The sequence below is a fragment of the Streptomyces sp. NPDC047453 genome, from assembly GCF_040643155.1.
Taxonomy (GTDB): Bacteria; Actinomycetota; Actinomycetes; order Streptomycetales; family Streptomycetaceae; genus Streptomyces.
In genome coordinates this window covers 1-113,740 of record NZ_JBEYTS010000009.1, presented here as the reverse complement: position 1 = coordinate 113,740, position 113,740 = coordinate 1, and the positions used below count along the sequence as shown (strand labels likewise).

General features: G+C 69.7%; 97 protein-coding genes and 9 pseudogenes (1 of these 106 cut by a window edge). 38 read left to right on the top strand and 68 right to left on the bottom strand.

Translation table 11 applies throughout. The annotated features are described in order from the left end of the window. Positions 1-1,453, bottom strand: the start of a protein-coding gene (locus ABZ818_RS11480; RefSeq protein ID WP_361412982.1) for a S8 family serine peptidase. It extends 2,213 nt beyond the left edge of the window; only the first 1,453 of its 3,666 coding nucleotides appear in the window; its start codon is at positions 1,451-1,453; its stop codon lies beyond the left edge, outside the window. 870 nt (positions 1,454-2,323) lie between these two features. Here ABZ818_RS11480 and ABZ818_RS11475 point away from each other — a divergent pair. Continuing rightward, positions 2,324-3,565 carry an Ig-like domain-containing protein gene (locus ABZ818_RS11475; protein WP_361412981.1) on the top strand — a complete coding sequence of 414 codons (1,242 nt, stop codon included), beginning with the start codon at positions 2,324-2,326 and terminating at the stop codon, positions 3,563-3,565. Positions 3,566-3,624: 59 nt separating this feature from the next. Here ABZ818_RS11475 and ABZ818_RS11470 read toward each other — a convergent pair whose 3' ends face one another. Together ABZ818_RS11470 and ABZ818_RS11465 are read right to left on the bottom strand one after the other, a co-directional pair. Then, the gene (locus ABZ818_RS11470) at positions 3,625-4,386 is read right to left on the bottom strand and encodes an ABC transporter permease (RefSeq protein ID WP_361412980.1); all 762 of its coding nucleotides are present in this window, start codon (positions 4,384-4,386) and stop codon (positions 3,625-3,627) included. Continuing rightward, positions 4,383-5,357, bottom strand: a complete 975-nt coding sequence (locus ABZ818_RS11465; protein WP_361412979.1) for an ATP-binding cassette domain-containing protein — start codon at positions 5,355-5,357, stop codon at positions 4,383-4,385. The genes ABZ818_RS11470 and ABZ818_RS11465 overlap by 4 nt, the downstream gene beginning before the upstream one ends. 351 nt (positions 5,358-5,708) lie before the next feature. Here ABZ818_RS11465 and ABZ818_RS11460 point away from each other — a divergent pair, with 351 nt between their 5' ends. Further along, complete coding sequence (locus ABZ818_RS11460; protein WP_361412978.1) at positions 5,709-6,356, top strand: class I SAM-dependent methyltransferase; 648 nt, start codon at positions 5,709-5,711, stop codon at positions 6,354-6,356. A 156-nt stretch (positions 6,357-6,512) separates the two neighbouring features. On the opposite strand, the gene ABZ818_RS11455 is transcribed toward ABZ818_RS11460, so the two are convergent. The 6 genes from ABZ818_RS11455 to ABZ818_RS11430 all read right to left on the bottom strand — a co-directional run bounded on the left by ABZ818_RS11455 (position 6,513) and on the right by ABZ818_RS11430 (position 15,279). Then, a complete protein-coding gene (locus ABZ818_RS11455) occupies positions 6,513-7,715 on the bottom strand; it encodes a Gfo/Idh/MocA family oxidoreductase (protein WP_361412977.1) in 1,203 nt (400 codons plus the stop codon). 112 nt (positions 7,716-7,827) lie between these two features. Beyond that, on the bottom strand, positions 7,828-10,050 hold the full coding sequence (locus tag ABZ818_RS11450; protein WP_361412976.1) for a right-handed parallel beta-helix repeat-containing protein: 2,223 nt from the start codon (positions 10,048-10,050) through the stop codon (positions 7,828-7,830). Positions 10,051-10,162: 112 nt separating this feature from the next. Then, positions 10,163-11,620, bottom strand: coding sequence for a M1 family metallopeptidase (locus ABZ818_RS11445; protein WP_361412975.1), 1,458 nt, complete (start codon positions 11,618-11,620; stop codon positions 10,163-10,165). Then, positions 11,617-13,290 (bottom strand): extracellular solute-binding protein, encoded by a 1,674-nt coding sequence (locus ABZ818_RS11440; protein WP_361412974.1) that lies wholly within the window; start codon positions 13,288-13,290, stop codon positions 11,617-11,619. Before ABZ818_RS11440 ends, ABZ818_RS11445 begins: the two co-directional genes overlap by 4 nt. Before the next feature lie 77 nt (positions 13,291-13,367). Next, entirely contained in the window at positions 13,368-14,228 is an 861-nt protein-coding gene (locus tag ABZ818_RS11435; protein WP_361413059.1) for a carbohydrate ABC transporter permease, read from the bottom strand. A 91-nt stretch (positions 14,229-14,319) separates the two neighbouring features. Next, complete coding sequence (locus tag ABZ818_RS11430; protein ID WP_361412973.1) at positions 14,320-15,279, bottom strand: ABC transporter permease subunit; 960 nt, start codon at positions 15,277-15,279, stop codon at positions 14,320-14,322. A 342-nt stretch (positions 15,280-15,621) separates the two neighbouring features. Here ABZ818_RS11430 and ABZ818_RS11425 point away from each other — a divergent pair, with 342 nt between their 5' ends. The 5 genes from ABZ818_RS11425 (at position 15,622) to ABZ818_RS11405 (ending at position 23,248) form a co-directional block, all read left to right on the top strand. After that, entirely contained in the window at positions 15,622-16,608 is a 987-nt protein-coding gene (locus tag ABZ818_RS11425; RefSeq protein ID WP_361413058.1) for a hydroxyacid dehydrogenase, read from the top strand. A gap of 71 nt (positions 16,609-16,679) precedes the next feature. Continuing rightward, entirely contained in the window at positions 16,680-17,840 is a 1,161-nt protein-coding gene (locus tag ABZ818_RS11420) for a LacI family DNA-binding transcriptional regulator (RefSeq protein ID WP_361412972.1), read from the top strand. A 175-nt stretch (positions 17,841-18,015) separates the two neighbouring features. Continuing rightward, positions 18,016-20,457 (top strand): polysaccharide lyase 8 family protein, encoded by a 2,442-nt coding sequence (locus ABZ818_RS11415; RefSeq protein WP_361412971.1) that lies wholly within the window; start codon positions 18,016-18,018, stop codon positions 20,455-20,457. A gap of 68 nt (positions 20,458-20,525) precedes the next feature. Then, entirely contained in the window at positions 20,526-22,430 is a 1,905-nt protein-coding gene (locus ABZ818_RS11410; protein WP_361412970.1) for a DUF2264 domain-containing protein, read from the top strand. 275 nt (positions 22,431-22,705) lie between these two features. After that, positions 22,706-23,248, top strand: a complete 543-nt coding sequence (locus ABZ818_RS11405) for a GNAT family N-acetyltransferase (protein WP_361412969.1) — start codon at positions 22,706-22,708, stop codon at positions 23,246-23,248. A gap of 111 nt (positions 23,249-23,359) precedes the next feature. Here ABZ818_RS11405 and ABZ818_RS11400 read toward each other — a convergent pair whose 3' ends face one another. Further along, positions 23,360-23,902 carry a DUF4262 domain-containing protein gene (locus ABZ818_RS11400; protein ID WP_361412968.1) on the bottom strand — a complete coding sequence of 181 codons (543 nt, stop codon included), beginning with the start codon at positions 23,900-23,902 and terminating at the stop codon, positions 23,360-23,362. A 388-nt stretch (positions 23,903-24,290) separates the two neighbouring features. On the opposite strand from ABZ818_RS11400, the gene ABZ818_RS11395 reads away from it, so the two are divergent. Then, on the top strand, positions 24,291-25,592 hold the full coding sequence (locus ABZ818_RS11395) for an MFS transporter (protein ID WP_361413057.1): 1,302 nt from the start codon (positions 24,291-24,293) through the stop codon (positions 25,590-25,592). Positions 25,593-25,722: 130 nt separating this feature from the next. On the opposite strand, the gene ABZ818_RS11390 is transcribed toward ABZ818_RS11395, so the two are convergent. Continuing rightward, on the bottom strand, positions 25,723-27,582 hold the full coding sequence (locus tag ABZ818_RS11390; RefSeq protein ID WP_361412967.1) for a CocE/NonD family hydrolase: 1,860 nt from the start codon (positions 27,580-27,582) through the stop codon (positions 25,723-25,725). 446 nt (positions 27,583-28,028) lie between these two features. Further along, positions 28,029-28,865 carry a TIGR02452 family protein gene (locus ABZ818_RS11385; RefSeq protein WP_361412966.1) on the bottom strand — a complete coding sequence of 279 codons (837 nt, stop codon included), beginning with the start codon at positions 28,863-28,865 and terminating at the stop codon, positions 28,029-28,031. 412 nt (positions 28,866-29,277) lie between these two features. Here ABZ818_RS11385 and ABZ818_RS11380 point away from each other — a divergent pair, with 412 nt between their 5' ends. Beyond that, positions 29,278-30,522: a cytochrome P450 gene (locus ABZ818_RS11380; protein WP_361412965.1), complete on the top strand. Its 1,245-nt coding sequence runs from the start codon at positions 29,278-29,280 to the stop codon at positions 30,520-30,522. Positions 30,523-31,198: 676 nt separating this feature from the next. On the opposite strand, the gene ABZ818_RS11375 is transcribed toward ABZ818_RS11380, so the two are convergent. The 3 genes from ABZ818_RS11375 to ABZ818_RS11365 are packed head-to-tail and all read right to left on the bottom strand — an operon-like array spanning position 31,199 to position 34,791. Beyond that, the gene (locus ABZ818_RS11375; RefSeq protein WP_361412964.1) at positions 31,199-31,984 is read right to left on the bottom strand and encodes a 3-oxoacyl-ACP reductase; all 786 of its coding nucleotides are present in this window, start codon (positions 31,982-31,984) and stop codon (positions 31,199-31,201) included. Between the two features lie 6 nt (positions 31,985-31,990). Then, the gene (locus ABZ818_RS11370; protein WP_361412963.1) at positions 31,991-33,388 is read right to left on the bottom strand and encodes an aldehyde dehydrogenase family protein; all 1,398 of its coding nucleotides are present in this window, start codon (positions 33,386-33,388) and stop codon (positions 31,991-31,993) included. Between the two features lie 38 nt (positions 33,389-33,426). Next, entirely contained in the window at positions 33,427-34,791 is a 1,365-nt protein-coding gene (locus tag ABZ818_RS11365) for a glutamine synthetase family protein (protein ID WP_361412962.1), read from the bottom strand. A gap of 75 nt (positions 34,792-34,866) precedes the next feature. Here ABZ818_RS11365 and ABZ818_RS11360 point away from each other — a divergent pair, with 75 nt between their 5' ends. Beyond that, positions 34,867-35,610: an FCD domain-containing protein gene (locus tag ABZ818_RS11360; protein ID WP_361412961.1), complete on the top strand. Its 744-nt coding sequence runs from the start codon at positions 34,867-34,869 to the stop codon at positions 35,608-35,610. 136 nt (positions 35,611-35,746) lie between these two features. After that, positions 35,747-36,448, top strand: a complete 702-nt coding sequence (locus ABZ818_RS11355) for a gamma-glutamyl-gamma-aminobutyrate hydrolase family protein (protein ID WP_361412960.1) — start codon at positions 35,747-35,749, stop codon at positions 36,446-36,448. A gap of 19 nt (positions 36,449-36,467) precedes the next feature. Here ABZ818_RS11355 and ABZ818_RS11350 read toward each other — a convergent pair. The 12 genes and pseudogenes from ABZ818_RS11350 to ABZ818_RS11295 all read right to left on the bottom strand — a co-directional run. Continuing rightward, positions 36,468-36,573: pseudogene (locus tag ABZ818_RS11350) on the bottom strand (LysR family transcriptional regulator); the annotation flags it as partial. A gap of 138 nt (positions 36,574-36,711) precedes the next feature. Then, positions 36,712-37,404: an FCD domain-containing protein gene (locus tag ABZ818_RS11345; RefSeq protein ID WP_361412959.1), complete on the bottom strand. Its 693-nt coding sequence runs from the start codon at positions 37,402-37,404 to the stop codon at positions 36,712-36,714. Between the two features lie 97 nt (positions 37,405-37,501). Continuing rightward, entirely contained in the window at positions 37,502-38,743 is a 1,242-nt protein-coding gene (locus tag ABZ818_RS11340) for an amidohydrolase family protein (protein WP_361412958.1), read from the bottom strand. Then, the gene (locus ABZ818_RS11335) at positions 38,744-39,448 is read right to left on the bottom strand and encodes an ABC transporter ATP-binding protein (protein WP_361412957.1); all 705 of its coding nucleotides are present in this window, start codon (positions 39,446-39,448) and stop codon (positions 38,744-38,746) included. After that, complete coding sequence (locus ABZ818_RS11330) at positions 39,432-40,178, bottom strand: ABC transporter ATP-binding protein (protein ID WP_361412956.1); 747 nt, start codon at positions 40,176-40,178, stop codon at positions 39,432-39,434. The genes ABZ818_RS11335 and ABZ818_RS11330 overlap by 17 nt, the downstream gene beginning before the upstream one ends. Beyond that, positions 40,175-41,296, bottom strand: coding sequence for a branched-chain amino acid ABC transporter permease (locus ABZ818_RS11325; protein ID WP_361412955.1), 1,122 nt, complete (start codon positions 41,294-41,296; stop codon positions 40,175-40,177). The genes ABZ818_RS11330 and ABZ818_RS11325 overlap by 4 nt, the downstream gene beginning before the upstream one ends. Positions 41,297-41,305: 9 nt before the next feature. Beyond that, positions 41,306-42,190 carry a branched-chain amino acid ABC transporter permease gene (locus ABZ818_RS11320; RefSeq protein ID WP_361412954.1) on the bottom strand — a complete coding sequence of 295 codons (885 nt, stop codon included), beginning with the start codon at positions 42,188-42,190 and terminating at the stop codon, positions 41,306-41,308. Positions 42,191-42,247: 57 nt separating this feature from the next. Further along, the gene (locus tag ABZ818_RS11315) at positions 42,248-43,435 is read right to left on the bottom strand and encodes an ABC transporter substrate-binding protein (RefSeq protein WP_361412953.1); all 1,188 of its coding nucleotides are present in this window, start codon (positions 43,433-43,435) and stop codon (positions 42,248-42,250) included. Further along, complete coding sequence (locus ABZ818_RS11310; RefSeq protein ID WP_361412952.1) at positions 43,432-44,475, bottom strand: TIM barrel protein; 1,044 nt, start codon at positions 44,473-44,475, stop codon at positions 43,432-43,434. The genes ABZ818_RS11315 and ABZ818_RS11310 overlap by 4 nt, the downstream gene beginning before the upstream one ends. Continuing rightward, positions 44,475-45,566, bottom strand: coding sequence for a sugar phosphate isomerase/epimerase family protein (locus tag ABZ818_RS11305; protein ID WP_361412951.1), 1,092 nt, complete (start codon positions 45,564-45,566; stop codon positions 44,475-44,477). The genes ABZ818_RS11310 and ABZ818_RS11305 overlap by 1 nt, the downstream gene beginning before the upstream one ends. Before the next feature lie 27 nt (positions 45,567-45,593). Beyond that, positions 45,594-46,145 (bottom strand): 2-oxo-4-hydroxy-4-carboxy-5-ureidoimidazoline decarboxylase, encoded by a 552-nt coding sequence (locus ABZ818_RS11300; protein WP_361412950.1) that lies wholly within the window; start codon positions 46,143-46,145, stop codon positions 45,594-45,596. Positions 46,146-46,461: 316 nt separating this feature from the next. Beyond that, on the bottom strand, positions 46,462-46,656 hold the full coding sequence (locus tag ABZ818_RS11295; protein WP_361412949.1) for a hypothetical protein: 195 nt from the start codon (positions 46,654-46,656) through the stop codon (positions 46,462-46,464). Between the two features lie 361 nt (positions 46,657-47,017). On the opposite strand from ABZ818_RS11295, the pseudogene ABZ818_RS11290 reads away from it, so the two are divergent. Beyond that, a pseudogene (locus ABZ818_RS11290) lies at positions 47,018-47,202 on the top strand (IS1380 family transposase); the annotation flags it as partial. Positions 47,203-47,332: 130 nt separating this feature from the next. Here ABZ818_RS11290 and ABZ818_RS11285 read toward each other — a convergent pair. The 4 genes from ABZ818_RS11285 to ABZ818_RS11270 form a co-directional block, all read right to left on the bottom strand. Next, the gene (locus ABZ818_RS11285) at positions 47,333-48,127 is read right to left on the bottom strand and encodes a hypothetical protein (protein ID WP_361412948.1); all 795 of its coding nucleotides are present in this window, start codon (positions 48,125-48,127) and stop codon (positions 47,333-47,335) included. Positions 48,128-48,558: 431 nt separating this feature from the next. Continuing rightward, the gene (locus ABZ818_RS11280; RefSeq protein ID WP_361412947.1) at positions 48,559-49,014 is read right to left on the bottom strand and encodes a hypothetical protein; all 456 of its coding nucleotides are present in this window, start codon (positions 49,012-49,014) and stop codon (positions 48,559-48,561) included. Positions 49,015-49,040: 26 nt separating this feature from the next. Then, positions 49,041-49,274, bottom strand: coding sequence for a heavy metal-associated domain-containing protein (locus tag ABZ818_RS11275; protein WP_361412946.1), 234 nt, complete (start codon positions 49,272-49,274; stop codon positions 49,041-49,043). 182 nt (positions 49,275-49,456) lie between these two features. Beyond that, positions 49,457-50,209, bottom strand: a complete 753-nt coding sequence (locus tag ABZ818_RS11270; protein WP_361412945.1) for a hypothetical protein — start codon at positions 50,207-50,209, stop codon at positions 49,457-49,459. A 206-nt stretch (positions 50,210-50,415) separates the two neighbouring features. On the opposite strand from ABZ818_RS11270, the gene ABZ818_RS11265 reads away from it, so the two are divergent. After that, positions 50,416-53,331 (top strand): LuxR family transcriptional regulator, encoded by a 2,916-nt coding sequence (locus ABZ818_RS11265; RefSeq protein WP_361412944.1) that lies wholly within the window; start codon positions 50,416-50,418, stop codon positions 53,329-53,331. Between the two features lie 81 nt (positions 53,332-53,412). Here ABZ818_RS11265 and ABZ818_RS11260 read toward each other — a convergent pair whose 3' ends face one another. The 3 genes and pseudogenes from ABZ818_RS11260 to ABZ818_RS11250 form a co-directional block, all read right to left on the bottom strand. Then, positions 53,413-55,317 carry an SMI1/KNR4 family protein gene (locus ABZ818_RS11260; RefSeq protein ID WP_361412943.1) on the bottom strand — a complete coding sequence of 635 codons (1,905 nt, stop codon included), beginning with the start codon at positions 55,315-55,317 and terminating at the stop codon, positions 53,413-53,415. A gap of 391 nt (positions 55,318-55,708) precedes the next feature. After that, positions 55,709-55,900 (bottom strand): annotated as a pseudogene (locus ABZ818_RS11255) (Tn3 family transposase); the annotation flags it as partial. 84 nt (positions 55,901-55,984) lie between these two features. Beyond that, positions 55,985-56,890 carry a LysR family transcriptional regulator gene (locus ABZ818_RS11250; RefSeq protein WP_361412942.1) on the bottom strand — a complete coding sequence of 302 codons (906 nt, stop codon included), beginning with the start codon at positions 56,888-56,890 and terminating at the stop codon, positions 55,985-55,987. A 129-nt stretch (positions 56,891-57,019) separates the two neighbouring features. On the opposite strand from ABZ818_RS11250, the gene ABZ818_RS11245 reads away from it, so the two are divergent. After that, positions 57,020-57,535, top strand: a complete 516-nt coding sequence (locus ABZ818_RS11245) for a hypothetical protein (protein WP_361412941.1) — start codon at positions 57,020-57,022, stop codon at positions 57,533-57,535. Between the two features lie 147 nt (positions 57,536-57,682). On the opposite strand, the gene ABZ818_RS11240 is transcribed toward ABZ818_RS11245, so the two are convergent. Continuing rightward, the gene (locus ABZ818_RS11240; protein WP_361412940.1) at positions 57,683-58,666 is read right to left on the bottom strand and encodes a WYL domain-containing protein; all 984 of its coding nucleotides are present in this window, start codon (positions 58,664-58,666) and stop codon (positions 57,683-57,685) included. A 146-nt stretch (positions 58,667-58,812) separates the two neighbouring features. Between ABZ818_RS11240 and ABZ818_RS11235 the strand changes: the two genes are divergently transcribed. Beyond that, the gene (locus ABZ818_RS11235; RefSeq protein WP_361412939.1) at positions 58,813-59,235 is read left to right on the top strand and encodes a VOC family protein; all 423 of its coding nucleotides are present in this window, start codon (positions 58,813-58,815) and stop codon (positions 59,233-59,235) included. Between the two features lie 262 nt (positions 59,236-59,497). Here ABZ818_RS11235 and ABZ818_RS11230 read toward each other — a convergent pair whose 3' ends face one another. Continuing rightward, the gene (locus tag ABZ818_RS11230) at positions 59,498-60,700 is read right to left on the bottom strand and encodes a serpin family protein (RefSeq protein ID WP_361412938.1); all 1,203 of its coding nucleotides are present in this window, start codon (positions 60,698-60,700) and stop codon (positions 59,498-59,500) included. A 162-nt stretch (positions 60,701-60,862) separates the two neighbouring features. Further along, positions 60,863-61,441, bottom strand: a complete 579-nt coding sequence (locus tag ABZ818_RS11225) for a TetR family transcriptional regulator (RefSeq protein ID WP_361412937.1) — start codon at positions 61,439-61,441, stop codon at positions 60,863-60,865. A gap of 71 nt (positions 61,442-61,512) precedes the next feature. On the opposite strand from ABZ818_RS11225, the gene ABZ818_RS11220 reads away from it, so the two are divergent. After that, positions 61,513-62,106 (top strand): dihydrofolate reductase family protein, encoded by a 594-nt coding sequence (locus tag ABZ818_RS11220; protein ID WP_361412936.1) that lies wholly within the window; start codon positions 61,513-61,515, stop codon positions 62,104-62,106. Between the two features lie 81 nt (positions 62,107-62,187). Here the strand turns inward: ABZ818_RS11220 and ABZ818_RS11215 are convergent, their stop codons facing one another. From ABZ818_RS11215 to ABZ818_RS11190, 6 genes are all read right to left on the bottom strand, one after another. Beyond that, positions 62,188-62,355: a hypothetical protein gene (locus ABZ818_RS11215; protein WP_361412935.1), complete on the bottom strand. Its 168-nt coding sequence runs from the start codon at positions 62,353-62,355 to the stop codon at positions 62,188-62,190. 112 nt (positions 62,356-62,467) lie between these two features. Continuing rightward, positions 62,468-62,662 carry a hypothetical protein gene (locus tag ABZ818_RS11210; protein ID WP_361412934.1) on the bottom strand — a complete coding sequence of 65 codons (195 nt, stop codon included), beginning with the start codon at positions 62,660-62,662 and terminating at the stop codon, positions 62,468-62,470. Positions 62,663-62,768: 106 nt separating this feature from the next. Continuing rightward, positions 62,769-64,607, bottom strand: coding sequence for an asparagine synthase (glutamine-hydrolyzing) (asnB, locus tag ABZ818_RS11205; protein WP_361412933.1), 1,839 nt, complete (start codon positions 64,605-64,607; stop codon positions 62,769-62,771). A gap of 550 nt (positions 64,608-65,157) precedes the next feature. Then, positions 65,158-65,994, bottom strand: coding sequence for a DUF2877 domain-containing protein (locus ABZ818_RS11200; RefSeq protein ID WP_361412932.1), 837 nt, complete (start codon positions 65,992-65,994; stop codon positions 65,158-65,160). After that, positions 65,991-67,451: a DUF1116 domain-containing protein gene (locus tag ABZ818_RS11195; RefSeq protein ID WP_361412931.1), complete on the bottom strand. Its 1,461-nt coding sequence runs from the start codon at positions 67,449-67,451 to the stop codon at positions 65,991-65,993. The genes ABZ818_RS11200 and ABZ818_RS11195 overlap by 4 nt, the downstream gene beginning before the upstream one ends. 41 nt (positions 67,452-67,492) lie before the next feature. Further along, positions 67,493-68,038: a hypothetical protein gene (locus ABZ818_RS11190; RefSeq protein WP_361412930.1), complete on the bottom strand. Its 546-nt coding sequence runs from the start codon at positions 68,036-68,038 to the stop codon at positions 67,493-67,495. A 195-nt stretch (positions 68,039-68,233) separates the two neighbouring features. Here ABZ818_RS11190 and ABZ818_RS11185 point away from each other — a divergent pair, with 195 nt between their 5' ends. The 3 genes and pseudogenes from ABZ818_RS11185 to ABZ818_RS11175 form a co-directional block, all read left to right on the top strand. Next, on the top strand, positions 68,234-69,511 hold the full coding sequence (locus ABZ818_RS11185; RefSeq protein WP_361412929.1) for an amidohydrolase family protein: 1,278 nt from the start codon (positions 68,234-68,236) through the stop codon (positions 69,509-69,511). A gap of 1 nt (position 69,512) precedes the next feature. Beyond that, positions 69,513-70,079 (top strand): DUF1097 domain-containing protein, encoded by a 567-nt coding sequence (locus tag ABZ818_RS11180; protein WP_361412928.1) that lies wholly within the window; start codon positions 69,513-69,515, stop codon positions 70,077-70,079. Between the two features lie 214 nt (positions 70,080-70,293). Then, positions 70,294-70,419 (top strand): annotated as a pseudogene (locus tag ABZ818_RS11175) (IS5/IS1182 family transposase); the annotation flags it as partial. Here ABZ818_RS11175 and ABZ818_RS11170 read toward each other — a convergent pair. Together ABZ818_RS11170 and abc-f are read right to left on the bottom strand one after the other, a co-directional pair. Beyond that, positions 70,376-72,034 carry an ABC-F family ATP-binding cassette domain-containing protein gene (locus ABZ818_RS11170; protein ID WP_361412927.1) on the bottom strand — a complete coding sequence of 553 codons (1,659 nt, stop codon included), beginning with the start codon at positions 72,032-72,034 and terminating at the stop codon, positions 70,376-70,378. The pseudogene ABZ818_RS11175 and the gene ABZ818_RS11170 sit on opposite strands and share 44 nt — an antisense overlap. 81 nt (positions 72,035-72,115) lie before the next feature. Then, complete coding sequence (gene abc-f, locus ABZ818_RS11165) at positions 72,116-73,750, bottom strand: ribosomal protection-like ABC-F family protein (RefSeq protein WP_361412926.1); 1,635 nt, start codon at positions 73,748-73,750, stop codon at positions 72,116-72,118. A 308-nt stretch (positions 73,751-74,058) separates the two neighbouring features. Between abc-f and ABZ818_RS11160 the strand changes: the two are divergent. Beyond that, positions 74,059-74,163 (top strand): annotated as a pseudogene (locus ABZ818_RS11160) (oxidoreductase); the annotation flags it as partial. 165 nt (positions 74,164-74,328) lie between these two features. Here the strand turns inward: ABZ818_RS11160 and ABZ818_RS11155 are convergent. The 3 genes from ABZ818_RS11155 to ABZ818_RS11145 all read right to left on the bottom strand — a co-directional run bounded on the left by ABZ818_RS11155 (position 74,329) and on the right by ABZ818_RS11145 (position 77,251). After that, on the bottom strand, positions 74,329-75,345 hold the full coding sequence (locus tag ABZ818_RS11155) for an MASE1 domain-containing protein (protein WP_361412925.1): 1,017 nt from the start codon (positions 75,343-75,345) through the stop codon (positions 74,329-74,331). Between the two features lie 185 nt (positions 75,346-75,530). After that, entirely contained in the window at positions 75,531-76,862 is a 1,332-nt protein-coding gene (locus ABZ818_RS11150) for a GAF domain-containing SpoIIE family protein phosphatase (protein ID WP_361412924.1), read from the bottom strand. Continuing rightward, complete coding sequence (locus ABZ818_RS11145) at positions 76,862-77,251, bottom strand: ATP-binding protein (protein ID WP_361412923.1); 390 nt, start codon at positions 77,249-77,251, stop codon at positions 76,862-76,864. The genes ABZ818_RS11150 and ABZ818_RS11145 overlap by 1 nt, the downstream gene beginning before the upstream one ends. A gap of 6 nt (positions 77,252-77,257) precedes the next feature. Between ABZ818_RS11145 and ABZ818_RS11140 the strand changes: the two genes are divergently transcribed. Further along, positions 77,258-77,407, top strand: a complete 150-nt coding sequence (locus tag ABZ818_RS11140) for a hypothetical protein (protein ID WP_361412922.1) — start codon at positions 77,258-77,260, stop codon at positions 77,405-77,407. A 679-nt stretch (positions 77,408-78,086) separates the two neighbouring features. Here the strand turns inward: ABZ818_RS11140 and ABZ818_RS11135 are convergent. From ABZ818_RS11135 to ABZ818_RS11125, 3 genes are all read right to left on the bottom strand, one after another. After that, positions 78,087-78,323, bottom strand: a complete 237-nt coding sequence (locus ABZ818_RS11135) for a beta-eliminating lyase-related protein (RefSeq protein ID WP_361412921.1) — start codon at positions 78,321-78,323, stop codon at positions 78,087-78,089. Positions 78,324-78,491: 168 nt separating this feature from the next. Beyond that, positions 78,492-79,532, bottom strand: coding sequence for an amidohydrolase family protein (locus tag ABZ818_RS11130; RefSeq protein WP_361412920.1), 1,041 nt, complete (start codon positions 79,530-79,532; stop codon positions 78,492-78,494). Between the two features lie 76 nt (positions 79,533-79,608). Beyond that, entirely contained in the window at positions 79,609-81,228 is a 1,620-nt protein-coding gene (locus ABZ818_RS11125) for an FAD-dependent monooxygenase (protein WP_361412919.1), read from the bottom strand. Positions 81,229-81,522: 294 nt separating this feature from the next. On the opposite strand from ABZ818_RS11125, the gene ABZ818_RS11120 reads away from it, so the two are divergent. After that, positions 81,523-82,782, top strand: coding sequence for a cytochrome P450 (locus ABZ818_RS11120; protein ID WP_361413056.1), 1,260 nt, complete (start codon positions 81,523-81,525; stop codon positions 82,780-82,782). A gap of 445 nt (positions 82,783-83,227) precedes the next feature. Then, on the top strand, positions 83,228-86,311 hold the full coding sequence (locus tag ABZ818_RS11115; RefSeq protein ID WP_361412918.1) for an NPCBM/NEW2 domain-containing protein: 3,084 nt from the start codon (positions 83,228-83,230) through the stop codon (positions 86,309-86,311). A 117-nt stretch (positions 86,312-86,428) separates the two neighbouring features. Here ABZ818_RS11115 and ABZ818_RS11110 read toward each other — a convergent pair whose 3' ends face one another. Together ABZ818_RS11110 and ABZ818_RS11105 are read right to left on the bottom strand one after the other, a co-directional pair. Continuing rightward, positions 86,429-86,863 carry a VOC family protein gene (locus ABZ818_RS11110; protein ID WP_361412917.1) on the bottom strand — a complete coding sequence of 145 codons (435 nt, stop codon included), beginning with the start codon at positions 86,861-86,863 and terminating at the stop codon, positions 86,429-86,431. 408 nt (positions 86,864-87,271) lie between these two features. Beyond that, positions 87,272-89,257 (bottom strand): AfsR/SARP family transcriptional regulator, encoded by a 1,986-nt coding sequence (locus ABZ818_RS11105; RefSeq protein WP_361412916.1) that lies wholly within the window; start codon positions 89,255-89,257, stop codon positions 87,272-87,274. A gap of 237 nt (positions 89,258-89,494) precedes the next feature. Here ABZ818_RS11105 and ABZ818_RS11100 point away from each other — a divergent pair, with 237 nt between their 5' ends. Then, positions 89,495-90,373: an alpha/beta hydrolase gene (locus tag ABZ818_RS11100; RefSeq protein ID WP_361412915.1), complete on the top strand. Its 879-nt coding sequence runs from the start codon at positions 89,495-89,497 to the stop codon at positions 90,371-90,373. Positions 90,374-90,408: 35 nt separating this feature from the next. On the opposite strand, the gene ABZ818_RS11095 is transcribed toward ABZ818_RS11100, so the two are convergent. Then, complete coding sequence (locus ABZ818_RS11095) at positions 90,409-90,756, bottom strand: VOC family protein (RefSeq protein ID WP_361412914.1); 348 nt, start codon at positions 90,754-90,756, stop codon at positions 90,409-90,411. A 147-nt stretch (positions 90,757-90,903) separates the two neighbouring features. Between ABZ818_RS11095 and ABZ818_RS11090 the strand changes: the two are divergent. The 3 genes and pseudogenes from ABZ818_RS11090 to ABZ818_RS11080 all read left to right on the top strand — a co-directional run. Next, a pseudogene (locus tag ABZ818_RS11090) lies at positions 90,904-91,299 on the top strand (transposase); the annotation flags it as partial. A gap of 667 nt (positions 91,300-91,966) precedes the next feature. After that, positions 91,967-92,194 (top strand): annotated as a pseudogene (locus ABZ818_RS11085) (FAD-dependent monooxygenase); the annotation flags it as partial. A 134-nt stretch (positions 92,195-92,328) separates the two neighbouring features. Further along, positions 92,329-92,874 carry an AAA family ATPase gene (locus tag ABZ818_RS11080; RefSeq protein WP_361412913.1) on the top strand — a complete coding sequence of 182 codons (546 nt, stop codon included), beginning with the start codon at positions 92,329-92,331 and terminating at the stop codon, positions 92,872-92,874. Between the two features lie 40 nt (positions 92,875-92,914). On the opposite strand, the gene ABZ818_RS11075 is transcribed toward ABZ818_RS11080, so the two are convergent. Then, positions 92,915-93,535: a TetR/AcrR family transcriptional regulator gene (locus ABZ818_RS11075; RefSeq protein WP_361412912.1), complete on the bottom strand. Its 621-nt coding sequence runs from the start codon at positions 93,533-93,535 to the stop codon at positions 92,915-92,917. A 48-nt stretch (positions 93,536-93,583) separates the two neighbouring features. On the opposite strand from ABZ818_RS11075, the gene ABZ818_RS11070 reads away from it, so the two are divergent. Further along, positions 93,584-94,135 carry a GNAT family protein gene (locus ABZ818_RS11070; protein ID WP_361413055.1) on the top strand — a complete coding sequence of 184 codons (552 nt, stop codon included), beginning with the start codon at positions 93,584-93,586 and terminating at the stop codon, positions 94,133-94,135. Between the two features lie 216 nt (positions 94,136-94,351). Here the strand turns inward: ABZ818_RS11070 and ABZ818_RS11065 are convergent, their stop codons facing one another. Further along, a complete protein-coding gene (locus ABZ818_RS11065; protein ID WP_361412911.1) occupies positions 94,352-94,633 on the bottom strand; it encodes a pyrimidine/purine nucleoside phosphorylase in 282 nt (93 codons plus the stop codon). Positions 94,634-94,814: 181 nt separating this feature from the next. On the opposite strand from ABZ818_RS11065, the gene ABZ818_RS11060 reads away from it, so the two are divergent. After that, on the top strand, positions 94,815-96,320 hold the full coding sequence (locus tag ABZ818_RS11060) for a PucR family transcriptional regulator ligand-binding domain-containing protein (protein ID WP_361412910.1): 1,506 nt from the start codon (positions 94,815-94,817) through the stop codon (positions 96,318-96,320). A gap of 171 nt (positions 96,321-96,491) precedes the next feature. Next, positions 96,492-97,811 (top strand): MFS transporter, encoded by a 1,320-nt coding sequence (locus tag ABZ818_RS11055; RefSeq protein ID WP_361412909.1) that lies wholly within the window; start codon positions 96,492-96,494, stop codon positions 97,809-97,811. Here the strand turns inward: ABZ818_RS11055 and ABZ818_RS11050 are convergent. Continuing rightward, positions 97,808-98,275 carry a nuclear transport factor 2 family protein gene (locus ABZ818_RS11050; protein WP_361412908.1) on the bottom strand — a complete coding sequence of 156 codons (468 nt, stop codon included), beginning with the start codon at positions 98,273-98,275 and terminating at the stop codon, positions 97,808-97,810. The genes ABZ818_RS11055 and ABZ818_RS11050 overlap by 4 nt on opposite strands. A gap of 265 nt (positions 98,276-98,540) precedes the next feature. Next, positions 98,541-99,440: an MBL fold metallo-hydrolase gene (locus tag ABZ818_RS11045; protein ID WP_361412907.1), complete on the bottom strand. Its 900-nt coding sequence runs from the start codon at positions 99,438-99,440 to the stop codon at positions 98,541-98,543. 127 nt (positions 99,441-99,567) lie between these two features. On the opposite strand from ABZ818_RS11045, the pseudogene ABZ818_RS11040 reads away from it, so the two are divergent. Then, positions 99,568-99,719, top strand: a pseudogene (locus ABZ818_RS11040) (IS5/IS1182 family transposase); the annotation flags it as partial. 107 nt (positions 99,720-99,826) lie between these two features. After that, entirely contained in the window at positions 99,827-100,741 is a 915-nt protein-coding gene (locus ABZ818_RS11035) for an NAD(P)H-binding protein (RefSeq protein ID WP_361412906.1), read from the top strand. A gap of 24 nt (positions 100,742-100,765) precedes the next feature. Here the strand turns inward: ABZ818_RS11035 and ABZ818_RS11030 are convergent, their stop codons facing one another. Beyond that, positions 100,766-101,599 (bottom strand): alpha/beta hydrolase, encoded by an 834-nt coding sequence (locus tag ABZ818_RS11030; protein WP_361413054.1) that lies wholly within the window; start codon positions 101,597-101,599, stop codon positions 100,766-100,768. A 331-nt stretch (positions 101,600-101,930) separates the two neighbouring features. Here ABZ818_RS11030 and ABZ818_RS11025 point away from each other — a divergent pair. Beyond that, positions 101,931-102,636 (top strand): annotated as a pseudogene (locus ABZ818_RS11025) (SDR family oxidoreductase). Between the two features lie 136 nt (positions 102,637-102,772). Here the strand turns inward: ABZ818_RS11025 and ABZ818_RS11020 are convergent. Then, entirely contained in the window at positions 102,773-103,189 is a 417-nt protein-coding gene (locus tag ABZ818_RS11020) for an ester cyclase (RefSeq protein ID WP_361412905.1), read from the bottom strand. A gap of 312 nt (positions 103,190-103,501) precedes the next feature. On the opposite strand from ABZ818_RS11020, the gene ABZ818_RS11015 reads away from it, so the two are divergent. Next, positions 103,502-104,233 (top strand): NAD(P)H-binding protein, encoded by a 732-nt coding sequence (locus ABZ818_RS11015; protein WP_361412904.1) that lies wholly within the window; start codon positions 103,502-103,504, stop codon positions 104,231-104,233. Here ABZ818_RS11015 and ABZ818_RS11010 read toward each other — a convergent pair. Both ABZ818_RS11010 and ABZ818_RS11005 read right to left on the bottom strand, forming a co-directional pair. Beyond that, complete coding sequence (locus ABZ818_RS11010) at positions 104,212-104,418, bottom strand: hypothetical protein (RefSeq protein WP_361412903.1); 207 nt, start codon at positions 104,416-104,418, stop codon at positions 104,212-104,214. The genes ABZ818_RS11015 and ABZ818_RS11010 overlap by 22 nt on opposite strands. 226 nt (positions 104,419-104,644) lie before the next feature. Next, entirely contained in the window at positions 104,645-105,280 is a 636-nt protein-coding gene (locus ABZ818_RS11005; RefSeq protein WP_361412902.1) for a TetR/AcrR family transcriptional regulator, read from the bottom strand. 115 nt (positions 105,281-105,395) lie between these two features. Here ABZ818_RS11005 and ABZ818_RS11000 point away from each other — a divergent pair, with 115 nt between their 5' ends. After that, positions 105,396-106,307, top strand: a complete 912-nt coding sequence (locus ABZ818_RS11000; protein WP_361412901.1) for an alpha/beta fold hydrolase — start codon at positions 105,396-105,398, stop codon at positions 106,305-106,307. A gap of 81 nt (positions 106,308-106,388) precedes the next feature. Here the strand turns inward: ABZ818_RS11000 and ABZ818_RS10995 are convergent, their stop codons facing one another. Beyond that, positions 106,389-107,111 carry a CPBP family intramembrane glutamic endopeptidase gene (locus ABZ818_RS10995; protein ID WP_361412900.1) on the bottom strand — a complete coding sequence of 241 codons (723 nt, stop codon included), beginning with the start codon at positions 107,109-107,111 and terminating at the stop codon, positions 106,389-106,391. On the opposite strand from ABZ818_RS10995, the gene ABZ818_RS10990 reads away from it, so the two are divergent. Then, positions 107,098-107,256, top strand: coding sequence for a hypothetical protein (locus tag ABZ818_RS10990; RefSeq protein WP_361412899.1), 159 nt, complete (start codon positions 107,098-107,100; stop codon positions 107,254-107,256). The two genes, ABZ818_RS10995 and ABZ818_RS10990, sit on opposite strands and share 14 nt — an antisense overlap. A gap of 224 nt (positions 107,257-107,480) precedes the next feature. Here ABZ818_RS10990 and ABZ818_RS10985 read toward each other — a convergent pair whose 3' ends face one another. Then, a complete protein-coding gene (locus ABZ818_RS10985) occupies positions 107,481-107,822 on the bottom strand; it encodes a DUF5713 family protein (protein ID WP_361412898.1) in 342 nt (113 codons plus the stop codon). Positions 107,823-108,015: 193 nt separating this feature from the next. Here ABZ818_RS10985 and ABZ818_RS10980 point away from each other — a divergent pair, with 193 nt between their 5' ends. Then, positions 108,016-108,765 carry a class I SAM-dependent methyltransferase gene (locus ABZ818_RS10980; RefSeq protein ID WP_361412897.1) on the top strand — a complete coding sequence of 250 codons (750 nt, stop codon included), beginning with the start codon at positions 108,016-108,018 and terminating at the stop codon, positions 108,763-108,765. A gap of 185 nt (positions 108,766-108,950) precedes the next feature. On the opposite strand, the gene ABZ818_RS10975 is transcribed toward ABZ818_RS10980, so the two are convergent. From ABZ818_RS10975 to ABZ818_RS10960, 4 genes are all read right to left on the bottom strand, one after another. Beyond that, entirely contained in the window at positions 108,951-110,195 is a 1,245-nt protein-coding gene (locus ABZ818_RS10975; RefSeq protein ID WP_361412896.1) for an MFS transporter, read from the bottom strand. A gap of 228 nt (positions 110,196-110,423) precedes the next feature. Beyond that, positions 110,424-111,446: an ADP-ribosylglycohydrolase family protein gene (locus tag ABZ818_RS10970; protein WP_361412895.1), complete on the bottom strand. Its 1,023-nt coding sequence runs from the start codon at positions 111,444-111,446 to the stop codon at positions 110,424-110,426. Between the two features lie 461 nt (positions 111,447-111,907). Beyond that, positions 111,908-112,291: a VOC family protein gene (locus tag ABZ818_RS10965; protein ID WP_361412894.1), complete on the bottom strand. Its 384-nt coding sequence runs from the start codon at positions 112,289-112,291 to the stop codon at positions 111,908-111,910. A 120-nt stretch (positions 112,292-112,411) separates the two neighbouring features. After that, a complete protein-coding gene (locus ABZ818_RS10960; RefSeq protein ID WP_361412893.1) occupies positions 112,412-112,564 on the bottom strand; it encodes a hypothetical protein in 153 nt (50 codons plus the stop codon). A gap of 266 nt (positions 112,565-112,830) precedes the next feature. On the opposite strand from ABZ818_RS10960, the gene ABZ818_RS10955 reads away from it, so the two are divergent. Continuing rightward, on the top strand, positions 112,831-113,649 hold the full coding sequence (locus ABZ818_RS10955) for an SAM-dependent methyltransferase (RefSeq protein ID WP_361412892.1): 819 nt from the start codon (positions 112,831-112,833) through the stop codon (positions 113,647-113,649). Positions 113,650-113,740: the final 91 nt, after the last annotated feature.

Below are 113,740 nucleotides of genomic sequence, written 5' to 3'. Positions count from 1 at the left end.
GCACGGAGACGCGGCCCGAGCCGACCGCGTACGTCGTGTCGTCGAGCCGCTTCGAGGACGACATCAGGGCGTCCTTGAGCTGGGCTCCCGTCCAGTCCGGGTGGGCCTGGGCGAGCAGCGCGGCGACACCGGCGACGTGCGGCGTCGCCATCGACGTACCACTCATCGTCGTGTACGAGCCCGAGCCGTTCACGAGGGAGGAGCGGGCGGCGAGGATGTTGACGCCGGGAGCGGAGACGTCCGGCTTGAGGGCGTTGTCACCGAGACGCGGGCCCTGGCTGGAGAAGGAGGCGCGCCTTTCCTGGCCGTCGACCGCGCCGACGGTGAGGGCGGCGTCGGCGGCACCGGGCGAGCCGATGGTGCCGGGGCTGTAGGAGTTGCCGGCCGCGATCACGAACAGGGCGCCGGTCTCCGCGGAGAGGGAGTTGACGGCGGCGGCCATCGGGTCGGTGCCGTCGCTGCCCTCCTGCGAGCCGAGGGACATGGAGATGACCTTGGCCTTGATGTCCTTGGCGGCCCACTCCATACCGGCGATGATCTCGGACTCGGTACCGAAGCCCTCGTCGCTGAGCACCTTGCCGACGGCGAGGGTCGCGTCGGGGGCGACGCCCTTCTCCTTGCCGTCGGACGCGGCACCCGAACCGCCGACCGTGGACGTCACATGTGTGCCGTGCCCTTGCCGGTCCGCGACCTCCTGCCCGGCGATGAACGACTTCGACTCACTCACCCGCGAGGCGAGATCGGGATGCGTCGTGTCGTAACCGGTGTCCAGCACCGCGACCTTCACACCCTTGCCGGTGAGCCCCGCCTCCCACGCCTTCGGCGAACCGATCTGCGCGTTCGACTGGTCCATGTCGGCCTTGACCCGGCCGTCCAGCCACACCTTGCCGATGCCGTCGGCGAACTGACCCTTCTCCGTGGCCGCGTTCCAGAACGTACGGCCCTTGTCGGCGGCGAGTGCGGCACCACCGACACTGTTCAGCTTGCGCGTGCGCTTGGCGCCCTTCGGGGTGGCGGCCGCGGAGCGCGCGCTCCGGCCCTTGTACGTCACGATGAGCGGTGTCGCGTCGACCTTGCTGTCCGCGAGGCCCTGCTCGATCAGGGTGCTGACGTCGAAGAGCCGGGGGTCCAGGGTGCCGGAGGCGAGGTACTGCTGCGCCTCCTCGGGTATGACGGTGATCCGCCCGTCGGTCACCTGGGTGCGCACCGCGCCGGTGGCGCCCTGGGGACGCTTGACGTCGACGGTCTTGCGGCCGCCGCCGATCTCCGTGACGGTCACCTTGTCGCCGGTCACCAGCGTCACCGTGTGGGTGGCGCGGGCGGCCTTGGTGGCCTGCGCGGGCACGACGTCCTGCGCGGCCGGTGCGGCGCCCGCACCAGCCGTGGGCAGCAGCGCGAACGCGAGACCGGCCGACAGCAGGGCCGCGCCGCGTCGCGCGGTACCTCTTGTCATGGTTCCCTCTCCTCTACGGACCCCGGGCGCCGGTGGGGGGTGAGGCCGGACGCCCGGACGTTGCGAAGAGTCTGAAGGGACTTGTGGGGAACAGGCGTTGACCACCAATGGCGGGAATACGCCCCGACGGCTACCCGCCAGAGACCTGGACGGCCCGGACCGACCGGAACGTCGCGCATCCGATGTCATTCCGGGGTTCGTAGTTGATGTGGTGGGGCGGCTGGAGCCGGGGCGCTGGGGGCTTCCTGAGAAGGGAGCGGGCGCTCCGCATAGCACCTGGTCAAGAGGGAGCCATCGCGCAACTCTCCGAGTAGCGGTGCTCGTTGAAGCGAGAGATGGCGCGATGGCCTTGTCCCAGCGGAACCTGCAGGAACTCATCGAGGCCGAGGCCGCAGCCCGTATCGGCGCCGAGCCCGGGGAGCACACGAATACGGTGTGGACGTCGGCGGGAGTCTCCAGGTCCAGCCGGGCAGGCCTCAGCAACCGCCCCGCCGTGTTCGCAGCGAGGGGCCCCGTTCGGACGGGGTGATGGGCTCGACCGGCTCAGGCGTGGGATCGGGTGCCCTGGCCGTCTCGGTCATCGACCACGTCGACGCTGTCCGGCCCAGAGGCGGCCGCGCTTCCGAGGTTCAAGCACCTCGTGCTCGAGGGGCGTCCCCGTCATGGCCGGCACAGGACAGCGAGAGCAGAGCGACTACGCGCCATCCGGCCGTCGAGCAGGGCCTCGGCGACGCGCTCGACAGTGCGTGGCCTTCGCCACAAAATGCCCATTTCAGGATGGATGAATGCGTATAAGTGGTTCTACGGCAAGTTGCACTCCTGCGACGACCATCCCCAGGGATCCGAAAAGCAGTGGCATGGGAGAAGCGTTTGATCACGGTACGTAAACGACGCACCAGGCTGGTCGCCACGGCCGGCGTACTCGGCGGCGTACTCGCACTCACGGCCCTCGGCGGCACCAGCAACGCTGCCACCAGCGGCAACGCTGCCGGGGACCACCCGACATCGCAGGCGCGGGAGGGTCAGGCGGCCGCCCAGGAGCCTTCCGAAGCCCGAGTAAAGATCACGACCGCACGAGGGGTCGACAGCGTCGGGGGCAGCAACCCCGTCAAGGTCACCGTCAGCAACGGCAAGCTCACCAAGGTGACCATGACCGCCGTCGCGACCGGTGCCGATATTCCGGGCATCCTGTCCGCGGACGGCACGTCCTGGAAGCCGAATGGCCAGCTGGAGCGGGCCACGAAGTATCAGGTCACCGCAGAGGCCGAGGACGCCAAGAGCCGCCCCGTCACCGGGAACGCCACGATCACCACGGCCTCCCCGGCCAAGGGCTTCATCGGGCACCTCTCCCCCGAGGACGGCTCGACCGTCGGCGTGGGCATGCCAGTGACAGTCAACTTCGACAAGGCGATCAGCAACAAGGCCGCCATACAGTCGAAGATCCGGATCAGCTCCAGCAGCGGCCAGCAAGTCGTCGGTCACTGGTTCAACGACAACCGTCTGGACTTCCGCCCCAAGAGCTACTGGAAGCCCGGCTCCACCGTCACCGTCAAGCTCAACGTCCACGGCGTCCAGAAGACGATCACGTTCAAGATCGGCCGGAGCCAGATCAGCACCGTCGACGCCAAGACGAAGCGGATGACCGTCGTACGGGACGGCAAGACGATCAAGACCATCCCGATCTCGTCCGGCAGCCCCGAGCACCCGACGTACAACGGCCAGATGGTCATCTCCGAGAAGTTCAAGCAGATCCGCATGAACGGTGCGACTGTCGGCCTCACGAAGAAGGACGGCAAGCCCGCGTACGACATCGAGGACGTACCGCACGCCATGCGCCTGTCCGCCTCGGGCACGTTCATCCACGGCAACTACTGGGGTGCCGACTCGATCTTCGGCAAGGTCAACACCAGCCACGGCTGCGTGGGCCTGAAGGACGTCAAGGGCGGCGACGACGGCAAGCAGCCCGCCGCGTGGTTCTTCGACAACTCGATGGTCGGTGACGTCGTGATCGTCAAGAACTCCGAGGACAACACCGTACTGGCCCCGGACAACGGCCTCAGCGACTGGAACATGCCGTGGAGCCAGTGGGTCGCGGGCGGCACGACCCACTGAAGCCACGTCACCAGGGTTGACCACCACCGGGCGGGATCACCCAACGTGACGAAGCACTACTAGTGGCTCAGCCGCGCGAATCTCCGTACCGCCAGCGGGAAGAACACGGCGAGCAGTGCCAGAGGCCAGGCGACGGCCGCCCACACGTGCCCCGGCTCGCCGCCGGGGCCGCCGAACTGGTCGCGTACGGCCGTGGCCGTGTGGGACATCGGGTTCCACTGGACGACCGTGCCGAGCCAGCCGGGCATTGACTCGGGCGCGGCGAAGGCGTTGGACAGGAAGCCGACCGGCCAGACCAGGATCTGCACCGCCTGCACCAGCTCGGGTTTCCCCGCCACCAGCGCCAGGTGGATGCCGATCCACAGCATCGCGAACCGGAACAGCAGGAGCAGTCCCACGGCGCCCAGGAATCCGGCCGGCCCGCCGCCGCTGCGCCAGCCGAGCGCGGCGGCGACGGCCAGGAGCACCGCCAGGCCGATCGCCGACTGCAGCATGTCGGCGGCGGAACGGCCCACCAGGACCGCGCCGTCGACCATGGGCATCGAGCGGAAGCGGTCGACGACGCCCTTGTTCAGGTCCTGGGTGACGGCGACCATCGTGCCCTCCAGACCGAAGGCCATGGTGAGCGCGAGCATGCCGGGGACCAGGTAGTCGAGGTAGTCGCCGCTCACGCCCCGGCCGCCGCCGACCAGGTAGCCGAACATCAGCAGCAGCATCACGGGGAAGACCAGGTTCACCACCACCGCCACCGGCTGACGCCTCCAGCGGGCGAGTTCGCGACGGGTCATGGTCCAGGAGTCGGTCAGTGCGTAGGTGGTCACGCGGTCTCCTTCACTCGGTCGTCGTGCCCGGTGAGCTGCAGGAACACCTCGTCGAGCGTCGGACGCCTGAGCGCGATGTCCTCGGCCTGGATGCCCGCCTCTTCCAGAGCGCGGACGATCCCGGCCAGGGCCGCCATGCGGTCGGCGACCGGGGCGCTCAGCAGACGGCGGTCGGTGTCCACGGTGATCCGGTCCTTCGGTACGGGCAGCAGCGCGACGGCCGCGCTCAACTGCCCGGCGTCGCGCAGGACGACGTCGACGCGGTCGCCGCCGATGGCCGCCTTGAGCGCGTCGGCCGAGCCGTCGGCGATGACACGGCCGGCGTCCACGACCGAGATGCGGTCGGCGAGCTGGTCGGCCTCCTCCAGGTACTGGGTGGTGAGCAGGACGGTGGTACCGCCGTCGACCAGGGAACGGACCGAGTCCCACACCTCCGCGCGGCCGCGCGGGTCGAGACCGGTGGTCGGTTCGTCCAGGAAGAGCACCTCCGGTTCGGTGATCAGGGAGGCGGCGAGGTCCAGGCGGCGCCGCATGCCTCCGCTGTACTGCCGTACCGCCTTGCCGCCGGTTGCGGCGAGGTCGAAGCGCACCAGGAGTTCGTCGGCACGCGCGCGTGCACGTCGCGCGCCAAGGTGATGCAGGCGGCCGAACAGTTCGAGGTTCTGCCGGCCGCCGAGTTCCTCGTCGAGTGCCGCGTGCTGGCCGAGCAGGCCGATGCGCAGACGTACCGCGTACGCCTCGCGTACCACGTCGTGGCCCGCCACCTCGATCCGGCCCGCGTCGGGCCGGAGCAGGATGGCCAGGATCCGGACCAGGGTGGTCTTGCCCGCGCCGTTCGGGCCGAGCACTCCGTGCACCGTGCCGCGAGCGACCGTGAGGTCGAGCCCGTCCAGCGCGGGCCTGCCGTTCTTCGTGTCCTTCCCGCCGTACGTCTTACGTGCTTCCTCGACGGTGATCGCCGCGTCGGCCACTGAACCCCCTACTAGTCAAACTTGACTACAAGCCTTCGAAGGTAAGCGCCGTCAGGCCCATTAGTCAAACTTGCTTAACGCACAGGGATCGCCACAGCGCTCGTCCCCCGGGTGCGGCTCCCCCGTCGCGTACGGGTTCTCCCGGCCCTTGGCCAGGACGCCGACGAACGAGGTGGAGCGCGTGGTACGCCATGACCAGGCGGGCCACATCGACGAGGTTCTCGGGCCGCGCGACCTGCCCCGCTCGCGCGTCCTGCAGTTCCCCGCTCCCCCGCAAGGGGCGACCGCTGCTGTTGTGGCGCGCATGGGGCGGGTGCGACGATGCAGGCCGGCGAGCGAAGGGACACCGACGTGACGCACGAAGACCAACGGCCGCCTGCCGCCGTACTGTTCGACGCGCTGGGACCCGCGTACGAGAAGGCGTTCGCCCATGACCCCGCGCACCTGTCCGCGCTGGAGTGGCTGATCGAGCGACTGCCGCCTGCTGCGCGGACACTGGACGTGGGCAGCGGCACCGGGCGGCCCACCGCGGCCGCGCTCATCGAGGCAGGGCACTCGGTGCTGGGCGTCGACGTCTCCCCTGTCATGGTCGAACTCGCCGCCCGTCAGGTCCCCGAGGCCGAGTTCCGCTGCGGCGACATCCGTGATCTCCCGATCGAGGCGGACTCGTTCGACGGTGTGTGCGTGTTCTTCTCACTGCTGCAGATGACCCGCGCCGAGCAGTCGGCTCTGACGCGGCGGCTGGCCCTGGCCCTGAAGCCCGGCGGGCATCTGGTGCTGGCCACCGTGCCCGCGGACGTGGAGGACGTCGAGGTGGTCTTCATGGGCCGGCCGGTCCGGGCGACGAGCTTCGCGGAGGAGGACGTCACCGGCATGGTGGAGGCGGCAGGGCTGACGGTGCTGTCCCGGCACAGCACCGCCTTCACCCCGGACCACCCCGGCGCCGGGCCCGAGCCCCACCTCTTCCTGCACTGCCGCCGCGACGAGACCGTGCGCTGACACTCAGGCAGCTCTACGACAACGCGGCGCCGAGCGCAGCGAGCCGTCCGTGCAGCACCGCTCGCGGCTCATCCAGGTCCTGTGAGGTCCGCGAGAAATGAGGGGGCCCGGGGCCATCCGGGATTTCTCGAGCGTCGCCGCAGCCTTCCTGCAGGTCTATGCCGGACGGGTCTGCCCCTGCTCGAAGTACGCGATCAGTTCGGGGGCGAGTTCCGGGATCTCGCGGGGCGTGCCGCCGGCGCGCAGCGACTCGGTGGCCCGCACTCCGGCCGCGACGGCCATGCGCGCGGCGACCGGCGAGGTGTCCGTGACGCCGCCCTCGCGCACGAACCGCACGAACTCGTCGATCAGGAGCGGGTCGGCGCCGCCGTGCCCGGCGTTGTCCTCGGCGTCCGGGACGGGGTACGCGGCATCGGCCTCGGCCCGGTGGGTGGAGCGGCGGGAGTTCCACACCTTGACCACTCCCCCGGGCCCGTCTCCGAAGTTCTCCAGCCGGCCGGCGTCCCCGATGACGGTGTAGTTGCGCCAGTAGTCCGGCGTGAAGTGGCACTGCTGGTAGGCCGCGAGCACCCCGTTGTCGAGGCGCATGTTGACGAGCGACACGTCCTCGACGTCAATGACGGGGTTGAGAGCGCGCTGCGTGTGCGGCGGCCAGTGACCGTCCTTCGTGTACCAGTCCTCGTGCTTGAGCTCGCCGGGTGCGCGCCGGTGCGGATTGTCGCCGTACACCATGAGGTCTCCGAGGGCCTGGACCTGCCGGGTGTAGCCGCTCGCGAGCCAGTGCAGCACGTCGATGTCGTGGGCGGCCTTCTGCAGCAACAGGCCGGTGGTGTACTGCCGTTCGGCGTGCCAGTCCTTGAAGTACCAGTCGCCGCCGTAGCCGACGAAGTGCCGCACCCACACGGTCTTGACCTCGCCGATCTCGCCGCGCGCGATGATGTCGCGCATCAGGCGGACGACGGGCATGTGGCGCATGTTGTGGCCGACGTAGAGGCGGCTGCCGGTCTCGTAGGCGGTGCGCAGGAGGTCGTCGCAGCGCTCGATCGTGATGTCGAGCGGCTTCTCGACGAAGACCGGTTTGCCCGCCTCGAGCGCCTCTCGGGCGACGTCGGCGTGCGTGTGGTCCGGGGTGAGGACGAGGATCGCGTCGACCTCCGGGTCCCCGATCACTCTCTTGTGGTCGCTGAAGATCACCGCGCCGGGGAACGCCAGGGCCGCCTCCGCCCGCGCGGCGGCGTCGTGGTCCGCGAGGGCGGTGACCCGGGAGCCGGCTGCCGGCCGGTGCGCGGTGCGCGCGAGGGAGCCGCGCAGTCCGTAACCGATGACGCCGAGGCGCAGGTCGCGGGAGGCGTCGGTCATGGCGTAACCGCCTTTCCTTTACGTGGTGTTGGTGCGGCGCGCAAAAGCATGGAAGCACGGGGACGCCGCAGACCCGCTGACTGGTCCGCGGCGTCCCCTCCGGTGCTCCGGGCTACGGGTGCACCAGGACGTGGGCGAGGGCCACCCGCCCGGTGCCGGTGAGCCGGATGCGGACGTAGCGGGCCTCGGTGTCGGTGTCGAGGAGGGTGGGGCGCAGTGCCTTGCCGGTGACGTGCACGGTGGTGGCGTCGGAGAAGTCGGCCGAGGTGGCGAGCTGTACGTCGAAGTCGGCGGTGGTCATGGAGGTGTCGTTCCAGACCTCGACCTGTCCGACGTGCTGGGCGCCGCCGAGGTCCACCTGCCACCAGGCGCCCGCCTCGGAGAGTGTGCGGGTGTCGGTGGAGGTGTCACCGTCGGTGGCCTTGGCCGCCGTGGCCGTGCCGTCCGTGGAGGACTGGCTGACGGTGCCGGTGCGGGCCAGGTCGGGGCGGAGCTGTTCGACGCTGCCGCGGCCGTTCGCGCCGGCGGCCTCGGCGACCTTGACGGCCTCGGCCGGGAGCCGGTCCAGCTTCGTGTGGTTGTCGGCCATGATCGAGCCGGTGCCCGCGAGGGCCGGGGCGTCGGTGTCGGTCCAGTTGCCGGTGGCCTGGTTGTCGATGCCGTAGTCGGCCCAGTTGGAGACCCACTTGTAGCCGATGCGGGTGATGACGTTCTTGGTGACGGCGATGTGGCTGGACTGTTCGTCGAGGTAGATGCCGTTGCCGTCGCGTTCGGTGTTCCCGTACGCACTGCGGTTGATGTAGTTGCCGGAGATCACGGTGCCGGGCTGAGCGCCCTGGGTGTAGATGGCGGCGCCGTCGTGCTGCTCGTGCTCGACCCGCATGACGTCGGTGATCCGGTTGTTCGTGATGCGGTTGTCGCGGAGCACGGACTGCCGGGCCTCGGGCTGGTTCCAGCCCCAGCCGACGGAGATGCCGGAGTACGGCAGATCGTCGAGGGTGTTGTGGTCGATGGCGGTTCCGGCTTCGTAGCCCGCCCAGATGCCGACGGCGTCCGTGTACTCGACGCCCGTGTGGCGGATGGTGTTGTACGAGACCGTGTTGCGGGCCCCGACGAGTTCGGGGGCCGGCATGGGTTCCGTGTCGCCGATGTACGCGGCGCCGGAGGAGAGGTCGGTGAAGCGGGAGCCGGTGAGCGTGGAGTCCTGGGTGCCCTGTTCGAAGATCACTCCCGCGCCGCCGAGGTGGGTGAAGGTGCTGTGGTCGACCACCACGTGGCGGCCACCGCGGACGCTGAGGGCGGCGGCGGGCTTGGTGTAGTAGCGGCCCGCGTGGTCGACGGGGCCGGTGGCACCGGTCAGGGTCAGGCCTGCCTGCATGCCCGCGTAGCCCTCGTCCGTGTTCGGCTGCTGGTAGGCGGCATAGGCGAAGCCGATGCGGGTGACGCGGACGTCGTGGGCGCCGTCGAGCACGAGCAGCCCTTCCGTGACCGGGGTGACGGCCTTGGAGCGGCGCGGGTCCTCGCCCTTGCGGGGCAGGTATGTGACGGTGCGTGCGGCCGAGTCCCAGACGAACTCGCCGGGCTCGTCGAGGAGTTCGCGGGCATTCTCGAAGAAGGCGACCTTGGAGTAGCGGGACGAGTCGACGGTCGTCGTGTCCCAGGCGGGGCCGGTGCGGTTGGTCCCGGAGGCCGAGTTGGTCCAGCAGGGCTGGGCGAAGGTCATGACGTCGCCGGTGACGGCGGCGATCCGGCAATGGTAGTTGCGCCAGCGGACGCTGATGACGGCCTCGGCGTCGGTGGGCCGGGTCCAGTCGGCGATGCCGGTCTTCTCGGCGCCGGTCATGCCGGTCTTGGTGGCGTCGCACACGGAGGCGGCGCAGGACCCTCCCCGGGCGCGCACGGCCCGTTGCCCGTCGACGAACAGCTGGCGTGGGGTGATGCCCTCGGGCACCTTCGCGGTCCAGGTTCCGTCGCCGTTCACGGTCCAGCCGGTCAGGGCCCGGCCGCCGGAGAGCACGGGCCGCGCGCCGCGGGCCGCGGCCCAGGTGACTCCGGAGTCCTTCGCGTCGAGTTGCAACGGGGCGCTCAACTCGTACGTTCCGTCGGCGAGTTCGACGCGCACGTCGCGTCCGGTGACGGCTCGGGCGGCGTCCCGCGCGCCCTCCACCGAGCAGGGACGCCCGAGTGTGCAGTGGGAACCGGATCCGTGCGGTGCGGCGTACAGGACCTTGAGGGCCGGGGCCGCCTCGGCGGCCGGCAGCGGGCTGAGCAGCAGCGCCGCGCCGACGAGGAACGCGGCTCCGGCGGTGCGAGTTGTGCGGGTACGCGGTCTCATGCGATGACCTTCCGCTCGAACGGCCCGCCGCTCGAGGCGGGCCGGGGTTTGGGGGTGCGGCTCAGGTGCGGGACTGACGTGTGCGGGGCGGCCGTGGTCCGGCCGCCCCCGGTCAAGCAGTGGCAGTCCAGTCCGGGTGGCCCGGCATCGGCGGGTTCTTCGCGCCGAACAGCCAGTCCCGCAGGTACGGGTCCAGCGAGCGGTCGCCCGCCACGGCGACGGCGTGGGTGATGAAGTCCTCGCTGGTGACCGTGCGGTCCTTGAAGCGGCGCGGCCACAGGCCCATGATCCGGTCGAACTTCTGCTGCCCAACGTGGAGTTGGAGTGCGTGGAGCACCAGGGCGCCGCCCTCGTAGATGTTGGTGCCGCCGAGGGCCTTGGGCAGCCCGGGCGGTCCGTCGGTCGCGCGGATCGCGTCGAGCTTGGCGTACGTCGCCTTCATCTTTTCGGCCATGACGGACCAGCCGCGTTCCTCGCTGTAGAGCGCGGCGTAGTACACGGCGGGGCCCTCGTTGAGCCAGGCCTGCTGCCAGTCGTTCGGCGTGACACTGTCGCCGAACCACTGGTGGGTCAGCTCGTGCACCATGGTGTTCTCGTACGTCGGGTAGCCGTCGCTGCTGAGCTTGAACCAGTTGGTGCCCATCAGGGTGAGTGTCGTGTTCTCGAGGGCGTCGGTGTACCCGTCATAGATGTGGACGCCGTACACGGAGAACGGGTAGCGGCCGAACTTCGCTTCCAACCAGGCGAGGTGGTCGGGAGTACGCGCGACGATCGGAGCGTACTTGTCCTCCTGGCCCTGCGGGACGATGTGCCGCAGGGGCAGCCCGGTGTGCGAAGTTCCGTACAGATAGGTGCCCTTGACGACGGCGATACCGAGCAGCTCCGTCGGCATGCGCTCGCGCAGCGCGAAGTGCCAGACCGTCGAGCCGTCAGCGCGCTTGTCCTTGCCGGTCAACTCACCGTTGGCGGCGCCGACATAGCCCTCGGGCGCGGAGATGTGAAAGGTCCAGGTGGCCTTGTCGGACGGCGTGTCGTTGCACGGCAGGAACGTGTCGGCCCGTGACGACTGCACGGCGGAGGCGAAGCCGCCGTCCGAGCCGAACCTCCAGCCGGTCAGTCCGGCCCGCGGCGCCTTGCCGTTGCCGCGGTAGGCGACGGTGACGTCGAACGGGGCGCCCTTGTGGAGCGGTGCCTCCGGGGTGACTGTCAGCTCCTGGCCGGACTGGCCCAGGGACAGGGCGTGGGACGCGGCGCGGCCGTTCACCGTGATCGAGTCGATGGTATGGCCGTCGGTGTCCAGGTTGAACGCCGAAAGGTCCTGCGTGGCCCGTGCGTTCAGCTTCACCACGGCCGTGAAGTCGTACGTCACCGGAGTGAAGTCGAAGGCCAGGTCGTAGTGGACGACCTGGTAGCCGCCGTTGCCGAGGGTCGGGAACAGCGGGTCGCCGACCCCGTCGGAGCCGGGGCGCGGGTCGAACCCCGCGGCGCCGGCGGGCGAGCCCAGGATCGGTACGGTGATCGCGGCGGCGACCGCCGCCTTCGTGAGGAACGCGCGTCTGCTGGTGTTCACTTCTTCCCCTTCTGCGAGGCCTGCTCGAACTCGGCGCGACACTGGTCGCCCCCGGCGTTGCGCCACTGCTTGACGACCGAGTCGTACGCGGACAACGGCTTGCGTCCGGTGACCAGGTCCTTCAGACCATCGAGGTGGATGGTGTAGAGGCTGCCGAGCCCCTTGGAGTCCCAGGTCGGCGAGGAATAGCTGAGGGTCGGGTCCTCGATGAGCTTCGGGATCAGTACGGAGTACACCTCGTGCACGTAGCGGGCGGCCTCCGGATGCGTGGCGCTGAAGAACGCGGGTGTCGCGGAGGCGAGCTTGCCCCACGGCACGGTCACGTCCTGGGTGCCCTGCTTGGTGAGGACGGGCGTGCCGTTCTCGTCCCGCTGGTAGTCGACGTTCTCGACGCCGTAGTTGATGAGCGTGTATTCGAGCGACCCGAAGGGCGAGGCGGCGAAGTCGGCGAGCCGCAGCAGTTCCCTGACCCGCTCCTCGCCTGCCCGGCGGATGTAGCAGTTCTGCAGCGAGACGTTGTCGGTCCAGGTCACCGCGTCCTTGCCGACCGGGACCATGGGCCGTGCGTCGAACGACTTGTCGATGGCCGCCATGGCGTCGACGTAGCCGGTGGCCGTGGTCAGGTACGCCGGCATGCCGTCGAAGACGTAGGCGGCCTTGCCGTTCTTGAAGAGATCCGTGTACTGGGCCTTCTGGGCTCCGGACATCTGCACGGTGCCCGGGTAGTAGCAGCCCGCCTTGTAGAGCTTGGCGGCGGTCTCGACCGCGTACCGGTACTTGTCGTCCTCCAGCTGGTACGTCCACTTGCCGGACTTGCGGTCGAACTTCCAGAAGTGCTGGGCGCCGGCCGACATGGCGAGCAGGGTGGTGGCGCCGCCGGAGAAGAAGTACTGCCTCTTCCTGGCGTCCGTGAGGTCCTTGGCCAGCTCGACGAGCCGCTCGATGCTGTCGATCTCGTCGAGGCTGGTGACACCCGCCTGCTTGAACAGGTCGGCCCGGTAGAAGCCGGCGCCGGCGCTGCCCGAGCGGGCGATCGGGATGCCGTAGAGCTTGCCGCCCTTGATGGCGTCGCGCCAGGCGTACTGAGGGATGGCCGCGAGGTTGGGGTAGTCCTTGACCTTGTCGCCGGAGAGGTGGGGGCCCAGCTCGGCGCACTTGGCGGCAAGGAACGAGCCCATGTTGTCGACACCTCCCGTCTCCGGGTACATGAAGATGTCGGGCAACTGGTCACCGGCGACCATCGTCGAGAACTTCGCCGGGTAGTCGTCCGCGGGCACGGCCGTGAAGTCGACCTGGGTGCCGAGCAGCTTCTCGATCTCCCGCCAGGCGGCGTTCTTGCCCCGGCCGGGGGGCAGCGGCGCGAACGTCTCGGTGACCGCGGTGATCTTCTTGGCGCCCTTGAGGGGGGTGCCTTCGGTGGCACGTGCCAGTTCGCCCGGGTACTTCAGGAAGGCGTTCGGGACGCCCGCCGAGGTGCCGGGCAGGTCGGCCTTGATGCCGATGTTGCGCACGGTGGTGGTCGGCAGCAGCTTGGCGTTCTTGGCCTCGGCCTTGGCGCCGGTGCCGCCGTCGCCGCACGCGGCGAGCAGCGGCGCCGCGGCGACGGCGAGACCGGCGCCCGCACCCCAGCGGAGCAGGGTGCGGCGGTTGACGGATGTGGTGCCGGACATGGGGGGACTCCTCAATGCGAGGGGATACGGGAAGAGTTGGGGGGTGCGGGTGCGGGTGCGGCTGATCGGGGCGCGGCTCAGCCCTTGACGGCGCCGGTGAGGACGCCCTTGGTGAAGAACCGCTGGAGGAAGGGGTAGACGAGCAGGATCGGCACGACGGCGATGACGAGGACGGCCATCTGCACGGCCTGCTGCGGGGCGACCACCTCGCCGGCCGCTGCGGTGTCGAGGTTCTGGCCCTGGAGGATGAAAGTGCGCAGGACCATGGGCAGCGGCCACTTGTCGTTGTCGCCGAGATAGAGCAGGGCGTTGAAGTACGCGTTCCAGTACGCGACGGCGTAGAACAGGCCGACGACGGCGATGACCGCCTTGGACAGCGGCAGTACGACCCGGATCAGGGTCCGGAAGTCGCCCGCGCCGTCCACCTTCGCGGCGTCGTACAACTCCTCCGGCAGGTTCATGAAGAAGGCCCGCATCACGACGAGGTTGAAGGCGCTGACCATGGTGGGCAGGACGAGCGCGGCGAAGGTGTTGTAGAGGCCGAGCTCCTTCACCAGGAGAAAGTTGGGGATGACGCCCGCGTTGAAGAGCATCGTGAACAGGGAGGTCATGAGGATGAACCGGCCGCCGACGATGCCGCGCCGCGACAGCCCGTACGCCATGCCGATGGTGGCGAGGAGGCTGCAGGCGGTGCCGATGGCGGTGACACCGATGCTCACGAACAGGGCGCGGGTCACGCGCCCGCCGGTGAACGCGGTGCGATAGGCGTCGAAGTTGGGGTGGTCGGGCCACAGGACGAGCCCGTTGGACTTGATGATGTCGGTCTGCGAGGCGAAGCTCGTGCCGATCACGCCGATCAGCGGGTACGCCACCAGGCCCACGACGATCACGAGGGCGAGGCCTTTGAGCACGAGGCCGAGCCGGGTGGGCTTCTCCATCCACGGGGGCCGGGCGCCGGAGGGGCGCAGTTCTCCCGCCGCGGGTGCGGGGCGGGTGGCGCTCCCACCGCGCGTCTTCACAGCGGACGTCTCAACGGTCAGCACCGCGGTACACCCCTTCATGTCCGAGCCGGTGGGCGAACTTGTTGGCGCCGATGACGAGGACGGTGCCGATCACCGCCTTCACCAGGCCCACGGCGGCCGCCGTGCCCCATTGGTTGTCCTTGATGCCGTGGAAGTAGACGTACGTGTCGAGGACTTCACCGGCGCCGGGGCCGACGGCGTCGCGCTGGAGCAGGATCTGCTCGAAGCCGACGGTGAGGATGTTGCCGAGGTTGAGGATCAGCAGCAGGACGAGCACCGGGGACAGGCCGGGCAGGGTGACGTGCCAGAAGCGGCGCCACCTGGCCGCGCCGTCCATGGCTGCCGCCTCGTACAGGCCGCGGTCGATGGAGAGCAGTGCGGCGAGGATGATGATGGTGCCCCAGCCGGCGTCCTTCCACATGACCTGGAGCGCGAGCAGCCAGGGGAAGGCGTTCGGGTCGGTCGTCATGTCGTAGCGGGGCAGGCCGAGGGATGCGAGCAGATCGGGCACGACGCCGGCGCCGCCCAGGATCTGCTGGAAGATCGAGACGATGATGACCCAGCCGATGAAGTGGGGCAGGTAGACGACACTCTGCACGAAGCGGGGCAGCTTGTCGCTGACGACGCTGTTGAGCAACAGTGCGAGCGCGATCGGCACGGGGAAGAACAGGACGAGCTGGACGAGCGCGATCTCCAGGGTGTTACCGGTCGCCGACCAGAAGTCGGGGTCGGCGAAGGCCGTCGTGAAGTTGGTGAAGCCGGTCCAGGCACTGTGCATGTAGCCCAGGTAGGGCTGGTAGTCCTGGAAGGCCACCATGTAGCCCAGCAGCGGTACGTAGTGGAACACCACGAAGTACAGGAAGCCGGGCAGGCACAGCAGCAGCATCACCTTGTCGCGCTTGAGACGCTGCCAAAGGGTCTTGCGGGGAACGCGGTCGACGGCGTTCGGTGGTGCGGAGACAGTCATGGAGCGGTCCTGTTCGGCCGGTTGGCGCAGGAACTGCGTTTCTGCGGCGGCAAGTTAGTAAGCGGTTAACCCCATCGTCAATAGATCAGGAGATTTGACCGAGCGAGGAAGCGCTGCGAACCGGCCACTTCAGGCCGTCATTTCCTACTGAACCAGGGCAACTTGACCGCCATACTTTCTTTGTGACCTTGACGGTCAAGCGACGTGCTCCCTAGCGTTCGGTACCGCCATAGAACACGTTTACTGTCCGGAGGCAGGGTGCGTACCACTGACGAGGCGCCGGTCGAGGCCGAGGCCACCGACGCCACACCGCCCCCGCGGCGACCCCGTACGGTCCTCGCGATGGACTCCTCGGTCGTGGACGACGTCTTCCCGCCCGCCGTGCGGGCGCGCCTGGAGGAGACCGCGGACATCCGGCCTCCGCGTGTCGTACGGGAGTTCACCAGCCCGCAGGCGCAGGCGGCCCTCGCCGAGTGCGAGGTGCTGCTCACCGGCTGGGGCTGCCCACCGGTCGACCGGGCCGCACTCGACCGGGCGCCCCGGCTGCGCGCGGTGATCCACGCGGCCGGCACCGTGAAGACGTTCCTGAGCCAGGAGGCCTACGAGCGCGGTATCGCGGTCTCCTCGGCGGCCGCGGCCAACGCCGTGCCGGTCGCCGAGTTCACGCTCGCCGCGATCATCCTGGGCGCCAAGCGGGCCTTCCCGCTCGCCCATCTCTTCCGCGGCCGGCGCACCCACCGCACCGACGCCGATCTGGAGCGCCACCACTGGCTCGGCACCCGCGGCATCACGGTCGGCGTGGTCGGCGCCTCGCGCATCGGCCGTCGCGTCGCGGAACTGCTGCGCACCCTCGACGCCGAGGTGCTCCTGTACGACCCGTACGTCGGGGACGCCGAGGCGGAACTGCTCGGCGCCACCCTCACCGACCTGGACACCCTGGTGGCGACGAGCGACGTGGTGACCCTGCACGCGCCGGACACCGCGGACACCCACCATCTGCTCGACGCCCGCCGGTTCGGCCTGATGCGCCCGGGCACACTGCTGGTGAACACCGCGCGCGGTCCGCTCGTGGACACGGAAGCCCTCACGGAACACCTGGTCAGCGGCCGGATCGACGCCGTACTCGACGTCACGGACCCGGAGCCGCTGCCCGCGGGACACCCGCTGTGGGACCTGCCCAACGTCTTCATCACCCCGCACATGGCGGGCGCCCAGGGCAACGAGGTGGGCAGGCTCGGCGCGCTCGCCGTCGACGAGCTGGCCCGGTACGCGCGCGGGGTGCCGCTGGCCCACGCCGTGCTCCTGGAGGACCTGGAGCGGATCGCGTGACCAAACCACCGCCGCACGCCATAGGCTCTGGGGCGGACCGACCACATGCAGACCAGCACGACCATCAGGGGGTGGGCCGGATGTCCCAGCAGAGTGCCACGGCACCCGGGCCGGATGGGCACGGCGAGCGGCAGGGCGACCGGAACGGGCAGCGCCGCGCGACGGTCGTCGACGTCGCGAAGCGCGCCGGGGTGTCCACGGCGACCGTCTCCCGTGTGATGAACCGCAACTATCCGGTCTCCGCAGCCACGCGCGAGCGCGTCGAGGCGGCCATGCGCGACCTCGGTTATGTGGTCAACGCCCATGCCCGAGCGCTGGCCGGCGCCTCCGGCCGCACCGTCGGCATCATCGTCAGCGAGCTGATCGATCCGTTCTACGCGTACATCGCACGCGGCGTCGAACGCGAGGCCACCGACGGCGACCGGCTCTGCCTGGTGTGCTGCACCCAGGGCGACCCGCAGCGCGAGCTCGCCTTCATCGAGTTGATGCACGAGCGGCGGGCGGACGCCGTGGTGCTGGTCGGCGGCAGCGTCGAGGACCGCGCCTACAAGGCCGAACTGGCGCGCCGGGCCCGGGAGCTGGACGCGGGCGGATCGAAGCTCGTGCTGTGCGGGCGGCCCTCGCTCGGCGACGGCGTACCGACGGTCGGGGTCGAGTACGACAACGAGGGTGGCGCCTTCGCGATCACCGACCACCTGATCAGGCAGGGCCATGAGCGGATCCTCTACCTGGGCGGGCCGCCCGGCCTCTCCACGGCGCGGGACCGGCTCGCCGGACACCGGCGCGCGCTCGAACTGCGCGGCATCGCGCGGGATCCGGAGCTGGAACAGCCCGGCGCCTTCAGCCGCGCCTTCGGGTACCGGCGCATGGCCGAAGTGCTGAGCGGCGGCCCGGAGTTCACCGCCGTGTTCGCCGCGAACGACATCGTGGCAGCGGGCGCGGCGCAGGCTCTGGAAGAGGCCGGGCTGCGCATCCCGCGGGACATGTCGCTGGTCGGGTACGACGACATCCCGGTGGCCCAGGAGCTGCGGCCCCGGCTGACGACCGTGCGGATCCCGCTGGAGGAGATGGGTCGGCAGGCCGTGCGGGTCGCACTCAACGGTGGCGACGAGGACGACTGGCGCGCCCCGACGACCGGCACGCTGCGCCTCGGCACGCACATCGTCGTGCGGGAGTCGGTGGCGGCACCGATGAACACGCCCTCGGGGAGTGGCAAGTCACGCCGGAGCTGACACCGGGCACGGCTTGCTTGATTCTGCTCGCAAGGGACCCAATCCGCATAGTAACGAACAGAAACTCGGCGAACCCTCTTGCGGCCGGATAGCAAACGCTTACATGCTGGCGCGCAGCCCCACCGCTCGTCCCGCCCGTCGCTCCGACGTCGTCCGTCCCCATGGGAGTCCCTGGATGCGCCCTGCCCACAAGCCTCTCCATGTCCCCGCCGAGCCGTCCGGCCCGGGCCGTCGCACCGTGCTCTCCGCACTGGCAGGTGCTGGTGCGGCCGTCGCCCTCGTCGCCCGCCCGGGCGTCGCGAGTGCCGCCACCGGTTCCGCCGACGACCCGTACGAGCCCCTGCTCGCCCGCGCCGCACAGCAGTTGACCGGGGGCGCCTTCGACCCCGAGGACCCGGACTTCGCGGCCGCGCTCACCGCCCTGGACACACAGGCCTCCGCCTGGTGGCGGCAGATGGACACCTCCGCGGGCCGCAAGGCACTGTGGGCCGCTCTGTCCCCGGCCTCCGATCCCGGCATGTTCGGCCAGAGCTATCCGCGACTGCGCACGCTCGCGACCGCGTGGGCCACCCCCGGCACCTCCCTCACCGGGCAGGCGGCCGTGCGCGACGGGATCCTCGACGCGCTGCGCTTCCTGCACACCGTGGGCTACAACGCCTCCCGTCCCGAGACCGGCAACTGGTGGTTCTGGGAGATCGGCGCGCCGCGCGCGCTGATGGACATCTGCGTGCTGCTGCGCGCCGATCTCCCCGCGGAGGACCGCGATGCCTATGTGAAGACGGCGGCCAGGTTCGTCCCCAATGCGGATCGCCGCACCAACTCCCCGACGCTCGCCGAGACCGGCGCGAACCGCTCCGACAAGGCCGTCATCGTCGCCCTGCGCGGGCTGCTCGCGCGCGACCCCGCCGCCCTCGCCCTGGCCCGCGACGCCCTGTCCGACGTCCGCGACAACGGGAAGAACAGCCTGTTCCAGTACGTCACTTCGGGTGATGGGTTCTACCGGGACGGCTCGTTCGTACAGCACTCCAACGTCGCGTACACGGGCACGTACGGCAGCGTCCTGCTGGGCGGCGCCGGCCAACTGATCGCGCTGCTCGCCGGCTCCGACTGGGCCGTCACCGACCCCTCGGTCGAGGTGCTGTACGAGGCTGTGGAGCGGAGCTTCGAGCCCTTCCTGTTCGACGGTCTGATGATGGACGCGGTGCGCGGCCGTGCCATCTCCCGCGAGTCCGCCCGCGACCACAACGACGGTGCGACCGCGGTCTCGCACATCCTCCAACTCGCCGACGGGGCACCGCAGGCCTACGCGGACCGATGGCGCGCGGCGGCCAAGGGCTGGATCCTGCGCAACACGAGGACGCCGTACAAGGAACTCATCGGGATCCCCGCCCTGGCCCGCGCGAAGGCCCTCCTCGACGATCCGGCGGTGCGGCCCGCGGACCGCCTCACCGCGCACCTCGTCCTCGCAGACATGGACCGCGTGGTGCATCGGCGCCCGTCCTGGGCGTGCGCGCTGTCGCTGTCGTCGAAGCGCATCGCCGCCTACGAGATGGGCAACGGCGAGAATTTGCACGGCTGGTACACCGGCGACGGCATGACATACCTGTACGACGCCGACGACCCGGACGCCTTCGGTGACTCCTTCTGGCCGACCGTCGACCCGTACCGGCTGCCGGGCACGACGGTGGACACCCGCGCGCGGGCCGATCTCGGGACCGGCGGCGGGACCGGCACCTTCCGCCCGAAGAACGCGGTCGCGGGCGGCGCCGCGCTCGACGCCCGCTTCGGTGCCGCCGCGATGGAGCTGATCGCGGACGGGTCGACGCTGCGGGCCAAGAAGGCGTGGTTCTTCCTGGACAACGCGGTCCTCGCGCTCGGTGCCGGGATCACGGCGAGCGACGGCAGGACGATCGAGACGGTGGTGGAGAACCGGAACCTGCACGCCGAAGGGGCGCCGCTGCTCATCGTCGACGGGCATCGGCAGCCCACGGAGCAGGGGTGGTCGGCCGAACTGGACGACACACGCTGGGCCCACCTGGAAGGCACGGGCGGCTATGTCTTCCCCTCCGGCGGACCGCTGCGCGCCCTGCGCGAGGAGCGGACCGGCACGTGGAGCGCCCTCAACACCGGTGCGGACACCGGCGGCAGCACCACCCCGGTGAGCCGCCGCTACGCCACCCTCTGGTTCGACCACGGCCCCTCCCCCACGTCCGCCTCCTACGCCTACGTCCTGCTGCCGGGCGCGACCGCTGCCGCGACCCTGGCCTGGTCCCGCTCCCTCCCGGCGCGCGTACTCGCCAACGACGCCACCGTCCAGGCCGTCGCCTCACCCCGTCTCGGCCTGCTCGCGGCACACTTCTGGGCGGCCGGCTCGGTCGACGGGCTGAGCGCGGACGGCTCCGGAACCGTCCTGGTGTGCCGCCGCGACGAGGGCATCTCGGTGGCGGTGGCGGATCCGGGCCGTACGGCGACGACCCTGACCGTCCGGCTCCCCTTCCCCGTGAGCACGGTGGTCAGCGCCGACGACACGGTGTCGGTCACGCCGGGCCGACAGCCCGTGCTCACCGTCCGCGTGGGCGGCTCACGGGGTCATACGCACACTGCCCGGCTGCGCTGAGCCCGCCGCCACCGACCCACCCGTACCGCCCGCCGCCCGCCGCACGCCGAAGGAGCCAGCGAACCACCATGCCCGCCCCGCACTTCCCCCTGCCGCCCACCGACCGCGTCCGCTCCCCCCTGACCGGCTGGACCCGGGCGCACTGGGAGGCCCTGGCCGACCGGCACCTGTCGGCCCTGCTGCCCTACGCCACACCGGGTTTCGCGCAGTACCGGCTGCCGGGGCGGGCCAGTTGGTCCGGGGTCGTCTCGGACGGGCTCGAAGGGTTCGCTCGGACATTCCTGCTGGCCTCCTTCCGGATCGCGGGCGCGGGCGGCAGCGACGGAACGGATTCCGCGGTCGTCTCCCACCTCATCGAAAGGTACACGCAGGGTCTGACCACGGGCACGGACCGTGACAGCGGCGAGGCCTGGCCCGAACTCACCGACTGCTCCCAGCAGATGGTCGAGGCCGCCTCGATCGCGCTCGGCCTGCACGAGACCCGCCCCTGGATCTGGGACCGGCTCGACACCCGGGTCCAGGAACGGGTCGTCGACTGGCTCTCCGGGTTCGTCGGCGCGAAGACCTGGGACAACAACTGGCGCCTGTTCCAAGTGGTGTCGGAGCAGTTCCTCGCCTCGGTCGGCGCACCGTACGACCAGGGCGACATCGATGCCGGCCTCGACCGGATCGAGGACTGGTACGTCGGCGACGGCTGGTACACGGACGGCGACGGCCGCAACTTCGACTACTACATCGGCTGGGCCATGCACCTGTACCCACTGCTGTGGGCCCGCATGGCGGGGCCGGACGGGGACGGCGGGCGGGGCGCCGTCTACCGGGAGCGGCTGGCCCAGTTCCTCACCACGTACCCGCAGTTCTTCGGCGCGGACGGCGCGCCGGTGCACCAGGGCCGTTCGCTGACGTACCGCATCGCGGCGACGGCCCCGGTGTGGCTGGGCGCACTCGCCGACTGCACCCCGCTCGCGCCGGGCCTGACCCGGCGCCTCGCCTCCGGCGCGGCCCGGCACTTCACCGAGCGCGGGGTGCCGGACGAACGGGGGCTGCTGCCGCTGGGCTGGTACGGCACGTTCCTGCCCACGACACAGCCGTACTCGGGGCCCGCGTCGCCGTACTGGGCGAGCAAGGGGTTCCTCGGTCTGCTGCTTCCCGCCGACCACCCGGTGTGGACGGACCGGGAACTCCCGCTGCCCGTCGAGCAGTCCACGCAGTACACGGCGCTTCCCGCGCCCGGCTGGCTACTGCACGGCACCCCGCACGACGGTGTCGTCCGCCTGGTCAACCACGGCAGCGACCACAACCCGCCGGACGGCCCGGCGAGCGACGACCCGCACTACGCCAAGTTCGCCTACTCCACGGCCACCGCCCCGGAGTCCGCGCCGCACGCCTGGGCCCGCGCAGTCGACAACCACATCGCGCTGCTCGCCGCCGACGGCACCCCGTCGCGCCGCCGCCGCATCCATCCCCTCGGCTGCCAGGGGCGCCGCGCGTCGTCCCGTCACGACGTGCAACTCCCGGGCATGGACGACGGGTTCCCCATCGAGTCGACGAGCGTGCTGCACGGGCCGTGGGAGCTGCGCGTGCACCGGGTGCGGGCGCCTGAGGGCGTGACGGTGCGCGAGGGCGGGTACGCGGTCGCCGACGTGGTGCGCCCGCACTCGGAGCAGGGGCCCGGCTGGGCTCTGACCCGTACGGAGTCGGGGCTGACCAGTGCCGTGGCCGCGCTGTACGGATGGGACGAGGAGACGGGCGTCGCGCGCGAGGTCGAGGCGAACGCCTACGGCCCGCACTCGGCGACCCCGTACCTGCGAGCCGCGCGCCATCCGGGCGGGGAGAGTGTCCACGTCACCTTGGTGGTGCTCACCCGCGACGTCGTCCACCCCTGGGCCCTGCGTGAGTCGATCACGTGCACGCGCGGGGACGACGGGAGGGTGACGGTCACGTTCCCGGATGGCGAGACGGTGACGGTTTGACCGGCTCAGGTCGGCTCAGGCGTTGGGACGCTTGCCGTGATTGGCCTTCTTCTTCTTACGGCCGCGTCGCTTGTTCCCTCGTTTGGCCACAGTGCACATCTCCCTAATCCAGAACTTTCTATGCCTCGCTCAGTCTAGATTCGGCCCGGAGTGTCCGCATCAGCGGTGGCGCGGGCACAGCGCGCATGGACCGGCGTTCCGCTGTCCTGGCGCAATCCCTTGCCTGCACCCAGTTATCCTGCCTTGTCCTGAACAAGCCAGGGAGGTCCCCCAGCATGAGCAGCGCCACGTCGTCCTTTCCCGAGCGGATCGAGCTCACGGGAGAGGGTCTCGTCCTCCGCGACTGGACGGAGGCGGACCTGGCCGCGATGCCAGAGCTGTTCGACCACCCCGACATCGCGTACTGGACACCGATCGTGTCCCCCTTCGACGCAGCGGCCGCCCGCGCACGGCTGGACCGGGACCGGCAGCTGCGGGCGGAGGGCACGACCATCCTGCTCGCCATCACCGTCGACGGCGGCGCACCGCTCGGCGAGGTGATGCTGCGGCGTGCGCCCGAGGGCACAGAGCTCGGCTACGCGGTCGGCCCGGCGCACCGCGGCCAGGGGCTGGCGGCGCGTGCGGTGCGGGTGATGGCCGCGTACGCCTTCGAGCAGCTGAGCGCGGGACAGGTGATCCTGGAGCTGGAGGCCGAGAACGCCGCGAGTGTCGCCGTGGCCACCAGGGCGGGCTTCAGACTGCTCGACGTGCCGCTGATCAGGGGTGAGGAGAAGGGGCGGCCCTACGCCCTGCAGACGTGGGGCCTGAACCGCCCCTGACCCTCAGCCTCATGGTCGTCTGGGGCTGCTCGAACCAGCACTTCCGCTGGAAGCGGGCTGAGCGGCCGTTTGCCACCACGAGGCCACGCCGCCCAGGACCGAGCGTCGGCCTCAGTCGAGATCGGCCCACGGTCCGCTGGTTTCCTCCTTCGAGATCCACAGCAGAGGCTGGCTCGCGCGGCAGTACTCTTCGACCTGGTCGTCCCAGGGGAAGCGGCCTTCCTTGTCCGGCCAGAACAGCTGCATGACCGGAAGCGGAGGGGCCTGGTAGTAGTCGATCCCGGAACCGAAGAAGTCCCGGTACCAGCTCGGGTGGACCGGCCGGACGGTCACCGGGTAGCCGTTCAGGATGTCGTCACGCACCTGGTCGGCTTCCAGCGGGTGACCGTTGCGGATCTCTCCGCCCGCGACGTTGAGGATGGGCATCATCGTCTCGATCCGCAGGCCGAAGACGCAGACCTCAGGGCTGCGCAGGGTGTGCCACAGGCCGATCGAGTAGGCCCAGTCCGCCGGCGCATCGCCCCCTGCGCCGACGCCCATCACGTGCCAGCCGAACTCGGAAACGCTTGCGGCTATGCGGCTGTCACGTTCCTCCCAGGCCGGACCATCCGGAGGAGGGGCGCACAGGAGGCAGAAGCAAGAGGAGTCGTTCACCCGAGGAGGTTACGACGACTGCTTCTCCTCCTTGCCTCAGCGGTGGCGGCGGTGATGCCGGACTTCTCGAGTCCCCTGCCCACTTCACCTCCGAACCGTCCCTGACCTGCACAGACACTCCCCATCGAACCAGACGGGGCGTCACTTCTGCCCAGAGTCCTCGACACCAAACGCTATGTGACGCAGATCACATCTCCCCGGCTTTTTTGCGCATGCCCGCGCTTGATACAAATTGCCTCGCGTTCCTGTCCGTCGACGGTCGCCCACCCCCCTCTCTTTCTTTCTCCACCCCTCCCCCCTGTCGTTTTCGCATGCCCTGGGAACGCCCGTGTCCTCCCCCGCGCCCGCGCTCTCGCGCGGTTCCTCCTGGCCCCTCGTCGCCCTTTTCATGGCGGGCTACCTCGCGCCCTATCTGCTGCCCACCATCGTCGGCCGCCTCGGCGACCGGCTGGGCCTCGGGCCCGCGCAAGCGGGGCTCGTCGGCAGTGCGCTGCTGCTGAGTTCTGCCGCGGCGGGCTTCACGCTCGCGGCGCGCGTCGAGCGGTTCGGGCCACGGCGTCTGGCCCGCTCCGGACTGCTGCTCGCGGCGCTCGGCTACGGCTGCGCGGCCCTGTCGGACAGTGTGCCGGTGGTGGTCGTCGGAGCGATGGCGGGCGGCTTCGGCTCGGGCACGGCGACGACGGTCGCCGCGTCGGGCATCGCGGCCCAGCGCGACCCGCACCGCACCTCGACCTTCGGTCTGCTGAGCGTCTCCGCACTCGCCGGCGCCGTGTATCTGACGATCCCTCACCTCGGGCCCGGACACGGGCTGCCGTTCGCTGCGATCGCGCTCACCGCGCTGCTGGTGTGGCCCGCGACGGGCCGACTCGCCGGTGCCGTGGTGCCTGGTCACACGGCGGCGCCGCGCGGACCACTCCCCTACCTCCGCTCGGGACTCGTCCTCGCGGGCTCGATGCTGTTCTGGTCCATGGCGCAGAACTCGCTGTGGGGCGTGAGCGGCCGGATCGGCCTGCACCAGGCAGGGCTGAGCGAGGTCACCGTCGGCGCGGTCTTCGCCACAGCCCTGGGCACCGGGCTGCTCGGCGTCATCGGCGCGAGCGCGCTCGGCGCGCGGCTCGGACGGGCACTGCCGATCGGAGCGGGCACCGCACTGATCGCCTGCTGCATCGCGGTCAGCGCCTCGGCGGACGACCTGCCGTCCTTCGCGACCGGCGAGATCGCCTGGAACACCGTCTACCCGATCGTCCTCTCCTACCTCATCGGACTGGCGGCCTCACTCGACCCGCGCGGCCGCTGGGCGGTGCTGGCTGGATCCGCGTCCTCGCTGGGCACCGCATGCGGCCCGCTCGTCGGAAGCCTGCTGTCCGCGGGCGCCGGCTACCCGGCGATGGGCCTGGTACTGGGCGCCGGACTGCTCCTGCTGGCGCTGCCGCTGACGGCGGTCGCCCTGCACGCCGGCGGCCGGCCGCTCGTCCCCGGCGCGGTCCGGCGCCGGGGCGGCGCCCCGGCCGCGGTGGTCGCGGCCACGACGGGCACCGCGTCCGGCACGGTGCCCCAGGTGGGCGCCCCGGAACAGCCGGTCGTCGAGATCGAGGTGCCGGTCGCCGGACCGGCGCCGGACCGGCAGGCGTTCGACACCGCGGGCCCTCGCGGACTCGCCCCCGCGGAGGCGGCCCCGGGCACCCACTGAGGCGCGGTCGAGGGACGCCGGCGACAGCCGACGGCCCTCGGCACTCTGCTTGGTGGCGCGGCGGCGCCCGATGTACCCGGCGACCACGCTGCCCGGCACCCGCATGGGCGGGTGCCGGGCAGCCGCTGGGTCATCCGTTCTTCGAAATGCTCAGCGGGAAGGTGGGAGTGCCGACGTTGTTCAGCGTGATGGTGTTCGCCCGCACGTACGTGTCCAGGTACGGCGAGCGGTCACCCTGGGTCGGCGAGTCGAACCGCGGGTCCTGCACCTCGAGGGCGAGCCGCGCGTCGGAGACCGTGATCGTCTCCCCCGAGGGAACGCTCCGCCAGCCGTTTGAGGTGATGGTTCCGATCTGGACCCCCAGCCGGTGCCCTTGCTCGAAGGTCCAGTCCGTCGCCTTCAGGGCGAAGGAGGTTGATCCGCTGCTTTCCAGCAGTGCGACGTTCTCGTTGAACATCGTCGCCTTGCCGTCCGGAGCGACGTCCCACAGCCGTGCCCAGACATTGCCCTGGCCCCTGGTCTTCAGCGTGATCTCCGGGCTGCCCGTGATCCGCACCTGCTCAGCGGCGGGCGTGGACCAGGTCCAGTAGCTGTTGGCGGGGGCGTCGGCGCTGAGCGCGCTCGTCCGGTCAGTCGTCAGCGAGCCGACCCCCGGCGCGTCCTCGATGTCCCAGCCCTGAGACTCCGGCGCCGTCATCGACAGGCCGGCCTTCTGTGCCTTGCCGCCGTCGTCGACGTACTGCCCGGGCGCCAACCGCACCTTGTACGAGTCGTTGGTCACCGGCCAGGTCGGCTGGGCACGCCAGTGGCCGAGGCTGTCCTCGAGGGAGAACGCCGGGTCGGTCACCGACGGTTCGATGCCGCGGAGGTACTGGTCGTAGAACCGCATCACCTCGTCGAACCAGCCCGCCCGGCCCATCTTGAGCTGGCCCTTGGCATTGGTCTCGTTACCGCGCACGTGCTCCCACTGGCCGATCCAACCGCGTTGCGGACCCTGATGGTTGGCCAGGTACTTCTGCATCTGCTCGGGCTTGGTGTTGTCCTCGATGAAGCCCGACGTGACGAACAGCGGCGTCTGGGATCCGGCGGCGCGGGAGGCGAAATCACGGGCACGCCAGAACGGCGACTTCGGGTCGGGGTTCTGGGTGTTGGTGAGATTGTCGCTCTCGCACTCGGGGTGGTTCTTCTCGTACCCCGCGTTCGCCTTGTAGTGGTCGCTGTCGTCGGCCAGCGGCGCCATCGTCGCGATCGAGTAGTAACCCCGCGGAGTGCTGGTCACGTTGGACCGCGGCACCCCGTTGCTGTACAGGTAGTTGTACCTGTTCCACGTCGGTTCCTGGGAAACGATCGCCCGCAGAGGCTTGAGCTTGAGGGTATTGGCCGCCAGCCCGGTGTTGGCGTCGTACGACTTGCCGTACATGCCGACCTTGCCGGTCGACCACGGCTGGCTTGCCGCCCACTCGACGGCCGCCTTGACGTCGGCCTGCTCCCCCGGGCCGAGGAAGTCCAGACAGCCGGTGCTGCCGCCGAAGCCGCGCAGGTCGACCATCACGAAGGTGTATCCGCGTTCCATGAGGTGCGCACCATCGATGAAGTCCTGGAAGCGTGCCGATGGCCCGACATGGTTCCACCCCGCGGGGGAGCTCTCTCCCGCGTGAGAGAAATACGGGCCCACCGACAGGATCACCGGCGTCTTCGCATCCGCCGGCAGGCCTGCCGGGCGCAGCACGTCGGCGTGCAGCTCGACCCCGCTGTCGTCCGAGGAGGGGAAGTAGTGCTGCGTCCAGAGCGAGCCCTCCGGGACGCGGTCGTTCTCCTCGTGCGTGACGGGGTCGGTCGCGGTGGCCACCTCCGACCGGGCCTGCCCTGCGGTGGCGGACTCGGATGTGGTGTCGGATGCTGCGGTGGCGGGTCCGGCGAGTGTGCCGGTCAATGCGAGGGTGGTGATGGCGACTGAGGCGGCCCAGGGGGCCGTGCGTCGTCTTCTCACTTGCTCCTCCCGGAGTTGTCGGTACGGGGCGGTGCAGGTGGCGCTGTCGAGCAGCGGCCCCGGACCCGTCGTCGACGGCTCGACGACGGGCAACCGCGCGCAGACGGACGGAATCTGGATTCCGGGTCCGCGCCGGAGCCGACGGCGAGGGAGCCTATGATCATCATTGACACGCGTCAACAGGGCGGCGTGAGCAACGTGTTGCTGGTGTGGCCGCAGATGTCCCGACCGGGGCTGGTCACGGCGGCTCAGGGGAGCGCGTGAAGCGACGAAGCCCAGACGTGCCAGAGGACAGGATCCTGGCATGTGATCGGAGTCCGACCGACGTTCGGCCGTCCGGCGCACCCTCCCCCACAACACGGTCGTCGCATGCCCGGCACGGCACTCGCAGCAGCCGACACGGGGCCGGCCTGTGCCGCCGCGGCGAACCGCCCGCGGCGGCCCGGCTATCCGCCGAACCGGGCGGCGAAGGCGGCCCGGTTCGGCGACCGCGGCATGCGGTCCCACACCGCGAACACGACCTTCGCGAACACGTCCCGGTACGCGCCCGTGTCGGCCGCCAGGTGCGCGTGAAAGGCGTCGGCGACCTGTTCCGGGTCGTTGCGGAACACGCCGCAGCCCCACGCACCCAGCACCAACTCGCACACCCCGTGGTGGGCGGCGACCGCGAGTACCAGCCCGGCGCGCTCGCGCAGCACCCGGGCGATCTCCTCGCCCGCGCCCGGCTCGCGCAGCAGCGCCTGCCCTGCGTTGGGCGCCGGGCAGGTCAAGAACGACACGGGGTAGGGCTCGGCCAGCAACTCACCGCGGTCGCCGCGGTGCACGGGGACCGCGGGCGACCAGATCACGCGGTGACTGTAGAGCAGGTCCGTGGACGCCCGGTGTGCCGCGTAGTAGTCGGGAGCCTCCATCAGGCACGGATACAGCAGAGAGGTGCGGCACAGGTCCTCCTCCTGCGCGCGGGCGCCGCCGAGGTAACCGCCGCCGGGGTTGCGGGCGGAGGCGAAGTTGAGCACCGCGATGTGTCCGGACCCGGCCAGATGCAGTCGGCGTGCCGCCTGCAGGCTGCTCTCCGCCGTGACCGTGAAGGCGGTGCGGTGCGTCGGCGCGAAGCGCTCGGCGGCGAGGTCCCGCAAGGCGGCGGGGGCGTAGCTGACGGTCCCGGAGCGGGCGGCGGCGAGCGTCTCACGCACCTCGACCCTGCGGCCATCCTCCAACTGGTAGGAACCCTCTTCGGCGATGCGCGCGTTGCGCGCCGCGACCTCACGGAATCTGCTGCTCACAGCCACGGACGGTAATGGACACGCGAGGCGTCCGTCGACCGCGTTTCCAGGCGGGGCCATCCGGGACGCGAACCCACCGCCGCCGGCCGCGATCGCCCGCACCAGATGCCCAGCGTGCCCGGTGACGGTGAACCGGTCACGCACCACTGCCGCCATACAAGCCGGCGGTTCAGGGCCAGGACAGCCACCTCCACTCCGGGCCGGACCGGGCCAGCAGCAGGGCGAGGCCCATTCCGGCGGGGGCCGCCGCCCACCACACCGCACGCGGTCCACCCCATCAGGCCCTTTCAGCGCGAATCACAGAGTCGCCATACTGGGATATATGCACTCAAGATCTACTGAATCCGCTGCGTAATCCGTGGCGAACCCCAGGCGTTCTGTGAAGCACTTCGACGTACTCCGGGAGACGACGATGAGCGAGCAGCCGTTCTTGCTTCCCTATGCCGATCCGGCCTTCGTGGCAGACCCGTTCCCGTTCTACCGACAGCTGTGCGAGGAGGGCCCGGTGCGGCGCGCGGTCATCGTCGGCGGCTTTGAGGCCTGGCTGGTCACGCGTTACGAGGACGGCCTCGCCGCGCTGCGCGACCCGCGTCTGAGCAGCGATGTCCGCGACGCGTCGGACCCCCGGCTCCTCCGACAGCTGCCCGCGACGGAGCGCGAGTCCATGTTGAACACCATGCTCCGGGCGGACCCGCCCGACCACGCCCGCCTGCGTCGCCTGGTCTCGAAGGCGTTCACCGCGCGCCGGGTGGCCGAGCTGCGGCCCCGTGTCCAGGCCCTCACCGACGAGCTGCTCGACGCGATCGTGCAGGCCGGCTGCGCGGACCTCGTCGCCGACTTCGCGCTGCCGCTTCCGGTCGCCGTGATCAGCGAGCTGCTCGGGGTGCCCACTACGGACCGGTACGACTTCCAGCGGTGGACCGACGACATGATCCTCCGGGGACCCGAGCCGCCGGACCCGGCCGTGAGCGACGGTGCCTGGCAGCACATGCGCGCGTACCTGATCAGGCTTCTGGAAGCCAAACGAGCCAACGCCGGAGACGACCTGCTCAGCGCTTTGATCATCGCTCGGGACGAGGAGAAGCGGCTGGACGAGGACGAGCTGATCGCCATGGCGTTCCTGCTGCTGGTGGCCGGATACATCACCACCGTCAAACTGATCAGCGGCGGCATCGCCGCACTGCTCGCCCATCCCGACCAGCTTCGGCTGCTGCGGGACGATCCGGCGCTGCTGCCGGACGCGATCGAGGAGTTCCTGCGCTACGACGGACCGGTAAACCCCGGCATCGCCCGCTTCGCGCGGGAGAACGTCGAGATCGCGGGCGTGAGGATCCCGCGCGGCGCCACCGTGCTGGTGGCCTCCGCCATCGCCGACCGGGATCCGGCGCGGTTCCCGGACCCCGATCGCCTGGACATCACCCGTGGGGACAACGCCCACCTCGCGTTCGGGCACGGAATCCACTACTGCCTGGGCGCCCCGCTGGCCCGGTTGGAGGGTCAGATCGCCATCGGGACCGCCTTGCGTCGCCTTCCCGGTCTCACCTTGGCCGTACCGCCGGGCGAGCTGCGGTGGAGTCCAGGCGGTCTGCGCGGCCCCGAGCGCCTGCCCGTCACGTTCACGCCCGGTTTCACGCCCGACGGCACGGGTGCCAGGTAACCGGCAACCCGGAGACGGTCGCCGCCTTCGACATTGAGTACGGCGGACCCGGCTCGGAACGAGCTGTACGGCCACGGTCTGGCCGTCGCTGGGAATGCACGGAGAGCGGGTGGACACGAAGTTCGAGGTCTGGCGTGAGCTGATCGCCGACGTCACAGCCTGCGAGTGAACTCGTACGACATCGCCGAGCGCCTGCGCTCTTGGCGGGTCGGGTGACCTGAGCGTCCTCGGGCTTTCGCGGCCCTGATTGAAACCGTTCAATCACCCTCGCGCCCGCTTCACGTGCCGGCTTCGCTCGGAGTGGCGGCGGAAATGGGGCGCCCGCGATGCCTGCACACTGATTGACCTTCGCCAGCTCGCCCTTACGTTACCCACACTCACCGACACTGAATCGATTCATCCAATCCTGGGCGAGGAGTCGTAGTGATCAGTAGGAGGAGTGTTCTGGCGGGAGCGGCCGCCACAGTCGCGGCGGCGGCTTTGGACGCGGGACCAGCGGCGGCCTTAGGGCGAACACGCATGCCCGCCTCGTGATGGCGGCAGGTCGTCCGAACCCCATGAGCCGCCGGCCGGGGCCACCGCGGTGACGGCACCCTTGCTCAGGTGCCTCATGACCGACGGCCGGGCGCCTTGCGACGCCCGGCTGTCGGGGTGGTGGCCGGAAGACGAAGGGGGACTACAGCGGCGTGACGTACGCGCCCGAGATCCCGCCGTCGACGAGGAAGTCGGTGGCGTTGACGAACGACGAGTCGTCGCTCGCGAGGAACGCGACCGCGGCCGCGATCTCGTCGGCCTCCGCGAACCGCCCGACCGGGATGTGCACGAGGCGTCGCGCCGCCCGCTCCGGGTCCTTCGCGAACAGTTCCTGGAGAAGCGGGGTGTTCACGGGCCCCGGGCAGAGCGCGTTCACCCGGATACCCTCGCGGGCGAACTGCACGCCCAGCTCGCGCGACATGGCGAGCACGCCGCCCTTGGACGCGGTGTAGGAGATCTGCGAGGTGGCGGCGCCCATGATGGCCACGAACGACGCGGTGTTGATGATGGAACCGCGGCCCTGACGCTGCATATAGGGGATGGCGGCCTTGCAGCACAGGTACACCGAGGTCAGGTTGACCTCTTGGACCCGCCTCCAGGCGTCCAGGCCGGTCTCCAGGATCGAGTCGTCGTCCGGCGGCGAGATGCCCGCGTTGTTGAAGGCGACGTCGACGGATCCGTAGGTGTCGAACGCGGCCTTGAACAGCGCCTCGACCTGCTCGGCGTCGGTCACGTCCACCTTCACGAAGGTGCCCCCGACCTCCTCGGCGGCGGCCTTGCCCGCGGTGTCGTCGATGTCGCCGCAGACGACGTTCGCGCCCTCGGAGGCGAGCCGGCGCGCGGTGGCGAGGCCGATGCCGCTGCCTGCGCCGGTGATGACGGCGGTACGGCCGACGAGGCGGCGGCAGACGTTGCTGGTGTCGGTCATGAGTGCTCAGCCCTCCGTGCTGTTCGTGCTGGTGGAAACGTTGCTGATGAAGACGTTCTTGGTCTCGGTGAAAGCGGCTAGCGCGTCCGGGCCGAGTTCGCGGCCGAGCCCCGACTGTTTGTAGCCGCCGAACGGGGTCCAGTAGCGAACGCTGGAGTGGGAGTTGACGGAGAGGTTCCCGGCCGCGACGGTGCCGGACACGCGCAGCGCACGGCCCACGTCCCGTGTCCAGATCGACCCGGACAGGCCGTACTCGGTCGCGTTGGCGAGCCGTACCGCGTCGGCCTCGTCCTCGAAGGGCAGGACGACGGCGACCGGGCCGAAGACCTCTTGGGCGGCGATGGGCGCGGCCGGGTCGACGTCGGTGACGACGGTCGGCGGGAACCAGAAGCCGGGCCCTTCGGGCGCGCTGCCGCGAATCGCCTTCAGGTCGTCGGTGACATACGACCGTACGCGCTCCAGTTGGACCTTGGAGATCAGCGGGCCCATCTGGGTGCGCTCGTCGTTCGGGTCGCCGACGACGACGGAATCGATGCCGGGCGTGAGCAGGTCCAGGAAGCGGTCGTAGACGGAGCGCTGGACGAGGATGCGGGTCCGGGCGCAGCAGTCCTGCCCCGCGTTGTCGAGGAACGACATGGGCGCGGCAGCGGCGGCGGCCTCGATGTCGGCGTCGGCGAAGACGATGTTGGGGCTCTTGCCGCCGAGTTCGAGGGTCACGCGCTTCACGCGGGCGGCGCACCTGGCCATGATCGCCTTGCCCACCCGGGTGGATCCGGTGAACACGATCTTGGCGACGCCGGGGTGCTCGACGAGTGCGTTGCCCGCCACGTCGCCCACGCCGGGCAGCACCTGGAAGAGGTGTTCGGGAAGGCCTGACTCCAGGGCGAGCTCGGCGAGCCGGAGGGCGGTCAGCGGGGTCGTCTCCGCGGGTTTGAGGAGGACGGCGTTGCCGGCCGCGAGTGCGGGTGCGGTCCCCCACGCGGCGATCGGCATCGGGAAGTTCCACGGCGCGATGACACCGACGACCCCGAGGGGTTCGAGGATCGTGATGTCGAGTCCGCCGGGGACGGGGATCTGCCGGCCGGACAGGCGTTCCACTCCCCCGGCGGCGAAGTCGAGCAGGTCGCGGGCGTTGCCCGCCTCCCAGCGCGCGTTGCCGATGACGTGCCCGGCCTCGCGTACCTCCAACTGCGCAAGTTCTTCAAGGTGTTCGTCGACGGCGCTGGCGAAGCGGCGCAGCAGCCTGGCCCGGTCGGCGGGCGCGAGGGCGGCCCAGCGGGTCTGGGCCACAGCCGCGCGGGCGACGGCCTCGTCGACGTCCTCGGGAGTGGCGGCGGGGACGGTCGCGATGACTTCTTCCGTCGCCGGGTTCAGTACCTGGTGCTCGTGCACGTACGTGTCCATTTCCTCGTGGTACTCGTGCTCGTACGACAACAAGGGCCTCACATGCGTTCGAAGGAGCGGCGGAGTTCCCAGTCGGTGACCGCGGCGTCGAAGGCGTCGAGTTCGACGCGGGCCATGTTGCGGTAGTGCGCGACCACTTCGTCACCGAAGGCGGCCTTGGCGATCGGGCTGTTCTCCCAGAGTTCGGCGGCCTCGCGCAGGGTGGTGGGGACGTGTTCGTAGTGGGCGGTGTAAGCGTTGCCCGGACATTCGCCGGGCAGCTCCAGCCGCTGCTCGATTCCGTGGAGACCGGCGGCGATCAGGCCGGCGACCGCGAGATGCGGGTTGACGTCGCCGCCAGGCAGCCGGTTCTCGAAGCGCAGCGAACGGCCGTGGCCGACGACGCGCAGCGCGCAGGTGCGGTTGTCGTATCCCCAGGCGACGGCGGTCGGCGCGAAGGAGCCGGGCTGGAAGCGCTTGTAGGAGTTGATGTTGGGGGCGTAGAGGAGGGAGAAGTCCCGCAGTGCGGCCAGTTGCCCGGCGAGGAAGTGCCGCATCACCGGGGACATGCCGCCTGGTCCGTCCCCGGCCATGAGGCTGTTGCCGTCCGCGTCGGCGAGGGAGAGGTGGATGTGGCAGGAGTTTCCCTCGCGCTCGTTGTACTTCGCCATGAAGGTGAGGGCGTAGCCCTCCTGCGCTGCGATCTCCTTGGCGCCGGTCTTGTAGACGGCGTGCTGGTCGCAGGTGACCAGGGCTTCGTCGTAGCGGAACACGATCTCGTGCTGCCCGGGATTGCACTCGCCCTTCGCGGATTCGACGGTCAGGCCCGCCGCGCTCATCTCGTTGCAGATGCGGCGCAGCAGCGGCTCGATGCGACCGGTGCCGAGGACCGAGTAGTCGACGTTGTACTGATTGACCGGGGTGAGGCCCTGGTAGCCGGCGTCCCAGGCCTGCTCGTACGAATCCTTGAAGACGATGAACTCGAGCTCCGTGCCGACGTTGGCCGTGTAGCCGAGCTCGGCGAGCCGTTCGAGCTGGCGGCGCAGGATCTGGCGGGGCGCGGCCACCACCGGTGATCGGTCCTCCCAGGCGAGGTCGGCCATCAGCATCGCGGTGGCCTCGTTCCAGGGCACCCGGCGCAGAGTGGCCAGGTCGGGGAGCATGGCGAAGTCGCCGTAGCCTCGGTCCCAGGAGGACATCTCGTAGCCTTCGACGGTGTTCATCTCCGCGTCGACGGCGAGGAGGTAGTTGCAGCACTCCGTACCGTGCCGGAGGACTTCGTCGAGGAAGAAGCGTGCGGCGAACCGCTTGCCCTGGAGCCGCCCTTGCATATCGGGGAAGGCGAGGACAACAGTATCAATCTCGCCGCTCGCGACGAGGGCACGAAGCTCCTCGACGCTGAGCGGGGGTGTGCGGTCTGCCACGGGAAAGCCTCCTTCGGTCAGCCGAGGCCTATAAGGTATTGCTGAGAACCATTGCTTGGGAAGGGGTGCGGCCAGATGTCGCAGACGGACGCGGGCGAGAGTGCCTTCACGGACGACCCGCTGACTCCGGTGCTGCGGCCGGTGCGGGCGGGGAACGGTTTCGAGGAGGCTCTTGAACAGATACTCCAGGTCGTACGGCTGGGCCTGGTGCCCGGCGGCGAGCGACTGCCGTCCGAACGGGAGCTGGCGGACCGGCTCGGCATCAGCCGGGTGACGCTGCGCGAGGTGCTGAAGGTCCTCCAGGACCAGGGCCTGGTGGAGTCGCGGCGCGGCCGCTACGGCGGAACGTTCGTCCTGCCGAAGGCGGCCGCCCCCGGCGAGGACGAGCTGCGCCGCCGTATCGAGGAGGTCGACGTCGAGGACGTCCTGCGGTTCCGGGAGGTGCTGGAAGTGGGCGCGGCCGGGCTGTGCGCGGCACACGGGCTCACCGACGAGCAGGCGGAGCGGCTGCGGGACGCGCTCGCCCGCACGCACGACGCGCCGCTCACCGAGTACCGCCGGCTCGACACGCTGCTGCACCTCACACTCGCCGAGCTGTCCGGATCGCCGACGCTCACCGCGCAGTACGCGGCTGTGCGCGCGACCGTGAACGACCTGCTGGACTGCATCCCGCTGCTGGTGCGGAACCTGGAGCACTCACAGCGCCAGCACATCGCTCTGGTCGAGGCCGTGCTGGACGGGGACGTCGACGGCGCGCGGGAGATGATGCGCGAGCACTGCGCGGGCACGGCCGCGTTGCTGCGCGGCTTCCTGACGTGAGCGGGCGATTCACGGCGACGTCACCGCACGGGTCTTGATTTCTCGGCACCGCCGGCACAAAGGTATGAATCCGTTCCATGGAGCTTCTTGTGGCGCTCGCCGCGATGGAAGCCGAGTTGGAACGCGACTGAGGACCATGAAGGAGCACACAGTGGGCAAGCCGCTCATCGGCGTCAGCACCTATCTGGAATCCCGGGCGTCCTGGGGGGTCTGGGAGCTGCCCGCGGCGCTGCTGCCCGCCGTCTACCCGCGGCTGGTGCAGGCCGCGGGCGGGCTCGCGGCCATGCTGCCGCCGGACGATCCGTCCCACGCGGCGTCGGTGGTCGCCCGTCTCGACGGGCTGGTCGTCGCGGGCGGCCCGGACGTCGAGCCGGAGCGCTACGGCGCCGAGCGCGAACCGCGCACCGGGCCGCCCTCACGGGAGCGTGACACGTGGGAACTCGCCCTGATCCGGGCGGCGTTGGACTCCGGCACACCGCTGCTCGGCATCTGCCGCGGCATGCAGCTGCTGAACGTCGCGCTCGGCGGCACCCTCGTCCAGCACATCGACGGCCACACCGAGGACGTCGGCGTCTTCGGCTCCCACCCGGTGACCCCGGTGGCAGGCACGCGGTACGCGGCCGTGGTCCCGGAGGAGACATACGTCCCGACGTACCACCACCAGGCGGTGGCCCGCCTGGGCGAGGGGCTGCGCACCTCGGCCCACGCGACGGACGGCACGGTGGAAGCGGTCGAACTGCCCGGCGACCGTTTCGTGCTGGGCGTGCAGTGGCACCCGGAGATGGACGAGGACGTACGGGTGATGGCCGCGCTGGTGCGCGCGGCGTCGGGGGGCTGAGTCCGGGCCCTGGGCCCCTGCGCGTCAGAGCGAGCAGGGCGCGCGCCGGGACCCGTGGGCCGATGTCCCGTCGGCCACACGGCCCGCAGCACGTGCCGCAGGCCCTCCACCGGTACCTCCACAAGAAAGGCCGCACCGCCGGCGCGCCCTGCCCACGTAGCCGCGTGCCCTGCTCCTCGACGGGCCCGCGCACCGCGCTCCGCGGTCCGCTCGTCCAGCAGGGCACGAATTCGATCAACGATGCAGGAACAGTGGTGCCGAGGTCAGCTGTCCTGTTTCTGTCTCCCGTGCTCGCTCGCGGTCTCGACCTCCCAGATGCTGGCATCGACAAGGCCGAACGCGGTGTCAACGGCCTTGTCGACCTCTCGATCGCGGATCGCCCTGAACAGTTCCTCGTGAAGCACCTCGCCGTCCGCGGCTTCCTCCGTCTCGAGGCATGAGCCTCGACGCATGGCTTCGGCCAACGCGCCCACCAGGCTGCCGTACAGGTCCGAAAGGACCGGGTTGTGTGTCGCCACGGCCACCTTCAGATGAAAGGCGACATCAGCGGCGACGAATGCCTCGACATCGCGCGTGGCGAAGGCTGCTACGCGCGCCTCGAGGTCGGCCGTCATGCCGCGCAGATCGCGCTCGGTACGGTTGAGCGCCGCGAGCCGCGCGGCAGCGACATCGAGCGCGTACCGAACTTGCAGAACGTGCTCCTGCCTGGCCTTCTCCAACCGCCGGCGCAGCGCCACGTCGGTCACGTCTGTGGCGACGACGAAGGTCCCGTCTCCTTGGCGGGTGACCAGGAGGCCGGCATGCACCAGTGACTGCACGCCCGCACGAACGGACACACGGCTCACGCCCAGCAGGTTGACCAGCTCCGACTCCGGTGGGATCCGGTCGCCGACCTTCCAGCGACCCGACTTGATCTCCGCATGGAGTTCGTTGACCACAATGTCGACGAGTGACATGCGCGAAGCCCTCTGCATGGTCAACCTTTCCTCTGTGTGTGACGTCCGATGAATTCACGTGTGCGCCAGGCTAGCCAACTGCTGCTTGCCTGCTGGCTCAACTTCGGACCATCCTGGCGGTGGTCTCCCGGTGGGCGACTACCCGGCCCCTCTTGAGGGTGGTGCGCGTACCGGGGGCGCCTCGCATGACGTCGTCGAGGTTGTCCGCACTGAACATCACGAGATCCGCGTCATTGCCCGGAGCGATGCCGTAGTCGCCGAGGCCCATGTAGGCCGCCGCTCGGCCGGTCACCATGGCGAAGCCGTCGAGCACTTCCTGGTCGGTGCGCAGACCAGCGGCCAGGCACGTGATCCGGCTCGTCTCCACGGGGTCGAGGTTCCCGAAGCGGAACCACATGTCGTGCAGGTTGTCGGTTCCGGCGGCCACATTCACGCCGGCGGCCAGCAGCTCCTTGGGCCGCGAGCTTCCTCGACCGCGCGGCGTGACGTCTCCCCCGACGAGCTGAAGGTTGCCGATCGGGCAGATGCAGATCTGAATGCCCGCTTGCGCGACCTGGTCGATGACACGGTGAGCGAGGTCGTCCGGGTACGCCGCGAGCGCACAGCAGTGCACGGCGTTCACTCGGCCTTGCCGGCCATGGGCGAGGGTTCGCTCCGCGATCAGCTCCAGCGCGCGCCTGCTGGGGTCCTCGTCCATGTCGGCGTGCAAGTCGAGGTCGACGTCGAACTCCGCCGCCAGCTCGAACAGCTGGTCCAGATGGGCACGGTGGAGGGCCGGGTCGCCCTCGTTGTCGGGACCGCCTCCCAGGACGTCCGCCCCCATGGTGAGCGCCTCTCGCAGCAGGTCGAGGGCACCAGGATCACGGACGACTCCCTCTTGGGGAAAGGCGACGATCTGGAGATCGACCACGTCGTGGAGGTCCGCCTTGACCTTGAGGATGCCCTGGAGGCCCGCCAGCCCGATGGCGGAGTCGACGTCCACCTGTGCTCGAATCGCTCCGACCCCGTTCGTGACGGCCGCCTCTATGCCCCGTCTGGCCCGATCGGTGACGTCGTCGACCGTGAAGGCTGCCTTTATACGTGCGCCGACGGCCAGGGAGTCGACCGGGGAATCCTGCCCCATGGGCCCCACCCGAGGGAACGTCAGAGCCTTGTCCGGATGAAAGTGCGCGTCGACGAAGGACGGCGTCACCAAACCGCCCTGTGCGTCGAGTTCATCGGTGGCGCCGCCCCCTTCCCCTGCCGGCGTGATGCGGCGGATGCGGCCTGCCTCGATTTCGATGTCGTGCTGACCCGGCTCGTTGACGAAACGGGCGTTCCTCACCACTACCGCGTTCATTCAGCCTCCCAGGTAAAGCGAGATCAGGTCGGTCCGGCTCAGGATTGCGTCCCGGCTGCCCTGGTCGGCGATCCTGCCGAGCCTGAGCACGTAGGTGAAGTCGGCGAGTTCGATGGCTCGCGTCGCGTTCTGTTCCACGAGCAGCACGGTCACGCCACGGTCACGAAGCCCGTCGATGACGTCGAAGACCAGGTCCACCACTTGGGGAGCGAGACCGAGCGACGGCTCGTCGAGGAGCAGCACACGGGGGTTGGACAGCAGGGCCCGTGCGATGGCGAGTTGCTGCTGTTCGCCTCCGGAGAGCTTCCCGGCCGAGGACTTGAGGTATTTCCGGAGCACCGGGAACTGCTCGAGTACCTCCTCGGTGGCTTCCTTGGCGGTGCCACGGTCGCCCCGTCCCAATGTGCCCAGATGGAGGTTCTCCTCGACCGTGAGGCTCGCGAAGATCTCGCGACCCTCGGGAACCAGCGCGATCCCTCTGCGTACGACGGTCTCGGGCGACAGCCGCAACAGCTGTTCCCCGTCGAGTTCAACGCTGCCGCTCTCCGCCTTCACCAGACCGGAAATCGCTGCCAGCGTCGATGACTTGCCGGCGCCGTTGACTCCGACAAGGGCGATGACCTTGCCCTCGGGAACCTCGAGCGACACGCGGTCGACAGCGGTGACCGCGCCGTATCGGACCGTCAGGTCATTCACCCTGAGCATGTGGCACCTCCACGGGGCGTCCGAAGTACGCACGCTGTACCTCGGGGTTGAGCTTGATCTGTTCGGGGGTGCCCACAGCAAGGGTCTTGCCGAAGTCGAGCACGTGGATTCGCTGGCTGACGGACATGACGACATGCATGTCGTGCTCGATCAGAAGGAGCCCCACTCCGAATTCCGCGGGCATCATCTTGAGGCTCTCGACGAGGTCCGCGCTCTCGCTGTCATTGAGGCCGGCGGCCGGCTCGTCGAGGAGGACGAACCGCGGTTGTGTCGCAAGGGCCCGGGCGATGCCGAGCCGCCTCGCCGCGCCGTAGGGCAGGGCGCGGGCCTCCGTGCGCGCCCAGTTCGTCAGGTGAGCGGACTCGAGGAGAGATGTGGCCAGGCGCAGTCCCTCGGCCGTCCTCCGTCCGGTGCCGAGAGCCCCGAGCAGGATGTTGTCCAGAACGGACAGTTCAGGAAAGAGCCGCACGTTCTGGAACGTCCGGACCAGGCCTTCCTTGGCGCGGCGTGCGGGCCGGCGGCGTGTGAGGTCGGTGCTGTTGAGCCAGACCCGCCCTGTGGTGGGATTCTGGTAACCGGAGAGCACGTTGACCAACGTGGTCTTCCCGGCGCCGTTGGGCCCGATCAGGCCCAGAATTTCGCCCTGGGTGAGCTCGAGGTCGACGTCCTGGAGCGCCTTGACTCCGGCGAAGTGCACGCTGACCGCTTCCGTGCGAACCGTGGCGTTCATGCCTTTGCCTCCGCGTCGCTGTTGCTCCTGGTCTCGTCGGCATGCCGGCTCGCTGCCTCGTCGCGGCGCCGGACAAGGCCTCGGACCGGGCGCCAGAGGAAACTCGTACCCATGTGCAGGATCTCCCGTCCTTCGGTCAGGCCTCGGGGTCTCAGCAGGAGCACCAGGAGAAGAACTACGGCGGTGCCGAGTTGCTGCAGCCCCTCGAACCGCGGGATCGTCACCCCTCCGACTGCGACGCCGCGTTCGACCATGCGAAGCAACTCGCGGAGCGCGGAGACGAAGATCGCTCCGAGGACGGCGCCCGACAGGGATGTCACGCCACCGATGACGAGCATGGCCAGCATGATCAGCGTGATCGAGAGGTAGAACGCGTCCGGGTTGAACGACCCCAGGTACATGGCCATCAGCGAGCCGGAGATCCCGGTGAGGAAGGCGCTCAGGGTGAAGGCGCCCAGTCTTTCCCAGAGCACGTCGATGCCGATCGACCTGGCGGCGACCTCGTCCTCTCTGGAAGCCCTCAGCCGGAGGCACAACCGGGTCTGGGCGAATGCCCAGGCCACCAGGATGGAGAACAGAACCCAGGGCAGGACGGTGAGCGAGTTGCTTGTCTGCGGGACGCCGAAGACGCCGCTGACGCCACCGGTGACCTTGCGAGTGTTCGACGCGACGACGTACACGATCGAGAGCAGGGCGAAGGTGGACAGACCCGCCGCGAGGCCGTTGAGTCGCATCAGCACCAGGCCCACGGTGAACGCGACGACCGCTGCCGCGAGTCCGCCCAGCAGGACGGCCAGAAACGGTGTCGTCTGGGGGCCCGGCAGGTCGGGAAGCATCGCCTGCTTGGTGGCCGTCGGAACCCTGACGGCCGCCGTCACATACGCCCCGATGGCGAGGAACGCGGCGTGCCCGAACGAGGCCACGCCGGAATTCCCGATGAAGACGTGCAGACCGACAACGGCGATCAGGCTCACCAGACCGAGCGCAACTGCGCGATTGAGCGAGTCGTTGCCCACGGCGACCGAGCCGTAGACGGCAATGGTCACGATGGCGCACAGTGCCACCAACGTCGTGAGTGGGACAAGCGGTTGCCGCTTGACAGTGGTCAGATTGCTCATGTGCGCTCCTTAGACTCGCTGCTCCGTCGCGACTGCCCGCAACAGTCCGTTCGGCCGTGCGACCAGCACGAGAAGCAGGGCGCCGAACACGAATGCGTCGCGGTAGGAACGGGGGCCTACCGGCAGGAGGGCCTGGAAGGCGACCGTCAGACTGGCCAGGAGGTACGAGCCGAGCACAGCCCCGCTCAAGCGCCCGAGACCACCGATGATGTTCGCGACGAAGGCCGCGAACACGGGTGTCACACCCATGACCGGCGAAGTCAGACCGGTGCGGGTGACCATCATGACCGCGCCGAACGCAGCCAGCAGACCACTGATCGCGAACGCGGTGGCGATGACCCGGTTGGCGGGAACACCCAGGCACCGGGCCATCCGGAAGTTCTCGGCCGACGCACGCATCTGGATCCCCAGCGACGACCGCGTCAGGAACAGCGTCAAAGCCGCGAGGCTGAGGAAGGTGACCATGATCGTGGCGGCGTCGAGCTTGCCGATGGAGACCCCGAGGACGTTGAACGAGGAACCGAGAGAGGGGAGTAGCAGGGTGCCCTGGGGCAGCGCCCCGAACATGACGATGAACAGGTTCTGCAAGAAGAAGCTCACCGCGAACGACGTGATCAGCAATGTGTCGTCCTTGGCACCTCGGACGGGCCGAAACGCCAGCCGCTCCATCAAGACGGCTGCGATCAACGCGGCCACACAGGCCGCGGCCAGCCGGAGAGGCAGAGGCCAGCCGTCGAGCAGCAGCAGGGCGAAGCCGGCGATCATGATGAGTTCGCCGTGCGCAAAATTGATGAGCCTGGCGATACCGAAGACAACGGCAATACCCAACGCGTACAGGGCGTAGAGGCTGCCGAGGCTCAATGTGTCCACAACATACTGGAGTATCTGGGTCACAACTTCTCCGTCCTTCCGCGTGGGCCGGGCCGGCGCCCGGCCCACGCGAATGCGTTTCTAGTTGCCCGCGGTCTTGACTGTGGTCACGAACTTCGGACGCCCGTTCACGACCTGCAGGATGCGGTACTCCCGCGTTCGGTCCATGTGGAAGTCCTTGTCGAAGGTGAGGGGAATGCCCACGTCCTCGTGCTTGAAGGAGTTGAGCGCCTCGGCCACCTTGTCGCCGTCGGTGGAACCGGCCTTCTTCATGGCCGCCGCGATGGCCTTCACCGCGATGTAGCCCGTGACACCGAACTGGTTCTGCGGTTGGCTGCCCTGCGCCTTGGCCAGGTCCTTGACGAGCTTGTTGACGCCAGGCGCCGGGTCATCGCCCCAGACCGAGGCCCAGTCCACCGTGTAGACACCGGACAGGTTCGGCATGGAGTTCTTGAACCAGAAGTCTCCGTCCATTCCGTTGCTCGAGATCAACGGCGAGTTGATGCCCGCATCGCGGAGCTGCTTGACCATCAAGGCGCCACCAGGAGGAAACGAGCAGTTGGCGATGATGCCCGGCTGCGGCGCGGCCGACTTCATCCGGGTGATCTGGGCGCCGAGTGAGGTGTCCTTGTTGTTGAACGTGTCGCTCCCCAGGATCTTGCCACCGAGCTCTTTGAACCGTGTCTTGAAGCCGTCGCAGAGCTCCTGGCTGAAGTCCGAGATGGTGTCGACCATGAGGTAGGCGTCCTTGATCCCCTTGTCATGGGCGAACTGCGCCATCGCCGCACCGTCCGAGGTCGCCGTGGTGCCGACGTTGTAGACGAGCGGACCGAACTTCGCCCACTGGGTGCTGCCACCCCCGACCGACATCGCGACCTTGCCGGCACCTTGGATGACCTGCGCGGCTCCTCCGCCGTAGTTGAGGTCCACGGGAACAAGGGAGGCGACTGCTCCGTCGTCGAGGATGGCCTGTCCGGCACGCGCGCTCTCGTTGATGTCCGACTTGTTGTCCTCGGTGACCAGCTTGAGCTGGCGGCCGTCGACACCCCCAGCGGCATTGATCTCCTTGACGGCCAGTTTGGCGCCGTCGAGGGCCGGCTTCTCGTACGGCGCGAACACACCGCTCATGCCGCCGATGAAGCCCATGGTGATCGGCCCGGTCCCGTCGTGTTGGCTCGAGGCGGTGTCCGTGCTCATGGTGCAGGCCGACAGCGCGAGGCAGAGAGTGACCATCACCCCCGCCGCACGCTTGCGCGTTCCACGAATCATCCTTGTACTCCCTCATAGGTGCCACCGCCGCCAAGGGGGCGGCCGGTCTCTCGCCCGGCCGCTGTCATGCGGTCGGTCCTGCTGCTTTCTGCGAGCACAAGGCGGAGGTGATCCGCGCTGAGCCGAAGGTGTTCCAAGAACTCCTGCTCCCCTCGCGCTTGTGGCTCCTGGGAGAGCTGCAACCACGTCCCGTCCCTGTCCTGACGGGCACTGCGCACCGCCTCGGCCACGAGCGCGAGCACTCCGGCCGGCTCGAGATCGGGATGCGCGTCGACCCAGGTGGGGTCGAAGACTTCGATGTCGAACTGGCCCCTGTGCTGTTCGACAGTGAGGTTCGGCGGTTCCGGCAGTCCGCCGAGTACGTCGATGACCTTGGCCCAGTCGGTGATGCCACCGCCGCATGGCGCCAGGTGCCGTCTCAGACCATTCTTCGTCAGACTGAGGGTCACGTCCTCGAGCTGTGTCTGACGCACGTGGGGCGCGAGCTGTTCGAGCACATGCAGCGGGTGCTCGCCGCGTACGACTGCGTTGGCCAGGTCGAAAGACACGCCCGCCACGTCGGGGCCTACGGCCTGCACCACCCGGAGCACATCGGTGGACGTGAGGTCCTCGTGCGTCTCGAGGTTGAGGTGCGCATGTGCGTTCCTTGCTTTTGCGGCGAGCCCCGTGAGGAGCGTGACCACGCCATCCAGCTGAACCGGGAACGCGTGCCCGGGGTCGAAGCGATCGAGCTTCGTGTACGCCGTGATCTCGGTGCTGCCCAGGACCAGACAGGCATCGAGCAGTGACTCGGCCTCGCCTGCCGGGATCACACGGTCCGGTGTCGCAATGGCACCGATCCCGACCTCGAGATACAGGCCGAGATCGGCCGCCAGGTCACGTATCGCCATGAGTTCATGACGATCCAGCCGGCTGCTCACCATGAGGGGGCTCGCGAACGCGACGCCGTCCAGGCCTTCCTCTGCCGCTCGTTGCAAGGTGGCACGAGGTGAGCGGTCCTGGCTGCCCGGGAAGTACTCGCAGGAAAGTCCGACCCTCATCAGCCGTCGCCTCTCCCCGCCACCTTCGCCAGCGTTTCGCGGATGAACGCCGCACTCTCGGTGATGAAGGCGAGCTGGTCTTCCGACTCGCACGGCGCGGCGTACACCTGTTCGCGGGTGGGCGCCAACCCGTTGCGGATCCTGTTCTCGTGAGCGACCGTCATCTGAACGATCGCCGCGAGCTCGTCGGTCGTGAGGTCGGGGTGCGCCGCGCGCCAGGTCGGGTCATAAATGTGCAGCGGCATCTCGAAACGCAGCTGGGGATTCTCGATGGAGAGGTTGACGTGTGGCGCTTCGAGCCAGAGAACGCCGAACACTCCTTCCCAGTCGATGACGCCCTGGCCCACGGGAACGAGTTGATGGCCGATCCCGAAGTCGGTGAAGTACAGGCCGGCGTCCTTGACATGGCTCATCCGCACATACGGCGCGACGCGCTGGGCGGCCTGCACCGGGTCCTCTGCCCGGACCAGCACGTTTCCGATGTCGAAGGTGATGCCGACGGTGTCAGGGCCCACCTCCTCGACGATGCGCACCAGCTCGAAACTGGTGATCTCCTCGTGGGTCTCGAGGTTGAGATGCGAGCCTGTCGCGTTCAGCACCGGGGCCAGGCTCTTGAGCACCTTGACGGTCGCGGTGAGCTGGTCGGGCCACGGGGCATCGGTGCGGAACCGGTCGAACACGAAGTAGCCGGGCAACCCGAACTTGTAGTTGGCGGTTCCGGTCCAGAGCTCGTGAATGCCGATATCCGCCGCCGCCTGGATCATGCGCTCCATGCCGCGCAGGTAATCCCCGTCCCCGAGGATCCGGATCTCCGGCGTCTCGGGAGTTGCGTACGGGTTGACCTTCCCCACTCCGGCTTCCAGGTAGAGGCCGAGCTCGTCGGCGAGCGCGCGCACCTCGCGCAGCTCGCCCGGATCGAGTGTCTCGCTCATTTCGAACATCGAGCGGAAAAAGACCCCGTCGAGGCCGAGTTCGGCAGCGTGACGCAGCCGGCCGAGCCCACCGGGTTCGGCTCCCTCAGGCAGTTTTCGTCCGTCGACTCCGACCTTGGGGCTCGTGCGAAGGATGGTTGATGCGTTCACGGTTGACATCGGGTCCATTCCTCTCTTCGATCGGGTTCAGTGGGAGGTGCCCGGCTCGGCCAGCTCATGCAGCAGCTTCGGAAGACGGATCGCCATGAGCTTCTTGAGCTCGCTCTTGATCTGCTCCGTCTCGGCTGCCTCGTCGTTTTCCAGGCGTGCCCGGATGGCTTCGACGATGTCCCATCCGGACAAGCCGGTGGCGCTGATGAGAAACACGTGGCCGAAGCGCTCCTCGTATGCCTCATTGGCCGCCGCCAGGCTTGCGAGCAGTTCCGTTTCGGTTCCCACGCCTGCTGACTCCGAGCGTGACCAGCGAGCCTCGGCGTCGGTACCGGCGATCGGGGCGCCGATCCGGGTCAGGCCGGTGTGTGCGGCGACCACTTCCTCCTGGCTGAGTCCGTCGACTGCGCCCGTGGCCCGGCTGAGCAGACCCTCAACGGTGTCGTAGGGCCGCGCGGCTTCGACGTTCTCAGCCCATGCGAGTACTGGTAGGTGGCAGGAGTCGAAGAGTGTCTGAACGAGTTCCTCACTCGGCATCGAGTTCACGATGGCCAAGCCGCTGTCGGTGATGCCGGCCGCGCTATTCATGACTGGCTCCTTGCTTGACGAAAGGTGTCCGAAGGGGATGGGGGCGAGCACGCCGTCGAGAGCCTCGTCGATGCCCGTGGCATGAGGGCCGAGTTGGGCTCACAGGGGTGGAGGAACGAGCCGACGCAGTGCGGCTGCAGCCAGGCCTTGACGAACCGGTTCCTGGAGGAGGGGGTCGAGCGCGGGCGGCCCGGTCCGCACCGGTGCCGAAGTACCGACGGCGTTCGTGATGACGAAGCGCCTCTTGAGTTCAGCCCAGCCATCGACGTTCTACAGAGCGTCGACGGCGGCGTCGCGCGTGATCAGAAGGTCGGCCTCAGAGCCGGCTGCCCAGCGGCAGCCAAAGGCGGGCGGCTGAGGTGACAGCTACAGCGGTCTCGGCCTCGATCGCGGCCGGATTGGTGTAGGCGGTCGGCGTGTGATCAGAGACAAACACAGAAACGTCGATTACCGAGTCTTCGCAGAGGTTGATGTGGAACGCTCTGCCGACCCGCGTGAACTTCGGCCGCACGGGCGGCACTTCCTGTGACGAGCGCCGGCTCGCCGGCTCGGGAGCCACCGGCGATGACGGGTTTGCCTAACGGTTTGCGCTTGACGTCAGAGTCGTACACGAGCATGTAATTTGAGCCATGCAGGCCCGACACTTTGAGGGTGGAGATCGCACAGCCGATCACCTTGGCGATCACCGTGACAGCCCGGCGATTCATCATGTGACATGATTAGCAGACGTCTAACATCTGTGGGAAGACCTTTGGCGCGAGCGGGTGTATCAACTTGGCCTCGCGCTCTCATGAAGCGGACTGCCCAACGGGCGGTCGGCTAGCAAAAAGTGCCTCTGACCAGCAGCAATGAGCATTGTCCAGGTCGAGGCCATCTCCGCGGCGCTCGCCCCCTGGCGGCAGCCGCGGGCCGTCCACGACCCGGGCAAGATCCCCCTGGATCTCGCGCCGGCGGTCGCACTCGGCGGGAACTGCCTCGCCGGCATCGCACTGCTGCGGGCTGGTCGGCCGTGCCCGGACCGGTCGCCACCGACCCGATGGTTTCCAGCCTGATCGACATGACCTCGCCACCGCCGGCGAGAAGGCACTGACCGCGATCCGCGCGGCTCTGGCCGAAATCCGCAGCAAGGTTCGGAGGTTGGCTGCAGGCTCGGCCCTGTTCCCCACGAATGCCGTGGGCGGCGGGGTTCAGTCGTTTTCCCGGTAGTTCATGAACCAGTGGGTGGCGAAATAGCGGGCCATCGTGAACGGGTGGCGCAGCTCGATCAGGATGCGGCAGACGAACTCCGCGGCCTGGCAATCGAAGGAGTCCTCGTCGTCGAAGGACCGAACCACGACGGGCCAACGGTCGGGGTCGTCGCCGTCGACCCTCCAGCAGTACAGGTACTCGTCCTCAGTACCCGCCCAGATGAGCAGACCGTCCTCCCTGAGAGACGTCCACGGCTCCTGGTTCAGGTCCAGATATCCGTCGAAGGCGCCCTCGCCGAACGTCTCGACCATGCGCTTGTAGTCGCTCGGCAGCGCGGTGCCCAGGCGCGACTCCACCTCCGCCCAGTCCACGTCCGGCCGCCGGGCGGGCTGTGTCCAGCCGGTGATCCGGATGAGCCGCTCCACCCAGTCGACGTCCTCGTCCGGAGCGACCGCCAAGGGCTCGGGCACCTCCCTGTGAGCGACCACCAGCACCGGCCGCTCGATCCCCTCGCCGTCCAGCGCCGTACCCGTGCCGACCCACTGATCCCCGTACGCCCACGCCCGTATCGTGACGGCCCGGTCCTCGAAGGGGACGTGGAGAGCGGCGCCCCTGGACTCGTCGACCGTCGGATCGGTGAAGCCGCCAAGGACGAGGGTGCGCGAGGCGCCGTACCTGTCGCCGAGCAGATCGGTCAGGTCCTGCGAGTCCAGGTCGATGGGCAGGTACATGTAGCCGTCCCTCGAGCCGAGCTGGGCCAGCAGGTCGTTGACGGTCGCTTGCGTGAGTTCCATGGCGGACAGTGAAACGCACCGCACTGACACTGGACATGCTCACAGATGTATCTGTCGTCGATGGGAGGTGCGTCGGACCCAACACCTCCCCCAGAGTCGTTGCCCGGGCCGCAGGCCCGGTCAGCCGGCTTGGACGGTGAACAGCACGGTGACCACGTCACCGTCGGCGAGCCGAAACTGCACGGGTAGGACCGCAGGTCGTCAACCGGGCGGCCCGTGGCGGCGTCGCTGAATAGGTAGTGCAGGTCGCTGCGCCCGCCGACCTTGGCGTCGCCGGCCCGGGTGATCGCCGCGGTCAGCTCCCCGGCCCCACCTGCGCCGGGTCGAAGTGGACGGTGGCGACCACCGCAGTCATGTTCATGCGACGCCGCAGGCGTCGACGCAGGCGTCGACGCAGGCGTCGACGACGTCGCCGGGCCCGGGCAGGGACCTCAGCAGTGGGCGTACTCGTATGGGCGCAGCAGCATGGCCACGGCCATGGCCGGGAGCATGAGCAGGTGGCCCCACAGCATCAGGTCGCCGGTGTCGATGAGCTCGAGCGCCAACGGCACGAACAACACCAGGAAGGGCACGTACATGGCCGCGCCCATTTCGGCGATGGGCTGCCAGCGGTGGCCACGGAACCTCATCCACGCGGACATGGCCACCGTCATGTTCGTCGCCATGATCAGCGCGCCGGTGTACGGGTTGTGCATCAGCGCGACGGCGCCGAGGGCGTCGAGGACGAACATCCATGCCGGGTGCAGGACGACCATGCCGACGGCCATCGCTGCGGTCATCTCGGCGAAGTGCAGGGCGAACTTCTTGACGCTCAGGCGGTGGCCGTTGTGTGTCACGGCGTCGGTGGGCGCGGGGGCCGCGCTCGGGGTTGTGGCTTCGATGTGCACGGTGTGTCTCCAGGGATGGGCGCGGGTCACGGGACGAGGGCGTAGCCGGCCTCGTCGACTGCGGCAGCGATGTCGGCGCGGTCGACCGGCTGGGAGGCGGTGACGGTGACGTTGCCGGTGGCCAGGTCGACGGTGACGGACTCGACGCCGGCGACGCTGGAGATCTCCTCGGTGACGGAGCGGACACAATGCGCGCAGGTCATGCCGCTGACCTCGAAGGTGGTCGAGCCGATGAACATGCGGGGGGTACCGGAGAGCAAGGGGACTCCTCGAGTTGGTGGTGGTGGTGGTGGTGCGGTCAGGTAGCAGAGTCGGCCCGGGAGCGGGTGTGTCTCACCGGGGAAGTCGCCGGGATCGGCCGGGTCAGTGGCCCTGCCCGCCGGGACCGTGGCCGGGGGCGCCGGTGCCGGTTCCGAGCGTTCGCCGGTGCTGAGGCGGGCGTTCATCGGCCGGGCGACGGGGCCTGCGCATCCCGCATCCGCCAGGCGACCACGGCCAGCCAGCTCATCCACGCCACGTCCAGGACGAAGGTCAGCACGATTGCGATCGTCTCCGTTCCCGAGAAGCCCGCGGAGCCGACCACCCAGCCCTGCACCAGATAGGCGAGGCCGGAAAGCCCCATCAGGTGGCCGATTGGCCGCGGGACCCAAGCCGTCCGCATGACCGCGGCCGCGAACAGGAGCAAAGCGAGGCCCAGGGCGAAGTTCTGGTAGCTCCTCACCCCCCACTCAAGCCAGCGGATCGCCTCGGCGCCCGCGAAGCGCGCCGGCTTCTCGGCGTACGGGGCGCTCGCCCACGCGTTCACGGCCTGTTTGAGGGCGACCCCGTCCACGGCCTGGAGGACGCCGTGCAGCGCCAGTGCCGCCACCGCCGAAGCGGCACCGAATCGCCCAGCCCATCTGGCTGTCGCGGCCTGGAGGTCCAGGGCGAAGAACAGGGCGAGCAGCCCCGCGAGGAGCACCGCCGTGCCCGCGAACTGGCCGAGGTGCACAACGGTCCAGATCCCGCTGTCGGCGTACTCGGTGAACACGGCGGGGTGATCGTTCGCGTCCCCATCGGTGTGGAACTGGGTGACCACGATGTACAGGAGTTGTCCCACGAGCAGGAGCGTGGCGGACAGACGCAGCGACGAGCGGCGCGCCAGGGTTTCGGTGTGCGCGGGGGTGGCGCTGAGAGCGGGCAGTGTGCTGGGCACGGCAGTCCTCCAGGTGGCGTGCGGAATGGGCGGAGTCATGGGGCGAGGGCGTATCCCGCCTCGTCGACGGCGGCAGCGATGGCGTCGCGGTCCAGGGGGCGAGAGGCGGTGACGGTGACCAGCGTCGGCCCGAGGGTGGGTGTGTCTCACCGGGGAAATCGCCGGGTTTTCCGCCAGGGTCGGCCCGGTCGGTGACGGTGCGATCCGTGGCTGCCGACGACGTCGATGGCGACGGACATGGGCCCGACGCCGGCGCCGACGGGCAGGAAGCCGGGGCAGCCCGAAGCGGCGTCGGAGGTGCGGCCGGCACCGGCGGCCTGCAGCACGCCTGCGGCCAGTTGCCACGCTCGCCGCACGTGATCACTCGCGCCGGTGTTTTCGCCGGCGCGTTCGGTACCGTTGGGCTCGTGCTGGCCGGACGGGATCCCGAACGCGCGGCGATCGCCGCCCTGCTCGACGCCGCCCGCACCGGCAGCGGCGGCACGCTGGTGGTGCGTGGCGTCGCCGGTGTCGGCAAGTCGGCGCTGCTGGACGACGCGTTGGCAACCGCGTTGGACCTGCGGGTGCTGCGCACCTCCGGTGTGGAGTCCGAATCGCCGCTGGCCTTCGCCGCCCTGCAACGGCTGCTGTGGCCGCTGCGCACCCGCATCGATGCCCTGCCGGCGCCGCAGGCCGCGGCACTGCGCGCGGCGATGGGTGAGACCGAGGGCGAGGGCGACCGCTTCCGGACGTTCCTCGGCACACTGAGCCTCCTCGCCGACGCTGCCGAAGAGGCCCCGCTGCTGGTCGTCGTCGACGACGCGCACTGGCTCGACGACGCGTCGGCCGCGGCGCTGCTGTTCGCCGCCCGCCGACTGCAGGCGGAACGCGTGGCGCTGCTGTTCGCCGCCCGCGACGGCGATGCCCGCCGCTTCGACGCGGGCGACCTGCCCACCATCGTGCTCGGCGGCGTGACCGGTCCCGACGCCCAGGCGCTGCTGTCCGAGCACACCGGGACCGACATCGATCCGGCGGCTCGCGACCAACTGGTGGCGGGCACCGGCGGCAATCCGCTCGCGCTGGTCGAGTTGGCCGGGGTGCTCACCGCCGACCAACTGACCGGCCGGGCGCCGCTGCCCACCCCGCTGCCGCTGACCGGCGGCGTGGAGCGCGCCTTCCTCGACCGCTACCGCCGCCTCGACGAGACCGCGCAGCGGTTCCTGCTGGTCGCAGCGACCGACGACACCACCCGCCTGACTGTGGTCCGCGACGCCGCCGAACGCCTCGACGCCGCTGATACCGCCCTCGACGCGGTGGAGCTGTCCGGGTTGCTGCGCGTCGACGGCGACGCCGTCTCCCTCTACCACCCGCTGGTGCGTTCGGCGGTCTACCGGGCGGCCACCAGCGCGCAGCGCCGCGCCGCGCACCGTGCCCTCGCCGACGTGCTGACCGGCGACCCCGAGCGGCGGGCCTGGCACCTGGCCGCCGCCGCCGACCGGCCGGACGAGGACGTCGTCGCCGCCCTCGACGGGGTCGCCGAGCGCGCTGCGGCCCGCGGTGGCCACGAGGCGTCGGCCGCCGCGTGGGCCCGCGCCGCCGAGCTCACCGCCGGCGGTGAGGCCCGCGGCCGGCGGCTGTACCTGGCCGCGTCCTCGGCCTGGCTGGGCGCGCACCCTTCGCGAGCCTCGGCACTCGCCCAGGCCGCCGCGGCAGACGTGACCGATCCGTCGGCGCGTGCGCAACTGCTGACGCTGCAGGGGCAGATCGAGTGGAACACCCGCTCGCTGAACGACGGCTACGACCTCATCCTGCAGGCCGCCGAGGTCGCCGCCGACGGGGACGCGGCACTGGTGGCTCAGCTGGCGATGCTCGCCGCGTCGCTGGCGGCGTTCGGCGCCCGATGCCCGCGCGCGGTGGACGCGACCGCGCTGGTGGCCGAGCCCACGCCGGACGCGCCGCCCCGGGTGCGGGCCGCCTGGGTGCTGCTGCACGGCTTCGGCGCCGTCGCCCGCAGCGACTGGGCGGCCGCCGCGGAATCCTTCCGGTCCGCGTTCGGCCTCACCGACGCCGTCCCAGTCGAGGACCACCTGCTGCAACCCAACCTGGGCATCGCCGCAATGCTGATCGACGATGACGAACGAGGACTGCGGCTGCACGAACAGCAACTGACCGCCGCCCGCCGCGCCGGCGCGCTGAACATGGTCGAGCACGCCCTCACCCGCGGCGCCCACTTCCAGATCGCGACCGGCGCCTGGCCGAAGGCCGCCGGTGCCGCCGCCGAGGCGCTGCCGCTGGCCGTCGGCACCGGCCACCCGGGGCTGACCGCACTGCCCACCGCGCAACTCGCCCTGGTCGCGGCGCTGCGCGGAGACGACGTCACCGACCGCCACCTGGACAAGGTCACCGAGATCCGGGACAAGCACCCGGTCGGCATCACCGACGGTCTCGTCGCCGACCTGACGCACTGGACCCGGGGGCTGCGCGCGGCCACGCAGCCGGCGACCGCGCTGCACCACCTCGAGCAAATCGAAGGGCCGGCCTACCGCCGCCTGGCCGCCCTCGACCTGTTCGACGCCGCCATCCGCGGCAACCGCCCCGGACTCGCCCGCACCTGGCTGGCCGAGCTGGAGCAGTTCGCCGCGGGCACCGGGCTGCACGGCGCGACCGCGGTCGTCGAACACGGCCGTGCCCTGCTCGCAGCCGACAGCGACGCCGAGGCCCACTTCCAGCGAGCACTCGCCGCGCACGCCGGCTCGCCGCGGCTGCCCAACCGGGCCCGCACCCACCTGGCCTTCGGCGAACACCTGCGCCGTGCCCGCCGCCGGGTCGACGCCCGCGAGCACCTGCGCACAGCGCTGGCGCTGTTCGAGGGCCTCGGGGCCACCTCATGGGCCCAGCGAGCCACGCAAGAGCTGCGCGCCTCCGGCGAGAGCGTCCGCCGCCGCGACGTCGCCACCGCCACCGAGCTGACCCCGCAGGAACGCCAGGTTGCCGCCCTGGTCCGGCAGGGCCTGTCGAACCGGGACGTGGCCGCGCAGCTGTTCGTCAGTTCACGCACCGTCGACTTCCACTTGAGAAACTGCTACGCCAAGTTGGGCGTCGCCTCCCGCGCCGAGCTCACCGCTCTCCCACTCGGCCTCTGACCGGCACGGACCCGCACCTGAGCCACAGCCGGTCGTCGGCCGCGGGCCCACCTTCCACCGGGGATGCGGGCCCGCCCGAGTTCAGGGCCGGTGCCGCTCAAAACCGACGTAGGCGTAGGCGAAGCCCTCGCCCGCGCGTGGCGCCCGGGTCCAGGACCGTGTGGTGAAGGTCCGGAGCCGGCCTTCGGTCAGTGCGAAGCGGGGTAGCGAGAGCCCGAGTTCGGTGTGCAGAGCCTCCAACGCACGCCGTTCGCAGTCCTGTTCGGTGTCCTCCGGGCGGAACAGCCGTGCGGGGTCCAGGGCCTCGGGTATCGCGCCGGAGCGCTGGATCTCCGAACCCCGCACGGTGAACGCGTAGAGCTCCTCGCCCTGTTCGGCCACCGAAAGGTGGAACGCGGCCGGGTGGTCGCCCGGGGACGAGCGCCTCGGGTCGCGCCACACCACCACCGCGCGACCGGAAGAGGAGGCGGCCGGAGCGGGAGACAGGAACAGCTTGTTCAGGTGGGGGTTGGAGTGGCCGTCGAAGGCGAAGGCCCACGCATCGGCGGTCCGGCCGACGGCGACCACGGCCCGGTCCTCCCAGAGTTCCACGCCCTCCCGCTCGTGGGGCTTGGGTGCCCGCCAGGACGCCGTGCGCAGATCCGTGGGCGCGGTCAGTTCGGCGCCTTGCTCTCCGATCAGTGCGGGCAGGCGGGCGGGGTCGATCCCCTCGACCCAGACACAGCGGTATCCGTCGAGCGGCCGCCGGTTCGCCGCGGGCTCCGTCAGCCAGGCGAGGCCCGGCGGGTCGAGATCGGGCACCGGTTCTGGAGCGGGTCCCGTCTCTCCGGCCCGCGGTGTCGCGAGGATTTCCCGCCCGCGCTCCGGGGTGATCAGCGGACCCAGGACCGGATCGGCGAGCAGGCCGATCGGGGCGATCAGCGAGGGCCCGGGCGCCTCCCACAGCGGCAGCGCGTCCCGCAGCACCCGCCACGCGGCGTCGGTCGAGCCCCAGCGGGCCGACTCCCGGGCCTCGGCGACGGCTCGGCCCCATGGACCGGGAGGCGCGTAGCGATGGGTGCCGTCCCGCATCGTGCTCAGTACGGCCTCGGCGGTCTTCCGGGCGGCCCCGCGGGCGGTCATCATCCCGAGCCAGTGGTCGTCCCCGCCCAGCCGCGATTCGCCGCGTGCCGGTGTCATGGCCTCCACGGGCAGAATCTCGGGCGTATAGCGCGGGTCGGCCACCAGGTTGCCGTACCCCCGGGAGCTGTGCGGAGCCAGCAGATGCCGGAGCTGGTTCAGCAGGACGGCGCTCCGCGGCCGTCCGAAGGACAGCGCCTCCTCGAGCAGGGGAAGGGCCTCCTCGTACCGTCCGCTCAGGGCCAGCAGCCGGGCCTCCTCCACTTGGGCGTCCTGGGCGCGCGTGGTCGCGTTCACGAAGTCGGGTCTCTCCACTCGGTCGGAGTGGAAGCCGCGGTACATGGCCTCCATGTACGCGCGGAACGACGGGTAGCGGTCCGGCAGTTCACCGCTCCAGCCCTTGTAGACGTACAGCGCCCACTCGCCGTCCTGGCCGCTGTCGCCCGGGTCGAGCAGGGCGTACGACATGTCGGAGTCCGTCTCCAGCTGTAGCGCCCGTCGCCACATCCCGGCCAGCAGGACGTCCTCCTTGCGCGGGTTGTCGCCCAGGTTCTCCTCGTACATCGGGGTCATGCCGAACGGATCCTGGAACCAGTCGATGTCCGCGGCGCCGCCGAGCTGATAGACCCCGGCCATCTGCTCCACGTGCCACCCGTCACTCACGGCCAGGAACTCTCGGTACGAGGGCGGCAGCCGCCGCCCCAGCCGCTCCTCGGCCGCGGCGATCGCCGCCTCGTCCGCCCCGGGCCTGCCCAGGGGAACGACGGTCTGCCCACCGTCCTCGTCTTCGTCCCCGTCTGCGCGCGGAACCCACTCCTCCTGCCAACGTCCAAGGAAATCATGCCAGTTGAAAGACTCGCCACTCATGGCCGGATGGTGTCATCCGGCACTGACAACGGGTCCGGCGAGGCGCCGGGACCCAAGACCCCGCCGATCCGGCACAACCGACGGCTTCGTCTCCCCTCGCCTCGTGGCCACGATTACTCCGGGCGAGCTGCCGCTCCGGTACGGCAGAGACCGGGAGCCGGCCCGGGGAGCCTGGCTCATGGCGTCGCCGGGCGCGGCCGGTGGCGCCTCGCTTTGAGAGAAGCCGTGGCCAGCACTCACTCGGCCGACACACCGGAGGAGCGAAGCCGGGGACTGGGTTCTAGCGTTCGGAGAGTGCCCCGCGCTGACAGGACGCGGGGCTCGGGCGGCCCCGCACTCTGCGCCCTGGGTAGGGGCCGCCCTCGACTCTGCGCGCACGTGCGTCCTCAGCCAAGATGTCCTCCCAGTGGCGCTCGATCCGTTCCGGGTCGATCCGGCCGCGGGCGGCGTTCTGCAAGCTGCCGTAGTCGGCGGTGCGGTCGATGCGCCACGTCTTCTGGTCGAGCAGGTCGACCCGCTGCGGCGCGTACGCGTGTCCGGCGGGGGTGGCCAGGCGGAACACAATGTCGCTGTAACGCGAGGACCGGACGGCCCGCGCGGTTCGCCGACTGCTGTGCTCGCCGGGCGGGCGCACACCCGCTGGTTCAGGTGGCCCGAAGGCTGCCGGTCAGCCCCTGCGAAGGAATTCACGTGTGGTGTTGCGCAGTGCCGCGACGTGCGGATGGTTCCGCTTGGCCGGGAGCCATGCCAGGGCTGTGGTCCACGGTGGGAGGTCTTCCACCTCGACGTAGGCGACCCCAGGCCGTGGGTAGAGGATTCTCGCGGCGTCGGGAGGCAGTTGGATCCCTTCCCCCATCGCGATGGCAAGCAAGGAGCTTTCGTAGTCGACCATCGAGTGCGAGGTGTACTGGACCGGGGTGCTGTCCGGCCGGGGGTCACAGGCCCAGTAGTCGCGGTACACCTGGGGCACACGCGGTGACCAGCCAATGTGTGGTCGGTCAGCGAGATCTGCCAGGGTGATCGTCGCGCGGTCGGCAAGTGGATCGCTTGCGCTCATGGCCACGCAGCGTGGACCGGTATCGATTTCCAGGTACTGGATGCCTTCGGGGGCCGGCAGGATGACGAATGCGGCGTCTACCAGGCCTTCGAGAAGCACGGTAGCGGTGTCGAAAGCGGCTCGCCGGATCTGGACGTCCACGCCGGGGAGCCGACCTTGAAGCTCGTCGAGTATCGCCGGTACGGGGGCCACCGAGGCGAGGGCTTCGAAGGAGCCGATGACCAGTTGGCCGGCTCCGGCTTCCGCCGTGCGGCGGGCCTGATGCCGCAACTCCTCGACGGCGTCCACGACCGTCTGGATCTGGTCGAGCAAAGCGTGACCGAACGGAGTGATGCTGAGGGTGCGGGTGCGTCTCTCCACCAACTGCACCCCGAGGTTGCGCTCCAAGGACTGGATGTGACGCGAGAACGTGGGCTGCGTGATGAAGGCACGCTGCGCGGCTCGTCCAAAGTGAAGTTCCTCCGCCAGGAGCAGAAACAGCTTGAGCTGCAGGATGGTTGGCTCCCTGGAGGTCATGCCGAGAAGGCTATCAATGTGAACTGAAGGCGCATCAGGATCTCCTTCCGCGCGATGTGAGTCCTGCGCAAGACTCGTCGTGTCACTTCAGCACTACTCATGGGGGAAATTGTGCGCATACGTACAACCATGAAGAAGTCGTTGGTGGTTGGCGTGGCAACGGCCGGGCTGGCCGGCCTCGCCATCCTCAACGCCCCGACCGCCTCGGCAGCCCCACCAGACGGGTGTGCCTCCCCGAAGCAGTTCAACTACCACGTCAAGAGCAAGACTTTCGGCCTCCAGTACGGCACCACCAGTTTCGGGCTCGTCGCCTGCCCATGGCAGGACCCGACGGCATGGACGACGTCGAACCAGAAAGACGAGGTCGGCTTCTGGGGTGGCAATCTCTTCTACGGCATGAGCACCCAGATCAAGAACGGCGCCATCAAGCAGAACGAACGCTGGTTCGAGGTCATCATCGAACTGAAGGCGTGCCCGCCGCCATTCAAGTGGTTCAGCGGCGAAGGCTGCTTCACCGAGGCCCGCTTCGGACGCCTCATCCACCTCAACCGAGTGGGCGACGACGTCCGCCTGGAAGAGACCGACCTGCCGCAGGACGCCGGCTGGGGTCAGTGGGGCTATGAGCTGTCCACGTCGCACTACTGAGCGCCCTGACGGGCTTCCCTCGCATGCCCGCTCAACCCGCTGTTAACCTAGGGGCGTTACGAGGCGCACGTCGATCACCCCTTCTCCAACACCGAGACGAGCGCTCGATCCTGGGCGATCGCCGTTCTGGAAGGCGTGCTCTGAGGGTCATGTGATGCTGGTGTTCGCCTGTGCTGCGCGTGCGTAGCGCTCGGCGAGGAGGGCGAAAGCGGTGGCGAGCTGGGGTGGGCTTACGTCTTCGATTTCGGCGTCGTAGCGGCCCAGGTTGGCGGCGAGTCCGGTCCATGACCAGGAGCCGAGGATGACACGGCATCGGTTGGGGCCGAGTTCTTCGACGATGCCGTCGGGCGTGAAGGGGGCGACGGCGTGTGCGGACAGGTGGAGGATGGCCTCGCCTCGGCACGGCCAGTCGGCGGTTGTGCCGTCCGTGCCGCGGAAGCGGCCGGTGATGAAGGCGGATACGTCGTCGTTGGGGAGCGGCCTGGGAGTGAAGCGTGGTCCGTTGGGGGTGCGGACGATGATGCGGTCGGCGCGGAAGGCGCGCCAGTCCTCTCGGTCGAGGTCCCAGGCGAGGAGGTACCACTTGCCGTGCCACGTGAGGAGGTGATGCGGCTGTGCCCGGCGTGGTGCGGCGCTCGCGCCGGCTGCGCGTTGATAGTCGAAGCGCAGTTCCTCGCGGGCGCGGATGATCTCGCCCAGCGTGAGCAGGAGCTGCGGGTCGGCTGTCGCCGCAGTGTGTGTACCGGCGGGATGTACCGCGGTGACCTGCAGTGCGTCTACGCGGTGCCGTAGGCGCGTGGGCATGACCTGACGCAGAGTCGCCAGGGCGCGGGAGGTGTCCTCGCCGATGGAGGCATCGACGACCGCCGTTTGCAGAGCGAGAGCCAGGGCGACGGCCTGGCCGTCATCGAAGAGCAGTGGAGGCAGTTGCGCGCCGGCGCCCAGACGGTAGCCGCCCGCGGGGCCCTTGGCCGTGTGAATGGGATAGCCCAGCTCGCGCAGTCGGTCGATGTCGCGGCGTACGGTGCGGACGGTGACGTCGAGGCGCTCGGCGAGAGCGTCGCCCGACCAGTCGCGGTGCGTCTGCAGCAGCGAGAGCAGGGCCAGCAGTCGGGAGGACGTTTTCGGCATGGAATCATTCTGCCGCCAGTAGAGGACACTCCCTGTCCGCTACCGGTGGAATGGTGGATCTCGCATGAAAGGCCGGAGCGACAGCTTTCGGCTGGGGCGGCGGCTGCCCGGTCGCGCCGGCGTCATCGGTTGCGAGGAGAAGCGCCATGTCTGTCACGACCACCACTCACCTGAACTTCCGGGGCCAGGCGCGCGAGGCACTGGCTTTCTACCAGTCCGTGTTCGGCGGCGGGTCTGTCGCCGTGACCTACAAGGACGCGGGTGCGGTACAGAACGAGAACGAGGCGGACTGGGTGATGTGGGGTGAGGTGGCCGGCGGCAACGGATTCCACGTCATGGCCTACGACGTGCCCTCCCAGCTGCCCTGGGACCAGGGAAAGAACCCGTTCTTCGTCTCTGTGCGCGGGGACGACGCCGACGAGGTCAGCGCCCTGTGGGACAAGCTCGCCCAGGGCTCCACCATCGTGCGCCCGCTGGACAGGGCCCAGTGGGCGCCGCTGTATGGGATGCTCACCGACCGCTTCGGCGTGACCTGGGTTCTGGACATCACCGCGCCCTACAACGGCTGACCCATCCCCGCCGACACGTCCCCCGGGCCGCGCATGTACCGCTCGCGGCCCGGGGGCTCCTCCTCACGCGAAAGTGACGATCAGCATGCTCATGCGACAGGTCGGACGGACCGGCATCAAGGTCAGCGCCTGCTGCCAGGGCACGATCCCCAAGCACCTCGCGACACAGCTCGACGACCTGTCTGCCGCGGCCTAGCTGGCGGATTTCCTTGCCACCGCCAAGTCCGTCGAGGCCGTCCGTAGTGTCCGGACGCGGTCCCGTTCACCGCTCATCGTCCCAGTCGTACTGGGGCGACGGCAGCGGGTCCGTGACCCAGCCCGCCGCCAGCACGAGCCGCGTGTGGCGGTGCAGGACGAGGAAGCCGAAGGGCCGGTCGAAGTCGGCGCTGATCCTGGTGGTGACGTAGCGGCGGTCGGGCACGCCCCCGCCGGCTACGCCGAACGCCGTCACCGCGGCGGCCTCGAAACCCAACGCGCCGAACTTCGCCATCGTGCTCTGCTCGGCCGACCCGATGGCGAGCGGTGAGCCGCTGATGCCGGGGAAGTGCCCGCGCGAGGTGTCCCGTACCTCCGTGAGTCCGAACAACCGGTGCAGCTTCCGCAGATCGTGGCTCGCCCTCAGGTCATACGCCACGGTCGTCACGTCCAGCGACGGCGGCTCGGGCCGCGCGCAGCGCACCTTGTCCACGCGCAGACCGGGTCCGACGTTCCCGTAGGGCAGCCGTGGCCCCGGGACGACCACGCACCGGCTGGCGAGGACATCGATCCCCGCTCCCAGCACTCGCCCCCGCGTCATGCCCTCCTCACCGAGCAGCAGGTGCACGTCCAGCGCGTTGCTCCCCAGCACCTTCAGCTCGGTGACGTGCCCGTCGGGCGTCTCCGCCAACCCGACCCGGTCCAGCACGGCACTGGAGCGCCGCAGGCCCAGCCGCGGCTTGGTCGCCCAGGGCTCGTACGCCGTCTCCAACTCCACCTCGTGGAAGGGGCTCAGCCACTCCGTACGCATGGCCAACGCGCTTGCCAGCACCATTTCGGTGCTCTCGGACAGCGTGACCGGCATACGGTCGATCAGCCCGCCGGTCCGCTTCACGGTCCAGGCGTCCAGCGCCCGGTGGTCGGCCGCGAGGTCCCCCGTGAGCACCCCGTGGGCGTCGGCCGGCAGGCCCGCCTCCCACTCCTCCCGCAGTTCCAGCGTGCGCTTCGTCCACAGTCCCAGGGCAGTGTGCAGTCCCCGCATGGCGCCCATGGCGCCAAGCAACTCACGTGCGGCGTCCGCCGCCTGCCCGGCGGGCAGCCCGAGAGCCTCCGCCAGCTCGGCCCGCGCAGCACCCCCGGCCCCGTCGGCCAGGTGGGCCAGCAACGGCCACACTCCCGCAGCCGAGAACACGGTGGCGTCCTCCGAGACAGCCGCCCACCGCGCGGTCAGCCCGTTCACCGCACGGACCGTCGCTGTCGCGACGCCCATTCCGCTCCCCTATCGTCAGCGCACTCACGATGTGCCCAGTCGTACGCCAGTTCAGCGTCGCCGCCCGCAAGGAGCACGGTACCGGTGTCCATGAACACCGCGCTCGGAAAAAGAACTCGGCCCGGCTCGGGGCGCGTTGAGGGATCTGTGCGCGTCAGCCGCCTACTCCGCCGCCACGATGCGTTCGACCGCGGCCGTCACTAGTTGTTCACGCTCTGCTTCCGTGAAGACGTCCGGCAGGGTGAGCTGCTCGACGATCAGCCAGTTCAGAGCCAGAATGAGCAGCTTGACGGCCATGGCGTCGCCGGGGAGGCCGGAGGTCTCGTGGTAGGCGACGTTGGCGTCGACGTCGGCCCGGACCCGCTCGGTGAGGACCTTGCGCAATTCGGGGCGGCGGGTGGCCTCAAGGCGGAGTTCGAGCAGCGCGAGGTAGCCGGTGCGGAAGCGGGCGACGCGGCCGACGAGTTCACGCATCAACTCCGCGTAGGTCTCCCGGTCGCGGCCGGCCGCCTGCTGGCGGGCGATCGTGGCCTCGTCGGGCTGGAGCCGCTCGTACACGCGGGCGCCGGCCTGGGTGAGCAGGTCGTCGCGGCTGGTGAAGTAGTTGGACGCCGTGCCGGCGGGTACGGCGGCCTCGGTGTCCACCGCCCGGAACGTCAGACCTCGCGCGCCTTCCCTGGCCAGCACCTCGATCGCGGCATCAACGAGGGCGGCACGCCGCTGGTCGTTTCGCCTCACCATTGACATCACTCCATCTGTAGTACTACGTTCAAACCACTTCAATTAGAGTACTACGTATGGAGCCATCAGAGATGCGAAAGCTCGTGTACTACGTCGGTGTCACGCTCGATGGCCGCATCGCCGGCCCCGGCGGCGAGTACGACTTCTTCCCCGCCGGCGACGAACAGCAGACCGCCGCCTACTTCTCCTGGACCAACACGCTGTACCCCGATACCGTCCCGACCGCCCACCGCGCCGCCGTGGGCCTCACCGACGTGCCCAACCGGCACTTCGACACGGTCGTCATGGGCCTCGGCACCTACCGCCCCGCCTTCGACGCGGGGATCACCAGTCCATACGCGCACCTGCGCCAGTACGTCGTATCCAGCACCCTCAAGCCCGACACCGACCCGGCCGTCACCGTCGTCCCGGGTGACCCACTCGCCCTCGTCCGCGAACTCAAGCGGCAGGAGGACACCGGCTTGGACATCTGGCTCTGCGGCGGCGGCAAGCTCGCGGGCGCCCTCCTGCCCGAGATCGACGAACTGGTGGTCAAGAACTACCCGGTGGTCGCCGGCGCCGGAATCCCGGCGTTCGACGGCGCCTTCAACCCCACCGTCTTCCAGGTCGCCGAGCGCACCGCCTTCCCCAACGGCGTCACCCTCACCCACCTCACCCGCCGCTGACTGTTTTGCCCACCCAGAGAAACGAGTGTCGGCAGACGTTTGCCGGCGCTGAGCGTCGAAGGTGAGGTGCCGGGAAAGCCCTCAGCCCGGGATGAGGGCATCCCACTGATCCCGGGTCGGGCCGTCGTGTTTCGGCGTGAAGTCCGGGTGGGCGGCCAGCCAGGCGGTGACGTGTCGGTCCACTTCGTCGGTGCCGTAGGCGTCGTCGTCCGGCCGCAGGAGATGGCGCACCTGGGCTCGGGTTCGCATGACGACGGGATCGTCAAAGGCGCATGCGGCCACGGCGGCAGCCCGCCGAGCTGCGGGTGGTGAGCCCTCGGCGAGGCGTTGCCCGTCGGCGCGGTCGGCGGTCACCTGCGCGTCAAACCACGGGCGGAGGGCCTTCGTCGTCCAGCACCAGGTTCACCGCGAAGGTGTCGTTGTCGGAAGGGAAGACGCCGGCGAGCGCGAACGGCGCGGCCGAGCCGGTCTTCACCCGTCCGGGCCACGCGCCGTCGGCGCGCAGGCGGTACCAACGACACAGATAGGCGATCCCGGTGCGGTGGCTGTCGACCACGGGCGGGCGGCAGCCGGCCGCGATCAGCCAGGGCGGCGCCCGATGGCACTCCGCGGCCGGTCCCGCCGATGGGCGCCGGCGGGGCCGGCCCGCGGTGTGCCCGGCGTCAGGTGAGTGTCAGCTCCGGCTTGTACAGGTCCAGCCACAGTGCCAGGTTCACGGTGCGTTCGAGACCGCGCCGCGACGCCAGCGTCACCTGCGGGGCGTCCCGGTGGGCTGCTTGGTGCACCCGGTCCCGGTCGAGCAGGTCGAAGACCGGGTGGGACGGGCGGGCGAGGATGTCCCTGACGTGTTCCTGGATGGCGACGGCGTACTTCGGGTCCTGGGTCGACGGGTAGGGGCTCTTGGTCCTGTCGTACACGGACCGCGGAATCAGGTCGGCGGTCGCCTCCCTGAGCAGGCTCTTCTCCCTCCCGTCGAACGACTTCAGCGACCAGGGGGCGTTGTACACGTACTCGACAAGCCGGTGGTCGCAGAACGGCACCCGCACCTCCAGCCCGACCGCCATGCTCAGGCGGTCCTTGCGGTCCAGCAGGACCCGTACGAAGCGGGTGAGGTGCAGATGGCAGATCTTCCGCATCCGGTACTCGAAGTCGCTCTCCCCGTCGAGGCGGCCGATGTCCGAGACGGCGGTGCCGTAGCTGTCGGCGATGTACGTCTTCAGGTCCAGGGCTTTGGTGAGAGCGGGGCTCAGGACGCCTGAGTCGCTGCCGAAGCGCTGGGCCTGGGCCATCCATGGGAAGGTGTCGGCGCGCCGGGCCTCCTCGTCGAAGAACTGGAGGTAGCCGCCGAAGACCTCGTCGGCCGACTCGCCGGACAGCGCGACCGTGGAGTGCTCGCGGATCGCCCGGAGAAGCAGGTAGAGCGAGGAGTCCAAATCGCCGATACCCACGGGCAGGTCGCGGGCCCGGATCGTCTCCGCCCGTACGTCGAGGTCGGCGAGGGCCTGCGCGTCGAGGACGATGTCCTGGTGCTCGGTGCCGGAGGCGTGGGCGACGTCGTGCACGTACGGGCTGTCGGGTGTGGCGCGCAGCTCGTCGGCGACGAAGTCATCGGCGTGTCCCACGAAGTCCACAGCGAAGCTGCGCACCTTCTCGCCGTGCTCGGCCAGTTGGCGGGCGGCCAGGGCGGTCAGCGCCGAGGAGTCCAAGCCTCCCGACAGCAGCATGCAGCGGGGGACGTCGGCGACGAGCTGGCGGCGGACGATGTCGTCGAGCAGTGAGCGTACGGTGGCGATGGTGGTGGCGCGGTCGTCGGTGTGCGGACGGGTCTGAAGTTGCCAGTAGACGCGTCGGCGCATCCCCTGCCGGTCGACGGTGACGACGGTGCCGGGCTCCAGTTCGCGCATGCCGTCCCATACGGCGTGTCCGGGCGTCTTGACCATCGCGAACATTTCCCGCAGTCCGTCGAGGCGGACCCGGGCGGGGGCCAGCGGATTGGCGAGGATGGCCTTGGGCTCGGAGCCGAACAGCACGCCGTCGGAGGTCGGGTAGTAGTAGAACGGCTTGATCCCCATACGGTCGCGGACCATCACGAGCCGGTTGTGGCGGCCGTCCCACACGGCGAAGGCGAACATGCCGTTGAGCCGCCTGGCGAGCCCCTCCTCCCATTCGAGGTAGGCGTGCAGGACCACCTCGGTGTCCGAGTCGGTCGTGAAGCGGTGGCCCAGATCGGTCAGCTCGCGGCGCAGTTCGGTGAAGTTGTAGGTCTCGCCCGAGTAGACGAGCACGACGGTGCCCTCGGGTGTCCGGACGCTCATCGGCTGCCGCCCGCCGGGAAGGTCGATGATCGCGAGTCTGCGGTGGCCGAGGGCCACAGGACCCTCGGCCCAGGTGCCGCGGTCGTCCGGACCCCGGCAGGACATGGTCTCGGTCATCGCGTCCAAGGTCACGCTCTCGGACCGCAGATCACGGTCGAAGGACACCCAGCCGGTGATTCCGCACATGTGTTACCTCCCGCGTCCGGCCTCCGGGTCGAGCCCGCTCACCTGCGGCTTCTCGCAGCCAGTCCCGGCGAACCAGTTTGTATTCAGCTATGGGACGAGCGTGTGTCAGGTGCGGAATACGGTCGGCCCGTCCGCACCCTGGTCGGCGCCGCCCGCCCCGTCGGTTCGGGCCGGCTTTGCCTTCCGTGTACACACCTACGGGCCTCGCCCGGACCGCGACCGCCGGGTTCCGGGCCGCGGCCGTCGGCTCTCGGCCCGCTGCGAAGGATTACCCAAGATCGCGCGCCGCCTGTCCGGCCGAGCGGCTTTCGCCTCCTTTCGGGTGGAGTGACTGTCCAGCGAATGGCTCTGTCCCGAAATCGGTGGTCGCGCCGCGTGGCGGTCACCGCAGGAGGATGCGAAGGCGGAGGAGGGCCAGGGTCTTTCGTTCGGATCACGAACCGCTCGGTGCGGGCGTTGAGCGGCATCGGCCGCGGGCCCCTTCGGCGGCGCCGAGCCCTCCCGGTACGGGCGCGAGCCGTCGGACCACGGCATCAAGGGGTCCTGAACATCACGACGGTGTGGATCCCGGCCCGACGCCGTCGCGGGCGCGCGTCGCCAGGCGCGCTCCCGCGCACAGGCCGTGCAGCAGGTCGCACCCCGAACTGTGGCCGACGGCAAGCAGGGCGGCGACCGGTCCGGACGGGTCGCCGCCGGTCGCGGCGGCCCGCAGCAGCTCCGCGACCTGGGGGATGCACAGGCCTTCGGCGGCATGCCGGAGAAGGGCCGCGGAGACCGGCGGCGTCAGCGCATCCGCCTCTGCCGCGACGTCGGCGAGTGCCGCGAGCCAGTCCGGCGGGCGCGGCTGCATCTGGGCGGCGAGCAGCAGCCCGCACAGAAAGTCGTCCCCGGAGGGTGTCGCGCCAGGGCCGAGGCCGAGCAGGGCGTGGGCCGCGCGCCGCCGGGCCACGGTGCCGCCGTGCGCGAGCATGCGCACGAGGGCACGGGCGGCGGGGCGGACCTCGGCCGGCAGCGGCCGGGGCGGGCGGAGCGTCGCGAGCCGGTCGAGGACCGGGCCGGGTGGGGTGTCCTGGGCGCGGGGCGGCGCCCAGAACTCCCCCGCGGTCAGGCACAGGGACCCGATCGCGATCCGGCCGGCCCCGACGCGTCCCGTGCGGCCGGGGGTCAGCCCGTGGAAGGGCCGTTCCCCCGCGGCGCGCGGCAGGACGACGGCGGCCGGCACCCGCACGGCACCGGGCTCCACCAGGGCGAGTGGTCCCCGCTGTCCGTGCGGGAGCAGATACAGCGCCTGCCGGGCGACGGCGATGACGCGGGCGGGACGGGAGGGGCCCGCCAGGACGTCGCGGGCCAGTTGGCTGACCAGGCCCGGCAGGGTGGTCGGGCTCATGGTGTCCGGGTGTCCTCCGGCTCCTCGTCCCGCGGTACGGGGAAGGCGGCGAGCGCCCTGACGAAGCACTCCATCGGGGCGTGCACGAGTCCGGCGCCGATCTGCCCGATGCCCGGTTCGCGGTGGGCGATGCCGGTGGTGACGACGGGTTCGATGCCGGTGTCGACGACGGCACGCAGGTCGATCCCCACGGGCGAGCCGAGACCGCCGAGCGCGGGCAGCCGGTACGCCTCGTGCCGGGCGAGGGTGATGCGGGCCATGTCATGGCTGGTGCGCAGCGCCTGGTCGACGGTGCCGCCGACGAACCCGGTGATCGCGGGGGCGGCGGCAAGCGAGAAGCCGCCGAGGCCGTTGGTCTCGGTGATGGCGCTGTCGCCGATGTCGGGGTTGGCGTCCTCGGGCCCGTATCCGGCGAAGTAGAGCCCCTCGATGCGGGCGGCGGGCGCGGTGAACCAGGCGTCGCCGAGGCCGCTGACGCGGATGCCGACCTCGACGCCGTTGCGGGCGAACGTGGTGACGAGGGTGGAGTCGGGCACGCCGTGCGCGGCGGACGTGGCCAGCTTCGAGGCGGCCATGGAGAAGTTCAGGAACCAGTAGTGGTTCGCGGCGAGGAACTCCAGGACGTCCGGGCCGTGCTCCGTCCGGGACAGCGGGGCGGCGATCTCACGCAGGAGCAGCGCGGACGCGGCCGTGTTGCGACTGTGGCACTCGTCGCCCATCTGGAGGGCCCGTGCGGTGATCGCGCGCAGGTCGACCCCCTCGGGCAGGGTACCCAGGACGGTGTCCAGGGTGGGGGCGAGCACGTCGGCCATCCAGCGCAGCCGTTCCATGACGTCGTCGCCGAGGGCGCCGTAGCGCAGACAGCGTCCGGCGCCTTCGTTGAGGTTGGCGTACGCGCGGCGCCCGGTGGCCGGGTCCTCGACGACGAGCACCGGCATGGACGGGGACGTGATGCCGCCCATCGGCCCGACGGCCTCGTGGTGGTGGCACGGCTCGAAGCGCAACGCACCGGAGTCCGCGAGGAGTTCGGCCTTCTCCGGGGTGTCGGCCCAGCCTTCGAGTAAGGCGGCGCCGATCACGCCGGCGCGCATAGGCCCGCACATGTCGGCCCAGCCGATGGGGGGTCCGGCGTGCAGCAGGACACGTTCGCCGGTGGCGCGGTCGTCGAGGACGGGCAGTACCTCGCGGGCCGGGCGGACGTCGCGCCACAGCGGCCGGGCGGCCAGCAGGCGTGCCACGGCGGTGCGGTTGGCCTCCTCGACGAGCGGGTGGGCGGTGAGCTCGGCGAGGTCCCAGCCGGCGTCCGGGTCGCCGCCGGCCGGGGGACGCCAGTCGAGGGCGTCGACCTGGGCGCCCGCGGTGCGCGGGACGTCGGCGAAGTCGGCGACGCCGACGGCGGCGATCCGGGCCGGGGTGTCGCCCGCGCCGAGCAGGGCGGGCGTGGTGGGAGCGTTCACGTGGCGTCTCCTGACGTGGTCTTGCCGAAACGGGCGGTGGGTCATCCGGTCGACGTCAAGTCCCGTGTCCCTACTGGGACGTGTGCCGCCGAGCCGATCAGGGCCACGGCCCATTCGGCCGCGTCCGTACTGGTCGGCGCGAGGTGGGCGCCCGCCTGCGCGAGGCGGCTCCGCTGGGCTGCGGTGCCCTGCGGGTCGCGCTCGGTGCCGACGACGAACGCGAGCACGGGGGGCCGTTCGGACGCCGGGACCCGGTCCAGTTCGGCGGCGAGGGCTGCGGCCGGGTCGAGGCCCGCGCCGTGGCCGAGGACCACGTCGAGGACGACTGCGGCGGTGTTCGGGTCGAGCAGCGCGGCGCGCAGATGGGCGGCGCGGACCGTCGGGTCGATCATCGGGTGCGGGCGGCCGGCGGTGTAGGCGTCGTCGCCGAGGTCGAGCACCAAGTGCCGCGCCGGCAGGGCGATGTCGCCGCCCGGAGCGAAGGGCCGCACTGCGGTGACCGCGTCGGGCAGCAACTGCCGTGCCTCGTACGCGAAGGTGCCGCCCGCGTACAGGGCACGCAGGTGGCGGCCTCGGCCCGGGCTCACCGAGGGCGGCGTCCAGGCGGGCGGCGGGGTGGCGCCGAGGGCGGTCAGTGCGGCGCGGGCCGCCGCGCGGCGGCGAGCATGATCCGCAAAGCGGGCGTCCCCGCCGTCACCTGACCTGACCCGCCGCAAGCGCCGCCCCCGCACTCCCCGCACGTACGGTCCCCAACCGCCACGACCACGTGAGGAGAACCCCTCGTGAGCGCTCTGCTGCTGCGTCACGCACGCGCCGAGGACTCCCCGGACCCGGCAGACATCCGGATCCGGGTCGGACGCATCGAGACCATCGGCCAGGACCTTCAGCCGCCCGACGGCGCCGAGGTGCTCGACTGCGCGGGACGGGTGGTGATCCCGGGGCTCATCGAGGCGCATCTGCACCCCGACAAGGCGCTGCTCGACTCCGTGCGGCCCAATCCCACCGGGACGCTCGCCGACGCCATCCGCGTCACCGCCGAACTCAAGGCCGGCTTCACCCGTGACGACGTGCGGGCGCGCGCCGAGCGGGTGCTGCGGATGTGCGTCCTGAACGGGACCACGACCGTCCGTGCCCACCCCGACGTCGATCCGGTGGCCGGCCTTGTCGGCTTCGAGGTGCTGCTCGAACTGCGGGACTGCTGGGCCGACTTGGTCACCCTGCAGGTCGTCGCGTTCCCGCAGGAGGGCGTCTTCCGGGCGCCCGGCACGGAGAAGCTGCTGCGCAAGGCGCTGGACGCGGGCGCCGACGCCGTCGGCGGCTGCACCTACTCGGAGGCGTCGGTCACCGACTGCCACCGGCAGGTGGAGCTGGTGCTCGACCTCGCCGCCGAGTACGGGGTGCCCGCCGATCTCCACGCGGACTTCGCGGACGACTGCGGCGACGAGCAGTTCGCGCTGGCCGAGTTCATCGCGGCCCGCACGGTCGCACGTGGCCTGTCCGGGCGCGTCACCCTGGGCCACGCCACCTCCCTGGGCGGCCGCCCGCCCGCCGAGCGCCGCGCCGTGCTGGCCGACCTGGCCGCGGCGGGTGTGGCCGTGGTGCCACTGCCGGCGACGGATCTGTTCCTCGGCGGGCGCGGCGACGACACGGCGGTACGCCGTGGCATCGCCCCGGTGCGGGAACTGTGGGAGGCGGGCGTGCTCACGGCATGCGCCACCAACAACATCCGCAACGCGTTCACCTCGTACGGAACCGGTGACGTCCTGGAGGCGGCGCTGCTGCTGGCCCGGCTCGGGCATCTGTCGGGCCCGGCGGACCTGCGCCGGGTGCTGCGCATGGTGACGTACGATGCCGCGCGGGTGATCGGGCTCCCGGAGGCGGACTACGGAGTACATGAGGGCGCGGTCGCCGACCTCGTCGTGCTCGACACGGACGACTACGACTCGGTGCTCCTGGAGCGGCCCATCCGTACCGCGGTGGTCAAGTCGGGCCGCGTCGTGAGCCGTTCGACGTTCTCCGCGGAGCTCGACAGCTCTCTCGTGACCCGTCGGAGGGCCTGACATGGCCGAGACGACCGCAGGCCGGCAGACGACGTCGGTCGAGGCCCCGCCGCCGAGGCGGGAGCGGATACCGCACGAGATCGCGGCGTCGGTGCTTGCGGCCACGACCGCGTTCATCGGTGGCACCGTATGGCATCTGCCGCCGTGGGCGATCTTCATCCCCTGGGCAGGGATGTTCCTACGTGGCGGGCCGAACCTCCCCGACGCCAAGCGACTGTGGCTGGCCATGCCGATGGGCTCGACGTACGCCCTGGTGATCGTGTTATTGGAGACCCATCAGGGCACGGCCTTCGGCGAGGGCCAACTCGCCCGCAACGCGTTCGGGGCGCTGTGCGTCCTCGTCGTGAACTCCGCGCTGATGTACACGGGCAAGCTCAAGCTGTTCTCGCTGATCCCCGGCATGTTCTTCGGCTTCGCAAGCTACTTCGCGACGTTCTTCGGCGGGTTCGGCTACGACGTCGGCAACCCGTGGGCTGCGTGGGTGTCCGTGATCGCCATGAACGCGCTGGGACCGGTGTACGCGTGGCTGTCGATGTCGCTGACGTTCCCGGTGAAGACACGGTCCTGACGCCTTCGACACCATCGCCCGCGCCCTCCCGCCCGGTCCGCCGCGAAGTACTCGCCACCGCCGCGGCGGCCGGGGCCGCGTTCACCGTTGCCTGCCCCGCCCGGCGGCCGCAGCCTTCGGTGCCTCAACCTCGCAAGAAGCTCCGCCGACGACGAGTTCGCGGCGGGTTCACGTCAAGCGGCAGGAAGCTCCGTCCGGTTCAGTCCTACAGTTCCTGGCGGGGAGGCTGACCGCACTGCGCCGCGAGCGCGGAACACAGTGGCCCCGGCTTGCAGCGGACCGGCAGGCCCTGCTGGTCAAGGCCCACCCGCGGTGCGGACATGCCTACACCCAGCTCGCCGGCCGAGCCGGATTTCCCCTCCCTGCCAGCGCTCCCGCAGCCAACGGTCGTGGCTGGCCAGCACGATCGCGCCGGGGCCGGTGCCCAGCGCCGCCTCCAATTCGTCGCACAGGCGCGGCGACAGGTGGTTGGTGGGCTCGTCAAGCAGCAGCAACTGCGGCGGTCGCGCCACCAGCAGCGCCAGCGCGAGCCGCCTGCGCTGTCCGACCGAGAGCCGGCCGACGGGCTTGTCCAGGTCCGCTTCGTGCATCAGGCCGAGCGAGCCCAGCGGTACCGCCTCGGCCCGCTCGGCTCCCAGCGCCAGCTCATAGGTGTCCCGGACGGACCGGCCCGGCCGGTCGAAGACGGTGTCCTGGGCGAGCAGGCCCACGGTCAGTCCGCGCCGCCGCCGCATCTCGCCCTCGGGCGCGAGCCGCCCGGCGAGCACGGCCAGCAGAGTCGACTTCCCGGCCCCGTTCCCACCGGTGACCAGCAGACGGTCGGTCGCCGACACCTGCGCACTGACCAGTGCAAGCCGGCCAGGTACCCGTACGTCGTCCAGGGACACCAGCGGACCGTCGCCCTCCGCCCCCGGTGCCGCGAGCGCCGTGCTCTCGAACCGCAGCGGCTTCGGTGGCTCACCGACCTGGGAGCGCTCCAGCTCCTCCAGGCGGCGGATGGCGTTGCGCACCCGCCGGGAGATCTGGCTCTGGACCCGGCCCGCACGGTGGCCGTAGCCCATCTTCTCGTTGTCGCGCGGTCCCCGGTCCGGTGCGACGCGGTGCGCGGTGACCTGAGCGGAGGCCCGCAGCGCGGCCAGTTCCTCCTGTTCCTCGGCCCAGCGTCGCTCCCAGCGGTCCCGTTCGGCACGTTTCTCGGTCAGGTAGGCGCTGTAGTTGCCGCCGTAGCGGACCGGACCGTCCATCGCGGGGTCGAGGTCGATCAGGTCCGTGCACACGGCGTCCAGAAAGGCCCGGTCGTGGCTGGCCACCACGACGACCCCGGGCAGGGTGCGTACCTGGTCCTCGACGAAGGCGGCGGCACCGTCGTCGAGATGGTTGGTCGGCTCGTCCAGCAGCAGCGCGGAGGGCCGCCGGACCAGCAGCCCGGCCAGCGCGAGCCGGCCGCGCTGCCCGCCGGACAGCGACCCGAGCGTCCGGTCATGTCCGAAGGCGCCGAGGCCGAGGCCGTCGAGCACGAGCGCGGCACGCCGGTCGGCGTCCCAGGCCTCCCGTTCCTGGGCCTGTTCGAGCCGGACGCCGTACGCGTCGAGCAGGTCGGCGTACTCGGGCGCATCCTGCGCGGTCCGCGCGAGCTGCTCGGTGAGCCGTTCCAGCTCAGCAAGGTCGTCCCTGGCTTCGCGCAGGGCGTCGTCGAGTACGTCGGCGATCGTCGCGTCGGCGTCGTAGGGCATCTCTTGCTGAAGAAAGCCCAGGTCGGGCGGGCGTGTGACGCTGCCGGCGTCGGGCTCGTCCGTCCCGGCCAGCAGGCGCAGCAGGGTCGACTTGCCGACACCGTTCTCCCCGATCAGCCCGATGCGGTGCCCGGGCGAGGCGGTCAGGGAGACACCGTCGAGCAGGCGTCGGTCGCCGAGAGTGAGGACGAGGTCGTGGGCGAGCAGAGCGGGCTGAGGCATGTGGGGTCCGTCCAACGTGATCGGTGCTCGGCCCGCGGGGCGGCATGCCTCGGACGCGGGCCAGGTCGACACGTCGACGGCTCACACCTCAGGGGCCCCTGTCTCCTTCAGCTCGCCGTCGGCCAGCCGCAGCCACCGGTTCACGCCGATCTCGCGCAGGAACCGTTCGTCGTGGCTGACCACCACGAAGGCCCCCTGGTAGGAGTTCAGGGCGCTCTCCAACTGGCCTGCGCTGACCAGGTCGAGGTTGTTCGTCGGCTCGTCCAGGAGCAGCAGGTGCGGAGCCGGCTCCGCACACAGCACACAGGCCAGGGTGGCGCGCAGCCGCTCGCCTCCGGAGAGCACCCCGACGGGCAGATGGGCGCGGGGCCCCCGGAAGAGGAAGCGGGCGAGCAGGTTCATCCGCTCGGCCTCCGGCCGCTGCGGGGCGTAGTCGGCGAAGTTCTCGGCGACCGTACGGTCCAGGTCCAACAGGTCGAGGCGCTGCGAGAGGTAGGCGATGCGGCCGTCGGCCCGCTTGATCTCGCCGCTCTCTGGTGTCAGGTCGCCGTTGAGCAGACGCAGCAGCGTGCTCTTGCCGGCACCGTTGGGACCGGTCAGCGCGATGCGTTCCGGACCCCGGATGGTCAGGTCGACACCCTGGCCATCGAACACGTCCTTGTCGCCGAGCCTGACGCAAAGCTGCTCGCCGAGGAACAGGTTGCGTCCGGCGGGCACATTGGTGTCCGGCAGGTCCAGCGTGATGCGCTGCTCCTCGCGCAGCGCGCGCCCGGCCTCGTCCAGCCGGGCCTTCGCCTCGCTGACCCGGCCGGCGTGCATCTGGCCCGCCCGGCCCGCGGACTCCTGCGCGCCCCGCTTCATGTTGCCGGCGAAGATACGAGGCAGACCGGCGCTCTTCAGGTTACGGGCGGCGTTGCTTTGCCGACGTTCGGCGCGTTCGCGGGCCTGCTGCATCTCCCGCTTCTCCCGCTTCAGCTCCTGCTCGGCGTTGCGGACGTTCTTCTCGGCGACTTCCTGCTCGGCCCGCACGGCCTCTTCGTACTCGGTGAAGTTGCCGCCGTAGAAGCGCAGTTCGCCGCGGTCGAGTTCGGCGACGCGTTCCATGCGGTCGAGCAGGGCGCGGTCGTGGCTGACCAGGAGCAGGCAGCCGTTGAAGTCCTCCAGCACGTCGTAGAGCTTGTGCCGGGCGTCGAGGTCGAGGTTGTTGGTGGGCTCGTCGAGAAGCAGCACGTCGGGCCGCTTCAGCAACTGGGCTGCGAGACCGAGAGAGATGACCTGGCCGCCGCTGAGGGTGCTCAGGCTGCGATCCAGGGTGAGGTCGGCCAGACCGAGGCGGTCGAGTTGAGCGCGGGTGCGTTCCTCGATGTCCCAGTCGTCGCCGATGGTGGCGAAGTGTTGTTCGTCGACGTCCCCGGACTCCACGGCGTCGATAGCCCGGATGATCGCGGCGACGTCCAGCACCTCGGCGACCGTGAGGTCGCCGGTCAGGGGGAGGCTCTGCGGGAGGTAGCCGAGGGTGCCGGCCGCGGAGACCGACCCGGTGCCGGGCCGCAGTTCACCGGCGATGAGCTTGAGCAGCGTGCTCTTGCCGGCACCGTTGGGCGCGACGAGGCCGGTGCGACCAGTGCCGACGGTGAAGGACAGGTCCTGGAAGACGAGAGTGTCGTCGGGCCAGGTGAAGGACAGGTTCGAGCAGACGACGGAAGCGTCGGACATGGAGGTGACCTCGTGGGGAGGGGGCGGGGAAGACACTTCTGCCCCGGAAGCAGACAGGGGGAAAAGGGGACGACAGCGAGGCCACCTCGGCGGCGCTTCCACGCACCGGCCGGTGGCCTGTCGGGTCCGGGTATCACCCGGAGATGTCGTCGTCCACCACCATGTCTCGGCTCCTCAACAAACGATCAACGTCTCTACCAGTCTAACAACAGGTTGCGTTGGACCGGAGACACGAAGGATCACCCGGTCCGGACCTGGGCCGGCCGCCGCGCCCAGGGCTGGTGGGCGGCGGTCAGAAGTACGGCTGGACCGCCAACGCGCTCTTCGCCGTCGAGGCGGCCAAGCGGTGGGCCGGCGACGCGATCACCGCCGACGCCGTGATGCCGGGCGCGATCCGCACCAAACTCCTGCGCCGCGCAGGGGCCTCCAGCCGCGGGCCAGGTCAAGCCCCCGAGCCGCCGGATTCGCCGGCCACGGCACGTGGAGATCGTGGACACCCCGCGCGCTCATGATCGGCAATCTGCGTCCCTGACAGGCGTGGTTCGGCGGGCCCGTCCCTTATCGCAATCGCTGATTGATCACGACGCTCGGGTCTGTCCGCCGTTCTCTCCCTCGTCGCCCTGGTGGTTGGGAAGCGCCAGCGGGCCGCCGGTGTCCGGTGCGGCTCTCGCCACCATCTCGGAGAGCCGCCTGCAGGCCTCTTCGATCTTTGCCTGGGTCTGGTTTCGCTCAGTGATGGCCGCGGCGAGCAGCAGCGCGGTCAGCGCGGCGGCGCCGTTGAACGCCTGCAGTGAAATCATGTTGGTGAGCAGCGTGTGACTGGCGAACGGGCCTGCCCTGTGCGTGACGGCGAGGATGGCGAAGGTGGATACGGCCAGCGCGCAGGGCGTGGCTCCGGCGCGCTGGAAGCGGAGGGCTGCCCAGGTCAGCAGCGGGAAACCAAGGAAGAGCAGCGGTGCGGGGAAGGTTTCGAGGAGCCCGACGCCGATGGTGGCCGCGACGAGCAGCGATGCCTCCGCCCATCGGGATGGCGGTGTGTCCTTCGGCCAGTGCGCCGAGCGGAGGACGAGCAGCAGCGGCGCGACCAGCAGGACGCCCATGGCGTCGCCGGTCCACCAGATCCACCAGGTGAGCCAGAACCCGCCGGGGGGCAGCGCGTGAGCGGCGCTCAGGATGCTGCTGCCCACGGTCGCGCTGATGAGCGTGCCGGTGAGCGCGCCGAGGAAGACCAGTGCGAGCGCGTCCTGGAGGCGGTTCATCTGGGTGCGGAACCCGGTGCGGCGAAGGAGTGCGTAGGAGCAGAGGGGCGCGAGTGTGTTGCCTGTCGTGATGGCGAGCACGGCGGGGGTTGACGGTCCCAGTGGGATGTCGATCAGGAGGGCGCCGAGCGCGATCCCGGGCCAGACCCGCAGGCCGATCAGGAGCAGGCCGGCCAGGGCGATGCCGGTCGGAGGCCACAGCGGCGTGACCTGGCCGCGCATGAACTGCGGGAAGAGTCCCAGCTTGCCGGAGGCGCAGTACAGCGCGGCAACGGCGCCGATCTGCAGGGCCGTCAGGCCACCGCGCCGGAGCCTGTCGCGACTCGCAACGGTCATCGGGAAGTCTTCCCCTCGGCCTTGCTCCCTCGTCCACCGTTGGCTGACCCTCCCGGATCCACGACACCGCCGCTCATCTGTATGACCTTTCGCAATGTGCTCTGCCGGGATTGCTTCGGATGACCACTCGGAGCGATGTGTGACCCGAGGGATCTGCCTCTTGGCCGCAGTGGGTCCGTGCGGCTTCAGCGCGGGGTGCGCAAGGCGAGGATGGCCATGTCGTCGTGCGCGTCGCTGGGGTGGTGGTCGGCCAGGGCCTGCACGAAGTCCTGCAGGGGCAGGGCCGCGTGTGTGGTGGCGAGTTCGGCGAGTTCGTCCAGGCTCTCGTCGAGGGGGTGGTCGGGGTGTTCGATGAGGCCGTCGGTGAAGAAGACCACGGTGGTGTCCGGGGGCAGGGGGTGGGTGTGGTCGGGGCGGGGCTGTCCGACGTCGACGTTCAGTGGTAGTCCGGGCTCCGTGAACAGGTATTCCGCCCGGCCCCCTGGGGCAATCAGCAATGGCGGGACGTGGCCCGCAGAGCTCCAGTGCAGCCTCCAGGCAGCCCCCGCGGGTTCGATGCGCGCCAGGCTGGTGGTGGTGACGGGGTGGTCGGTGATGGCCTCCAGGGTGCGATCGAGTTGGGCGAGGACCGCGCTGGGCGGAGTCCGCAGGGTGAACAGCAGAGCGCGCATCATGTTGCGGGTGGAGGCCATGGCGGCGGCGGCATGCAGATCGTGACCGACCACGTCGCCGATGACGACCGCCACCACGCCGTCCGGAAGCAGGATGGCGTCGTACCAGTCGCCGCCCAGATGGTGAGGTTTGGCGGCGGGCCGGTAGATGGCGGCGGCGTCCAAGGGCCGCACGTCGGGCAGCTCCGGCAGCAGACGCCGCTGGAACTGCTCGGACCCGGTACGAACCTGTTCGAAGAGTCGGACGTTGTCGATCGCGATACCGGCGGCGCGGGCAAGGGCGACGACGATGGTCTCGTCATGGACATCGAAGGGCCGTCCGTCGCGTCGCTCGGAGAGGTACAGGTCGCCGTAGATGTCACCGCGGACGCTGACGGCGACGCCCAGCAGGGTGCGCATGGGCGGGTGGCCGGGCGGAAACCCGACCGAGGACGGATGGGAGGAGATCTCGTCCACCCGCAAGGGTTCGGGGTGGCGGATCAGGTGCCCGAGCACGCCCCGACCGCGAGGAAACCCCACCCCTGCCAAGGCCGACCGTTCCTCCTCGGACAGGCCGCCGACGATGAACTGCTCCAGCAACTCGCCGGACGCGTCGAGCACTCCCAGTGCCCCGTAGCGGGCACCGACCACGTCCATGGCGGTGGTCACGATGCGGTGCAGCACCGCGGGCAGCTCCACCTCCCTGGTGATGGCCACCACCGCCTCCAGCAGCCCCTGAACCCGGTCCTTGGCGGTCGCCAGAGCGTGCAGCTGCTCATCGATCCGGCCCAGCTCGGCGTCCAGACGCGCCAGCAGGTCAGGGCGGGGCTGCCGCTCCGCCCCTTCCCCCTTCTTTCCCCCCACCATCACGATCGCCTGCTGAACAGGTGCTCGCTCTCGGTGGTCTTCAACCGGTAGGAGTCAGTGCCGGTCTGGATCAGCGTGCCCTTGAAGGTGAGCCGGTCGGCGATCGCCGCGCATCGACGAGGGCCGACGTAGGTCTGGCCCCACCCGCCGCAGGGGGCGTGGGAAGCCACTGCGGTGGCCTTGCGCTCCTCCCGCTCGGTGAAGACCTGGAACAGCGGCTTGGAGCCCCCTGCTTCGGCGATAGCAGTGCCCACCTTCGGAAGGACGTCGGGGTCGATGATCGCGTCCTCCGGTTCCGTCTCCGGCAGCGGCATCCGCCGCGGCGGCACCTGATATTCAAAGCCGGCCTCGGCGTCCCTATCGGTGGGGGCGGTCTTCGCGGGGCTCATGCGCTCGTGTCCTTCTTCGAGGTGGTGCTGGTGACCGGCTTCAGCAGCCGGTCGTACGTGTTCATGTCCGGAAGCGGACGCGGATCGGGCGGCAACGGCAGGGCGTGCCGCGAGACGACGACCTTCGCCCCCTCAGCCGGACTGCCGCCCGTCTGAAGCCGAGAGCAGCCTGCATGCCGCCGATGACCGCCGCGGCCGGCGACTGCCGGTGCGACAGCAGCGCCTCGATCAGCACCCGGGTGCCCTCATGTTCACCGACCTTGGTCTTCGCCGCCGAACGGAACGCCTCATGAGTGGCAGTGAAGCCGTCCTGAGCCCAGGCCTGCGCCAGAGCGGCGGCCCGGCCCACGCACCGGGCCTGACCAGGAGAATCTCCAGGATGTCGTGGCAGGCGTAGCGGCGAGTGAGCCTGAGGTGCCGGGCGACGAGCTGCCGCCCTCCCAGGGCCGGCGCCTCGTTCGTTCGCGGCACGGTGATCCGGCCATTGCGGTGCGCCGCCGGCACCATGTCCTGCCCGCGGTCGTAAACCCGTGCCGAAACCATAGGATCCGCCGGGCCGCCACGACGGATCCGTTCGTACAGCCACTCACGCGAGCGGTACACCCCGGCCTCCCGGCACGACCGTGATCAAACAAGACCACAGGCTGACACGGCCGAAGAGCCCGACCAGCTCATTACGCCAAAAGCGGCATGCCGCACCCGGACGAAGGAGGCGGGAGGTCATTCCCCTGGACGGCGTGGGTGGGCAGTCGGCATCGACGCCGACGTCGCAGGACGCGGCATCGGCAGGCGCTTGGCGAGGGCGGCTCGCGAACGGCGGAGGCCGGTGCGAGGGTCAGCCTCGGAGCACATGCCGCACGGTCCGCTCGATCGCTGCCAGGACCACATGAAGGTCCTCGTCGCCGACCTTCCCTGCCGCAGCCAGTACCCCGGTCTGCCGCATGGCACCGCCCAGCCGCTTGCGCACGTGACGCGCCCGCTCCACCGTCTGCGCGTCGCCGACCACCTGGCTGTTCAACGCCCAGGTCGCCTCCGGGATCCCGGTCGCGCGCTGGGCGGCTCTGGCCGACAAGGCCCACGCCGGCCTGCGCATCACCGACGTCTGACCCCCTGGACGCTCATCGGGGCCCTGCGACCGGGAGCCTGCCGGAGCCCCCGGCACGTGGGCCCCGGACCGATCACGGTTCGGGGCCAGGTCGCCGGTCCCCTCCGCACTGCTCGTGTCCCCTCCTCGAAGCCGCTATCGGCGAGTGGCAAGCGCCGGAAGAAGACGATGCGCGTTGTCGCGGTTGATGCAGCGGCGCTGTTGTTCGTCGAGGGCGGGGTCGTTGTCGAGCGCGGGAGCGGTGACACCCGTGACCAGATGAGCCGGGGTGGGGGGCCAGTCACTGCCGTAGAGGATCCGGGAGGGATCCACGGTGGACAGCAGACTCGGCGTGGCCGAGGGGGACATGGGGCCGGCCGTGTCGTAGTAGAAGCGGTGCAGGTAGTCACGGATCCGGGCGCGTTCCACCTTTGGTGTCAGGAAGTCGCTGAACACCTCTACGCGGCCGGCGATGTAGGGCAGGAAACCGCCTCCGTGCGGCAGGATGAAGCTGAGGTTCGGGTAGCGGTCCAAGGTCCCGTTGATGATGAGACTGATCGCGGCACGCGTCGTGTCCATCAGGAAGTCGCACAGGAACGGCGGCACGCCCTCCAGCTCCGCACCGCCTCCGGGGACGTCCATCGGGTGCGTACTGACCACGGCCGAGCGCTCGTTCAGCTCCGCCAGGATTCCGTCCTGGTCGGGGTGGCCGAGATAGACCCCCTTGGCGCTGGTCCGCACACTGACGCCGATCGCCCCGAGGTCGTCCATTCCATGGGTCAGCGACCACATCGACAGGTCCGGGCTGTCCAGGAACAGCGGCGTGTAGAAGGCGAAGCGATCGGGATGGCTCTGGACAAGGTCACTGGCGGCTTCCAGGGCGACACGGGCGCTTTCCTTGCGCACCTTCGGATCCTGGAGGCGGCCCAGCATCGCGACGGTGAACACGCTGGTCCGGATACCCGCCTCGTCCATCATCCGAAGTGCTGTGCCGAGGTCCCACCGGGTCCACGGCGGCAGGCTCCGCCGTTGGACGATCTCCTGCTTCTCCGCCCAGTCGAGCCATTCCGGAGCGGTGTAGTGGTGGTGTACGTCCACACGCTCCCGGCGTGCGTCGCCCTCCCCCCCATCCATCGGCCCGCTGTCGCCTATACCGGCCAGGGCGGCCGTGCCCGCAGCCGTCTCTAGTGATGTCATGGACAGGCTCCCATTTCTGTGGTGACGCCGGAGAAGTCGCTCTTGTGGTGCTCGGGTTGCCGAGCCACGGTGACCGTCAACGCCCGAGGATCTGAAGCAGAACGCCGGTCAGTTCCTTTTCCATGTCCGCCGTCCCGGCCTCGGCCCGCCAGGCCACGAAGCCGTCCGGCCGTACCAGCACCGCGCCTTCCGGTGCGACGCCGTGCACCGAGGACCAGTCCGCAGCGCCGCCGGTGTCCAGGTCGTACTCCGCTCCGTCGCCAATCGAGTAGACGTCGAGCGGTACGTTGAGCCGCGCGCCCACGGTGCCGGCCGCGGTGCGCCAGCCGGGACCCCCACAGAGCAGGACGAAAGAGCGCTCGTAGAGGTCAACGGTGGAAACCTTCGCCCCGTCGCGTGTGACCCAGAGATGCGGTGCACGGCTTCCGGGCTCGCCGTTCAGGCACAGGACGTCGGGGATGACGGGGTCCTCCGCGTTCGCGCCGGCCACCGCCCGCGAGGCGTATCGGTAGCCCAGCGCCACGGTCATCAGATCCGCGGAGTCGTTCGACGCCGTCCGGGCGGAGTAGCCGGGGTGCTGTTCACGAGCGGCCTGAAGGGTCGCCCGCGCGCTGGTGGTCTGAGCCACCGGCCGACGCTCGGCCTCATAGCTGTCCAGCAGCGTCGAGCCCGCCCAGCCGCGGAGGACCGCGGCGATCTTCCAGGCGAGATTGTGCGCGTCCTGGATACCGGTGTTGGACCCGAACGCCCCGGTCGGCGGCATCTCGTGGGCGGAGTCACCGATGAGGAACACACGCCCGTCCCGATAGCTGTTCGCCACGCGGTCCGCCGCATGCCACGGTGCTCTCCCGGTGATCTCCACGTCCAGATCGCGCATCCCGGCCGCTGCCCGGATGTGCTCGATGATCCGGGCATCGGTGAAGTGCTCCAGCGTCTGCCCGCGCTCCGGGAACCAGGGCACATGGAAAACCCACTGCTCCTCGTTGTCCACGGGCAGCAGCACGCCTTCGCCGGTGGGGTCGGTGACGTAGCAGACGACGAACTTCTGCTCCCCCGCGACCTCGCGCAGCAGCTTGCTGCGGAAGGTGACGCTGACGTTGTGGAACAGATCTCCCGATCCCGAGTGCTCGATCCCGAGCCGCTGGCGGACGGGACTGCGGGGACCGTCGGCGGCGAGCAGGTAGTCCGACCTCACCGAGTACGTCTCACCGGTGTCCCTGGCCTGCAGAACGGCCTGCACCCCGTCGTCATCCTGGCTGAAGGACAGCAACTCCGTGCCGAAGCGCACGTCCCCGCCCAGGTCGCGGGCGCCTTGCAGCAGGACCGGTTCCAGATCGTTCTGGCTGCACGCGCAGCGGATCGTCGAGCACAGGTCCGCCTCAGGCGGCCTGCCCGTGATCCGCGCCGAGAGCCAGCGCCGGTTCTCGCCGCGCAGGGTGTCGACCTGGAGGATCCCATGGTTCTTCGACAGCGTGGTCGCGGCCTTCCGGATGTCCGGCTCAAGGCCGGCGGTCCGGAACAGTTCCATCGTCCGCATGTTGTTGCCGCGGCCGCGCGGATGCGCCGACGTGGCGGCATGGCGCTCGACGACACAGTGCTCGACGCCAAGGCGCCCGAGGAACACGGATGCGGACAGGCCCACGAGTGAGCCCCCCACGACCAGGACGGGCACATACTCGTTGCCGCGATCGTTCATCGCGTTTTCTCCTCTGGGGTCAGCATCTCCGCAGCGCGGTGGCCGATGGATTCCGTGACTCGCTCTCAGTTCTTTTGCCATGCGCGGCGAGCCGATAAGCAGCGATCACCCGATCAGCGGCAAATCCGCCTCGCCGCGGCCCGTGGACACGGGCTCCAACGACCGTGCGAGAGGCCGGTAGGTGCGATCGGGCGAATTGCGTTACGTACGGGGCTCTTCCGGGGACCGGTGGATCGTAAGTCGTACATCTGCTGTCCCGTGGCCGGGGCGGAAGCTGTGAGAAAGGCCGGGATGATGACTCAGCTCGACGAACGGGACACGACGGACTCGACAGCGGACGCGATCGCGGCGGCCTCGCGTGGTTCAGCGGCGTATCGCGCCAACCCCTATCCGGTGTACGCGTGCCTGCGCGAGTCGGCCCCGGTGTGCCGTCTTTCTCCCCCGCACGGGGTGGAGACCTATCTGATCACCCGGTACGACGACGCCAAGGCCGCGCTGACGGATCCGCGCATCAGCAAGGACATGTACGCGGCCATGGACGCGTACCACACCATTTTCGGTGACTCGTCCATCGCGCTCGACGACAACATGCTCTTCTCGGACCCGCCCAAGCACACGCGACTGCGGCGCATCGTCAACCGCGCGTTCAGTCCGCGCCGAATCGAGTCCTTGGGTCCTCGTATTCAGCAGATCACCGACGAACTGCTGGACCGCTGTGCCACCGACGCACCCATCGACCTGCTGTCGTCCTTCGCCTTCCCGCTCCCGCTCATCGTGATCTGCGAGCTCATCGGAATTCCCGAGGCCGAGCGCGCGGAAGCTCAGAAATGGTGCACCACCGTCGCGCGCACCGGATTCAGCAAAAAGGACAAGGAAAAACTGGCAGAGGCCGAGGGAGCGCTGCGGGACTACTTCGCCGATCTCATCCTGCGGAAGCGCAAGAACGCGTCCGACGACCTGCTCAGCGACCTGATCCGGACGCAGGACGAGCAGGGCGCCATGACTGACGGCGAGCTTCTGTCGACCCTGTGGGTGCTGCTCTTCGCCGGCCACAAGACGACCGCTTACCTCATCGGCAACGCCGTGTTCAACCTGTTGACCCACCGCGATCAGCTGCAGGAGGTCCTGGAGGATCCGGAACTTCTTCCGAACGCCATCGAGGAGGTCATCCGCTTCGAGGGATCGGTCGAGAACGCGACGTTCCGGCATGCGCTGGAGGACATCGACATCAGAGGCACGCTCATTCCCAAGGGTTCCCTCGTACAGATCGCGGTCGCCTCCGCGAACCGGGACCCGGAGAGGTTCGCCTGCCCCGACACCTTCGATGTGAAGCGGGAGGGTCTGCAGAGCGCGCACCTCGGCTTCGGCAGCGGGGCACATTACTGCCTCGGTGCGCCGTTGGCCAGAATGGAAATGCGCACGGCGTTGACCACGCTCTTCCAGAGGTTCCCGAAGATCGAACTCGATTTCCCGGCGTCCGAGGCCGAATGGCTCAAGGTCCCGTTCCCCGCCTTCCGAGGACTTGAGAGGCTCCCTGTCGCACTGGTTCCGTGACAGGTCCTCAGGTCCGCCACGACCGGGCTCGTTGAAGGGACTTCGGCGGGCGTACCACCACACAGCGACGGGCCTTCGGCGCGCACCATGCCGAAGGCCCGTCGCTTCGACATGTTTCGACACGTACGGAAAGCCGCCGGACGGCGTTCAGGCCGGTGCGCGCGCCCGGTCGCAGGTCGACGAGTGACGTCTCCGCGTCGGCGGAGGGGAGCCGATCTGCCGCAGCCGCTACCGGCGCAGAGCCGCACGCGTGCCATCCAGCCGCCGACGCCGTGCCGCCCTGCCGTCCGGCATCCACGTTCACCTCACCCTGTACGCGCTCTGGTCACAGGCGTTCCCTGTGCGCTATACCTTCTCCGCGTGATTGGTTGTGCTTGATTCAGCGGCGTATCAAGCAAGTTCAAGCAACCGCCCCACGCCGATCGACGTGTGCGAAGGGATCGACATGAGCGCTCCATCCCGCAGACGCAAGGCTTTCCGTTCCAGAGGGGCGGTTCTGGCCGCCACGGCTCTGTTCGCCGTCCTGGCGGCCGAGGTCGGACCGGCCGTGCCGGCCGGAGCGGCGGCGGCCAGCGCCGCCGGGACCCCGACCGTCATCGGGGCGGTGACCGGGTTCTCGCAGTCCGGCGCCGCCTACACCTTCACGGCGGGCACGGCGAAGGCCCGGGTCAGTTTCGTCTCGGCCGACACCTTCCGCATCGAGGTGGCCCCCGACGGCACGTTCACCGACCCCGTCGGCGGCGACATCGTGCTGCCTCAGGGCGATCCGCCGGCCACCCGCTGGACCGACCGCGGCGACCGCTACGAGCTGTCGACGAACAAGGTGACCCTGCGGGTGTACAAGTCGCCACTGCGGTTCGCCCTGTACCGCGCCGACGGCACCCGCCTGTGGGAGGAGACCCGCGGCATCAGCTGGGACGGCACCGCCACCACCCAGACGCTCACGCGCGGCGCCGACGAGCAGTTCTACGGCACGGGCGAGCAGAACGGCAGCGGCAGCACCTCGCATCGCGGCAAGACGCTCAAGGTGGGCGTCGACTACAACTGGAACGAGGGCGGGCACCCCAACTCGGTGCCGTTCTACCTCTCCTCGGCGGGCTACGGCGTCTACCGCAACACCTACGCCCCCGGCACCTACGCCTTCGCCGACCCGGTCACCGCCACCGAGCAGGAGAACCGCTTCGACGCCTACTACTTCGCGGGCGATTCCTCCAAGGACGTCATCGGCCAGTACACCAAGCTCACCGGGCGCCCCATGCTTCCTCCGATCTACGGCCTGGAGGTCGGCGACTCCGACTGCTATCTACACAACGCCAACCGCGGCGAGCGGCGCACCCTGGACGCCCTCAAGGTCGCCGACGACTACGTCAAGAACGACATGCCGCTGGGCTGGATGCTCGTCAACGACGGCTACGGCTGCGGCTACGAGAACCTCGCCGAGACCGCCAAGGGCCTCAACGACCGCAAGATGCAGATGGGCCTGTGGACCCAGGACGGTCTGGACAAGCTGGCCGACCAGGTCAAGGCGGGCCAGCGGGTGGCCAAGCTGGACGTTGCCTGGGTGGGCTCCGGTTACAAGTTCGCCCTGGACGGGTGCAAGGCCGCCTATCGCGGCATCGAGGAAAACAGCGACGCGCGCGGCTTCACCTGGGCCCCGGAGAGTTGGGCCGGCGCCCAGCGCTGCGGCGTGCAGTGGAGCGGTGACCAGTCCGGCACCTGGGACTACATCCGCTGGCAGATACCCACGTACGCCGGCGCCACCATGTCGGGTCTCGCGTACACCAGCGGCGACGTCGACGGCATCTTCGGTGGCAGCGCCAAGACCTACACCCGCGACCTGCAGTGGAAGTCGTTCCTGCCGGCCGTGATGACGATGGACGGCTGGGCCGCCAAGGACAAGCAGCCCTACCAGTACGGGGAGCCGTACACCACCATCAACCGCAAGTACCTCAAGCTGAAGGAATCCCTGCTGCCGTACATGTACACCTACGCGGCGCAGGCCAACCGCACCGGTGTCGGCGCCGTACGGCCGCTGGCACTGGAGTACCCCGACGACCCGAAGGCGGCGAGTGACGCCGCCAAGTACGAGTTCCTCACCGGTGAGGACTTCCTGGTGGCGCCCGTCTACCGCGACACCACCGTCCGAGACGGCATCTACCTGCCCAAGGGCGACTGGATCGACTACTGGTCCGGGCGCACCTACCACGGTCCGACCACGGTCGACGGCTACCAGGCTCCGCTGGACACGCTGCCGCTGTTCGTCAAGGCGGGGGCGTCGATACCGATGTGGCCCGGCATCAACTCCTACCAGGACCGCACCGCGGACTCCCCGCTCGCCTGGGACGTCTACCCGCAGGGCCGCACCTCCTTCACCCTGTACGAGGACGACGGTGTCACCCGTCAGCACCGGCAGGGCAAGTACGCCGAGCAGCGGGTGACGGTGACCGCCCCGGACAGCGGAGCGGGACCGATGCGCATCGCCGTCGGCGCCGACGCCGGTGACTTCGCCGGCAAGCAGAAGAGCCGCCCCTACCGGTTCACCGTGCACACCGGCTCCGCCCCGCACCACGTGGGCCTGGACGACGGTACGCTGCCCCGGTTCACCTCCAAGGTCGCCTTCGACGCCGCCGACCAGGGCTGGTGGTACGACACCTCCGACCGGGGCGGGGTCGTCCAGATCAAGACCCGCAGCATCAGCACCGACCGGGCCTTCCAGGTCGACGTGGACGGCGCGAGCGCGGTGGGTGGCAAGGTCCCCGGGGCGACCGGCACGGTCTCGGTCACGCCACCCGAGGAGATCGGCGCCGGTGTGTCCGAGAAGGTCACGGTCGGTTTCACCGCGGGTGGCACGGGCGCCGGGGCCACCGAGCTGTCCGTGAGCGCACCCGACGGCTGGACCGTCTCGCCGGCACGGACGGTCGGCCGTCTGGAGCCGGGGGAACGGGCGAGCGCGGAGTTCACCGTGACCGCGCCGGCCGACGCCGGTGTGAGCGAGGCCGTGCTGACCGGCACCGCCCGCTACCGGGCGGCGGGTGAGGACACGGTCGCCACGCAACGGACGGCGGTGCGCACCATGCCGGCCCCGCCCAAGGGTGACGCGTGGGCCAGTGATCTGCCGTGGCTGAACGCCACCAACGGCTGGGGGCCGCCCGAACGCGACCGCAGCAACGGGGAGTCGGCGGCCAATGACGGCCACACGCTCACCCTGAACGGCACCACCTACGCCAAGGGCATCGGCGCGCACGCCAACTCCGACATCGAGTTCTGGCTCGGCGGCCAGTGCTCCTCGTTCACCGCCACCGTCGGCATCGACGACGAGATCAACGGCTACGGCGGCGTCTCCTTCTCCGTCGTCGCCGACGGAAAGACGCTGTGGTCCTCCCCCACCGTCAGCGGCAAGTCCGACCCCGTGCCGGTGAACGTGCCGCTGAACGGCGGCCGTCACGTCCATCTCGTCATCACCGACACCGACGGCACGAAGTCCGGCGACCACGGCGACTGGGCGGACGCGAAGTTCCACTGCGCCTGACGCCGCGGCCGTGGCGCCCGACCAGTCGGCGCCCGGCCCTCCGAGACGCTGTTGGCTGATCCGGAGTCCTGCGTGACGTCGGCCGTCAAGACCGAGTTGTGGTCTTGACGGCCGACGTCACGCCGAGGTCGCGGCGACGCAGAACTCATTGCCCTCCGGGTCGGCCATCACCATATGGTGCCTCTCAAACTCCTCCAGGACGACTCCGCCCGCCTTCACCAACCGCTCGGACTCAGCTCTGATCCGCGCCCACCGCTCACCGAGGCTGCCGTGTCCCGGCACCCGGACGTCGATGTGGAGTCGGTTCTTCGCGGTCTTGGGCTCAGGGACCTCGAGGATGCAGAGCCGGGGACCGGCGCCATCGGGGTCGCAGAGCCACGCACCATCGTCCGCGGAATCGTCCTCCGGAAGATCGAACTGCGCGAGCCACTCCTCGCGGGTTCTGAAGGGCGCGGGTGGCGGCTCGTCCACATATCCCAGGGCCGCCTTCCAAAACCCGGCGAGAAGCTTCGCGTCTGCGCAATCGAGGGTCAGATCGATTCTGGCTGCCATAACAGGACCGTACTGTGCACCTCTGACAGCCGCGGCTGAGCCGAAGGAGAGCCGACAACGGATCGCGGTCGGTCACCTCGAAGCGCCCGGTGAGGTGCACCAACGGCGCGGCGCGGCGGATTTCAGCCAACTCCGTCCCGTCCTGGCAGGCTTCCTCGGCCCGAGCAACCTGAGCGAGGTCCCGTGTGTTTCCTTCGACGAGCGCCACGTCCTGGAACGGCTCGTGCCCGCGGATCGACCAACGGCGTTCGACCGCCCCGCCGCTGATCGCCAAGACCGTCCGATGCGGAACCGTGTTCGCGACGAAGACATGCGGAGAACGCGCACGGGCCATCTCGCCGCGCGCTCGATGCCACGCGACGGCGCCGGTGACAGGACTACGCATCATCGTGTGCCTGCCCGCCGGGGTCAGCGCAGTGCCTCCTCCAGCGCGGCCAGTTGCTCCGCCACCGGCCCCATGGTGATCAGGCCGCTCCCGGCGCCCGCCACCTCGGTGGACGCGGGTACCAGCTGCGTATGCGCCCGCGCCATCATGTCCCGGTCCCCCACGGCGACCGCCGCTCGGGCGATCAGACACCACAGCGCCTCGAACATCAGGTCGCGTGGTGGTGACGAGATGGCGCGCAGCGCCGCACCGGCCTCCTCGGTCCGGCCGCCCTCCGCCAGCAGCAGGGGGCGGATCCACGGCTCGTACGGACCCCAGTCGGCGTTCTCGTCCACGCCGGTCGGCGGTGCCCCGTGCCGCAAGCGCACGCACAGCCGGGCCAGCGGCAGCAGTCCGCGTTCCAGCCCGGGCATCCCCGCGCCGCGCAGCGACCCGGCGGCCTCCTCGTAGGCGTCCTCGGCGGCCTCGCGCGAGCCGGTCGTGGCAGTGCGCAGCGCGCGGTACCAGGTCGTGAACACCGATGCCAGCGGCAGCTCGTGGCGATCCGCCAGCACACCCACCGCGCTCGCGTGCCGGTCGGCCGCAGCCAGGTCCGCCAGGGCGCACCGCGCCTGGATCCGGATCAGACGGCCGAGCACCTCGTACCGCACCAGGCCGTGATGGGTGGAGAGCGCCACGATCTCGCTGCCGATCGCGTCGCGGCGGGCAGCGAGCCCGGCCCGCCAGAACGACTGCATGAACGTCCCGTTGAGGGCGAACGCCAGGAGCGCGGCGTCGTCGAGACGCCGGGCGATCTCCTCCGCCTGCCTGGCGGCCCGGAGTGGGCGGGCAGGCGCCCCGGACGCCGGTCCGTCGACGGGCAGAGTGCCGCGCGACTCCACCGCGATGGTCGCCAGCAGGCGGCAGCGCGCCGCGTCGTGCGTACCCGGGGTCAGCGAGCGCAGGGTGCGCTCCGCGGAGTCCACCAGCCATCGGGCCTGCTCCGGATCGTCGGAGCGGGTCCAGACCGCGGGGACGTCGTAGACCCCGATGACGCGCGCCGTCAGCTCCGGATCGTCGAGTTGCTCCGCGGCCGCGACCGCGGCCACCCGGTGGCGGCGGGCGGCCTCCAGACCGCCCCCTCCGGTGACCGCGAGGTCCCGCATCAGACCCACGGTGGACTCCAGCCGGGTGCGGGCCCGCGAGCCCAGTGTGCTCTCGTACGCGGCCGTCGCCTGCGCCCACACCCGGTCCGCCGAGGCGCCGGCGTCGGGGTCCAGGTGGTCGGCCTGACGCAATACGTCCTCCTCCAGCCGTCGCAGCCGTGGGCCGGGGTCCACGCCCAACTGGTCGCGGAGCATGTCGCGGGCCCGGCGCAGCACCGACAATGCGTCGGCCTGCCGGCCCGACCGGTACAGGGCCAGCGCCAGCAGCCGCCAGGCGTCCTCGCGCCACGGGTGGTCGGTCACGTGCGCGTCGAGGTCGGGCACCGCCTCGGCCGCCCGGCCCAGGGCGATGCGTGCGTCCGCCCGGCGCTCGACGGCCTGCAGGCGCAGTTCGGTCAGCCGGGAGCGCTCCGAGCGCAGCCACCGCTCGTCGCCGAAGTCGGCGAACGCGGGACCCCGCCACCAGCCGAGCGCCTCGCCCAGGCCCTCCGCCACCCGGGCGGGACCGGCTTCCGCAAGGGACACCACGGCCTGCTCGAACCGCCACGCGTCGACGTCCTCCTGCGGTACGCGCAGCACGTAGCCGGATCCCTCTGTGATCAGCAGGCGCGGCGGCGTGCGGGGCGGCCGGTCGGGTTCCAGGGCGCGCCGCAGATCACCGACGAAGGTACGCAGCGAGCCGACGGCGTTGCCGGGCGGCTCCGCCCACAGGTCCTCCGCGAGCACGGAGACCGGGACGACACGTCGTCGGGCGACGATCAGCCGGGCCAGTACCGCGCGGTGCCGCGGCCCCTTGAGGCGCAGGGACTCCCCGGCCTCGTTCCAGGCGGTCACCGCACCCAGAACGCCGAATTCCACGCGCACCTTCCGTCCCGCTCCTCTCACTCGCTCTCGCTGACCAGGTCAAACCTACAAGCGTTCATTCGTTGCTGATCCGCGGCGCACATGCTGGTGACACCGGCCGGGGCGCACGCCGCCAGGGCCGAGGGCATGCAGGACGTGTCACGCGGAAGCAGGGACCGGTCCGCCCGGGGCCGGCCTGGCGCGTCATCGAAGCGGGCCCCGCCGAGGGTGCGGGGCCCGGGAAAGAAAGGCACCACCATGACATTCGGCATCAGGGGATTCGACTACCGGCGCGTGGAGGTGGCGGGCGGCGTGGAGTTGAACGTCGCCGTCGGAGGCTCCGGAACCCCCGTCGTGCTGCTGCACGGCTTCCCGCAGACGCACCTGATGTGGCGGCACGTCGCCGAAAACCTGGCCGCCGACCACACCGTCATCTGTCCCGACCTGCGCGGATACGGCGACAGCGACAAGCCTGCCGAGGTCGGGCCGGACGTCTACTCCAAGCGAACGATGGCGAACGACATCGTCGCCCTGGCCCGGGCGCTGGGGCACGACCGGTTTGCGCTCTCCGGGCACGACAGGGGCGCCCTGGTGGCCTTCCGTGCCGGACTCGACCACCCGGGCACCATCACCCACGTGGCCTGCCTGGACGTCCTGCCGACCCTGGACATGTGGGAGGCGCTGCACGGCGTGCGGGCGGCCGTGGGCTTCCACCTCTACCTCATGGCTCAGCCGCCCGGCCTGCCGGAGCGGATGATCGAGGCGAGCGCGGACGCGTTCTTCTCCTACTTCCTGGACATCTGGGCGAACGACCCAGAAGCCGTCCCGCCGGCCATCCGACAGGTGTATCTGGACGCGTGCCGCGCGGCCGTGCCGTCCATCGTCGCGGACTACCGGGCCTCTGCGGGCATCGACATCGAGCACGACAGGGCCGACCGCGCCGAGGGCCGCAGGCTGACCATGCCCGTCTCGGTGCTCCAGCAGGACTGGGGCGCGGCCCTCGGGTACGAGGCCGCCGCCCTGTGGGGCGCCTGGGCCGCCGACCTGAACCACTCGACCGTCTCCTGCGGGCACTTCATGGCCGAAGAGGCCCCCGACGTGATCGCGAAGTCGCTGCGCGACCTGCTGGCACGCTGAGTCCTCGACCGGGTCAAGCGTGCGGTGGCCCCGCGTCAGCGGTGGCTCAGGACGTTGACCACACGGCCGTTGGGGTCGCGGACGAAGAACCGCCGCACGCCCCACTCCTCGTCCTGCAGAGGGTGAACGATCTCCGCGCCGCTGTCCCGCATGATCGCGTAAGCCGCCTCCACGTCGTCGACTTCGACGCTCAGATCGGGGGTAACCGGGGCGGTCTTGTCACCGGTCATCACGCTGACCTGGGCCGACGGACTGGACGGCGAGGCAAGCGTCATGATCCAGCCGAGATTCATGACTTCTTCGAAGCCCAGCAGGCCATAGAAATCCCGGCTCTCCTCCGCAGCCTCTGACTGGATGATGGGCATGACACGGCGAACGGCCATCGACGACTCCCGAGGAGAACAGACAGACACGGATCCTGGACTGTCCAGGAGTACTACGTCCGGTCCGTCACCGCACGCACTTCCGCGACACGACCTAGTAGGGCTCCGTTAGGTCTTCTCGGCCCTGTTTGGGGCATGTTGGACGTTGTGGATGCACATGAAGTGAACCGTGCTCGGGCGAAGTTGGCGTTATTCGTAGCGGATGTCTTCGCATCGGTGCCACGCAAGGATCAGCGGGCGAAGGGTGACTGCTACCTGCGAGGGCTGATGCTGGATGGGCGGCGCAAGTCGATCCAGCCGATGGCGGAGCGACTGCCGGACGGCAACGAGCAGAACCTGCAGCAGTTCGTGAACCAGTCGACCTGGGATCCGATGCCGGTGCTCCGGCGCATCGCGGAGCGCATGGTGCCGCTGATCGGCCCAGATGCCTGGGTGGTCGATGACGTGTCGTTCCCCAAGGACGGGAAGATGTCGGTGGCGGTCGCGCGCCAGTACTGCGGGACGTTGGGCAAGCGGGCCAACTGCCAGGTCGCGGTCAGCGTGCTGGGTTGCGTGCACGACCCGGACGCGGTCGGGACCGCGCGCGAGCTGATCGAGGACATGCGTACGGAACTCGGCCGGTCCTGGACCAAGCCCGGTCGGTTCCTCGACGTGATGGCGGTGCGGGCCAGACGGCTGCCGCCGGCACACCTGCCGTGGTTCTGGGACACCGTGGGCCACCGGTTGATCGGCTACGGGAGCCGGCCTGCGGGCGGGCCTACGCGGCAGCGCGGGCGGCCGAGGCCGAGCACGGGCTGCCCGTGGATCCCGGCTATCGACGGGCCAATGCGCTGCTGTTCGCGGCGGGCGGGGCCATGCCGGCCAAGGAGTTCGGGGCGCATCAGCGGTACCTCACCCAGACGTTGGCCGGCCGCCGCGCACACGGCCCTCGGTGCGTTCCTGAGCGCATGGGCGGGCTCGTCGGCGGACCTGCCCGCGGATCTGGTGCGCCGGATACGGGCCTCCGCCAAGGCTGCCGGGCACGGCGACGAGGAGGTCGCGCGCATGGTCGGCGCGATCCTGTCGGTCGCACGCTCACCGGCGCCAGGGCGCGCGAGCAGCCCCCGGTGCAGGACAACGCGGCCGACGCCCATGGCACCGGGGGCCACCTTCCTCCCTCGGGGCCTTCGCACCTGGCGGCGATGATCCGCCCCGGGTGGCTCATCTCCGAGGGGACGGCGGTGGCTCAGCTCGCATGCTCGACGGAGCCGAACTCGGCCAGGCGATCGCCGACCACCCCGGCGACACAGCGACGGCCCTGGCCGCGTACGAGGAGGCGCTCTTCCCGCGCAGCGAAGCGTCCGCTACCGAGTCCGCCACCAGCCTGGAGACCATGTTCGGCGATCGGGGCCTGGAGCGAATGATCGAAGTCTTCGCCTCCCACCAGGAAGCCGAGTGACTCCTCGACCAGGTTCCCGCGTGGGGTGAAGCCGTCGTCTTCACTCCCTGCGGCGCCTGGCACCGGTGTCGACCGTTGGTCGTCCAGGCATAGCGTGTGAGCCAGTTGACGGTGATCCAAGACGGGAGATGTGCGTGATCATCTGGGTGAACGGTGCCTTCGGGAGCGGGAAGACCACTCTGGTCGACGAGTTGCACCGGCGCTGGCCTGCTGCTTTGGTGTACGACCCCGAGCAGATCGGATACGTATTGCGTGGCATCGTCGACGTGCCGACCGGGAACTTCCAGGACTTGCGCCTGTGGCGGCGGCAGGTGGTCAGCATGGCCGTGGGGCTGCTTGAGGAGTACGAACGTCCGGTCCTGACCCCGATGACGCTGGCCAACCCGCCGTACGTTGCCGAGGTCTTCGGGGCGTTGGAGGAAGCGGGGGTGGCCATCCACCACTTCTTCCTCAAGGTCCCCGCCGAAGTTCTGGCGCGACGGATCGACGCCCGGAGTGTGGCCCCGCACGATCCCGAGCGTGACGAGGCTGTCCGTCAGTGGTGCAGGGCCCAGATTGAGCAGTGCGTGGCCGCAGCGGACACCTTGCCGGCGGACACGGTCTTCTTGGACGGCGAGCGTCCCTGCCGGGAACTGGCGGACGAGGTCTTGACTCGCGTCGGTGTGAGCGTGAACTCGTAGGGACGGTTACCCACTTGCTCACCCTGCTCGGTCCGTGGCATCAGCATGAGGCCGCGTCGCCGTCACCGGACGGGGGCGGGGAGGCCAGCGTCGCCAGGTAGTCGTCGAGGAGCTCGATCTGGCGGTGGGGTGGGAACACCTCGGGGTCGAAGAGGGCCTGTACCACCAGACCGAGCACGTAGGACTGGGCCCCGGCCGCGATGCGGGCCGGGTCTCCGGTGGGCAGTTCACCCAGATGTTGGGCTGCGGCGACCAGGTCGCGCAGCTTGTCGCGGCTTCGCCCGTACTTGCGGGCGTAGTCGACGGTCAGCTCGGGGTCGGCGAGCGCGGCGTCCCAGGAGGACACCCAGATCCGGTTGCCGACAGTGGCCTCGCCGGTCAGCGGCAGGATGTCCAGCAGAGCGGCCCTCACGGCGGACATCCCTTCCCCCGCGGTACGCCGAAGGCGGGATTCGCTGCGCGCTTCGAGCAGGTCGAGGGCGTATGCGACCAGGTCGCGCTTAGTGGGGAAGTAGTGGGTGAGCAGGCCGGTGGTCGCGTCGAGTTCGGCGGCGACGGCGCGCATCGTCAGTCCGCGGAAGCCGTGCGCGGCCAGCACCCGCCAGACCGCTTCGGAGACGTCGCGGCGGCGGGCCTCGTGGTCCCCCTTGGTGCGTGGCATGCTGCTACCGTACATAACCATAACGCTTGTTGTGTGAATGGGGTCACCATGTTCTCCCTCCCGCTGCGGGACAACGCCCACCTGCGTCCGCTCGAGATATGGCACGCCGAGGAGTTCGCCGCCCACATGGACCGGGCTCGCGAGCACATCCGGCCGTGGGTCGGGCCGGCGTTCGTCACCGACGATCTCGACGGTGCGCGGGCCACGTTGCGCCGGTACGCCGAACGCCAGGCCGCGGACGGCGCCCGCCTCTACGGAATCTGGCTCGACGACGTGCTGGTCGGCGGCGTGATGTTCGTGGCCTTCGACGCCGCCTGGGGTTCGTGCGAGATCGGCTGCTGGCTGGAGCCGGCCGCCGAGGGCCACGGCCTGGTGACGGAGGCGTGCCGCACCTTGCTGGAGTGGGCGTTCACCACCCGGGGGATGCACCGGGCCGAGTGGCACTGCCGAGCCGACAACGAGCGCAGCTCTGCCGTGGCCAAGCGGCTCGGCATGACACACGAGGGCGTGCGGCGCGAGTACTGGCCCTACGGCGGCACCCGTCACGACAAGGAGATCTGGGCGGTCCTCGCCCCCGAATGGCGCGCCCATCGCCAGTGACCGCGAACCCCGGCGCGCACATATCGGCGGTGGCCACTGGTCACCGCCATGGGCGCTCACTCACGCGCGGAAGCCTTGGGAACAGCGCAGGGAGCCCGGGGGAGGCCGGCGCCCGGCCCGGTCATGGCCGGACGCCGGGCGGTTCCCGCTTCGGCGGAGGTGCTCGTCATCCCGTCGGCATGCAGAGACCGCCGAGCGTGTCCGGGCGGGGGAAACTCAGGTGTAGGGGCAGAGGTAGGCAACCGTGTCGGAGATGCGGACGGTGAAGGACTCATCCCCCTCGATCTGGAAAGTGTCGCCCTCGCCGAAGGTCTTCCACTCCGACGAACCGGGGAGCCTGACGTCCCAGGAGCCGCGGATGAGGATCATCCACTCGCGGGTCGGGGCCTCGAACGTCCACTCGCCCGGCTCCATGACGCCGACCGTGAACTTGCCCTGAGTATTGGCGAATTCAAGGCTACGTACCTGGCCCTCGTAGTACTCGTTCTGCTTGATCAAATCGCTTCCCTTCCCATGCTGTGCGTCTGCCGCCGCCACCGCGGGTTCGCTGTCGCGGCGCATCCGGTTCCGACGCCTGGACGCTATGGTGGCCCGGACTGCGGCAGCCATCTCCCCGGCGTACAAGTCCGCCGGTTGAGATGGCCCCTCGGGTGATGCGGGGCCCTCGTACGATCCCGCCATGAACCACACAGCCCACGCGCTCACTGTGGCCGGTGTCGCCGGCCTTGAGGGTCTGCACCTCGCGGTCGAGCACGCCGGGTCCCGGATGGACGCCGTCGTCGCAGCACCCCACGCCGCCGAGCTTCCGCTCCCCGGGACATGGCTCCAGGGAGGCGAGATCGTCATGACGAGCGGAGCCCTGCTCGGCACGGAACCCGAGGCGTGGGCGGGCTACATAGGTGAACTCGCCCAGCTCGGGGCGGCGGGGCTGATCCTGGGCATCGGCCCCCGCGCGCCACTGCGTGAGGTCCCGGGTTTCCTGGTCGACCTGGCCCGGGAGCACGACCTCCCGCTGCTGTCCGCGCCGGCCACGACGGCCTTCCCGCACATCACCAAATCGATCATCGCCCGGCAGGTCGAAGCCGAACGCGTCACCGTTCAGGACTCCTTCGCGCTGCAAGTGCGACTGACCCGGATCGTCGCCCGCGGCGGCACCGTCGACGCGCTGCTGCAGGAGTGGCAGCGCTCGACCGGGGAGCACGCGGGAGTCTTCGACCGTGTCGGCCGGCTGCTGGGCAAGAACCCCGGACTGCCCGCCGCGGCCGCCGAGGCGATCGCCACGCGCGTGCGGGCGAATCCGCCCGCCCTGGGCCGCTGCGAAAGCGTCGCCGTCGACGGCACACCCACCACCATGGAGGTGTCCCCGTTCGCGGGAGAGACGACCGTACGCGGGTACCTCGCCCGCTGCGACGGCGGTCTGTCCATGGCCGACCTCGCCGTTCCCACCCTGCTGTCCCTGCTCGCCCTGGAGTTCGAGCGGCGCTGGTTCCTCGACGAACCAGAACGCCGCCGGCGCGCCCAACGCCTGGCGCGCCTGCTGACCCTCGACGACGACACACGGGCCCGCGCCTTCCTGCGGGGGCTGGGCATCAGCGCCTCCACCCTGTGGGGTGTGGTCGTCGAGGCGACGTCGCAGACCCATGCCGAGGTGCTCCTGGACGATCTCGCAGTCGTTCTCGGAACCCCCCTGCTCAGGGTGCACGAGGGACTCGTCGAAGGCCTCGCGACCCAGGACCCCAAACGCCTGCTCCAGGAGTACGGGGTGGACGCACCGGTGGGCGTCGGGACCGCCGTCTCCCCCGCCGGCGCCGCCCGCACCCTGCGGCAGGCCCGGGCGGCGCTGGAGACGAGCAAGCGCATCGGCTCCCTCGTGGGCTTCGTCGACGGGGCCGCCCACGAGTTCCTCCTGCGTGTCGCCGACAACGAGTACCTCACCGCCTTCGCCGACGCCGTCCTCGCACCGATCGACGCGACCGCCAACGGCGACGTGCTCCTCGAGACGCTCCACACCTGGCTGGCCGAGAACCGCTCGGTCGAAGCGTGCGCCCTCCGTCTCGGCGTGCACCGGCACACGATCAGGAACCGCGTACACCGGCTCACCCAGATCACCGGCCGCAGCCTGGACAACGTCGACGCGCAGACGGAGTTCTGGCTGGCGCTCAAGGCGCGCGGCTTCAGGGACTGACAGCCATGTACGCCATGGACAACGCCGTCATCGAGCCAGTCCGGCAGGGCGATAGGCCACCGCGCCGTCCCTGGGAATCGTAGGGCCCCATCGCATACCCAGTGGCCCTCACCGCTTCCGGATGCCCCCTCGCCGAGCCATGCCGGGCCATTCGGAGGAAGGAGACCCCCGTTGTCCGTCCCCACCCATGTCGCAGCACCGCAGGACCAGGACCGTGCGGTCCTGCGTCGCGTCATCGCTGCCAGCGGCCTTGGCACCCTCATCGAGTATTTCGACTACGCCTCCTACAGCTATCTCGCCACGACCATCGCCGCCGTCTTCTTCCCCTCCGCAGACCGATCCGTCGCCCTGCTCAGCACGTTCGCCGTATTCGGGCTCGCGTTCCTCGTCAGGCCCTTCGGCGCGCTGCTGTGGGGTGTCCTCGGAGACCGGCTCGGCCGCAAGCGCATCCTGGGGACCACCATCGTCCTGATGTCCGGGGCGACCTTCGCGATCGGCCTGGTCCCGGGCTATTCCGCCATCGGCCTCGCCGCCCCCGCGCTCCTCCTACTGCTGCGGATCGTCCAGAGCTTCTCCGCCGCCGGCGAATACGCGGGCGCCGGAACGTTCATCGCCGAGTACGCCCCGGACAGAAGGCGCGGACTGCTCACCGGTTTCGTCCCGCTCAGCTCCGGAGCGGGCTTTCTCATCGCCTCCGTCATGGCGACCGTGATGTACGCGAACCTCTCCACCAGCGCCGTGGAGTCCTGGGGCTGGCGGCTGCCGTTCCTCGTGGCCGGACCGCTGGGGATCGTCGGCCTCTACCTGCGGTTCCGGATCGAGGACACCCCCGAGTTCCGTAAGCTCGCCGAGCGGGAGAAGGCCGCATCCGTCGAGCCCCGACGCAGCCGGTCGTTCAAGACCTCCGTGCCCAAAATGGGGCGCCTGCTGCTGGTGATGGCCCTCAACGCCGGCGGCTACTACCTGCTCCTCAGCTACATTCCGACCTACCTCATCGAAGAGACCGGCATGAGCGAGGCCGACTCCAACCTGGTGGTCACCATCGCGCTCACCTGCTACATCGCCATCATCCCCTGCACTGCGGCGCTGTCGGACCGGTTCGGCCGCAGAAGGATGCTCCTTGCGGCATCCCTCCTCCTGACCGTGCTCAGCTATCCGCTGATGATGGTGATGTCCCTGGGCGGAATCGCCGTCTCGACCGTGGTGCTCGTCGTCTTCCTCGCCATCTTCTCGCTCAACGACGCCGTCTTCCCCGCCTTCTTCGCCGAGACCTTCACCACCGGCTCCCGCTACCTCGGCTTCGCCCTCCCCTTCAACGTCGGCGCCGCGCTCTTCGGCGGAGTGGCACCCTACGCCGGGACATGGCTGATCTCCTGGACCGGCAGCCCCTACTCCCCCGCCTACTTCCTCATCGCGGTCGCCGTCCTCTCCCTGGCCGGCGTCATCGCGTCCCCCACCACCGCGCAGAACCAACTCCAGCCCGAGAACTAGAAACCCAGGTCACTCAGTCCCGGGTGGTCGTCGGGACGAGGGCCGAGGGGCCAGTGGTACTTGCGTTCCTCCTCCTTGATCGGGAGGTCGTTGATACATGCCAGGCGGACCCGCATCAGGCCCTGCTCGTCGAATTCCCAGTTCTCGTTCCCGTACGAGCGGAACCAGTTGCCCGAGTCGTCGTGGCACTCGTAGGCGAAGCGTACGGCGATGCGGTTCCCCTCGAAGGCCCACAGCTCCTTGATGAGCCGGTACTCCTGCTCCCTGGTCCACTTCCTGGTGAGGAAGGCGACGATCTCCTCGCGCCCATTGACGAATTCGGCACGGTTACGCCAGCGACTGTCGACCGTGTAGGCGAGGGCCACACGCTCGGGGTCCCGGGTGTTCCATGCGTCCTCGGCGAGGCGAACCTTCTCGATCGCACTCTCCCGGGTGAACGGGGGAACAGGGGGCTTCGAGGCCATGAATTCTCCCAGAGCGTCACGGTTTGAAGATCCGGCGCCCGCCTCCGCTGTGTACCGGCCAGGCAGGCCAAGCAGTCGGAGGCAAGCAGGCGTTCGGCGATTCATTCCATACCGATCACCCGCGTGATCGCAACAGTGGCTCTGAGGCGGCCGGGCTGCGCATTCAGGTCACTCGGCGGCCGTTCTTGTGCTCTCAGCCGACAAGTTGCTCATCCGGAACCAGGGGGTGAAGGGCCAGGCGCCAGGAGAATGCGGCGTAACGCCCTCACCGCCATGCCGCCCACTCCTTCACCGCGAAACGGTCGCCGACGCGTCGCACTTCGGCTGCGCCCGGCCCGGGGAAATGCGCGGGGAACAGCAGGGCGCCCCGGTCCGCGGCCTCCCCCAGCACCCGGCGTCGGCTGATCCGTGCGCGGGGTTCGTCCTCGTCGAAGCTGGAGCAGTCGTCCGGCTCCGCGATCTGCAGTGGGCTGTGCCACAGGTCCCCGGCGAACACCGCTCGTTCCGTGCCCGACCGCAGCCATACGACGGAGGATCCGGGCGTATGGCCGGGGGCGGGCTCGATACGGAGCTGGGTGTCGATGTCGTGGTGGTCGCCCTCCCACAGCACGGTCTGTCCCGCCTGGTGCACCGGAGCGACGCTGTCCTCGAAGACGTTGGCCATCGGGCGGCCGGAGCGGGTCCGGTGTCCGTTGGCCGGGTTCCAGTAGTCGAAGTCGGCGCGCGAGATGACGCACTGGGCGTTGGGGAAGGTCGGTCGCCACGCTCCGTCGTCGGTCAGGCAGGTGTTCCAGCCGACGTGGTCGCTGTGGACATGGGTGCAGATCACCGTGTCCACGTCCTGCGGGTGGACGCCCGCTGCGGCCAGCTCTCCGAGGTAGTCGGTGTGCAGATGGTGGAAGGACGGCATGGCCGGGCGCTCCCGGTCGTTGCCGATACCGGTGTCGATCAGGATCGTCCGGCCCTCACTGCGGATGAGCCAGGTCTGGATCATCATGTGGACCTCGTCGGCGGCCGGGTCCAGGAAGGTGGGGGTGAGCCACTTCTCCTGCGCCTGCCAGTGCTCGACGGGCACGTCGGGGAAGACGTAGTCGCGGGCGCGGCCCTTGGCGGGCAGCTCCACCACACGGGTGATCTCCACGTGTCCGAGCGCGATGGTGTCCATGTCCCCAGCCTGCGTGCCGCCTGGCGCGGGCGCCATCGGTCACGTGACCGCACGTCGGAGGCCCCTGGTCACAGCCTCGGTCACTCAGTCGGGCTCACGAGTACTCACGGGATATCCGGCTATGGACGGTGATCCGTGGCGTGCCTTCCACGACGGTACGGGAAGCGGAAGACGGTGTACGAGCGGCAGCGCCGGTCGTCGGTGGACGGCACATGGGAGAGGGGCCTGCGGTACGTCCAGGCAGACGCTGACGCTCAGGGCGTGGTCGACTGGAGCATGGCGCTCAAGGGTCCGCGACGGCTGTGTGGGCGATCCACCGAACAGCCTTGAGGGGACCGTCCCGAGCGGATCGTGCGCCCCGGTCCGGAAGGCAGGAGGCGATTGCCGTGCACGTCCAACCCATTCTTGTCACTGGCGTTGGTGGCGGCGTCGGCGGAGTCGGGCGAACGGTCCTCGACCGCTTGCATGCGGAGGGCGTGCCTGTCCGGGCACTCGTGCACCACGACGACGAACGGGCCACGGCCCTGCGGGCCATGGCCGGCATGGACGTGGTGGTCGGCGACCTCACCCGTGGCGCCGACGTGGTCGAGGCACTGGCGGGCTGCCACAGGGCCTATTTCGGGATGAGCGTGTCACCCTCGTACCTGGAGGCCGCGACGACGGTCGCTGCGGCCGCTCGGGAGGACGACCGCCTGGACCTGCTGGTGAGCATCTCGCAGATGACGGTCTCGCAGATGGACCTCACCAGCGATACCGAGTCCCACCAGCAGCGGCTGCACTGGCTGAGCGAGCACGTCCTCAACTGGTCGGGGGTGCCGGTCGTCCACGTCCGGCCCACGGTGTTCATGGAGAATCCGCTCTTCGCCCAGGTCGCCGTCGCCTCGATCCTGCGGGACGGCACGATCCGCCTCCCGTTCGGCAACGCCCGGACCTCCCCGGTCGCTTCAGCCGATGTGGCGGAGGTCATCGCACACCTCCTGCTCGACCCGGCTCCGCCGTCCGGCCGGGTCTACGAGCTGACCGGGGCACGCTCCCGGGACATGGCCGCGATCGCGGCCGAGTTCTCCACTGCCCTGGGCCGTACCGTGACCTATGTCGACGTGCCGTACGAGGAGTGGCTGGAACACGACCTCAAGAAGCTGGACCTGCCACCCCACGTCTTTGAGCACGTCGCCACGATGGCTCGGCTGCACGGCGAGGGCCGGTACGACCGGGCCACCGACGACGTCGCCGAGCTCCTCGGACGCCCCCCGCTTGGGTTCGACAGCCTCATCAGGAACATCCCCGCGCTGCGGTCGTAGCCAGATTCGTCCTGGAAAGCCTGGTCAGGGCTGTGGTGCTGCGGTCCCCGCTGCACGCGTGTCCGTGTTCGAGGAGGCCGCCCGCGATGTGGGGGCGGAGTCGGCGTCCACGGCGGCTTGGAGGACGAGGTCGGTGACCGCGTCGGGATGGGAGATCATGGCCACGTGGGAGGAGTCGATCTCCACCGTGTGAGAACCGGCGCGCCTCGCCTCGAAACGTTCCAGATCCGGGTTGATGCTCTTGTCCTGCTTCGCGACGAGGGCCCAGGACGGAATGGACCGCCATGCTGCCACCTTGGCCTTCTCGGAGAACGCGGTTGCCGCGGCAGGCCGTTGGGTGGCTGCCATCAATTTCGTCATGCTTTGCGGCAGGTCGGCGGCGAAGACCTCGTGGAGCTTGTCCGGCCGGATGTACAGGTCGGTTCCGCTGACGCCGCCGGCTCGGTATGGGACCGATCTGGTGGCGGTGGCGAGGGGAGAGGGGAATCGGGCGGACAGTGCGTCGCCGCTCTCGCCCTTGTCGGGCATCAGCGCTGACACGTACACCAGGGACCTGACCCGGGGGTTGCCGGCTGCCGCCGAGCTGATGACGGCGCCGCCGTACGAGTGACCCACCAGCACGATGGGGCCCCTGATGCTGTCCAGCACCGAGGCGATGTAGGTGGAGTCGTTGGACAGACTCCGCAGCGGGTTGGCGGGCGCCACGACCGTATAGCCGCGGCGTTCGAGTCGCGCGATGACACCGTTCCAACTGGAGGCGTCCGCGAACGCCCCGTGCACCAGGACCACGGTGGGTTTGCCGCCGCTCGTGTCGCCGCCGGCGGCCATCGGGGCTGCCGCGGACGTGCACAGAACCATCGCGCACCCAGCGACCATGAAGAGTGTCCGACTTGTGCGACGTATGAGGCCGAGCACCACAGATGCCGTCATGCAGGCCTTCCTTTCCATGAGGTCCCCCGCCTCCCGAGCATTGCTCCATCCGCGGCGTGAGGCCCGGCGGCGGGGGCCGCCAGGGTGAGACGGGCGGAGCATTCAAGTGAGAGAACGGGCCACAGGTTTCCGAGCGGTCTCACACGTCCACTTCATTAACAATGCGGCCTGGTCCGGCCGGTGGCCACGACGCTTCCCTGCTCGGACAGCCTGTCGACCAGCGCATGCCGACCAGAGGAAAGCAGGCGATGATCCGGTTATGAACCCGCTGCAGAGGGTCGCGATCATCACCGGCGCCTCCCAAGGGATCGGAGCTGCTCTGGTCACGGCGTATCGCGAGCTTGGCTACGCTGTCGTCGCGACGTCCCGCTCCATTGGTGAATCCGGCGATCCCGATGTGCTGGCTGTCCCGGGCGACTTGGCCGTACCGGGCACCGGTGCCCGTATCGTCGAGGCGGCCCTCGCGCAGTTCGGCCGAATCGACACCTTGGTCAACAACGCCGGAGTCTTCGTCGCCAAGCCGTTCACCGACTATACCGACGAGGACTACGACTTCATCGCCGGCGTGAACCTGCGCGGCTTCTTCGAAGTCTCCCGCAGCGCCGTCGCGGCGATGCTCTCCCGGGACGGCGGCGGGCACGTGGTGAGCATCTCCACCAGCCTGGTGGACCATGCCAGTTCGCAGTCGCCCTCAGCACTCGCGTCGCTGTGGCGTGAATGCGGTCACCAAGGCGCTGGCGATCGAGTACGCGGCCCGCGGCATCCGGGTCAACACCGTCGCGCTCGGCGTCATCAGCACCCCGATGCACCCGCCCGAGACGCGCGAGGCCCTCGCCAAGCTGCACCCGATTGGCCGGATGGGTGAGATTGGCGATGTCGTCCAAGCGGTCGTCTACCTCGAGAACGCTGCGTTCGTCACCGGGGAGATCCTGCACGTCGACGGCGGTCAGAGCGCTGGGCACTGAGCATGGGGCCGTTGCCGGAAGTCGACGACGGGTTGAGCGCCCCCGTCATCCCTAAAGTGCGGCCCGCACCAAACCGCCGACGCCTGACAGCGGCGTCATCATCTCCGCCGGAACCTGGTAGCGGCGTCCCAGCTAGTCACATCTCGGCGAGGCCGAGTTGACGCAGCATGCCGAGTTCGTCGCTGCTGCCCCAGCGTTCGACGAGCTTTCCGTCGCTGTCGAAGCGGCTGATCTGCATGCCTCGGTAGCGCACCTTCTTGCCGGTCGCCGGTTGCCCCATCAGCGGTCCCAGGTGCGTCCCGGTGATGGTGTAGGCGAAGGCCAACTCATCGTCGGTAGCCACCAGATGCTCCACTTCGACGTGCAAGTCGGGAAAGGCCGCTCGCAACTCGCCGAACATGGCCTTGTACCCTTCGGGCCCCGGCACCTGTCCTGGGGCGGGATCATGGTCGATCGAGTCGGGTGTGACGATCTCGTCGAGGGCGTCGAGGTTGCCGGTGACGACGGCCTCTGCGAAGGCAGTCTGTGCGGCGATGTTTGTCTGCTGGGACATATGTGCTCCTCCGGCGCGGCCGGCGACCGGCTTGTCCGTCGGCTGCGAAGTCCACGCACCTAAGCGGTATTGGGACCGTATACCAGCCATACGCCCCCAGCATGTCTAGTCGGCAGCACTGCACACCTGCGGGCTTCTCACCGCCCCATCGGCCACCCGACATGGTGCGGGCGGCATGCGCGGTGCTCGGCGCCGTAGCAACCTGGAGGCATGGCCGTGATCCGCCCGCGATCACGCGCCCGTGGTTGGCGGCGTGGGTCGGGTCACTGCGCGGGGTGACGACCCGCGCTGACGCGCGACGAAAGGTGCCCCATGAAGTGCGCAGTGATCGGTGGTACCGGCCTGATCGGGTCGCAGGTCGTGAAGAAGCTCAACGCGGCGGGACATGAAGCCGTGCCTCTCTCGCTGTCCACGGGCGTGGACGTGATCACCGGCCAGGGCCTGGAGGAGGCGGTGGCCGGCGCCGACGTCGTCATCAACCTGACGAACTCCCCGACCTTCGACGAGGCTTCCCTGACGTTCTTCCAGACCTCCATGGACAACATCCTGGCCGCCAGTCACAAGGGCCGGGTCGGGCACGTCGTCATCCTCTCGATCGTCGGCACCGACCAGGTGCCCGACCTCGTCTACTACCAAGCCAAGACCCTGCAGGAGAACATCCTCAAGGCCGGGCCGATCCCCTACTCGATCGTCCGCGCCACCCAGTTCATGGAGTTCATCGACGCCATCCTGTCCTCGACCACCGAGGGCGACATCGTCCGCCTGCCCAGCACCCCGATCCAGCCGATCGCCGCCCAGGACGTCTCCGACACCGTCGCGGAGGTCGCCGCCGGCTCCCCTTTGAACAGCACCCGCAACATCGCCGGGCCCGACGTCTTCTCCCTCGACGAACTCGGCCGGATCACCCTGAACGCCCACCCCGACGGCCGTACGGTCGTCACCGATGACACCGCGGGCATGTTCGCCGCCGTCCACGGTGACGCCATCACCGCCAAGGGCGACGCCCGTATCGCCCCCACCCACTACAGCGACTGGCTCTCCTGAACCACTCCGGCCCGCACCGCGGTCTTGTGTGCCGCGCGGATCCGGGGCTCCGCGGCGATGAGCGGGATGCCCGCATTGTGGCCGCGATACGACCAACTCCTCGTCCTGAGAGCGTCTCCGTGGTTGGGTGCGTCGATCGCGTCGACTGCGAAGCCCTCGGCGGCGTAGCGGCGTGCGCGGGACACGGTGGCGGGGGCCGTCTTGTGCTGCCTGCCGCCGTGGCCCAGCAGTTATCAGGGGGCGCGTGCCGCAGGCGCCTTCCGGCGTCCACAGGCGCTCCCTAGGCCATGCGAAGGAGGGAGCCCCGATTCGTCACAGTGCTGATCGGTCTCACCTCCTCGTATGTGCGGTGGTGCACGGCGGCGCCGAAGCTGTCACGCGGCCGGTGCAGCCGGCTCGGGGGTTCGGACCTCACTCCCGCGTCCGCGTCTCCGCGTCGGTGAGGCTTCCTTGGAAGATCCGGTCCAGGTGGTGGTTCAGGACTGTGGCGGCCGACTCCGCGCTGCGCTGGCCGACGAGGATGCTGGTGCCGAGTCCTGCGGACATGGCGAGCAGGCTGACGGCTTCCAACTGCGCGTCGACACCGGGCTGAGTGAGGTCACTCGCCTCTGCCTGCCGGAGGAGTTCGGCCAGGGCGCTCTCGGCGGCATCAGGGTTCTTGATGAAGGGCTGGTCGGCGAGCGCTCGGTCCGTGACGGACAGCACGGCGTACGAGGTGTAGACGAGGTGGAATGTGCGACTCTCCTCGTCGGTCGGCAATGCTGCCATCAGCATCGCCTCGATCAGCGCGCGCGGTCCCGGATCGCGGCCGGCGGCCCGGACCCGGGTGGTGACCCGTTCCCCGAACCTCTCGGCCAGATGCTGCAGCCCGTAGAGCAGCAGCTTCTCCTTGGTCTCGAAGTAGTACTGCACCAACCGCAGTGACACGCCCGCTTCCGCTGCCACATCGCGCATGCTCACGGCATGCAGCCCGCGTCGCACCGCCACCCGAAGGAGCGCCTCCGCGATCTCGGTACGCCGCAATGCGTGGTCCACGCGCTTGGGCATCGACCGTTCCTCCGCTTGTTGTCTCCGATGGTCGGCTCTCAACCTTGATGATACAGGCGTACCAACAACGTGATACATTCGTACCATAAAGATTCCGCACCCGGAGGTGGCCGCCGTGTCCCAGACCGCGACCCGCACCCAGGCCGATGTCGGCCGCTTCGTGAGCGATGCCTGGCGAGACAGGTACTTCGCGGCCTGCGACGCGGTCTATGCACTGGGAGCGCCCGCTCACGAAGAGACGGACGTGGAGACTTCCTTCGGCACCACGCACGTCTACAGGTACGGCCCCACGGACCCGGCCGCCCAGTCACGCACCCCCGTCGTCCTGGTGCACGGAGCGGGCTCCTGCTCTGCCATGTGGTACCCGAACACCCCTGCCCTCAGCTCCGGCCGCCCGGTCTACGCGATCGACACCCCTGGCGACCCCGGGCGCAGCGTCCAGCGCGAGGCCATACATCAACCCGAGCGCGCTGCACGGTGGCTGGACGAGACACTTGCCGGACTCGGCCTTGAACGCGTGCACTTGGTCGGCTCCTCCTACGGCGGATGGCTCGCCCTGAACCAAGCGCACCGCAGGCCCGACCGCCTCGCCTCGGTCACCCTGCTCGACCCCGGCGGCCTGGAGAAAGTAGGTCTGCGCTTCTTCGTCTGGATCTTCGCCGGTCTCTTCGCGACCTTCGCACCCCGGGCGCTACGCCCACGTCTGGCAGCCTGGCTGGAACAGCCGGTCCTCATCGTGCCGGAGCTACGGGCCATGATCAGACTGGGCGTTCGCGCCTACCGTATACGCCGCCCCGCCCCACTGCCCCTGCCCGAGGTCGAACTGTCCACCGTCCAAACCCCGCTCTACCTGGTGCTCGGCAAGCGAAGCCTCCTGGTGCACCCGCAAAGGCAAGTCGAGCGCGTGCCACGGCTGGTACCGGGCGCACGAGCCGAGATCATCTCCAACACCGGCCACGGACCGCAGATCGACCACGCGGACGACGTCAACCGCCGGATGCTGAGCTTCATGGACTCCGTCGACTGACAGCCGCCGGGGCGAACCGTCAAACGGCCTGCACCGGGCAGGACATGGCGCAAGTCAAGCCGTTGGCCGTGCAGGCCCTGGTCAGCGCAGGATGAGCACGGCCAGGATCCCGATCACCGCGTTGGCGGTTACGTGCACCAGGTATGTGATCAGGATGCCGCCGCTGCGCACACGCATGATGCCCAGGACGAGGCCCCAGGTTCCCGCCATGATCATGCCGATGATGCCGGAGGGGAAGCCCGCGTAGTGCGCGGCTCCGAACAGCACGGCTTGCAGCACGACAGCGGGCCTGGTGCCCCAGACCGCGGCGAGTTCGGTCAGCAGCACTCCCCGGAAGAGCATCTCCTCCCACACCGGGTTGACCAGGGCAAAGGCTACGATGCCCAGAATCGCGAGCCCGACCGGGAGGCGCCGCAACTCCTGTAGGTACTCGCCCGGTTCGGGGCGCACGGCGAGTGCCCATGCCGTGAGTGCCGCTGCGCTGAACAGTACGGTGGCCAGCCCCAGCCAGGGAGCCTCGGGCGTCAGTGATCCGCGCGTCAGCCACGGAGTTGCCGGGCGCAGAGCAGTGCTGCGGCCGACCAGCAGCAGGCATCCCAGAGGGAGTACGCATGCCAGGACCGTGGTGACTGCGGGAGGCCAGCCGGAGAGGATCCCCGTAGCGGAGCACCCGAAGAACGGGCCGATGAACACAGCCGCGCGGAACACCGCCGGCGAGCGCAGAAAGCAGGCGGTGATGATCAGTACGCCTGCGACTGCGCCGACGATCACCGTCCGTCCGGGAGCCTCCGTGCTGATCGGCAAGACCGCGCAGATCCCCAGAGCCACCATGCACGTGCCGGCGAGCGTTTCCGTGCGGGTGGAGGCAGTTCCTGTGGTGGTGGCCTGCCTCAACGGCGGCGAGTCTTCGGCTTCTGAGGCCATCACGCGGCTCCGGTCGGCTTGCTGACGGGCGGACAGTCAGATCATCGCGCCTACGTGACACGAAACACGCCGAATTTCGGCTGCTGACGTGCCGTACTTCCAGCGATACGCCCGGTCCACGGCGCGCCGTGCCAGCGGCCTTGCGGGATCTGACGGGACTCCGAACCGCCCTTCCCCGTAGCCCTCGAGCTGCTCAGATGACGGCGGCGTCAGCCGTTGAGGGCGGGCAGCGGGTTTTCCGGTCCCCGCTCACCAATCCCGGGTGGCGATCAGCTTCTCTGCGTCTGCGTCCGCGAACCCGTAGGCCGACGCGACACACCAGAAGTCCTCAGCGATCTCCTCCCGCGCAACCGTCTCGATCTCACTTCCGGCTGCCTCGAACTCCGCCTCCAGCAGGTTGAACTCCTCTGTCGCGGCCCGGGTGAGTGCGTACAGGGCCGCCAGATCCGACGGCTGCTCAGCCTCGACCCGCTCGCACAGCCGCAACAGGATCGCCTTGCCCTTGTCAACAACGTGATCAGGGAAGTACGGGTCCGCGTACAGCTGCCTCAGAAACGCGTGTCCCGCCACTTGCTGATTGGTGATCGGCATAGCGCCCCCATCCCTGTAGAAGGACTGATCTGCCGATCATGCACCAGACCACTGACAAGACGCCGTCGCCCATGTATGCCCCGCGGCACGAGCGCAGGGCACCTGCTGGCAGTCGGGATCCGACGCGGGCTTGAACGAGGGATGCCCCATATTCGAGTGAGCCCGCGGGATGGGTGTGCGTAGGGTGGCGGGCGTGGATCCAGCTGACTTCTACTCCGGCATCGTCACGGAGCTCTACCGGCCGCTGAAGTCCGTCTCCCAGGACCCTGAGCCGTACGTCGCCTTCATTCGGCAAGTCGGCGTGCCGGCATTGGAGTTGGGATGCGGGGACGGCGACCCCCTACTGGAACCGCGCCGACGCGGCCTGGAGGTCGAGGGCGTCGACTCCTCCGCGGACATGCTGGAGCGCCTTCGGCGCCGGGCGGATGAGCAAAGCCTCCTCGCCACCGTGTTTCACCAGCGCATGGAGGCCTTGAACCTGCCCCGCCGCTATCGGGCGATCTTCCTCGCCGGGCCGACCTTCACCCTGCTCCCGGACGACGCCACCGCTCTGGCCGCCCTGCGCGGCATCCGCGCTCACCTGGCGGACGACGGCGCCGCGCTGGTACCCCTGTTCACCCCCGTACCGACCCCGGCCGAACAGATCGGCCGCGTGCGCACGGCCGCCGCACCCGACGGCGCCGAGCTTCGGGTGTCCGTCGTCGCCGAACAACGCGATGAGACAGCTCGGACGCAGACGACACTTCTGCGCTACGAACGCCACCACGGCTCCGACAACAGCGTTGTGGAGCGCCCCTGGGTCTTGCACTGGTATTCCCGCGATGAGTTCGAGGAACTGGCCAGGACCGCCGGCCTGGCCGTGACCGCGGTCACCGATCCGCACGGCAAGCCTGCCCACGCCGACGCCTCCGACCTCCATTTCCGGCTCCAGGTCGCCGCCTGAGCGACTCCACTCCGGTCGCCCATAGACCTTTGACGTCTCGTCAGCAACGGGCGGTGAGCAGGCCGAGGTCGAGCAGACTCCGCCCGCCGGCGGTGACGGCGTCCTCGGTGGAGCCGGGTATCCTGCCGTCCATCATGGCCTTGATCAGCTGCAACGAGCCCGACAGATGTCGGCCCAGCGGCCTGTCAAGTGAGGCTCGTAGCCTGTTTCCCTGTGTTCTGGGGTGCGTTCTCGCGGCGCGGGAGCAGCAGCGGAGTCGCCAGGAGGAGCACTCCGGCGGCGGCGATCGCGATGCGGGGGCTGGTGACGGCGGCAAGCAGACCCCACACGGCGGTCAGGACCGCGATGGCGGCGCTGCTGCTGACCGACCAGGCGGCCAGGGTGCGGGCGACCCGGTCCGGGTCGGTGTGGTGGAGCCGGTAGGTGGCCAGGACCGGGTTGAACACCCCGCAACAGGTCACAAGGCCGAGTTGAACGGCCATGACGAGCACCATCCCGGAGACGCCGGGTTGGACGAACGCCAATCCGACAGGCCAGCACGCACGCAGTACCCCGAAGGTCAGCATCACCCTGCGCTGCCCGGACCGCGCCACGAGTCGGCGCGCCAGGCGTGAGCCGACGAGGCCACCGACGCAAGGGACCGCGAACACCAGACCGTACTGCCAGGGTGCGAATCCGAGGCGGCCCAGGAGAAGTACGGCGAGCAGCGGTTCGGAGGCCATGATCAGGCCGTTGACCGCGATCGTGTTGAAGAACAGCGGACGCAGCGCGGGGTGGGCAAGGATATGACGCCATCCTTCGAGCAGATCGCCGGCTCGCAGCCGCGGTGCACCGGTCCGCGTGGGGCGCGGTTCCGTCCCTCCGATGGCGCGGATGCCCAGCGCGGAGAGCAGGTAGCTGACCGCATCGGCCATCACGGTCGTCACCGGGCCGAACAGCCCGATCGCGGCGCCGCCGAGCGGTGGTCCGACCATGGTCGCGGTCCACGTCGTGGACTCGAACCGGCTGTTCGCGACGAGCAGGTCCTCCGGTGGCAGGAGCGCCTTCAGATACGCACCGCTGGCCGCGGTGAAGGCGATGTTGGCCGCGCCGACGACGACGGAGACCACGAGGAGCTGGGCGAAGCTGAGCCGGCCGAGCGCGAACGCCGCAGGGACGCTCATCAGAGCCGTGAACCGGATCAGGTCCATCGTGATCATGACGGGCCGCTTACGGCGGAACTCCACCCACGGACCGAGTGGCACCGCCAGTACCGCCCCCACGGCCCGCCCCGCAGCCGACAGCGCCGCCACCTGGGTCGGACCGGAGTGCAGCACGAGGACCGCGATCAAGGGAAACGCACCGAACCCGAGCCCGGTGCCGTACGAGCTGACCGCGTACGCCGCCCACAACCACCCGAACCGCCGCCCCAGCCCCCGCCGACCTGCCATACCCGAAGCGCCTCTCGCCGATCTGAACAACCACACGCTGACCATCGGCATCAAACCGAGTGGCGGACGTCGGGATCAAACAACCGATCGGCGGGGAGACCACAACCATTCGTTGTACCAATGGCCTGGCCGGTGGGGATCTCGATGCTGTGCGTACCTTCGTGGCCGCCGTGGATCGGGCGACGGCTCGCGCGGCTGTCTTGCTGCGCGACTTCCTGACGACCCTCCCTAGGCGTCCCAGAGCTCTCCCAGGGCCAGCAGCTCGGCCCGGTACTCGATCCGGTCGGCCCACTGAGCGGGCCAGGCGTCCGCGCCCAGCCAGGCGCCCGCGAAGGCGCCGGTGAGGCAGGCGATCGAGTCCGAGTCGCCGGAGGAGCAGGCGGCTCGGCGAAGGGCGGTGACAGGCTCGTCGGGGAAGAGCAGGAAGCACAACAGGCCGGTGGCGAAGGCCTCTTCGGCGATCCAGCCCGCACCGGTGGCCAGGCACGGGTCGGTCTCCGGTGAGACGGTGCGCACGGCCTCCTGGAGCCGGTCGAGGGTCTCCAGGCACTCGTCCCAGCCGCGCGCGATGAAGTGCTCGGGGGTCGGGTCCTGGGAGCGGGTCCACAGGTCACCGAGCCAGGTGTGGTGGTAGCGGGTGCGGTTGCCGCAGGCGTACGACCGCAGTCGGCCGACGAGTCCCACGGGGTCGGCGCCCTGGGCGAGCAGGTGCACTGCGCGGGCGGTGAGGTCCGAGGCTGCCAGGGCCGTCGGGTGGCCGTGGGTGAGCGCGGACTGCAACTGGGCGGCACCGGCGCGCTGTTCGTCGCTGAGTCCAGGCGCGAGCCCTATGGGGGCCACGCGCATGTTGGCGCCACAGCCCTTGGAGCCGATCTGGCTGGCCTCCTGCCAGGCCCGTCCGTCCACCTTCAGCCGATGACAGGCGGTCATGCAGGTCCTGCCCGGGGCCCGGTTGTTCTCCGGCGACTGGTACCAGTCGACGAACTCCTCGCGAAGCGGCCGCTCCAGCCGCTTCGAGGTGAGCAGGCCGCGGTCCATGGCGGTCCTGAGTGCGTGTCCGAGGGCGAGGGTCATCTGCGTGTCGTCGGAGACGAACGCGCGCTTCGGCAGCTCCATCTCCCGCCAGGGACCGCACTTGCCGAGGATCGAGGGCACGTCGTTGAACTCGGTCGGGAAGCCGAGGGCGTCCCCGAGGGCGAGCCCGATCAGCGCTCCGGTCGCGGCGCGCTTGCTCACCGTCGTCGTGGTCATACAGAAGCCCCTTCCCCCACTTATCGTCAAGACGACAATAAGCGGGAGGAGGTGCTCCTCACAACCTCCCGACCCGACCCGCTGTCGGTGGGTCGTGCCTTGTGCGGTGACTCGCTGGATGACCTTGACGGCGACGTCGGGGCGGTCGACGTTGGATGTAGTGGCCGCTCCCGGTGGCGGTGCTGATGCTGCGGCTGGAGAGCACGAGCCACTGGTGCCGGCCTTCGGTCCACATCCCCAGGGCGGGTCCGTAGTCAGGGACCTCGGCGTACTGGGACTCGTCGCTCCGGTGCCAACAGCCCCACCTACGACCTCTACGCGTGGGCGCGCCGCCTCAACATGCGCTGCGGCCCGTCGATGAGAAAGGCGGAACTCAAGCGCAAGCTCGGGCACTGACACCGACGGGCAATCCCCCGGCCTCACTCGAACGTCCGAGCGGCTCGGCGCCAGCACGCACGTGGTCAGAGGGGCTGGAGCCTAGTGTGCAGGAGGCAGAATTCGTTGCCCTCCGGGTCGGCCAGGACGTGCCAGTTCTCGGCGCCGGTCTGGCCGACGTCGACGGGCCTGGCGCCGAGAGTGAGCAGCCGCTCCAGCTCGGCGTCCTGGTCGCGGTCGGTGGGGTTGACGTCGATGTGCAGTGGGAGCTTCCCGGTCCGCGGGTTGCTGCTGGGGCTGAGGACGAGGGTGGGCTGCGGGCCGCCGAAGCCGGCGTCGGGCGGCCCGATCTCGATGCTTCCGTCGTCTTCCCGGCCGAGTTCGACGTAGCCGAGGACCTCGCTCCAGAAGGCGGCCAGCCGGTCGGGGTCGGCGGCGTTGATGACCAACTCACTGATGCGGCATGCCATGCCCGTCAGTGTATGCAGAGGGCGACGCGCTATGCGATCGCGTTTTCAGGCCGGACGAGTTCACCTACGACGCCGACCAATGAGCGAGTCCTCCTCGCCCCATGACAGGCAACTGCGCTATCAGACGGTGGCTTTGGCCGCGCCCCTGGTGAGCAGTTTGTCGCGCAAGGATGGCCACTCGTCCGCGAGCACGCTGTAGTAGAGCGAGTCACGGCGGGTGCCGTCCTGGCCCTCGCGCACGCTGCCCCCAGCGCGCCGCGCGAACTCGCCCATCTGCACAACCTCGCGCGCGACACGTGACCGCTTCGTTTGGAGCCGCTGCTCGCTCAGACGCCCATGGGAAGGAGCTGGACCAAGCCGACCCAGTTCTCCTCATCCGCCTCGGTGTGGACGCCACGGGCCTTCCAACGGCCGGCGGGCAGCAGTGGTGCTGTCGTATGACGAGGACCGGACGTCTGCCGCACTGAGGTCGAGCCGATTGGCTGTGGACCGACCGAAAGTGATGGTCAGCGGGCGACGTCGCGGGCAGGATGGTCGCCATGACGGATGAAGGCTCCTCCATCGACTCCACCAAGCCCAGCATCGCCCGCGTCTACGACTACCTGCTCGGCGGCAAGGACAACTACGCCGTGGACCGGGAGATCGGCGACGTGTTCAAACGAGACCTTCCTGGTTCGGTGGCCATCGCCTTCGCCAACCGTGCGGCTCTGACCCGGGCGGTCGGGGAGATCGTGACGACCACCGACGTACGGCAGTTCATCGACCTGGGCAGTGGTCTTCCGACCGCCGACAACGTCCACCAGGTCGCACAACGCCACGCTCCGGAGTCCCGGGTCGTGTACGTCGACACCGACCCCCAAGTGCTGGTCCACGGTCGGGCACTGCTGGAGGAGAACGACCGGACCCGCGTCGTCCCGGTCGACGTACGGAACCCCGAGGACGTCCGTACCCACCCGCACACCCTGGAGCTGATCGACTTCGATCGCCCCGTCGCCGTCGTGTTCAGCGCCATCCTCCACCACGTCAACGACGAGGAGGACCCGGCCGGAATCGTCCGCTACTGGCGCGACCAGGTGCCCTCGGGGAGCTACTTCTTCGTCAGCCACTTCCGTTCCGGCAACAACGCGGAGACAGCGGAGGCCGAGGGAGTCCTCCAGCAGACCTTCGGCCGCGGCCGGTGGCGCACCGACGAGGAGATCGAATCCCTGCTGGACGGCCTGGAGATCCTCGACCCCGGGATCGTCCCCGCACCCCTGTGGCGTCCCGACGTGACCGAAGGCCCGTGGAAGGGCAACGGCGAACGGGAACTCACCGTCTGGGAGCGCCTCATCGCCGCCGGGCTGGCCCGGAAGGCCTAGGGTCTGTGCCGAGTTGAGATCTTCATGTGAGGCTGCGGAGCCAGATGACCGCGCCGCGTAAGTGAAGTCCGGCGAGGTAGCTGACCGGGGT

Bases quoted from the DNA above. Each gene is read 5' to 3' on its own strand.
- ABZ818_RS11455 (WP_361412977.1), bottom strand. From the start codon at position 7,715: ATGACCGACGCCTCCCGCGACCTGCGCCTCGGCGTCATCGGTTACGGA.
- ABZ818_RS11450 (WP_361412976.1), bottom strand. From the start codon at position 10,050: ATGAGACCGCGTACCCGCACAACTCGCACCGCCGGAGCCGCGTTCCTC.
- ABZ818_RS11440 (WP_361412974.1), bottom strand. From the start codon at position 13,290: ATGTCCGGCACCACATCCGTCAACCGCCGCACCCTGCTCCGCTGGGGT.
- ABZ818_RS11435 (WP_361413059.1), bottom strand. From the start codon at position 14,228: ATGGAGAAGCCCACCCGGCTCGGCCTCGTGCTCAAAGGCCTCGCCCTC.
- ABZ818_RS11430 (WP_361412973.1), bottom strand. From the start codon at position 15,279: ATGACTGTCTCCGCACCACCGAACGCCGTCGACCGCGTTCCCCGCAAG.
- ABZ818_RS11425 (WP_361413058.1), top strand. From the start codon at position 15,622: ATGGACTCCTCGGTCGTGGACGACGTCTTCCCGCCCGCCGTGCGGGCG.
- ABZ818_RS11415 (WP_361412971.1), top strand. From the start codon at position 18,016: ATGCGCCCTGCCCACAAGCCTCTCCATGTCCCCGCCGAGCCGTCCGGC.
- ABZ818_RS11410 (WP_361412970.1), top strand. From the start codon at position 20,526: ATGCCCGCCCCGCACTTCCCCCTGCCGCCCACCGACCGCGTCCGCTCC.
- ABZ818_RS11405 (WP_361412969.1), top strand. From the start codon at position 22,706: ATGAGCAGCGCCACGTCGTCCTTTCCCGAGCGGATCGAGCTCACGGGA.
- ABZ818_RS11395 (WP_361413057.1), top strand. From the start codon at position 24,291: ATGGCGGGCTACCTCGCGCCCTATCTGCTGCCCACCATCGTCGGCCGC.
- ABZ818_RS11380 (WP_361412965.1), top strand. From the start codon at position 29,278: ATGAGCGAGCAGCCGTTCTTGCTTCCCTATGCCGATCCGGCCTTCGTG.
- ABZ818_RS11375 (WP_361412964.1), bottom strand. From the start codon at position 31,984: ATGACCGACACCAGCAACGTCTGCCGCCGCCTCGTCGGCCGTACCGCC.
- ABZ818_RS11370 (WP_361412963.1), bottom strand. From the start codon at position 33,388: ATGGACACGTACGTGCACGAGCACCAGGTACTGAACCCGGCGACGGAA.
- ABZ818_RS11360 (WP_361412961.1), top strand. From the start codon at position 34,867: ATGTCGCAGACGGACGCGGGCGAGAGTGCCTTCACGGACGACCCGCTG.
- ABZ818_RS11355 (WP_361412960.1), top strand. From the start codon at position 35,747: ATGAAGGAGCACACAGTGGGCAAGCCGCTCATCGGCGTCAGCACCTAT.
- ABZ818_RS11345 (WP_361412959.1), bottom strand. From the start codon at position 37,404: ATGTCACTCGTCGACATTGTGGTCAACGAACTCCATGCGGAGATCAAG.
- ABZ818_RS11340 (WP_361412958.1), bottom strand. From the start codon at position 38,743: ATGAACGCGGTAGTGGTGAGGAACGCCCGTTTCGTCAACGAGCCGGGT.
- ABZ818_RS11335 (WP_361412957.1), bottom strand. From the start codon at position 39,448: ATGCTCAGGGTGAATGACCTGACGGTCCGATACGGCGCGGTCACCGCT.
- ABZ818_RS11330 (WP_361412956.1), bottom strand. From the start codon at position 40,178: ATGAACGCCACGGTTCGCACGGAAGCGGTCAGCGTGCACTTCGCCGGA.
- ABZ818_RS11325 (WP_361412955.1), bottom strand. From the start codon at position 41,296: ATGAGCAATCTGACCACTGTCAAGCGGCAACCGCTTGTCCCACTCACG.
- ABZ818_RS11315 (WP_361412953.1), bottom strand. From the start codon at position 43,435: ATGATTCGTGGAACGCGCAAGCGTGCGGCGGGGGTGATGGTCACTCTC.
- ABZ818_RS11310 (WP_361412952.1), bottom strand. From the start codon at position 44,475: ATGAGGGTCGGACTTTCCTGCGAGTACTTCCCGGGCAGCCAGGACCGC.
- ABZ818_RS11305 (WP_361412951.1), bottom strand. From the start codon at position 45,566: ATGTCAACCGTGAACGCATCAACCATCCTTCGCACGAGCCCCAAGGTC.
- ABZ818_RS11300 (WP_361412950.1), bottom strand. From the start codon at position 46,145: ATGAATAGCGCGGCCGGCATCACCGACAGCGGCTTGGCCATCGTGAAC.
- ABZ818_RS11285 (WP_361412948.1), bottom strand. From the start codon at position 48,127: ATGGAACTCACGCAAGCGACCGTCAACGACCTGCTGGCCCAGCTCGGC.
- ABZ818_RS11260 (WP_361412943.1), bottom strand. From the start codon at position 55,317: ATGAGTGGCGAGTCTTTCAACTGGCATGATTTCCTTGGACGTTGGCAG.
- ABZ818_RS11250 (WP_361412942.1), bottom strand. From the start codon at position 56,890: ATGACCTCCAGGGAGCCAACCATCCTGCAGCTCAAGCTGTTTCTGCTC.
- ABZ818_RS11245 (WP_361412941.1), top strand. From the start codon at position 57,020: ATGAAGAAGTCGTTGGTGGTTGGCGTGGCAACGGCCGGGCTGGCCGGC.
- ABZ818_RS11240 (WP_361412940.1), bottom strand. From the start codon at position 58,666: ATGCCGAAAACGTCCTCCCGACTGCTGGCCCTGCTCTCGCTGCTGCAG.
- ABZ818_RS11235 (WP_361412939.1), top strand. From the start codon at position 58,813: ATGTCTGTCACGACCACCACTCACCTGAACTTCCGGGGCCAGGCGCGC.
- ABZ818_RS11230 (WP_361412938.1), bottom strand. From the start codon at position 60,700: ATGGGCGTCGCGACAGCGACGGTCCGTGCGGTGAACGGGCTGACCGCG.
- ABZ818_RS11225 (WP_361412937.1), bottom strand. From the start codon at position 61,441: ATGGTGAGGCGAAACGACCAGCGGCGTGCCGCCCTCGTTGATGCCGCG.
- ABZ818_RS11220 (WP_361412936.1), top strand. From the start codon at position 61,513: ATGCGAAAGCTCGTGTACTACGTCGGTGTCACGCTCGATGGCCGCATC.
- ABZ818_RS11215 (WP_361412935.1), bottom strand. From the start codon at position 62,355: ATGCGAACCCGAGCCCAGGTGCGCCATCTCCTGCGGCCGGACGACGAC.
- asnB (WP_361412933.1), bottom strand. From the start codon at position 64,607: ATGTGCGGAATCACCGGCTGGGTGTCCTTCGACCGTGATCTGCGGTCC.
- ABZ818_RS11200 (WP_361412932.1), bottom strand. From the start codon at position 65,994: ATGAGCCCGACCACCCTGCCGGGCCTGGTCAGCCAACTGGCCCGCGAC.
- ABZ818_RS11180 (WP_361412928.1), top strand. From the start codon at position 69,513: ATGGCCGAGACGACCGCAGGCCGGCAGACGACGTCGGTCGAGGCCCCG.
- ABZ818_RS11170 (WP_361412927.1), bottom strand. From the start codon at position 72,034: ATGCCTCAGCCCGCTCTGCTCGCCCACGACCTCGTCCTCACTCTCGGC.
- abc-f (WP_361412926.1), bottom strand. From the start codon at position 73,750: ATGTCCGACGCTTCCGTCGTCTGCTCGAACCTGTCCTTCACCTGGCCC.
- ABZ818_RS11155 (WP_361412925.1), bottom strand. From the start codon at position 75,345: ATGACCGTTGCGAGTCGCGACAGGCTCCGGCGCGGTGGCCTGACGGCC.
- ABZ818_RS11150 (WP_361412924.1), bottom strand. From the start codon at position 76,862: ATGGTGGGGGGAAAGAAGGGGGAAGGGGCGGAGCGGCAGCCCCGCCCT.
- ABZ818_RS11145 (WP_361412923.1), bottom strand. From the start codon at position 77,251: ATGAGCCCCGCGAAGACCGCCCCCACCGATAGGGACGCCGAGGCCGGC.
- ABZ818_RS11130 (WP_361412920.1), bottom strand. From the start codon at position 79,532: ATGACATCACTAGAGACGGCTGCGGGCACGGCCGCCCTGGCCGGTATA.
- ABZ818_RS11125 (WP_361412919.1), bottom strand. From the start codon at position 81,228: ATGAACGATCGCGGCAACGAGTATGTGCCCGTCCTGGTCGTGGGGGGC.
- ABZ818_RS11120 (WP_361413056.1), top strand. From the start codon at position 81,523: ATGACTCAGCTCGACGAACGGGACACGACGGACTCGACAGCGGACGCG.
- ABZ818_RS11115 (WP_361412918.1), top strand. From the start codon at position 83,228: ATGAGCGCTCCATCCCGCAGACGCAAGGCTTTCCGTTCCAGAGGGGCG.
- ABZ818_RS11110 (WP_361412917.1), bottom strand. From the start codon at position 86,863: ATGGCAGCCAGAATCGATCTGACCCTCGATTGCGCAGACGCGAAGCTT.
- ABZ818_RS11100 (WP_361412915.1), top strand. From the start codon at position 89,495: ATGACATTCGGCATCAGGGGATTCGACTACCGGCGCGTGGAGGTGGCG.
- ABZ818_RS11095 (WP_361412914.1), bottom strand. From the start codon at position 90,756: ATGGCCGTTCGCCGTGTCATGCCCATCATCCAGTCAGAGGCTGCGGAG.
- ABZ818_RS11075 (WP_361412912.1), bottom strand. From the start codon at position 93,535: ATGCCACGCACCAAGGGGGACCACGAGGCCCGCCGCCGCGACGTCTCC.
- ABZ818_RS11070 (WP_361413055.1), top strand. From the start codon at position 93,584: ATGTTCTCCCTCCCGCTGCGGGACAACGCCCACCTGCGTCCGCTCGAG.
- ABZ818_RS11060 (WP_361412910.1), top strand. From the start codon at position 94,815: ATGAACCACACAGCCCACGCGCTCACTGTGGCCGGTGTCGCCGGCCTT.
- ABZ818_RS11050 (WP_361412908.1), bottom strand. From the start codon at position 98,275: ATGGCCTCGAAGCCCCCTGTTCCCCCGTTCACCCGGGAGAGTGCGATC.
- ABZ818_RS11045 (WP_361412907.1), bottom strand. From the start codon at position 99,440: ATGGACACCATCGCGCTCGGACACGTGGAGATCACCCGTGTGGTGGAG.
- ABZ818_RS11030 (WP_361413054.1), bottom strand. From the start codon at position 101,599: ATGGTTCTGTGCACGTCCGCGGCAGCCCCGATGGCCGCCGGCGGCGAC.
- ABZ818_RS11020 (WP_361412905.1), bottom strand. From the start codon at position 103,189: ATGTCCCAGCAGACAAACATCGCCGCACAGACTGCCTTCGCAGAGGCC.
- ABZ818_RS11015 (WP_361412904.1), top strand. From the start codon at position 103,502: ATGAAGTGCGCAGTGATCGGTGGTACCGGCCTGATCGGGTCGCAGGTC.
- ABZ818_RS11005 (WP_361412902.1), bottom strand. From the start codon at position 105,280: ATGCCCAAGCGCGTGGACCACGCATTGCGGCGTACCGAGATCGCGGAG.
- ABZ818_RS10985 (WP_361412898.1), bottom strand. From the start codon at position 107,822: ATGCCGATCACCAATCAGCAAGTGGCGGGACACGCGTTTCTGAGGCAG.
- ABZ818_RS10975 (WP_361412896.1), bottom strand. From the start codon at position 110,195: ATGGCAGGTCGGCGGGGGCTGGGGCGGCGGTTCGGGTGGTTGTGGGCG.
- ABZ818_RS10970 (WP_361412895.1), bottom strand. From the start codon at position 111,446: ATGACCACGACGACGGTGAGCAAGCGCGCCGCGACCGGAGCGCTGATC.
- ABZ818_RS10965 (WP_361412894.1), bottom strand. From the start codon at position 112,291: ATGGCATGCCGCATCAGTGAGTTGGTCATCAACGCCGCCGACCCCGAC.
- ABZ818_RS10960 (WP_361412893.1), bottom strand. From the start codon at position 112,564: ATGGGCGAGTTCGCGCGGCGCGCTGGGGGCAGCGTGCGCGAGGGCCAG.
- ABZ818_RS10955 (WP_361412892.1), top strand. From the start codon at position 112,831: ATGACGGATGAAGGCTCCTCCATCGACTCCACCAAGCCCAGCATCGCC.